This is a genomic window from Shewanella saliphila (assembly GCF_014648295.1).
Classification (GTDB): Bacteria; Pseudomonadota; Gammaproteobacteria; order Enterobacterales; family Shewanellaceae; genus Shewanella; species Shewanella saliphila.
This window is the reverse complement of sequence record NZ_BMQV01000006.1, coordinates 57672-141061: the sequence shown is the minus strand read 5'-3', so window position 1 is coordinate 141061 and position 83390 is coordinate 57672. Positions and strand designations below refer to the sequence as shown.

The window sequence follows — 83390 nt, the reverse complement described above, 5'->3', positions numbered from 1 at the left end:
TTTTTACTGCGTTATCGACTTTTTATGTAGAATAACTACACCTCGAAGTCTCTGCCGCGCAGTTGTAAATGTGAATAATGGTCAACAATTCGCTGCAAAAACAACCTTGAAAGATCAACAGGCCCTAATGGGTTAAGCGTATTCCTGCATAAAATCATCAAGGTTATCGTTGATAATTTCTATTTCATCGCCAGTAAATTGGGCTATGTGAAACAAGGCTTCGCCTTCATTGGTCACCGGAATATTACTGTTACCAATAATAATGCCGTCAGACGGCGCTAAAAGCGGACATGGCTCGCCACCCAAAGGGTTAACGATATTAGCCAATACCTGACCTTTTGATACACGTTCGCCCAGCTTTAGCTTAATGTTAACCAATCCATCGGCTTCACTGCGTACCCAATAACTGCGGCTGGCGTTCACACTGGTTGTTGCTTTAATTTTACCTTTTAGCATGCCAATACAACGCATCACATTAATCACACCATTGAGGCCTGACTTAATCGACATGTCGCTGAAGCGTAATGCCTCGCCCGCTTCGTATAAAATACACGGAATATCAAGGCTGTTGGCAAAACCACGCATTGATCCTTCGCGCGCTTTTGATGACATCACCACAGGTGTGCCAAATGCATTAGCCATGGCCAACATGGTTTCATCGTCGGTATCACAACGAATTTGCGGTAAATTTTCGCGGTGAATAGCGCCCGTATGTAAATCAACAATGTGAGTCGCACGCTTAACTAGCATGCTACTAAACAAATGCGCTAAACGACTGGCTAGTGCACCTTTAGCCGAGCCCGGAAAGCAGCGATTTAAGTCGCGACGATCGGGCAAGTAACGTGATTGTTGAATAAAACCAAACACATTGACAATCGGTACCACTAACAAGGTTCCAGTTAAGGTTTTAGCATTCACACGACCGAGCAAGCGTCGACATATCTCAATGCCATTTAACTCATCACCATGAATAGCTGCGCAAACTAATAATGTTGGCCCAGGCTTAGTGCCGTGGAACACTTCCACATGCAAATCCATTGGCGTATCGTTATACAGTTTTGCCGCGGGCAATTTTACACTCAATTGAGTGCCTGCCTTTACGCTAACATCACCGATAACAAACGGTTCGTGCTTTTTTACCATTAACCGACTCCTTTAGTCTTGGCACTGGTTGATTTATCATTTTTTTCGATAAATTTAATAATTTTTTCTGCCACGTCAATACCGGTTGCTTTCTCGATACCTTCAAGACCGGGTGAAGAGTTAACTTCCATGACTAACGGGCCATGTTTTGAACGTAAAATATCAACACCTGCCACATTTAATCCCATAGTTTTCGCAGCACGTAAAGCTGTTGAGCGCTCTTCTGGGGTTAATTTTACAAGGCTGGCAGAACCACCTCGGTGTAAGTTTGAACGAAACTCACCAGGCAATGCTTGGCGTTTCATGGCGGCAATAACACGATCACCAATCACAAAACAACGAATATCAGCACCACCGGCTTCGGCGATGTACTCTTGCACCATAATGTTGGCTTTTAAGCCCATAAAGGCTTCAATGACCGACTCCGCCGCTTTACGGGTTTCGGCCAATACCACACCAATACCTTGCGTCCCCTCAAGCAATTTAATCACGCAAGGAGCACCACCGACCATGTCCAATAAATCAGGCACATCAGCAGGCTGGTTGGCAAAACCTGTTACCGGTAAACCAATGCTTTTACGGGACAAAAGCTGTAAAGAACGCAGCTTGTCGCGTGAGCGAGTGATGGCAACTGATTCATTTAACGGGTGAGTACCCATCATTTCAAACTGACGAAGTACCGCAGTACCATAAAAGGTTACAGAAGCGCCAATACGTGGAATAACCGCATCAAACTTAGGTAACTCTTCACCGCGAACATGAATGCTAGGAGCATTCATGTTGATGTTCATATAACACTTTAATGGATCAATAATTTTAACTTCATGACCACGGGCTTCAGCGGCTTCTTTTAGGCGACTGGTTGAGTAAAGATTGCGATTTCTCGACATAATGGCGATTTGCATGTTGCTATTCTCCTGCTAAAAACGACTCGGCCGAATTAACTAAAAAACGCCCTTCTAATGCGCGTCTACCGAGTAACATTCTAAATTTCATGTGGTCTCGATTCGTTAACGTCAGCTCAATATCAAATTGTTGTTCACCGATAATAATCGGCGTTTTTATCACGTAGCGGTTAGTCACATGGCCACCAGAGTCACTGACGGCTCGGCGATCAAATATTGGGAATTCGCACACTACTTCTCGAGTTGAATCTTGCTCCGGATGAAGCCAAACTCGAACCCATTTTTGTTTTTCTTTTTGAAAAGGTTTTATTTTAAACGCATGTAAACAGGACGTTTTTGCGCCGGTATCCACTTTAATTTTGACTCTTTCATTGTCAATTTCAGGAAAAGTGCCCCATTCTCGCCAACCCACAATACCGAGGGAGTGTTCAGTCATGGTCAATCCTTTCTTGTAGAGGAATTCTCATTCCAGAGTGTAATCTATCAATATAATCTATGTACGATTATCTACTGTTATATCGCTAATCTGTGACTTAATTGTCATCATTGTGACTCTGTTCAATATATTCTGGCACACGCTCGCGCTCAGTAATTACACTAACATGTTAATCCATCACAAGATGATAGGTGTCAGTGAGTAACGTTACACATGAGAATATATGGAAATAAAAAGTCACAAGAGAAGGGATAAAACAACCTTTAAGATGATTTTACCATTAACGTTTTATTTATATCAAACTGTCATTGAATAAATACAGAAAATAAATCAAAAACTCAGCAAGTTACAAGCACAATAAGCGAGACCGAAAAACATCAAAAATATACATTAACTTTTGATATTTGAGGTATAGCACTCTATTTAAAATAAAAAAGACTAAATATCACCCACTTTTAAAACTGGGTAATTAGTAACGTCAGTTTCACTCATTAATGAGATTGATTATGATGTGGCATCATTCAAGATCTCATGCATTTCAAAAGGTATGCTCATGTTTAGCCAACAAAGCTTTGATTTTTTAACCCTTCTCACCGCTAATAATGACCGAGAATGGTTTAAGACCAATCAATCGCAATATGAAGACCGCGTTCGCACCCCTGCACTAAACTTTATTGAAGCGATGCAAGGGCCGATTTTAGCTTTGTCACCTCGATTTACAGCCATCCCTAAAAAAGTCGGTGGCAGTTTAATGCGCCCACAACGTGACAGCCGCTTTAGTAAAGATAAAACACCTTACAAAACCAATGTCGGCATTCAATTTAGGCACTTTCAAGCAAAAGATGTTCACGCGCCGGGCTTTTATGTGCATGTGGCCAATGATGAATGTTTTATTGCTGCAGGTATTTGGCACCCTGAATCTCAAGCATTAAATGCCATTAGACACTGCATTGATGAAAACCCAAACGGCTACAAAAAAGCCTTAGCAACGTTAAAGCAGGGTGGCTTTGAATTAACCGGCGACAGTTTGATTAGACCGCCACGGGGATTTGACAGCCAACACCCATTAATTGATGAACTTAAACGCAAAGACTTCATCGCCATTAAACCCGTTACTAAAGCACAAGTTTGCAGTGATGACTTTGTTGAATTTTGCAGTAAAGAGTTTGAGCAAACACGCTCATTAATGGCTTACTTGTGCTTTGCGTTGTCGCTAGACTTTTAACTCACACAACATTGAACCTATAACAATGAGCAGGCCTGAGTGCCGGTTCATTTTTATGGTTGTTTTAGCAACGCTAACTAACTCCGTTGGCTATGCTGTTTTCGCCTCAAGACATGGTAAACTAACGCCATATTGCATTAAGTTGCACCTACACCTTTGCTATTTTGCCACATCAGGTTATTTCATGAGTCAAACACATTCTGCTAAACCCTTTCAGTCAGTATTTAATGACAGCGTTGTTATTGATGCCAGTACACCCTCACAAAAGCGTGCGCTGAGTTATGCCACCACCATCGAAATGTTGTTTAACCAGGTTATGAACAGCAAAATGCCTGCCGATAGAATTATTGGTCAATATTTTCGTGAGCACAAAAAGCATGGTTCAAAAGACAGACGCGTAATCCGTGAGAGTTTATTTGGTTTGTTCCGTTGGTGGGGCTGGTTAAGTCAATTACAGGGTGAGCAGCCGCACGTAACTTGGTTTAGACAGTTAAGTGCTTGTGCAGCTCTTGAGCAACATGCATGGCAAGATATCACTCAAGCATGGAACACCTTAGCCACATGGCCGACAACAGAAGCGCATCCAACAAACTGCGACAGTATCAATGACAAACTCGCACTGTTTATGTCGTTATCTGGACTTACCGCTTGTCAAATCAGTGATTTATTACCCAGCTGGTTTTGGCAAACCTGCCCTGTTGTACCTGCAGATAAGTTAGCGGTAGTTGAAGCGATGACGAGTCGTCCGCCAATTTGGGCGCGAGTACAGAGCATAAAAACGTCAGCGGCCATAGCGCAACTGAACAAAGCCGGTGTAGACGCCATTGCCAGTCAATACTTTGCAGATGCCATTAGCCTGGGGCATAAAAGCATTAACCTCAATGAGATTGACACCTACAAGCAAGGACATCTTGAAATCCAGGACTTAGCCTCACAAGTAATTGGCCAAATCTGTCAACCTCAAGCAGATCAAACTTGGTGGGACGCATGCAGCGGCGCGGGTGGCAAAACCTTACAGCTACGCTCGTTGATGTTACAACAAAATACCCAAAGCGTTGGCACGATTACCGCGTCTGACATACGCAATAAACCATTAGAAGAACTCAACAAACGAGCTAAACGCGCCGGCTTTAACAACATTAGTGTTGCCCCGTGGAAATCAGATGCTTTACCGGTTAATGCGGGTACATTTGACGGCGTGTTGGTTGATGCACCTTGCAGTTGTACAGGGACCTGGCGACGCAACCCAGATATGCGCTGGTTAGATGATGCAAGCGCGTTGACCGATAAACCAGCCCTGCAACTTGATATTTTAGCCCGCAGTGCTGCTGCGGTTAAATCGGGAGGTCAATTAGTGTACGCAACCTGCTCATTGTCACCAAGCGAGAACGAACACGTCGTTGAAGCATTTTTAGCCCAAACCAATGAGTTTGAATTAGTGCCCGTGACACACCCGTTTACTGGCGAGTCGTGCAACATGCTCACCATATGGCCTCAACTTGCAGACAGTGATGGTATGTTTGTCGCTAAAATGCGCCGAAAATAACCTGAGCTCGATGTATGGACTCCACCAACCACATTTGAAGTTGTCCATTACGTGAAAATGATCGAGGCCGTCTTTTAACGGCCCGTTTGAGAGCATGATGATAAATAAAAAACGCCATCAAATTTGATGGCGTTTTTTATTTAAATCATTGTTATGGGTATCACTTACGATTGTAAGTTGATGCAACCCAGTTAGCAGGCAAAAGGGCTATTTGAAAAGCATTTATTATCCCGAGCTCAGGTTACTTTCCATGCAATCGCAAAATCAGTTCGGCTTCGGCTTTAGGTAATTCGCACTCTTGCATTAGCTCTTCCACTCCAGCGCCTAAGCCCACCATTTTAACGGCACGAGAATATAACTTAGCTTGTGGGTCTTGTTGACTGGCTTCTTCAAGCATATCTGACTGTTGGGAGAGCTTCTTTTCTATCTCAACAACCCGGCGGCCAACCCCAATAGTACCGCTGCGCAGCTCATGCAATTCTCGCTTTACGGCCTCACGCTGACGATCGCTTTCTTTAACTAATACCATTAATGCATCGACTTTGGTTTTCAGTTTTCGGGATTGTTTTTGTAAATAAAGCACAAAGCCAAGACAAGCGATAACGCAAACTAAAGCTGCAATTAAAAATTCATCACCCATTAACATACCTTTATTGCGTTCCCTGCTAAGCAACCCAAAGCCAACACGTTTATTGGGTCGGCTTTTCGAGACAAGGTTATGATTAAAGTTGAGTTAATTCAACCCACTCTTCATCTGATAACAATTTATCAAGGTCAACCAAAATCAATAGCTCATCGTCGCGATTACTCACACCTTGAATAAATTTGGCGCTTTCTTCTGTGCCAACATTAGGCGCATTGTCGATTTCTGAACGACGTAAATAAACCACCTCAGCAACGCTATCGACCAAAATACCAATCACTTGTTTTTCAGCTTCAATAATCACGATACGGGTTGAATCATCAAGCTCTGCTGACTGTAAACCAAAGCGTGAACGGGTATCAATAACCGTTACTACGTTACCGCGAAGGTTAATAATTCCTAATACATAATGCGGCGCACCAGGCACTGGAGCTATTTCGGTATAACGCAATACTTCCTGAACTTGCATTACATTAATGCCGTAGGTTTCATTGTCTAACTTAAATGTTACCCACTGTAATACTGCATCGTCTTTACCTGCAGCAACCGCTGCTACACTTCTAGAATCGCTCATAGTTAACCTCGGTCAATCGAATCCTGACAGCCTAAACCTGCATCAAGCATTTCGATTAATGCTTGTACATGCAAAATGCCACACATTTGTTGTTTTACTACCCCAGCAAGCCATGGACGCTTACCCGGTTTTTCACGCCAATTGACGTGTGATTTATCTATTTTAACGGCATTAACTAGTGACTCGCACGTTAATCCCCAAGCACTGTCTTCTAACATTACAAGATATTGATAATCTACTGTTTCTGCCAGTTCCGGTGTATATTTTTCGGGCATAACCCAGGCACAAGTATCGACCACGTTAATTTTACTGTCACGGTGTGTCTGCACACCTTTAAACCATGATGGACGGCCAATAATGTGATTAATTCTGTCTATCTTGATGATGCCGCCCAAACTGACCAGTGGCACAGCTAAGGTTAAGCCGGCAACATTAAAGAATAACACCTGAAACTCATCTTCTAATACTTCTTGTAGATTATGAGTAACACTTGGCGGTATTGCCCCTGTTTGGGTTTGCGCCTGTTGTTGTGCCGCTTTGTCTTCAGCAAGCTTATCGTGCTTAATAATAGCTTCTTTTAGTTCAGCTAGCTCACTATTGTCAGTTTTTATATCGACTAACGGTTTGATTTCTTTATCCGTTAGTGGTTTATTTTGTAAGTTTGCCCTATCAGACACTGGTTGCTCAAGGGTTTTGATCTCAGTTTGAGTAATTGCTTGGCGCACACGCTCTGCACTGGCTTTTATTTGCTGCTTTATATCTACATTTGGCGTAGCGGGCTTAGAAACGGCAGACAACAGTTTTTCAAGTGCGAGCTTATCGACTACAGATGTAGGCTCGGCAAAGTCTCTGTTTATGGTTGATTTGCTAACCGATACTTGTGCACTAGCGATGACTACTGCCGATGTGTTACTGCTAAGCGGTGCATCAATCACTTTTTTATTGGGAATAGTAGGTTTCGCTTGTGCAGCTTTACCCTCTGTAAGTTGAGCTTGTGATAAGGCTTCAGGTTCGACAGCAGGCTCCGATTGTTGACTCGGTTCCTGTAATAACAAACTGAAATAATCAAAAACAGTTTCATCAACCGATTTTGACATGAGCAAACTCCCGAGCGTATAAAAAATCAAGCAGACGATTATAGGCTTTCACCCCACGACTTGTCGCAGAATAATGTGATGCGGGTAAATGCGCTAGGCTGGCGTCTCTAAATTTAGTGTCAACGGGGATCACATCATTAGGCCATAACGTTTGACCATATTTATCTTGTAAGAACTGCAATGCAATGGGTGATGCTTTGGTGCGCTTGTCATACATGGTGGGTAAAACCGTGTAGCTGTAACGCGTTTTTTTAGATCGTCCCATGATTTCCATGGTTTTTACCATTCTTTCTAAGCCTTTAATCGCCAAAAACTCGGTTTGCACCGGAATAATAATATGTTGGCTTGCCGCTAACGCATTCACCATGAGTACGCCAAGTACTGGAGGACAATCAATAATTGCGACATCGTACTTGTCTTCGACTAATGCCAATAAATTACGTAACACCAATCCCATGCCTTCTTGATGCCCTAACGAACGATCTAACGTTGCTAATGCCATATTAGCAGGAATGATATCTAAGCCTTCAATTTGAGTGGGGATGACATTTTGCAGTATTAATTCTTGGGTCAACGATTGATGATTTAAAAACACATCATAAAGCGATCCAGGCACTTCTTCAGAATCAATGCCTAGATAATAGCCCAAAGAGGCATGTGGATCGGTGTCAATCATCAACACCCGTTGACCACGCTTAACTAACACTCCCGCGAGGCTAGCAACTGTGGTGGTTTTACCCACGCCACCTTTTTGATTTGCTACCGTCCATACTTTCAAAAAAAGCCTCTCAACTTATCATTATGTGATGGAATGTTTATTGTTGTTTCTGCTGTTTATCATCACGGGTTGTTACCCGTATTCCGCCATTAGGTAAGCTTATCACTTTAACCCCTTGCGCATTTTCTGACACTATAACTTCTTGAGTTTGAAATGTCTGTGCGCTGTCGGACGATTGCGGCAAGTGGTTATCCTGGGACTCGACGTCATTAATGGCTCCTGGGCCGATTAAGACGCTTTTTGCTTCATCTTGAGTACCCGTTTTAATAATGGCTTGAGTTTGTTCAGGGTGTTGGCTTAACCAATTAGCTATATTAGCCGCTTGTTCTTCAGGCACCATCAATAACACTTGAGATGATTTTAGTTGCTCAATTTCCTGAGTCATTAATGCCATTTTACGTCTGGAATCAACATATAAACTGGCCAAAACGATGATAGCAATACAGCACAAAAATAATACTAGCATGAGTTTAGTCGAAAAAGCGCTAGCGGGCTTAGCCACGACTAGTCTCTTTTAAGATGGCATCGGCCATACTATCAAGCGCGATTGAATGAGCAGCAAGACCTGCTGAAACAATTGCTTGTGGCATACCGTATACCACACAGCTTGCTTCATCTTGGGCCCAAATGGTTGCCCCAACAGACTTGAGCATTCTGGCGCCTTCGCGGCCATCGGCGCCCATACCTGTTAACACCACTGCCAACGCATCACTACCAAAAGCTTTTGATGCTGAGGCAAAGGTAATATCAACCGAGGGTTTGTAATTCATGTCGCTAGTGCCTGACACCACTTTTAAACGGCCCGAACTGCCATTACGCTCTATCATCAATTGCATTCCGCCGGGCGCAAGGTATGCGCAGCCTGGACGCAGCATATCACCGGTTTCTGCTTCTTTGACATTGATTTTACATAAGCTATTTAATCGTGCAGCAAATGCAGGTGTAAACGCGGCCGGCATATGTTGAATCAACACAATAGGATGTGGATAGTTAGCCGGAAACGCAGTTAACACTTTTTGTAGCGCAACAGGGCCACCGGTTGATGTGCCAATTAACAGTACTTTGTAATGCTTACCGCTAGCACGAATGGTGGACGTTGAAGTTGCGGGAGCGGCTGTTGGACGCTCTATTGCGGGTGTTGTTAAAGCGCTACGAGAGATTGGCTTAGTAATACTATTCGGCGTTGTACTTGGAGTGCTAAGTCGCGATGTTATTGGTCGACGAGCAGTGCCTAAGCTAGATTGAGTTAAGCCACTTGAGCGGCGCGTTTCAATTGGCGTTGGCGAAGAGGTTGCCACTGGACGATACATCCGTCTACGTCCCAACGCTTTGATGCGTTGTTGCAATAGGCTAATGGCTTCGTCTTTATTGGTGGCGATATCTTCAAAACGTTTTGGCAAAAAGTCGAGCGCTCCGGCTTCTAATGCATCAAGCGTTGCTTTAGCGCCATCGTGGGTTAACGAAGAAAACATCAAAATAGGGGTTGGATTACTTGCCATGATTTCACGGACGGCACTGATCCCGTCCATAACCGGCATTTCAATATCCATAGTGATGACTTGTGGCTTTAATTTGGCTGCCATCTCAACGGCTTCTTTGCCATTTACAGCGACAGCAACGACCTCGAGATCAGGATCTTGATTAACAATCTCACTGACTCGACGTCGAAAAAAGCTAGAATCATCTACAACTAATACTTTTATGGCCATTTAATTCCTTAAATAATGGAACTTTTATTTTTTGTTTTTGTTTTTGGCGTAATGTTTTAGTAAACCAGGAATATCCAGAATAAGTGCAATACCACCGTCAGAAGTAATCGTTGCGCCTGCCATACCCGGGGTACCTTGCAGCATACTTCCAAGCGGTTTGATGACCACTTCTTCTTGACCAATTAAAGCATCAACAACAAAACCAATTTGCATTGTACCGAGTTGCACAATAACAACATGACCATGTTTTTTATCACCGTGTTTAAAGGTGCTCTTTTTACTGTGTAGCCATTGCTCTAAGTAAAATAATGGTACGGCTTTATTACGGAAAATAACGGTTAATTGGCCGTCTACAATATTGGTTTTACCTAGATCTAAATTAAAGATTTCATTCACACTAGATAATGGTAAAGCGAAAACTTGTTTCGACACATCAACCATTAAGGTTGGCATGATAGCTAAAGTTAACGGTACTTTGATTTCAAGTACAGTGCCTTTGCCCTTCATTGAATCAATATGCACGGTACCGTTTAGTTGATTAATGCGGGTTTTAACCACATCCATACCAACGCCACGCCCTGAAATATCAGAAATCTCAACTTTAGTTGAAAAGCCCGGAGCAAAAATCAGGTTGTAGGCTTCGTTATCAGTCATTCTCGCGGCGGCATCTTCATCTAATACACCACGGGAAATTGCAATTTGTTTCAGCTTTTCTGGGTCCATACCTGCACCATCATCCTCGATTTTAAGCAGGATATGGTCACCTTCTTGGCTGGCAGATAAAGTAATGGTACCTGCACGAGGTTTGCCACTGGCTTCGCGAGAAATTGGCATTTCAATACCATGGTCAACTGAGTTTCTCACTAAGTGGACTAATGGATCGGCTAATGCCTCAACTAGATTTTTATCAAGATCGGTATCTTCACCAATCATGATTAAATTAATTTCTTTGTTTAACGTTCGCGCCATATCACGAACAACACGAGGAAAACGACCAAAGACTTTCTTAATTGGCTGCATGCGGGTTTTCATTACCGCGCCCTGCAAGTCAGCCGTCACCAAATCAAGGTTGGCTAACGCTTTAGACATTTCTTCGTCTTCACGAGTAATGCCAAGGCTCACTAAGCGGTTTCGAACTAACACTAACTCGCCGACCATGTTCATGATGTCGTCAAGGCGGGCAGTATCAACACGAACGGTTGTTTCACCTTGTGGCACGGCAGGCGCTTTGGCTGGTGCGGGTGCTACGGCTTTATCTTTAGCGGCTTCAACTTTAGGCACTGGGGCTGGAGGAGTCGCTTTAACTGGGGCGCTTGTTGGCGCTGCAGGTTTAACAACCTCAGTCGCTTTAGGTGGTACGGGGGCGCTGGCGGGTGCAGCTGCTGGCGTTGACGACTTGGCTACAATAGGAGCGCCGCCTTTGCCATGTAATTCATCTAATAAACGCTCAAACTCATCGTCTGTGATTTCATCTGAGTCAACCATAGGCTCAACCACAGGTTCAGCTGGTTTTGGTTTTTCTGCTACAGGTTCATCTTTGGCTTTAAACGAGCCAGAACCATGTAGTTCATCCAGTAAGGCTTCAAATTCGTCGTCGGTTATTTCATCGCTATTTGACGATGTTGCTGAGGATGAAGATGTTGGGGTTTCAATAGTGGCTGATGATGTAGCATTTGATGTCGGGCTTTTACCTGTACCATGAAGCGCATCAAGCAAAGCTTCAAACTCAGACTCATCGATTTCATCAATACTTGATGATGACTCTGCGGCTTCTGAGCTAATGTCTTCGACGTATTCAGGTTCAACAACTTCAACCGCTTCTTCAATAATTTCAGGCTCTAAAGCTGTCTCGCCCATTTCTGAAGGTAATGGTGCACCAGAACTTAATAGTTTTAATTTTGAGAGTAGTTCGGCATCAGCGGGATCTTGCTGTTGGCCCTGCTGTGTTTGGGCAAACATCGAATTGATGGCATCAACGGCTTGCAAAATAATGTCCATTAATTCTGCATTGACGCCGCGTTTTCCTGTACGTAACAGGTCAAATGTGTTTTCAGCTTCGTGACAAACGTCAACCATTGGCTTCAAACTTAAAAAGCCAGCTCCACCTTTTACCGTGTGAAAACCACGAAAAATGGCATTTAATAAATCACTGTCATCAGGATTATTTTCAAGAGCGACTAACTGCTCTTGTAGAAGCTCTAAAATCTCACCAGCTTCAATTAAAAAGTCCTGGAGTATCTCTTCATCAACATCAAAGGACATTAAATTGACTCCTAATTAGAAACCCAGACTTGATAGCAGATCGTCAACTTCATCCTGACCAGCGACCACGTCTTCGCGCAACTCAGCGTTCATGATCGGGCCTTCTGCCTCTATCTTTTTATCGTTAACTGTAGGTAATGATTCAGCAGTATGCTCACCAAATACGGTTAACATGGACACTAAATTACTTTCTACTTCGCGCACTAATTCAATCACACGACGGATCATCTGACCGGTTAAATCTTGGAAGTCTTGCGCCATCAAAATTTGATTGAGCAATTCACGAAGTCGGTTAGAGTCATGCTCACTGTTTGACATAAATTGTTGTACGTCATGGCAAAGTGATTTGAATTCACCTAATGCAATATCACGACGCATCAATTTATCCCACATAGGAGTCACTGATTGAATGTTACTAATAATGGTATCGGCCAAAGGCAGACATTCTTCAACTGCATCCATGGTTTTATTTGCAGCTTGTTCTGTCATATCAATAACGTAGTTTAATCTTTCTTTGGCATCTGGTATTTCAGTGTTAGCCAACTCAGACAAACGGCTATCGACTTGAAAATCTTTGAGCGCGCTGTGCAATTGGCGTGTCAGTTTACCGACTTCTTCAAACAGCTCTCGCTGCAATGGAGAAGCAAGCTCTCTAATGACTTCGTCAGCTTGTTCTTGCATTCCCGCAGAAAGCAGTTCAACAAGTTGCTGGGCCTGTTCGAGAGTAATTAACCCCGATATTGATGCCTGCATGACTTATCCTTGCTTATGCGAGTCGTTCAAAGATTTTGTCTAACTTTTCTTTTAACGTAGCCGCTGTAAAAGGTTTAACGACATAACCGTTTACACCCGCTTGGGCCGCAGCAATGATTTGTTCACGCTTAGCTTCAGCTGTCACCATTAATACGGGTAAATGTTTTAGTGAATCGTCTGCGCGGATTGCTTTAAGTAAATCAATACCCTGCATTCCAGGCATGTTCCAATCAGTTACAACAAAGTCAAATTCGCCTTTTTGCAACATTGGTAGGGCCGTTGAGCCATCATCTGCTTCTTGGGTATTGTTAAATCCCAAGTCTCGCAACAAGTTCTTAATGATACGTCTCATTGTTGAAAAGTCGTCAACAATAAGAATCTTCATATTCTTGTCCAAGGTTTCCTCCGGTGAGCTAACAATCGTTTGCTCTATAATTAGTTATTATTCTTGTGTCCAATGCTTGAGTTTCGCTTTTAAGCGGAGCATAGCCTGACTTAATATCTGGCTAACTCGCGATTCGCTTACTTCAAGGATTGCACCAATTTCTTTTAAGTTTAATGCTTCGTCATAATATAACGACAGCACTAACGCATCTCTTTCTGGCAATGTTTTAATTGCTTCGACTAGCGCAGATTGGAATTGTGTCTCAGCAAGAGAGTCAAATGTTTCATCTGGTGATTCGTCATCGGTGATTAACACATCCTGAGACACACCAAGATCTTCTATGCCTATGATTTTACCGACAGAAACATCATTTAAGATATGATGGTACTCATCAAGAGACATATCAAGTTTTTCAGCTATTTCTGTGTCACGTGCATCACGGCCTAACTGTTGCCCTAACTCATCAATGACTTGGGCAACACGGCGATTGTTACGATGGACAGAGCGGGGAACCCAGTCACCACGACGGATTTCGTCAATCATTGCCCCACGAATACGAATACCTGCAAAGGTTTCAAACTTGGCCCCTTTGCTGCCATCAAATTTTGATGATGCTTCGAGTAGTCCCATCATGCCGGCTTGTAATAAGTCGTCTAGTTGCACTGATGCTGGTAACCTTGCCAACATATGATGAGCAATTCTTTTCACCAACGGTGCATACTGTTCAACAATCGATGTTTTGTTATCGAACTGAGTATACGCTGCGGCTTTATTCACTCGCTCTTTCCTCTTCTGTTGGCTTACGTTGCACTAAACGTTCAACAAAAAACTCTAAATGACCACCCGGTTGCTGTGGAATAGGCCAAGTCATAATTTTATTGGCTAAACCATGGTAAGCAATCGCTGATGGAGACTTGGGAAAAGCTTCAACAACTAATTTTTGTTTACGGACAGATTTACGTAAGTTCTCATCAAAAGGAACGGTAGCAACTAACTCAAGTGCCACATCTAAAAATCTGTCTGTCACTTTACTGAGTTTAGCAAATAATTCCATACCTTCGCGTAAACTACGCACCATATTTGCCACAATTTTGAAGTGGAACACACCGTGCTCACGACTTAAGATTTTAATTAAGGCGTAAGCGTCGGTAATTGAGGTAGGTTCATCACATACAACAATGAGCACATCTTGCGAAGCACGTGAAAAACTCAACACCATATCGGAGATACCGGCTGCAGTATCGACAATTAATATGTCAAATTGAGTACGCATTTCGCTAAATGCACGAATTAATCCAGCATGCTGTGCTTGAGTCAATTCAACCATGGCTTGAGTGCCTGAGGTTGCTGGCACAATACCAATGCCTTTAGGCCCACGCACAATGATGTCATCTAGCTCTGCATCGCCAGATAACACATGTGATAAGTTTTTCTCTGCTCGGATCCCGAGCATAACATCTACGTTGGCTAAGCCTAAGTCAGCATCAAGCACCAATACACGTTTGCCTTTTTCGGCTAATGCAACTGCAGTATTAATTGACACGCTTGTTTTGCCGACGCCACCTTTACCACCGGAGACGGCAATTACTTTAACTTTATCGTTATTTGGTTGATTCATCATACGTAAACCACTTGCTTGATCCCGAGTCATATCTTTACTCAAATGCATAGGCACTGTCGTTTGACCATGCCGTGTCTTGTGACGTTTGTTGTTCTGTATCGTTTAATGCTGCTAGTGCTTGTTTAGCTAATTCTAACGTATCTGCCACTTTCATGTCTTCAGGAACACGTTGGCCGTCAGTCACATAACTCAATGGTAACTCATTTTGAATCAATACGCTCAATGCACCTGCAATTGAGACGGATTCATCTAATTTGGTCAAAATTGCACCTGATAATGGAATGCGTTTAAAGTGCTCTACTGCATCTTGTAACACACGACGTTGCCCTGTGGCAGACATTACCAAGTAACTGCGGATAGGGATCCTACTATTTGCTGTCAAATTATCAAGTTGTTGATATAGACGCATGTCACGTTGTCCCATACCCGCGGTATCAATTAACACTAGCTTACGATTTCTAAATTGATACAAAATTTGCTCTAGCTCACTTAAATCATGTGCTTGCTTTACTGGGCAGCCCATAATTTTACCATATGTCGCTAATTGCTCATATGCCCCGATACGATAATGATCGGTCGTAATTAATGCGACTTGCTCTGGGCCATGGTGTGCTGCAAAACGTGCCGCTATTTTAGCAAGCGAAGTGGTTTTACCTACCCCAGTAGGCCCCACAAATGCTACTACACCGCCGCGCTTAACAATGTCATCACCTTGGTTATCCAGTAAATTAGCCAAGCTTTGTGGTAACGCTCTAACGAGGTCAGCTGGCGAGTAATGCTGGCTTAATCCTGCTAGTTTACCAGCAACCGCAGGAGAAAACTCTGCAGCCACTAATTTACTTTCTAACATTGCGCCCACAGGGTCAGTACGCTTTTTATGATCTTTCATTAACGATGACACTTGATGAGTTAACAAGCTTCTCAGTGATGCCATTTCTTCACGTAATGAATCCATTTCAGCAGATTGATTTTTATTGGATTTGTGAGACTTATCAAGTTGATTAACTGGCGGCGTACTTGGGTTTTGCTTAGGCGTTTTCGCCCCTTCTAACTGGCGGGCCCATTCAGGTAGCTCAGGTTCATCATGACGTGAAGCGGTCATTTGCTGCGTCATGCGATTGTGTTGTTTTTCAAGTAAGGCTTGTAATGAATCAGCCGCTGGAGGAGGGCTCACTTTTGAATGCGCTTTAACCGCAGGCTTAGCCCCAAGTGAGACTTTATCTTCGCTCACATCCATAAAGCCAGTTGTAGGAGCTTGCGAAGCAATGGCCGCTTTAGGCTCATCGTAGTCAACTGCGGCAACGATTTCGATGCCACCAGTGACTTTTTTGTTTGACATAATGACAGCGTCAGACCCTAAGGTGTCTTTTACTTGAGCCAATGCTGCACGCATATCTTTGGCAAAAAATCGTTTAATTTTCACGTACGCACCTCTTTAAACTGACATTATCACTATTGACCTACAGCAGAAACAATCCTGATTTGTTTCTCATCGGGAATTTCTTGGTAAGAAATCACCCGTAAATTTGGAATAGTGTATTTAACAAATCGTGACAAAGTGGATCTTAGCATGCCAGATGTCAATAATATGGCTGGTTGTCCTACCATTTCTTGCTTCTGGGCAGCGTCTAAAAGTGACTGCTGCATGCGTTCTGCGAGGCCGGGTTCAATATTTGGCCCTTCTCCACCTGTCGCCTGCATAGACTTATGCAACATCTGTTCCAACTCTGGCGCCAATGTTATGACAGGGATTTCTAATTCTGGCCCTGAGATTTCTTGTACTATCATGCGTTTTAAGGCAATACGCACCGCTGCGGTCAGTACTTCGGTATCATTACTCTTACTGCCATACTCTAACAAGGTTTGTACAATTGTGCGTAAGTCACGTACCGACACCCCTTCGTTGAGTAGGTTTTGCATCACTTTAACCACCGAACCTAACGGCATAATGTCTGGGACAAAACCATCCACGAGTTTTGGCGAGTTCTTAGCGAGCATATCCATTAATTGTTGCACTTCTTCGTAGCCCAACAATTTAGCAGCGTTATTACTTAGCAACTGACTAATATGGGTCGCGACGACAGTCGCGGTATCAACCACGGTGTAACCTAAGGTTTGTGCGTGTTCACGCTGTTCAGGTGCGATCCACACCGCTTCTAAACCAAAAGCAGGGTCGCGGGTTTCGATACCATCAAGCTTGCCATAAACCTGGCCTGGGTTAATCGCCAGTTCACAGTCATGTCTCACTTCGGCTTCACCGACCACCACACCCATCAATGAAATACGATACGCATTAGGCGATAGGTCAAGGTTGTCACGAATATGCACTGCTGGCACTAAAAATCCGAGTTCTTGGGACAATTTTTTACGTACGCCTTTAATTCGGCCTAATAATTCACCGCCTTGCGACTTATCAACCAATGGAATCAACCGATACCCAACTTCAAGGCCAATCGTATCGACATGGCGAACATCTTCCCAGCTCAGTTCTTTTGGCTCTTTATCTTTGGTTTCTGCTGGGCCTTTTGTCGCCACAGCTAATGCCGCTTGTTTCTTATCCATATTACGTTTGTAAACAAAATAAGCCGCACCTGCAGTAATAAAAGCGAAGGTTAAAAAGGCAACATGAGGCATGCCAGGCACAACCCCCATGATAAATAACAGTCCAGCAGCAATGGCTAACGACTTATGATTGTCAAACATCTGACTCATCATCATCTGGCCCATGTCACCAGACTCGTTTTGACGCGTAACCATTAAGGCCGCGGCAATCGACAGTAACAAACCCGGAATTTGCGCAACTAAACCATCACCAATGGTTAATAGGGTATAAATTTCAACAGCACTTGAAAAATCAAGATCATGCTGCACCATACCAATAACAAAACCACCAAGTATGTTAATCACAAGGATCATAATACCGGCAATCGCATCACCTTTAACAAACTTCGACGCACCGTCCATAGCACCGTAAAAGTCAGCCTCTCGGGTCACTTCGGCACGGCGAATGCGCGCTTGGTCCTGGGTTAAAGTACCCGCGTTTAAGTCGGCATCAATGGCCATTTGTTTGCCAGGCATTGCATCTAGAGTAAAGCGGGCGCTCACTTCTGAAATACGCCCTGCACCTTTAGTCACTACGGCAAAGTTAATGATAATCAGAATAAGGAAGACCACTAAACCCACAGCATAATTGCCGCCAATAACCACCGAACCAAAGGCCTCAATCACTTTACCTGCAGCGTCACCGCCATTATGTCCGTCAAGTAACACCACACGAGTAGAGGCAACGTTCAAGGCCAATCGCAGCAGCGTTGCAACCAATAGCACGGTAGGAAATGCTGCAAAATCTAGTGGGCGGTCAGTATAAATCGCCACCAGCAATACCACTAAAGCCAGGGCAATATTGAATGAGAATAAGATATCGAGCAGAAAAGCTGGGATGGGCAATACCACCATGCCTAACGCAGCAAGCACCAATAATGGCGTACCAACGCCTTTAAACGTGGCAGGTCTTATTTGTTTAAATTGGCCAAAAGCTGCTTTTGCATCCATAAAAGAGGAACCCTTTGTGTCAGTCTACGGCGTCAAAGGACTGTTAATTGACGCGAATAAACCTATGAAGCAAAAATTAAGCCATATATGAAAAGCAACAACGATTAACTGATTTAGTATTTTAAATCGTCAGGTATTGGTTGATTAATTGGAATGGACTTAGGTCGGCGACCTTTACCTTTTTGATATTGCCTAAGTTGAAATACGTAGGCTAACACTTGCGCAACCGCGGTAAATAAACCTTCTGGCACTTGTTGATCGATCTTGGTGGTATGGTATATCGCCCTTGCAAGTGGCGGCGCTGACACAATCGCCACGTTATGTTCGCGCGCAATTTCACGGATTTTAAATGCAACATCATCCACGCCTTTGGCGAGTAAAAATGGCGCTGATGAACGAGTAACATCGTATTTAACTGCCACGGCATAATGCTCTGGGTTAACCACAATCACATCAGCATTCGGCACTTCTGTCATCATCCGCCGCTGGGCCATTTCGTGCTGCAATTGCCTAATACGGCCTTTAACTTCGGGCTTACCTTCAGTATCTTTGTACTCGTCTTTAACTTCCTGTTTAGTCATTTTAAGTTGTTTATTGTGATTCCAAATTTGAAATGGCACATCAATCACCACAATTAACAACATCGAGCTGCACAGTAAAATAAACATCCAAACCAGCAGTTCTAACGCGTGATATACATTACCAGGCAGGTGATCGCTTGATAGCGTTAAAATATCAAAAAAGTAAAAACGTAATAAAAAATAAGCAGATAACGCCACAACAGAAAATTTAGCAATACCTTTGGCTAACTCGACTAATGCTTGGGTACCAAACATGCGCTTAAAGCCATTCATTGGGTTTAGTTTACTGCCTTTAGGCATAAAAGCTTTAACCGAAAAAGACATACCACCTAACGCAACATTGCCAATAAACGACACCAATGCCAGTAAGGCAATAAAGCTAATCAACGGCCAGGCGAGTTCGTTGCCGACCACGCCCCAAACACGAAACATTGAGTTAGTATCAAATATTTGGTCGCGCTCCATCGTGAAAATTTGTTTCATGATGGTGTAAAGACTGATGGCAATTGACGGGCCAGTCATTGCAAAGCCTACCGATGCGGCGAGTAATACAGCTGCGGTGCCTAACTCTTTTGAGCGAGCGACTTGACCCTTTTCACGCGCTTGTTCAAGTCGTTTACTGGTGGGGTCTTCTGTGCGTTCTTGACTGCTATCATTTTCTGCCATGCAACCCCCTTAAAATACGACAACAGCATCGGTTCGACATTGAAGTTGCAATACATCACACATCAGTACCTGTGCGGCCTGCCAAACTTCATCAAAATGCGCCATGATAGGGCCTAAGGTTAACCATAAAATCAACAAACCGCTGACCATGGTCACAGGGAAGCCGATTGAGAAAATATTGAGCTGCGGTGATGCTCGGGTCATCACACCAAACGATAAGTTAATCAATAACAAGGCTACAATCGCAGAAATCGACATGGTCAATGCCGAGCCAAACATAAAACTGCCCCACTCAGCCAAAGCGCGATAATTTTCAATCGCTATACCTTGGGTTGACACTGGAATGGTTTCAAAACTGGCCACCAGCATTCTAAACATCAGTAAATGGCCATCAACGGCTAAAAAGATTAACGTCGTTAATAATAAAAAGAAGTTACTCACTACTGGCGTTTGCTCACCAGAGCCAGGGTCGACCATTGAAGCAAAACCTAAACTGGTTTGCATACCAATAATTTGCCCTGTCAGTACAAAGGTTTGCATCACCATTAAGGTGATAAACCCCATCGTTACACCTATTAGGATTTGCTGCGCAATAACAAACACCGAGCTAAATGCCATCAGTTCGATGCTATCCATGGGCGGCAAAACAGGCGCAACAGCCATGGTAATGGCCACCGCTAATAACAGTCTAACTCTAGAGGGAGTGGTGTTAGCGCCAAATACCGCCATCACCATTAACATTGACGAAATACGAAAGAACGGCAGCAGGTATGCGGCAATTGTTTGACTGATTTCATCAAACAAAATATCCATGATTTACCCTATCACCATGGGAATGAGATTCACCATTTCAATAAAGAAGTCCATCATGGTTTGCACCAACCAATGCCCTAAAAACATTAAGGCAAATAAGGTCATCAACAAGCGAGGTAAAAAGCTTAAGGTTTGTTCGTTAATCGAGGTAGCCGCCTGGAATACTGCCACAATTAAACCAATAAATAAGCCGGGTAAAATAATCGCTGACACGATCAGAACAATAACTGATAGTGCTTCTCGAAAGATATCAATGAGCGATTCAGGAGACATAAATACCCGGCCTTATATTCCGAAACTATTGGCTAGTGTGCCCATCACTAGGCCCCAACCATCAACTAACACGAATAACATTATCTTAAACGGTAGCGACACGATCATCGGCGACAGCATCATCATACCCATAGCCATCAAAATACTGGCGACCACTAAATCAAGCACTAAAAATGGCACAAATAACATAAAGCCTATTTGGAAAGCGGTTTTTAGCTCACTGGTAATAAACGCGGGAATCACCACGCTCATCGGCGCTTGCTCAGGAGATTGAATGTCTTTATAACCCGATATTTCAATAAAGGTTTGTAAATCTGTGGTGCGAACTTGCGACAGCATAAAGGTTTTAATCGGCTCTTTACCTACATCATAGGCTTGGGTCAGAGTCATGGTTTCATTAACATAAGGCTCAACAGCTTCGACATAAATTTTATCAAATACTGGCGCCATAATAAAAAACGTCATAAACAAACTGATACCAATAAGCACCTGATTTGATGGAGTTTGCTGCAACCCTAACGCCTGACGTAATATTGACAACACCACAATAATACGCGTAAACGACGTCAGCATTATCACCATGGCAGGGATAAAGCTCATTGCGGTCATCAGCAACAAGATTTGTAACGTGACCGAATACTCAGTCGAACCATCAGCGCCTGTTGTTACTGTCACCGCAGGCAGTACACCGTCTTGTGCCAATACCTCAGGCGCAAATAACATTGCCACCATGGCCATGAGGGTGATCACCAATAAACTGGTGCATTTATTCATTATTGCTGTTCCTTGGCTTGTTTAAGACGGCTGGCAAATGAGGTGGTTGGCACGTCAACTTGAGTGTCCAATTTATCAATTAGGCTGATTTGCTGCGAAGTCACACCGAGTAAATATTGTTGACCGTTCACCTCAATCAACACCACTTTTTCACGTTGGCCAATAGGGGTTACCGCGAGGCTTTTAATCACTCCGCCGTTTGAGGGGACAAGATTTAACCGCTTAACAATGTAGGCTAAAACAAAAATGAGGGCGAGCACCACAATTAACCCGCCAACCATATTGGCTAAGGTGGCGGTGTTTGACGCCTCAGAAGTGCGGGTAAGTACTGCCGTAGTGGTTGAGTTAGCCGCATCGACATCGGTCAATGCTTGGGCCATCACACTGAGCATTGAAATCATATTCGCCACGGTAATCCCTTGTATTGTTGTCGATTAAAAAGATTACTTGAGCTTTTTAATGCGTTCAGTTTGGCTAATCACATCAGTTAAACGAATACCAAATTTATCGTTAACCACGACCACTTCACCATGAGCAATCAAGGTACCATTAACCATCACATCAAGTGGCTCACCGGCAACACGGTCAAGTTCAACTACCGAGCCCTGGTTTAACTGCAGTAAATTACGAATGCTGATAAAACTGCGACCCACTTCCATTGAAATCGTCACCGGGATATCAAGGATGGAGTCGAGTTTAGCGGCTTCTTCTTTGGTTATCGGTTTAGAATCGTCAACTAACTCATCGAGTTCAACTTGTTGCGCTTCTTCTAACGCTTGCTCAGCCATTGCTGCAGCCCAATCATCACCAGTATCTTCTGTGCTCATTTACATCACCTTATAAATCTGAAATATCACGAGATTTACCTTTACGTGTTACCAGTTGTAATTCTGATTTAACCGTTTCAGGTCTAGCTATTTTTTCACTGATTTTTAATGCTAAATTATCTCGTGACTTGCCTAACTTACAACGATAAGTGGGTAAGTCTTCAATTCGCATCATAATATGCTCTGGCAGGTCTATCGGAATAATATCACCGGCTTTAAACCCCATCACATCACGCAACGTGACTTCATGCTCAACAATGTTGGCATCAAAGCCGACTTGAACATCCATGATTTCATCACGTAACGCTTGTGACCAGCGCATATCAGTATCTTGTTTATCACTTTGTACACCAGCATCGAGCAGTTCACGAATTGGCTCAATCATCGAATAAGGCATAGTGATGTGAAAATCACCGCCGCCGCCATCAACTTCAATGTGGAATGAGTTAATCACCACCACTTCCGTCGGGCTGACAATGTTGGCCATTGCAGGGTTAACTTCTGAGTCAAGGTATTCAAACTCGACATCCATTACTGGTGCCCAAGCGTCTTTATAATCTTCAAAAATAATCTTTAACAACAACTGCACAATTCGGCGTTCTGTTGGGGTAAATTCACGGCCTTCAATTTTGGCATGGAATCGACCATCGCCACCAAAGAAGTTATCCACCAATATAAACACTAAACGTGCTTCCATGGTGATAAGTGCAGTGCCTTTTAATGGGCTAAAACGCACCATATTCAAACTCGTTGGTACAAATAGCGTGTGTACGTACTCGCCAAACTTAAGCATTTGCACGCCATTAATTGACACTTCAGCCGCACGGCGCATCATGTTAAACATGCTTATACGAAGATGACGTGCAAAACGTTCGTTGACGATTTCAAGCGTGGGCATACGGCCACGCACAATTCTGTCTTGAGACGAAAAGTCATATGAGCGAGCATCTTCACTGCTCTCCTCAATATCATCCTCATCGACATCGTCTACTCCATGTAGTAGCGCATCGATTTCATCTTGGCTTAATAAATCACTCACATCGTGGCCTTAGCAGTTAATGCATTGGGTTATTGCATAACAAAACCAGTAAACAGGACCTTTTCGACCACTTTTTTACCTGTTATTGGTTGCAGCGTATTTTGTACATTGAGCAATGCGAGTTGACGAAGCTCATCTTTACCGGCTTGGGTGCTGAGCTTTTGCACATCTGCACCGCTAAACGTAGTCAATAATGCATCTTCAATTAAAGGAATATGTTTTTTAGTTAGCACACTGTCATCTTCACCGCGCACCATAAGCTGTACTTTAATTTCAACTAAACGCGCACGGTCAACACCGGGGAGATTAAATAGAAATGGTCTTGGCATGCCAACGTAATCGGCTTGAGCCATCTCTTCAGGCTCAGCGGCTTGAGCCTCAGGCGCGTTAGGGTTTGCTGCGGCGGCCGGTTCGTCTGAACCCATAAAAAACCACGCTGCACCACCCGCTAATAACAGCACCACTAAACCAATGCCGCCAAACAGCACCAGTTTGTTTTTCTTTTTGCCACCCTCTGCGGCATCTTGTAACTCTAATTCTTCTTCAGCCATGATGGTCCCCAATCAACAACGTGATCAATATGATGACAAACTCAATCAACCATTGTTATAAAAAGTCATATAATCTCTATAGGTTACCTGCTTAAGCATAATAATCTATAGCAGAATGTAAACTCCTTGACGAATTTGTCATCAAGTTCACTTCTTGTGCTGCTATTTCATCCAATTGGCCGTCTGCGGCAGTGCCCTGTTGTCCACTTTGTCCTTGCTGTTGCTCTCGCCCGTCGCCACCTTGGGATACATGACTATCGGTCAGTTGTAATCCTTCACTGGCTAACATGTCACGTAAACGAGGAATCGCTTGTTCAACTAAGTCACGAGTTTGTGATTGTGCAACGTTAAACTGCACCTGGGTTTGGTCACCCTGGATTTGAATCTTCACCGTAAGATGACCTAGCTCTGGTGGATCAAGGCGGATTTCGGCCTGTTGAATACCATTACTGACCATAGTGACTAGCTGCTGCTTCATTACTGGAGAAAACTTCTGGATCATTTCCTGCATTTGCGTGCCGGCATCGGCCTGAGTTTGCGGCCTTAACGATAGTTGAAACTGCGGTACCTCACTCTTGTGAGCTGGGGTAAAACTGCTTTGGTTTTGCAACGCTTTGGTATCTGTTTCAGCGGTTTCTGACATAAAGTCTAAGCCACTTGTAGTAACGCTGGCAGTGTGACTTAACTCATTTGCTGACACTTTTGAGGCGACCGAGTCGAGTACCACAGAAAACTCAGCCTTTGCCAATACTTTACTGTTAGCAGGATCGGCTTGAATGTTGCCATCAATACGGGTTTTATCGCCTAAAATTGATTTAGCGTCAGCAGCCCAAGCGCTCGAGGATTGTAAGTCAACTTTAGAGGCTGAAGATTCTGCGCCAAGTGTTGACACTGAAGCAGCATTTGAAGATGGCGATGCGTTTAGCGCAGAAATAGACTGCGTCAAGGTAACATCAATATCATCCGTATCGACACTATCGGTAGTTGCTGTTGTCACCGTTGTAAAATCAATAGTATCAGGGGCCGATTTAGCGGTTTCAACATCAGCATCACCCGCAGCGAGCGAAGCAGTTTTAGACTTTATTTCTTCTGCAGTAACCGTGGTCTTTGTAAAGTCAATTCCATCGATATCATCAGTAATAGCCTGTGAGGCTGTCGTTGCCTGCATATTGTTAGGTTTGACTTGCTCAAACATAGAGACGCCAAGCGCTTTGTCTATTTCGCTTTGCTCGTCACTATTCAGTAGTTGCAGTGATACCTCTTCAGCCTCATCTAATTTAAAGTCAATATCTGCCATCGCCAAAATTGACTCATCGACCACTGGGGCCTGTAAATTAAAGTCCTTAATGATTGCACTTAACTGCTCACGATCTAATACCTGCAATTCTTTTGCAGATAAATGACTAAAGGCCATTAAACCACTGAGCTCTTGTTCACTCAGTTGCGCCACCACCTCTTTTGACGAGCTAAGCTGCGGTGCAAGGTCAATCGTATTGGTAAATAGTTCGCCTTCAAACTCAATAGAATCGAAGCTAATTTGCTCGAGTTCGAATGAATTATCCGTAACAGGTACAGCGGTAGAAGAGACAGAGCTTGGTGCGTCAATAACCGGCTCTAATTGAGAGTCTTGTTCAACGTATACACCGTGTTTATCGATAAGCGGCAATTCGTTTCCGCCACCCGAGTGACGTTTACCTAATGAGTCAGCCATGGTGAGTTGGGCAAAAATCATATCCGCGTCAGCATTTTCATCAGCAAGTTGTTCAGCCGTTTTATTGAGTTCTTTTTCGATATCGGCATCGTATATTGGCACTTCGACATTTGTATCCACAGCTTTAACACCGCTGTTTTTTACTGGTTCACTCGATTCATTAGCTTGAGAGAATGCAGACAAGAATGATGTATTTTCAATATCTTGCATATTATTTTTCGAACTAACATCAGCAGATTGGCTGCTATTGCTCAGTAAGATATTGCTCATTTGCTGCATAATGGGCTCCACTTAATCAAATCAAGTTTGCTGTTGTATTATCAACAACGGATTCTACTTATATTCACCAGCGGGCTTAATGACCCTGATCATTCAGACAAATCACCCCAGACGATAAAGGCGGCAAAATACCCTTGGTGACTGTCACTTCGCTGACGATTTCGCTTTCAATAATTAAAAGGAAGCAATTAAAGTGCCACTTATTTTATTGGGTATGATTAATAAAGAGAGGGAAACTGAATAGGATGACTAGAAAGCTAACTAACAGGGAGAATAAAAAGCACAATAAGGCTTAGCGCACTATTTCATTTTGTTTCTAAAATATTGTTGCATGGCAAACTCATCAGACATTTTTTGCTCACGTTTTGACTCAGCGATTTGCGCTTTGGTGGCTTTTTTAGCGAGTAGCATTTCAACAGCTTTGCGTTTTTGCTGGGTTTCTTGCCAATGTTGTTGCCGATAGCCAACTTGTTTTTCACCGTCTTGCACAACTGCAACTTGCTGATTAATCGCACTGTCTACCTGGCGAATAAACTGATGAAATTGATGATACTGATTAGCGCGCAATGTGGTGCCGGTATGGCCTTCCATTTGCTTCATGTAATCTAGGCGATAATTATTTAATGCATCAAGTTGCCCTTGACGCTTTTGCCGTTCAAATTGTGCCGCTTTTAACTGCAACGCGGCTTTTTCTTCGGCCTCGACCGCTAATTTAAGTACCGTAACAAGGGGGTCAGTTTTAGCCATGGGTTAGCCTTGGCACTGCGCTGCAATTTGAGTCAGCATCACTTTACTGTCGTCAAAACTCACTGGGTCTTTAAAGCCCTGGCGTAAAAAAGCATTCATGGCAGGTTGTAAGCGAATCGCATTATCAATACGCGGATCGCTACCTTGTGCATACGCCCCAATAGAAATTAAGTCGCGGTTTTGTTGGTATAGCGAATACATTTGCTTCACTCGGCGCATAGCCTCTAAATGCTCAGCACTAATCACCATGGGCGCCACACGGCTAATCGACGCTTCAACATCAATGGCAGGGTAATGGCCAGAGTCAGCCAGTTGACGCGACAACACCACGTGGCCGTCTAAAATCGCCCGCGATGCATCGGCAATAGGATCTTGTTGATCATCACCTTCGGTTAGTACGGTATAAAACGCAGTAATAGAGCCTTGCCCTGGCCCGCCATTACCCGCGCGCTCAACTAAGCGCGGCAATTTAGCAAACACTGAAGGCGGATAGCCTTTGGTGGCTGGTGGCTCACCCACCGCTAACGCAACCTCACGCTGAGCCTGAGCATAACGGGTTAAACTGTCCATTAGCAGTAATACATCGTAGCCTAAATCGCGAAAATACTCAGCGATTCGGGTAGAGGTTTCACAAGCACGCAAACGCATTAATGGCGATGTGTCAGCAGGCGCGGCAACCACAACCGAGCGTGCACGGCCTTGCTCACCTAAAATTTCTTCAATAAATTCTTTGACTTCTCGGCCACGTTCACCCACCAGCCCAACCACAATAATGTCGGCAGTTGAGCCGCGTGTCATCATGCCTAACAGCACACTTTTACCCACACCAGAGCCAGCAAACAAGCCCATACGTTGACCTTTACCGACGGTAAGCATTGAGTTAATGGCCCTTACGCCCACATCTAAAGGTTCAGTGATTGCCCTGCGAGATAAAGGGTTAATATTAGGACCATGTCGAGCCGCCTGCTGATCGGTATTGAGCGGCCCTAATCCATCTAATGGCGCGCCACTGCCGTCGAGCACTCGCCCAAGCAATGACAACCCCACATTTAAACTCGACTGCTCACCTAGTGGTCTAACTCGCGCACCGGGCAATACACCACGTAGTTCTTCAATTGGCATGAGATAAAGTAACTTGTCATCAAAACCAACCACTTCAGCAACCAACTCACCCGCCATAGTTTCAATTGAACATAAGCTGCCCACTGGCGCACGACAACCTGTGGCTTCGAGTGTTAAGCCAACAACTCGCACTAACTGCCCGCTGGCAACGGGGCGTAGCGGCAAGACTTGCTTATGGTGAACGGCAAATTTATTGAGTAATTGTTGCTTCCGTGAACTCATCCATTGTCCTTAACATCATTTGGCTCATCCGTTAGCGTTATGTCTTGCTCAGTACTTTCTACAGATGATTCTGTTGTTGCTAATGTTGGATCGAGTTCGGGCTCGATTTCAGCAGCAACTGCATCAGGCATTTGCTCAGTTTGCGCGACATCTTGCGCTTGCGGCTGCACATTGTCTGGTTCAGTTTGCTTTGCTTGAGCTTGAGTTTGCGCTTGCTGATAAGCGCTTAAATCATCCACTGTGGTTGTTTGGTAAGTCGGTGTGGCTTCTTTTAATTGCTGGGTATTTTTCGCTAACTGATCGGCCTGTAATTCCAGCTCAGTAAACACTTGTTCAATGCGCTGCTCTACCCGTAAATCTACCGATGAACGTACACTCTCGATAACGCAGTCGCCATTTGATAATGTTGGGTCAATATCGATTTGCCATTGATTCTTTTGCAGTTGCTCTGGCGGATAACTGTGTGAAACCACATCAGCATCGTGTTGATTTAAGCGTAATTTCACTAATTGATCTTTTAAAGGCAGTGCGTCAACACCTTGACGAAGCGCCGATAAAATATGTTCCGGATGAGTTTTTAATTCATGCCCAACAACCGACTTAGCCAAACTAATGGTCATGGCCAGCAGCTCAGCTTCGATTTCAACATCTAAAACAGCAAGCGGTTGTTCAAACTGATTGATAAGTTGAGACAACTGCTCAAGCAACTGATTAACTTGGGTTTGACCAGCTTCTAACCCTTGCTGTTCACCTTGAGCAAAACCCTCACTGTGGCCTTGCTCTAAGCCCTCTAAGCGACCTTGCTCTACCCCTTGCTGATACCCATCTTGCTTGCCTTGCTCAAACCCTTCTTGTTCAGCAGTAGCGCGAATATCTTCAATTTGCGCCATAGTTGGTGGTGCCATTGATTTTTCTGCAGTGACGGGTTTTGCTTCGTAAGGTTTTGACGACTTACCAAACATATTTGATGGATCTTGGCTTTGATCTCGGGTGATATCAGGCAGTTGCCAATGACTGAATTCAACTTCATCATCAACACTAAGCACTTTTTTAGACGATTTGGATTCAGACATAGGAGTCTCTTCAGTTGTCGCTGTCGGTTATCACGGCAACAACGTATTGCCGCGTTTAAACTGTATCAAAGGCTAACAAGATAAGGCTAGAGTGATAGGCTAAGAATTATAAAAACTCTTCGCCACCGCCACCGCCAAGCATAATCTCACCACTGTCGCTTAAACGACGCGCAATCGATAAAATCTCTTTTTGTGCCACTTCCACTTCACTAATACGAATTGGGCCCATTGCCTCTAAATCATCACGTAACAGCTCAGCGGCACGTTTAGACATATTGCCCAAGATTTTCTCTTTTAAGGCTTCGTCAGCACCTTTAAGTGCTTTCATTAGCACATCTTGCTGTACTTCGCGTAACAAGGCTTGAATACCGCGGTCGTCCACATCGATTAGGTTTTCGAACACAAACATCATGTCTTGAATTTGCTGCGCCATCTCTTCATCAGACTCACGCATGGTTTCCATGATTTGACTTTCAATGCCAGTATCGAGGTAGTTCATAATATTGGCAGCTGCTTTTAGGCCACCCATTTTCGCAGCTTGTGCCCCGCCTTGGCCAGCAAACTGTTTCTCCATGATGTCGTTCAATTCTTGTAATGCTGCGGGTTGTACTTCTTCAAGGTTAGCAATTCGCATCATTAAGTCTAAACGCGTGTTTTCAGGGAACTGACTAAAAATCTCTGCCGCTTGATCAGGCTCTAAATATGACATGACAATCGTTTGAATTTGCGGATGTTCGTTTTGGATAATGGTAGCTACCTGGCGTGCATCCATCCATTTTAACGAATCAAGCCCTTTAGCGCCGCTGCCCATAATGATTTGTTCAATCAAGTTACCGGCTTTATCTTCACCCAGTGCGGCGGTTAACGCTTTACGGACAAACTCTTCGCTGTTAAAGCCAATTGACGAAAACTTTTGAATATCATCAAGAAACAGCTTATGTACGCCAATGACCTTTTCTTGACCAAAGTCTTCCATTGCCGCCATCGCCATCCCCACTTTTTGAACCTGCTTAGGCTCTAAGTGCTTTAAAATTGACGCGGCATCGGCCTCACTTAAACTCAGGAGTAAAATCGCGGTTTTTTCAATGCCGCTGAGTGATTCTGGATCAAAAGCTGCGGCTTTTGCTGGTGCTTTTTCATTTTCATTAGCCATTGTCTTGTAACCAATTCTTAACTACTTGAGTGGAAAGCTCAGGCTCATTGGCCACGAGTGCTCTAATTGCTTTAATCATATCATCATCTTTATGCAAATTAGGAATTTGAATTGATCCATCATCAGCATAACTGTATTCGGCCTCTTTGGTATTCAGCATACCTAGGGTATCTGCAGCGTATTGATCTTCAATTTCAGCTAATTCATGCCCAGGACGTGTTTCCGGTGGCATTTCGGTGCTTTGCGGGTTGGTAAGCTTTTTCAGCATTGGACGAACCACCGCTAAAAACAACACTAAAATTAACAATGCGCCTAACACCAAGCGAATGGCGCGCCAAAACCAAGGTTGCTCCCACATGTCTGGCTCTGGTAGTTCTTCAATCAACTGATCCATAAACGGCACTGTGACCACCTCAAGCGCATCGCCACGCTGAGTGCTAAAGCCTACAGCACCTTCAAGTAAACGGCGAATGTTAGTTAACTCTTCTTCAGTGCGAGGCACACGAGACACCTGGCCGTTTTCATCGACTTGGCCGGGTTTAAAATCAATGGCTACCGACACACTCACACGGCGCACTACACCGATTTGTTGGCGAGTATGACTAATGGTGGTATCAAGTTCATAATTTCGAGTCGCTTCTTTAGACATATCGCCCGAGGTTGTTGAACTTGTAGCCTCACCTGCCACTTGCGGAATGTCTGACTCCATTGGCGGTTGATTACTTAACGCACCAGGGATGCCGCCAGAACTTTGACCGGTAGAGTTACGCTCAATGGTCATTTCGCTACGAATGGCCGGTAAATCAGGTGAGAAACGCTTAGCGGTTTGCTCAATCGCGGTAAAGTCCATATTCACATCCACTTGCGACGTGAAGTTTTCTGGCCCTAGGATTGGCATTAAAATAGATTCAATTTTTCTGCGGTACTCTGCTTCTTTTTGCTGTACAAGCTCAGACTCGCGGCGTGCTCGAGCTGATGTACCATCTTGGCTGCCCGAATTTAATAAGCGCCCGTTTGAGTCAGTTACTGTCACGCGAGACGGTTCAAGTCCCTGCACTGCAGAGCCGACAATATCAACAATAGAGTCAATTTCTTCTTGGCCTAATCCACCACGGCGAACACTCACAACCACAGTAGCGCTGGCCTTTGAAGCATTGCGGGCAAATACATTTTCTTTTGGTAGGGCTAAAATCACTTTGGCGCGGCTAATACTTTTTAACTCTTCAATGGCGCGTGCTAAGTTTAATTCTTGGCTGTGCTTTAAGCGGGCCTGCTCCATGCGCTGGCTCACACCAAAGCCACTGTCCTGGCTTAAGTAGTCATTAGCTTGCGTGCTGCTTTCAATACCCGCACGGCTTAAGAGTAATTTTACATCTTGATAAACGTCTTCTGGTACTTTGACCACATCAACATTAATTTGATAATCAATTTGGTTTTTATCCAGCACATCAAGTACCTGGATCATTTCGGCCGTGTCCATTTTACCCAGTGGACGATATTCTGGCTCTTGCGCCCACATAATCACAAATACGGCTAACGCAAGACACACAGCTAACGCCAAAATCATGATCACCTGGCGCATCATGTCAGCACCGCCAACACCGCCCATTAACCCAGACTTATTCTCTTGTTGGACACCGGCGTCAACTGTTGAATCTGAACCTACCATTATGTCTGTGCTCACAATATGTACCTGCTATATGTCTGATGTGATTAATTACCTAGCGCTTAAAACCGACAGCGGCTAAACAGGCATACTCATGATTTCTTTATAAGCATCAACTAACTTGTTACGCACTTGCACCGTGGCCTCAAAGGCAACGCCGGCTTTTTCACGGGCGATTACCGTGTCAGACAAGCTAACAGTGGTGTCACCCATATCTAATCGCGATGCTAAATTTGCTGATGTTTGTTGAAGTCCGTTAACACTGCCCACAGCCTGAGATAACAACTGGCTAAAATCAGCCCCTGTGGTGTTATTCACTTGCTGGGTTAAGTTAGGAGCAATAGACGAGCCAATAGAAGGGGCTACTTCGCCACGAAGTGATTGCATTTCTTGTAATAGTGGATTTGCGCTAATCTGCATGATGTCACTCCCTTTTGTCGACTTTTTGACGACTTCAATAATCTTATAAGGAGTTAAAGCAATATAGATGCCAAGATTTAAAACGAAAGGAATAACATCAACAAAAACAACTTATCTACATGACTGCAGATAAGTTGAATTTAATTAAAGTTCTATTTAATCAGTTAATTAAAGTTTACACAAACAAAGCTACGCCGGTAATTGAATCCCCATATCGCGCATTTTTGCCATTTTATAACGCAAAGTTCGCGCACTAATGCCTAATTTTTCAGCGACCATTTTCCGACTCCCCTGACATTGATTCAAGGTTTCTAAAATAATCACGTGCTCCTGAGCTTTTAATTCATCGCCTAGTCCTTCAACATCTTGGGGCTTGTCATTATCCACTTGCTCCGCAGGCATTAAACTGACATCAGCAGAATCAATAATAATGTCATTAACCCCAATCTCATCATTAACGCGTAAAATCAGCGCCCGTTGAATTACATTATCAAGTTCGCGCACATTCCCCGGCCAACGATGAGTTAATAATCGTCGGGTAGCAGCGTCGTCAAGTTTTGGCACTGACGTCATATTTAAGGCTTTAGCATGCTTAGCCAGTAAATGACGCGCTAACGGTAAAATATCTGCCGGACGTTGATGCAGTGCTGGCCACGTTAACGGAAACACGTTAATACGGTAGTACAAATCTTCTCTAAACTCGCCAGACGTTGCCATGGCTTTAAGATCGCGGTTTGACGTTGCAAGTACCCGCACGTCCAATTTAATGGTTTTACGGCCACCTAAACGCTCCACTTCGCGCTCTTGCAATACACGCAATAACTTGGCTTGTAAGCCCAACTCCATTTCCGATATTTCATCGAGTAATAGCGTGCCGCCCTGGGCCTGTTCAAATTTACCCGGGCATGCTTGATACGCGCCAGTAAACGCGCCTTTCTCGTATCCAAACAGCGTGGCTTCAAGCATGTTTTCAGGAATAGCCGCGCAGTTAATTGCAATAAACGGCTGTCCATTACGCTGGCTATGCTGATGAATATACCGCGCTAATACTTCTTTACCAGAGCCACTTGGGCCCATGATCATCACCGAGGCATCAGACACAGCAACGCGCTGAGCAAGTGCTAATAACGCTAAACTCTTGTCATCGGCAACCACGGGATTATCGTGGTTTTGCTTTAACGGTAAATAACGTGACACCTGGTTAAGTAGTACTTCAGGCGCAAAGGGTTTGGCGAGGTAATCAACCGCACCTAACTTCATGGCACTCACGGCACTGTTAATCGTCGCATAAGCTGTCATTAACAATACCGGCACTTTAGGCTGATGTTGCTGCAAATAACTTAACAAGCCCATGCCGCCAATGCCGTCCATTTGCACGTCACTGATGACCATATCAAATTGATTGGCTTTTAAGGCTAAAATAGCCTCTTCTGCGCTACTCACATCAACACAGTCATAGTGTGCTAAGAGTAAAGTGTCTAACAATGCTTCACGTAAATCGGCATCATCTTCAACAAGTAATATATGTGCTTCAGCCATGTGCCACCTCCTGATGATGTGCTTGTTTAGCGTGTGGAAAAATCAATCGAATATGGCAGCCCATTCCTGGTTTGCACGACAATTGAATTTGCCCGCCATGGTTACGAACCACAGACTGCACCACAGCTAACCCAAGGCCTGTGCCCTGGCTTTTAGTGGTATAAAATGGCTCTAACACTTGTTTTTGCATGGCAGGGTCAAGGCCTTTGCCATTGTCGATCACATCTAATAATAGTCCGTCTGCGGTTTCACTGGCAGACACTTTAATTTTAGTCGCGCCCGCTTCAATGCTGTTCATCACTAAATTATTCACCGCCGAACTTAACGCATTAGCGTTAGCAAGCATGGTCGAATGCGAGGTATCTTCAGCTTGTAACTGGCAGTGTTTTTTATCTGCTATTGGCTCACAGTTCGCCATTACCTGGGTAATGATGTCATCTAGGGTAACAGATTCGGCCATGCTGTCTTGACGACCTTTGGCCATAAGCAACATGTCATTAACTTGACGCTCTAACTCGTTTAAGCGATCCACCAATTTAGATTGAAACTTAGTGCGCGCCGTATCAGTTAACTTCGGGCTAGCCAAATTTGAGGCGTACAACAGCGCTGCAGACAACGGCGTACGTACTTGATGCGCCAGGGTTGCCACCATTTTGCCTAGTGAAGATAAGCGCTGTAAATGCGATAAATTCTTTTGTAATAAACGGGTTTCAGTTAAATCTGTGATAACGATTAACTGCCCAGGTTCTGGCGCTAATGGCGTAATCGCCAATTTCACTCTACGGCCATTTTTAAGCGACACTTCATGGCCATCATCGTCTTGCGGCGCAAATGCACGGTGAATAATGTCAAACCAGCGCGCCCCTAGTAGCGGACGACCTAATAACTCTGTCGCAACAGGGTTCGCGAGGGTAACTACGCCATCACCATCGATAATCACCACGCCTGATGGCATAGCCTGAAGAATATGCGCCATTTGATTAGACATATTGGCAGCCTTACTTGAATAAGCACTTACAACCGGCGCAAATACCGGTGCTTTAGCATGCGCAATACTTTGACGGATGGCATTGTCACTTGGCCGGTAGTCTGGCTGTGACGCTGCATAAGGTGTGGCAGTAAGTGGGGTGGCAGAAAGCGATGCTGTCATCGGCAACTCAACCTCCGCTGCACGCGGATTTGATAACACTCGAGCTGAATACATGGCCACTCCGTCAAAAGAATTACATTTGTTCTGGTGGATGCATTAAGTATGCCAAGGCGAGGATCTAGGGCTAGGGTCTAGGGGCTAGGGGCTAGGACGGACTTCGTCCTGCTAGGTTCTAGGTGCTAGGGCGGACTTCGTCCTGCTAGGGGCTAAGCAACACCTGGATCCCTCCCGGTAACTTTTATAAAGCCGGGATCTAAGCACTCGAGGATGACGTGCGGGTGGTGCTAGTTCTAAAAGCAAAAAACACATCTGTGGATGTGTTTTTAGGTTAATTGCTAATGACGAATCAAAGCAATAATAGGCTAATGGTTATTCTTTGCTCATGCCGTATTTACGCATTTTTTCAACCAGGGTGGTGCGGCGAATGCCGAGCATTTCTGCGGCGCGGGCAACGACATTGTCTTGTTGTTCTAATGCCTGGCGGATCATGTCGATTTCAAGCTCGGCCAGTAAATCTTTAAGGTTGACCCCTTCTGGTGGTAACTCACTCGGAAAGCGAGTTTCTGGTAGCTCAACCGGTTCATCATCACTGAATATCGACGCCAGTGCATCGCGTTCAAGTTGCTCTTCGCTAATTTCAACGCAGTATTCGGGTACATCAATGTAACGATATTTATGCGGTAAATCGTTTACATCAACGAGTCCACCTGGGTATAAAATCGTTAAACGCTCAACCAGGTTAGATAGCTCACGCACGTTACCCGACCAGTTATGCTCTTTTAATGATTCTATCGCGCGTTGGGTAAAGCGTACCTTGCCGCGACCTTCATTAAAGACGCGGTTAACTAACTCATGTAATAACAAGGGTACATCATCACGACGCTCACTTAAGGCAGGCATTTCGATAGGAAATACATTGAGGCGATAGTATAAATCTTCACGGAAATCATTTTCTGTGATCATGGTTTCTAAATCACGGTGAGTCGCCGCCACAATACGCACATCGGTAGGAATAGTTTTACTGCCGCCAACTCGTTCAAATACACGCTCTTGCAATACACGTAGCAACTTAACTTGCATTTGCAGCGGCATATCGCCAATTTCATCTAAAAACAGTGTACCGCCTTCGGCTAGCTCAAAACGGCCTTTACGGGCAGAAATCGCCCCAGTGAACGAGCCCTTTTCATGGCCAAACAATTCGCTTTCAAGTAGCTCTGGCGGAATAGCACCACAGTTAACCGGAATAAAGGGTCCATCGCGGCGCTCAGACAAATAATGAATATTACGCGCCACCACTTCTTTACCGGTACCCGACTGCCCGAGTACCAGCACGGTGGCATCTGAACCAGACACCTGATTAATTAAATGCCTTACGTTAGCTATGCCTTCACTGCGGCCAACTAAACTGCGGAATAATTTTGTTTGGTTACCACTGGTTAGGGTGTGTTCGCGCTTGGCCTGACCAAACACCTGGCAAAAATGCAGTAACTCAGTTAATTGCGGGTAATTGAATGGCTCTTCTATTTGCCCAAGAATATTCGACAATTGCAGGGCTGATTCGCCCAGTATTAACAGAGGCTGCCACGGTGCGATAGAGGCGATATTTTTAATGCTGTCGGCAGTTATGCCGTCATCAACGATAACCACAGCACGAAACCTCGATTGTTCAATCAAGGTCAATAAAGATTCATTAGAGACGACTTCGCACTGCTCACCTAAGAATTCGAAAATGCAGCACAAACGAGTCACGCGCTCTGATGGGGTACCGACAATTAAAATTCTTTGTTCTATTTGCATCATTCAGACGGCCAAAAGCTCTTGTTATAGGTTTTCATCCGGGAAAGTTACATTGCCAAAAGCAACAAACTAAAGTTCAGTGTAGCCAAAAAACTGACGACACTAACGATATTCTATCATTATTCCTAAAACAGGATCGTAATTCTGTTATATACCATCAAGAAAAACGAACTCAATGATAAATACTCTTAACCCGAGTTATAGTTAAATATTGTATTATCAGCCCGCCAGAAGCAAGCAACAGTTACATTTTATCTACAACAAGCCACATTTTTTATGAAAACGCTGTTTTTTCAGTCAAAAAATTGCCAGTTTAACCAGCGATAACATCATTATAATCTGTTCAAGCAGACTAAAGCCATTAACAAACGCCACAAAGCAAAAAAGACGCAAAGCGTCTTTTTTAGTTTAAATACAGTATGCTGTAACGTTTAGCTTGCCTCAGAGGTTAAGTGATGTTGATCTTGCGGAATCGCATCCCAACCTTCTTTGAGTGTTCTCAACACACTCACAGCATCGTCAATTGCTTGAACATCATTATTCAAATTAGCCTCTGTGGCCTTCATAATGATAAAATCATATAACTGAGTTAGATTGCCTGCAATCTCACCACCAGCGTCCATATTCAAACTGTTATTTAATCCATTTACAATCCCAATCGCTTTGCCAATGAAGACGCCTTTATCTGACATATTTTTATTTTCAATAGCATAACGACTTTGAGCGAGTCTCTCCAGACCACCTGCAAACATCATCTGAATAATTCGATGCGGTGATGCAACTAAAATTTCGCTATCAAGTGACACCTTGCGATACGATTTTAAAGAACTTCTCATAATAACCTACCTATTTGCATCAATATTCTGATATACCTTAACTTGCCTTTGATGAGTGCGTTTTAAATTCAATAAATTTTGTCTATGAGACATAATTTGAGATGCTCTGCTACTAAAGCTTTCTGTTAATTTCAGTTGCTTAGACAAGGATGGAGCAAATGTGTCATCTACAGCATCATTTATCATTGAATCGATACTTATTTGACGCTCTCTAATGCTATCAAGCAATAATAATACCAACTTATCAGAATCATCATCTTCAGCAGCAGTTTGCTCAATTTGATTTAACAAGTCTTCAATTTTGGCATTGGTAACTTCAAGGTTAGTATCCAAAAGACAGCTCCTTTTATGAACTTATGACACCAGGTAATGATGCTAAACTACTGGTCAAACTACTCCCTTGAGAGTTTAATTCAGAGACAATAAGATCCATTGCATTAAATTGTTTAAGTAAACGAGCCTCTAATTGTTCCATCTTTAAAGTAAAAGCTTCCCTCTGATCGGTAATTCTACTTGTTTCAGAAGTATAAGTGTTATTTCGACTATCAATAGCACCGCCAGTTTTGGTGTAGCTTTCAACTAAATCATCAAATTGGTACGCCAGCCCTGTATCGCTGGTAGAAAAAACGCCCTCAACCAGTGACATATTATTGGTTACGGCATCACTCAATTTATCGTCATCAATCGACAACTTTCCATCACGATCAGTTGAAATGCCTAACTCGTACAATGCAGACTCTACGCCATCAACATTAACACGTTCACTCACCATTTTTCTGAGTTGGGATTCCAATGAGCGAATCATAGAATCACCTTGTAATGCAGCTGCAGTATCTTCTTCAACATCAAAAGAAGACAAATTATCCATTGTTGTAATCAAAGAGTTATATGCACTCACAAAGCTCTCGATATTCGTTTTTACCGACTCAGTGTCTTGAGCAATAGTGAGTGTTGAGGTTTCCCCCACATCAGCATCCGTTAGCGTAAGCTCAACCCCGGTAATCGCATCATCAATAGTATTACCTTGTGAAGTTAGCTTTTGGCCATCAACATATATAATTGAATTTTGGGCTTCTTGTAAGGACTCTAGATTAGTTCCAGAGAACATATCTGATAAACCAGTACCAGTTGTATCTGTAGCTGTCACAGACATTTCATTATCAGTGCCGGTTTCAGTCGAGGTGAACACTAACCGGCTACCCGCATCACTTTTAATAACCGTAGCTGTGACACCTGAATTATCTGAAGCATTATTTATTTTTGATGCTATAGCAGCAAGGTCATCGGTATCAGTAATCGCGACAGAAAAGCTTTCACCATTAACAGAGAAATCTAAGCTTCCTTCACCTACACCTGCAGTGGCATCACTAACTGTTGCTCCTGCAAGCTTTTGTGACTGAGCTAATTGCTCTACAATAATTGAGTAACTACCAGGTTGAGAATATTGATCTGCTGTAGCAGTAAAAAAATCACTGTCGCCAGTGGATACAGTACGAATATTTAAAAACTCGCCGCTTTGGAGCTTTTCAGCAGCATCTTGGAATGTTGACAAAGCACTCTTAAGTGTACCAATAGCTGACACTTTGGAACTAATCGTTGTTTCTTTTTCTGTAAATAGTGCTTCTTTTGGTGTTTTTTCAGCGTCAACAAGCACACCGACGATACTTGAAACATCAAGACCTGAACCAATCCCCGTTGCTGTTAACGCCATAAAAACCTCTCATTAAGCTTATTCTTTACTGAAAAACCAACCTAACCAACCTAACCAACCTAACCAACTAGCATAATTAACCAAAGCATAAATTAAGCCAACTTTACTTTTAGTGTCATTAAAGGAGATTACACTTCAATTTTCATCAACACACCTGATACTTCACTAATTTTTTGTGCTAACTGTAATGCTTCTTCACTTGGGATTTGCCTGATGATGTCACCTGATTCTATATCTTGTACCTTAATAACTCGTTGACCAGAGTCATCATCCACAGAAAACTTTAACCCTTTCTGCATCATTGCGACCATATCAGTTAAATCTGTAGCAACTTGCTGTAATTGCTCCTCATCAGGTTCTGTTTCAGTCACTCTAGTTGTAACTTCTGATTGATTGACAAGTTTATCCGATGATGACTCATCAACTTTATTTTGTTCTAAAATCGACTGGTTAAAAGCTGATGGTACAGCAGAATCGACTCTACTAATATCAGAGCTACTGGCAAATTGTGCGGTATTATTGATTTCCATCATGCACCTCAGTATAACCTAAAAAATGTAGCTTCCTCGAAGCATTTTAACAACAAAGGGAGACCCTACTTGGATCTCCCTAAAGCTATGGAACGAAAAGTAGGCTGACTAAAGAAGCGATAGAGCGATCTGAGGCAGCTGGTTAGCTTGAGATAACATAGCTGAACCGGTTTGCTGTAGCACCTGATTCTTAGTCATAGTTGCAGTTTCTGATGCAAAGTCTACATCCACAATACGACTTTTAGCATCGGCAACGTTTGCTTGAGTGTTTGAACTATTGCTAATGTTGTAAGATAAACGGTTTTGAATTGCACCAAGATCAGCTCGTTGAGTATCAATTGTTTTAATCGCTGCATCAATTTTACCCAATGCAGAATTACGACCTGCTGATGTAGTGACAACTATTGCGTTAACAGATAGTGTTGTAGCGTCTGTTTTCTTTACTGTAATGCTAATATCCTCAGCCTCTTGGTGCCCAACCTGGAAGTTTTTACCTGCAGAGAAATCACCAGTCATAAGCTTGGTTGTACCAAATGCTGTAGTTGTACCAATTGCTGTAATTTCAGTTGCTAACTGAGTAATTTCAGCTTGAATCGCAGTTAAATCATCTGCACTATTGGCACCGTTTTCAGATTGGACGGTTAGATCACGCATACGTTGTAACATGTTGGTTTGTTCTTGCATTGCCCCTTCTGAAATTTGGGCAATTGAAATTGCATCGTTGGCGTTACGCATGCCAACCTCTAAACCATTAACTTGAGAGTTTAGACGGTTTGAAATCGCAAGACCGGCAGCATCATCCTTAGCGCTGTTAATACGTAAACCAGAAGATAAACGTTCCATCGAAGTAGCTAGCGCACTGCTTGATGAATTTAGACTTGCTTGTGCTTTTAGTGATGTCACATTAGTATTTACTGTAATAGCCATGATTGCTTCCTCATATTGATTCTGACTTGAGATACGCCTGTTTGCTTTATGTCAAGTCAGACAGGTCTTGCTCGGTACAATATATTTAACGGCACCAATGTTTTTATCTTTAGCTTTTTTTTACTTTTTTATAAACCTATAAAAAAAGCTAGTAAAAACAGTAAGTAAATTAGACTATATTTGCTAATTGCATTTCCGGAATAATACCAGCATGACAAAACCAATCGAATCAGGCTTAATTTGATTACAAATGTGACGAGCCCAGTTACTAAGCCTTTAAACTTAATAACTGGGGAAAGGAAGACAGAGGGATTATCTATTCAATTACCCTAGTAGTGACAAAGCAATTTGAGGTAATTGGTTTGCTTGTGCGAGCATCGACGAACCCGTTTGCTGTAACACTTGATTTTTGGTCATTGTCGCTGTTTCTTTTGCAAAATCAACATCCACAATACGACTCTTAGCATCAGCAACGTTGGACTGGGTATTAGCACTATTACTGATGTTATATGCTAGACGATTTTGGACCGCACCCAAAGCTGCGCGTTGAGTGTCAATATTTTTAATAGCAGAATCAATTTTACCCAATGCCGAATTTCGCCCCGCAGAAGTTGTTACAGCTAGTCCGTCGACAGACAAACTTACAGCATTGTTTGTGTTAACTGCAACGGTAACATCTTCCCCTTCTTGATGACCAACTTGGAATAATTTACCTGCAGAAAATGAACCCGTCATCAATTTTGTGTTACCAAAAGCAGTACTATTACCAATTGCTGTAATTTCAGTTGTTAATTGAGTAATTTCAGCTTGAATTGCAGCTAAATCATCAGCACTGTTTGCACCGTTTTCAGACTGAATGGCTAAATCACGCATACGTTGCAACATATTGGTTTGTTCTTGCATCGCACCTTCAGCAATTTGCGCAATTGAAATAGCATCATTGGCGTTACGCATACCCACTTCTAATCCACCAACTTGAGAATTTAGTCGGTTAGAAATAGCCAAACCTGCTGCATCATCTTTTGCACTGTTAATGCGTAAACCACTCGATAAACGCTCCATAGACGTTGATAACGCTTGGCTTGAACTATTTAAGTTCTTTTGAGCTTTCATTGATGTTACGTTGGTATTTACTGTAATAGCCATAAGTCATTCCTCATTCCTAGTTTTGTTGCCAAGACTGTGGAGCTTGGCTAAATTTTACAATTTAACGTGATTGCTTATTGTTAGATGTAATCAAACAATGAAAGCGAACCTACTGTACTAAACACACTCGATACCGCATTAAGTGCGAGTTGTTGCTTTTCAAATTCAGTAATGGCTTCGGCCAAGTCGAGATCTTCGAGCATAGAAAGTGCACTACTATTAATAATTTTCTCTTCTGAATGATTTGACGAAATACTCTCTAAACCTTTCAAATTATTACCTGCGATACTTCTAGCGGTACTGACTTGATTTTGACCACTATCAATATCATTCAATAGTTGTGCCAATTGTGATTTACTTTGAGCTGTTGTTGTCGCATCAGAGCTTTCTAAGAAAGCTATCGCTTGATTAAAAGCATCAAAAATACTTACATTCTCTTTAGGCTCAATCGTAAAAGAGTCTCCTGCTTCAGGTGTTCCCGTTAATTTCACTTCAATGCCATTGAAAGATACTGAGCTTGTTGCGTCAAAATTAGTCACAGTTGTCGCAACAGTCCCTGCTGAGTCGACAACTTGCAGATCAACTCCAGCACCATTAGCAATAAAGTTAAATGTATATGTATCAGCAACGTGGGATGTTTCATCGGTGATTTTTGCACTAGATAAATTGAACTCCCCCTGTTGTGAAGACAAATAATTGACACCGTAATCACCAAGTGGGTTTGCAGCATTCATGAATGCAGTATCACCCGGAATATTTGTCGTCATTGCAATACCAGATGCCACAACACTTTTTCTGATACCAGAATCACCGCTATAAACAATTTCACCACTAGCATCAAAAGCGAATGGTTGATCATTTGTTTTAGTGCCCGCAAACATATAATTGCCAGATTCATCTTGGCTATTTGCAATAGAAAGCAGCTCTTCTAAGCTTTGTTTCATTTCATCGGCAATCATTTGCCGCTCATTTGAACTAAGACTGCCGTTGGCACCGCGTAATAACTGTTCTCGCATTGAGGCGATTAATGTCTCTGTGCTGCCAATTTTACTTTCACTGATTGCTAAGTGATTTGTTGCATAATCGATATTTTTCTCATATTGCTCGACCAAAGTGTTCTTTTGTTTAAGGTTATCAATCGCAATGGCTGCTACTGGGTCGTCACCTGCGGTTTCGACTCTTTTGCCGCTCGAAATTTGCCCCATAATGCTATTGGTGGCCGATTGCTTTTCTAAAATGCTGTTGGTGCTTTGCTGAAACATTTGTCCGGTAGAAATTCTCATGATTTATCTCCTAGCGAACCGAGCTAAATAGGGTGTCAAAAATCGTTTGCGCGGTAGACATAATGCGCGCGGCGGCCTGGTATGACTGTTGAAAGCGCAATAAATTGGCGGCTTCTTCGTCGAGGTTTACCCCTGACTCGCTTTGCACCCGGTCGTACGCTTGCTGATAAATCGCTTCTGCCGAGCTTAAACTCACTTCTGCGGCTTTGGTTTGGCTACCGATGTCTAATTTGGTGTTTTCAAACACGCTGGTTAAAGTGCCTGTACCGTTGTTCATTAATTTAACGTCTGACAACTTAGCCATTGCGACTGCATTGCTGTTGCTGCCTTCGGCAAACGTTAAGTCAAACGTAAAGCTGTCTGCGGTTGCCGTAGTGCTTGAGGTAATATCAAAGTCCATACCAAAGGCATTAATGTTGTCATTGGTAATTGTGCCTGTGCCTAATGAAGTGCCTGAACTATCAAATGCCTCATAAGTGTTGGCAGCAGTATTTAGCTCAAAGGTGATTGACGAACCAACGCCTTGGAATCCTGTCGCGCTTGAGTCCATGCTGTTTAAGCTAACTGAAGTGTTACCTGAATTCGCTGAATCTGCGGTTAATGTTGGCCCAGCGGCAGCAATGCCTTTAGGATCAGTCATGATGACACCAATACCCGCGGCAGCGCCGGCGGTTGGACGGATTTCAAATCTATCGCCAACATCCATTGCGCCACTGGCAATATTAATGGTGAAGCCTTCGTCACTCACAAGCTGACTGCCGGTTTGGGTTAATGTTGTCACACTGCCCGTTTGGGTGTCTGTTAATTCAAAATCGCCTGCGGTGGTGTAACTTAACTCGTAACTGCTACCAGACAATGCGCCGACATCATCGATATTGACCGACATCACCGCGGTACCTGTATTGCTTGAGTACTCCCCGACGCGGCCTGCTGCCATTAACGGATTATTAATATCGCGAAAAATATCGCTACCAACCTCACCGTTTAAATCAAAACCGCTTGATTGCATTTGGTTAAAGGTGTCGGCGACACCTAAGGCCAATTGGCCTAATTCATTGCTGGCTGGGATTAAGGTGTCGTCGCGATAAGCAAATAAAGCACCTAACTGTCCGCCTAATTTACTGGGGTCGACATCTAATGTTTTGTTAGTAATAGAGGCAGTAATTTTAGGCTCGTTAGGGTATGGGTCGCCGGCGCTCACGCCCATGTTCATTGCGACTTCGCCCGACACCAACATCACAGAGCCGCCTAACATGATTGATTTAGCGCCCGTATCTAGCGGGATAACGTTAACTTGCGCGTATTCGCTTAGCTCTAATATCAGTGCGTCTTGTTTGTCTAAAATTTGGTTGTTGTCGCCCTGATCTTTCATCAATTCTAAATTGATGCTGGCCAGCTCTTTACTGATTTCGTTGACACGGGTGGTCACTGACTCTATTTGGCTATTGGTTTGCTTTACCTGGTTATCAAGTTGCGACTGCATTTGGTTAATGCCGATGGCCATTTGTTCGGCCGCACCTAAACTGCTACTGCGAATACCTAAATCAGTGGGTAAGTCAGCTACGCTGTTAATGCTGGCAAAAAAGTCATTGATGCCATTAGGCACCATGTTTCCCACTTGTGCATACAGCTGGTCGAGTTCGCTTAATTTTGAATATGAGGTTTCAGCCGCGCCCATACTGGTTTGGCCGATACGTAACTCGCGCGCAGCAAACTCGTTATAAACGCGCTTTACGTCTGACACATAAGTCCCTGTACCGTAAAAGCTGTCACCAAGGCGTTGTGATTGTAACGTGGCTTGCGTTGCCGTTTGACGGTTATAACCTTCGGTATTGGCATTGGCGATGTTATTACTGGTTACCCCAAGTTGAGACTGGGATGCCGCGACACCGGTACGTGCGATACTAAGTAGATCAATCGCCATTATTTAGTCTCCAGAGGTAATACAGATTTAAGGCCTTCTTTTACCGACTTCATCACGTTAATTACCTTATTGGCATATTGTGGGTCGGTGGCATAGCCTGCCTTTTGCAGTGCACGAATAAATTGAGTCGGCTCGCTGGCCACTTTACGTGCATCTTCATAGCGTTCGCCTTGGCCAATAAATGACACAAAGTCGCTAAAGCTTTGTTCAAGGTTGTCGTACATTCTGAAATCTGCTTTTTGTTGCACCGGAATGCCTTTTTCAAATTCCAGGGTGTTCACCGAGGTTTTTTCACCTTGCCAACGTTTGTCGGCTTTGATGTTAAATAAGTTGTGGCTCATGGTGCCGTCGTTACGACGAATCACTTTTTGACCCCAACCGGTTTCGAGGGCCGATTGAGCAATGAGTACTTCTGCTGAGGTGCCTAATGTTTTGGCGGCTTTTTCAGCATGTGGGTATAAGGTTGAAATAAAGTGTTGTGGGCTAGTAAATTCGCTTACCGCAACCCCTTTCGCTTTTAATTTATTGGTTTCTTGCGGCAAATCATTGCCAGCGTTTATCGCCGCACTGGCCGGTATTGCTGCCTGTGCATTGGTAAACGATTGGCTCGCTAACTGCTCACCGCGCAGTACACTGGCAAGCTGTTGTGGCATTGCCGCTTCTAATTTTGCATCGTCAATAGCATGGTGCGATGTTGCCACGTGTTGATTTGACGCAATGCTGGCTAATGTGTCTTGGTCGAGCTCGCTTGGCTGCGACACAAACATACTTGGATTGACTTTGTTGTCGCTGTCACCGCGCAATACTGACGCTGGCGTAACAGGACTGCTGTTTGGGTCAAGTTGTTGTACCATTAGCTCTGCGAGGCCCAACATGCCTTTATTTGACAGGTCAACCGACATTTGCTGGTCACGCATTTGCTCAAAAAACTCTGTGGTTTGGCTGTTCATCGGATTGTCTGACTTAAACGCGGCATTGGCATCTCGCATGCTTTTCATCAGCATTTGAATAAAAATACCTTCAAATTGCTTTGCCGCCTCTTTAAGTGCCCCCTTCTCGTCTTTCTGGGCCTGGACACGAAGTGAATCTAGTCCTCCTAGATCCAGAAAGTTCGATGAATTTGACAACTTTTCCATAGTCATACCGACAATTTTTAGATGATGATAAGTTCACCATGCAAAGCGCCTGCCATTTTTAATGCTTCGAGTATGGCAAGTACATCAGATGGTGCGGCGCCCACTAGGTTGACGGCTCTTACAAGCTCATCAAGGCTGGTGCCTGGATTAAACATAAACATACGACGATCTTTTTCTGACACATCGATAGTGCTGTTAGTCGTTACCACAGTATCGCCACCCGCTAATGCGTTAGGTTGTGACACTTGGGTGGCCTCAGCGATGGTGACGGTTAAGCCGCCATGAGTAACGGCTGCAGGCAATAATTTAACGTGCTGGCCAACCACTATGGTGCCGGTACGTGAGTTAACAATGACTTTGGCGGACTCATCTGCTGGCTCGACTTCGATGTTTTCAAGGGTTGATAAAAATGACACCCGTTGTGATACATCACGTGGAGCACTGACTTGAATTGAAGTGGCATCAATGGCGCGGGCCATATCAGGGCCTAACAGGTCATTAATGGCATCGGCCATACGCTTGGCGGTTGAAAAGTCTGAACGACGTAAATTAAATGTGAGGTGATCGCCACTTGAAAATGGACTAGCGACACTGCGCTCAACAATGGCGCCACTAGGGATTCGGCCTACCGTTGGGGTATTTTGAATCACTTGCGAGCCATCTAGGCCTTCGGCGCTAAAACCACTTACCACAAGGCTGCCTTGAGCAATAGCGTAAACGTTGCCATCAACCCCTTTTAAGAAAGTTTGAATGAGCGTTCCGCCACGTAAGCTTTTGGCTTCGCCTAAACTCGACACGGTAACGTCAAGGTTTTGACCCGGCTTAATAAACGCAGGCATGTCTGCATGCACAGCGACAACGGCGACGTTTTTTGAGTTAGGTCTGACTGAGTCTGATAAATTAATGCCAAAGTTTTTTAGCATGGTTCTGAATGTTTGTTCGGTATAACGGGTTTTTTCACCGGTGCCGGGTAAACCCACCACCAAACCGTAGCCAATTAATTGGTTGTTTCTTACGCCTTGTATATTGGCGATATCTTTAATACGCTCGGCGTGAACGGGCGCGCTAAGGATTAACAATGAGGTAATAAGTGACAGCAACAATCTGATTTTCATGTCTTACTCCTTAAAAAGGCCACCAGTCGCTCATGAAAAACGAATTCAACCAACCCACTTTTTGTGAGTCTGCAAATGAACCTGTGCCGCTGTATTGAATACGGGCATTGGCTACTCGGGTTGAATCGATGGTGTTATCTGGGTTGATGTCCTGACTGCGAACAATCCCGGTAACACGAATAAACTCATCACCGTTATTGATTGAAATCCACTTTTCACCACGAATGACTAAATTACCGTTACTGAGCACCTGCATGACGTTGGCAGAAATACTGCCGTCTAGACTGTTAGATTGGTCGGCATCGGCTTCGCGGGTGGTGTTGATGCTATCGGAATAGCCTAAATCAAGTGGGATGCCATTAATGGTGACGTTTTTACCGCCGGCATAGACCGGTTCTACATTGAGGTCACTGCCTTTAGAGATTTCATTATTAGCGCTTTTTGTCGCTTGAGTAGACTCTTTTAACGTGACCGTAATGATGTCGCCAACACGATGAGCACGAATGTCTGAGTACAAGCTTGATGCTTGAGTATCAAGAAAAATAGATCCCGAAGCGGCAACTTGCGTCGGCGGCGTATCTGGGTATACCGGCGCATAGTATGGGTCGTCGGCAATCGGCTTTGTTTGTGTTGAGCTACAGCCCGCCACCAACACCATTGACGCTAACGTAATATATTTAATCATGATATCTCCTTAGAGGTTCTGATTAACGTAAGACAGCATTTGGTCAACCGCTGAAATCACTTTTGAGTTCATCTCGTAAATACGTTGACCTTGGATCAAGTTCACTAGCTCTTCTGTCACGTTCACGTTAGAGGTTTCAAGTGCCCCTTGACGAATAGCGCCTAAACCATCTTGCGAAGCCGTGCCTTGAATAGGCGTACCACTGGCACCGGTTTCGGTGTAAAGGTTTTGCCCTAATGGGTCTAGCCCTGACGGATTAATAAAGTCGGTCATGGTTAACTGGCCAACAACCTGGCTTTCTGCAGTGCCAGGGATTTGCACTGACACTTCACCTTCGGCTGACACGGTAATACTGGTGGCATCATCTGGCACTGTAATGGCTGGCTGCACCACATAACCTGAACCAGGGGTCACAATTTGGCCGGTATCGTCCAAGCTAAATTGGCCATTACGGGTGTAAGCTGCGGTGCCATCTGGCATTTGCACTTCAAAAAAGCCTGAGCCTTCAATCATTAAATCTAATGAATTGTCGGTGGTTAACATGCTGCCCTGGGTAAACATTTTTTGGGTGGCAACCACTTTAGTACCTGCACCAATGTTTAGGCCATTAGGTAATTTGGTGTTGTCTGCACTGACACCACCCGCTTGGTTGACGGTTTGATACAGTAAATCTTCAAACACCGCGCGACTTTTCTTGAAGCCAACTGTACTGGCGTTGGCCACGTTGTTAGAAATAACCGAGATGTTGGTTTGTTGGGCATCGACACCGGTTTTACTTATCCATAACGCTGGAATCATAACTATTACTCCTAACTAATTCTCATCAAGGAAGTCGACGCGCGATCAATCTCTTCGGCGTTCTTCATCATTTTGACTTGCATTTCGTATTGACGCTGAATATCAATCATGGCGACCATTTCATGTACCGAGTTGACGTTACTGCCTTCAACGGCGCCGCTTTCAACTTCAACATTGGGATCGTTTGGGGCATTGCCGCCGGCCATAAGACGAAATAACCCGTCTTCACCACGCATCATTTGATTGTTACCTGGGTTAACCAGTTTGATGCGGGCAACTTCTTCAATCACTTCAGCTGTCGCACCTTGTGGCCTAACAGAGATAATACCGTTGGCGGCAATTTCGACTTTTTCAATTGGCAACGGTAATACGATTGGCCCAGCATCTCCCATCACGGGGCGATTACTGCTGTTAAGCAACAAACCTGTACTGTCAAATTTTAAGCTACCGGCACGGGTGTAGGCTTCAGAGCCATCTGCCGCTTGAACGGCTAACCAACCATCGCCTTTAACAGCAACATCTAAGTTACGGCCAGTTGTGACAATGGGGCCACTTTCAAAATTAGTGCCTGGGCTTTCAATCATTGAGAAAACACGACTCGGCAGACCTTCACCAAACGCTTGCATAGCGCGAGCTTGCGTCATGTCAGCTTTAAAACCGTCAGTATTGGCGTTGGCAAGGTTGTTAGCACTGACCGCTAAGGCATTCATGCCTTGCTTAGCGCCAGTCATGGCAACATAAAGAAATTTGTCCATTTGCTGCTCCGTCAAACTTTCTACAAAAATAATATATGCAGAGATAAAGCAAACATCGTGCCAATGAACATTGTTAACGGAAGGTTACATTCAACATACTGAATGTAATAGATTAAAAATAGTAACGGGGAATGATTAACAGTCAAAAAAACAGCAGTGGGACGGTAAAATAAGTGGGGAAAACTTAAAATGGCAAGGTGTTGCCGACAACGGCAACACCTTGTGTGTTAATCATACATAGTGAGTAAAGATTAACGGATCTGTAATACTGTTTGGTTTAGAGTATTGTTCACTTCAAGGGTACGAGAGTTAGCCTGGAAGTTACGCTGAGCCGAGATCAAATCAACCAATTCGGTGGTTAAATCTACGTTAGATTGCTCAAGTGCAGATGACTGAATGCCACCAAAAGTACCGCTATTTGCTTCACCGGCTAACGCTTCACCTGAATCTAAACTGGCTTGCCAAGAGGTGTTACCCACCTGAGTTAGTCCTTGCTCATTAGCAAAACGCACTAACGCAACACGCGCTAACGGTACGGTTGAACCATTACTGTAACTGGCGGTGATTAGACCGTCAGAACCAATACCCACATTGGTTAAACGGCCAACGGTGATACCATCTTGGCTTAATGCGGTGACTTCAAATGGTGAAGAATATTGTGTTGGGCTATCAAATCTCACTTCAATGGTTTGCGTACCATCGGCGCCTGGGTCTAACACACCCGCCCCCGTAGAACCAAGAGTCACTGTGGTAATCGGATCAGGATCGCTTCCTGTATAAGCACCAACATCATTAAATGTAAGCACTGAACCACTCCAGGTATCACCAGCGGAAGTTGTAGCGCTAGCTGTACCTGTTCCATCAGCAGCACCGTCTCCATCGGTATCGGTGCTATATGTTCCAGCGGAATCAACGCTAACAGGCTCACCATCTACCGCATAAAATGCCACCCAATTACTCTCACCGGTAAGTGACGCGTTAGTCGGCTTAACAAAATAGGTGGTCATAATATGTGACTCACCTAATGAGTCATAAATGGTCACCGAGGTTGAGTTGTTGTAGGTATCTGAGTTATCAGGGTCAAAGGAAGCTGGATCTAACGCCTCTTCACCCACATTAAGGTTCATTTGCATTTCAACAACCCCAGTTTTAACCGGACTACCTGCTGTATCTGGAATCTGGATTGGCTGGGTGGTGGTTAAACTCACTGAAGTTGAGTTACCGTCGTCATCTACAGGGAAGCCCTGTAAAAAGTTGCCTTCAGCATCAACCATGTAGTTGTCTGAATCGACTTTAAATGCACCGGCGCGCGTGTAAGATAAATCTTGAGTACCCACACCTGATGAGGTAACAAAAAAACCACCGCCGCTGATGGCCATATCCAATGAGTTACTGGTAAATTGCAAACTACCTTGGTGAAATTGCTGTGCAACTTGAGTGGTTGTTACCCCTCCGCCGACAGCGGTTTTGCTGTTAGAAAAAATCGAGTTGGCATACACGTCGGCAAACTCCGCACGTGACTCTTTAAAGCCGACAGTGTTGACGTTAGCAATGTTGTTTGCTGTTGTATTTAAGTCTTTTTGCGCGGCAGAGATACCACTCAGAGCAATGTTAAATGACATAATTCACCTCAAATGTTTAATTCAAAATCTACAGGCTGGTTCAGCATTCAGTAAATATTGTTAAGTTTCAGATACGGCAAGTACGTCAGTTAACTTAATACCGCCGACACCGCGCAAATTCAAAATAGCCCCTGTAGCTGTAGTGCCTAATGACACACTGCTAACATGAGCATAAGTAGATACCGCTAATTCTTGTGCTTCCCCGTCCACTTTTCCGCTGGCTTTAATTGAATACAAGCCTTCTTCAACGGGGGCACCATTTTTGTCTAAACCGTCCCACGACACATCGACGTTACCGCCGTCACTGCCGTCGACACTAAAGGTTTTAATCACCTGACCCGATTGGTCTTCAACGCTAACTGTAATGGTGTCCATCGCCGATGGGGTACTGATAACGCCGTTAATACTTGGGCTTTCAGCTGAAATGGCCCCGGTGTCAGATGGAACAAGTACTTTGCGACCCACTAAGCCCGATGCTTGTAACGCCTGGCTTGAACTCATTACCGTATTAAGGTTTAAAATCTCATCGTTAAGATTAGAGATACCATCTACGGTTGAAAACGATGCCATTTGGGCAATCATTTGATCGTTATCGACAGGTTCAAACGGGTCTTGCATGGATAACTGTTGACTGAGCAATGCGAAAAAATCTTCCTGATTTAGCATTTGATCATTAGCTTCAGGCGTCGCGCTTTCTTCAGGTAACCGAATTGAATCCAGGAACGAGTTACCTGTTGTTGTGGTCGTAGTGCTTTGCACCGAACTTTTTGTCACCGCACTGGTATTAGTGGCACTACTGGATGCTTGCGGTAAAGACTGACTGTAAGAATTAATTAGGCTCATAGCTGCCTCCTAGAAAAATCAAACTATTTACCCATATTCAATGTTTGTTGCAGCATGGATTTTGTCGCATCTGCTACTTGCACATTCATCTGGTAAGAGCGCGAAGCAGAAATCATGTCTGCCATTTCTTCCATCACATTAACGTTTGGCTTATAAATAAACCCGTCACCATCAGCCAGTGGATGGCTTGGCGAATATTCTTTTACTAGCGGTTTGTCGCTTTCAACAATCCCTTTTACTGACACCCCTGGCGATTGATTTTGTTGGCTGCTGGCTTTGGCCATTTCAGCTTCAAATACAGGATGTCGTGCACGATAGGTTTTATCGACGCTACTCGAAACAGAGTCAGCATTGGCGATGTTACTGGCGGTAGTGTTAAGCCTGACAGATTGCGCTGACATGCCTGAACCAGAAACATTAAAAATATTGTATAAACTCATAATTAATCACCTCGCAATGCTTTACGCATGCCACTAAATTTACTTTCAAGAAAACCCAGTGACATTTGATATTCGAGTGCATTTTGCATAAATGCAGTCTGTTCTTTTTGCGTATCAACTGTGTTGCCATCGCCCGTGTCAGCTTGATTAGGCACGCGATATTGCACGTGCTGCTGCGTTAATGACGTTAAATCAAAGTGTTTTTCTGTGGTTTGGCTCATACTTAAGCCTTTTTGCTGCGACGTGGCAGCTTGCATAGCTGATGCAAAGTCGACGTCTCGCGCTTTATAGTGAGGAGTATTGGCATTGGCGATATTACTTGAAATCACTTCTGCTCTTTGCGCACGCACGCCCAAAGAATATTGGTGAACACCTAATGCATTATCGAAATTAATCGCCATAAAATTGCCTCCGTCAGCTAACTGATTAGAATTAAAGCAAAGGTTATGCCAACAATCAAAATATTAGAGCAAACGATATTAAAAACGAACATGCCGACGAACGCCGGCATGGTATAAATTATAAAGTATTAATTTAGCTAAACTTTTTTCTGATAATAAATCCCAGGATTACAACGGACCATGTTAAATTCTTCGGTTAAACCGGCAATAGATTCTGACGCACCTAAAAATAAAATCCCTTTAGGGTTAAGCGCGGCAGCAAATTGCCGCAAAATTTTTGCTTTTGCCTCTGGGGCAAAGTAAATCAATACATTGCGGCAAAAAATAATGTCGTATTTACCTAATAAGCTATAACTTTCAAGGAGATTGTGCGCTCTAAAATTAACTAAACGCTTCACATTATCTTTTACTTTCATGTTGCCTGACGGTAAAGCATCAAAAAACTGACGCTTGCGCTCATCAGACAAACCACGCGCTAACGCTAAGCTGTCGTATTCCGCATTTTTACAGCGTTCGAGCATCGATGGTGATAAATCGGTAGCTTGAATCGATGCCCCGCCACCTAATGCGCCAGGCTTACGTTGTTGATACTCTAAAACCGTCATGGCCAACGAATAAGGCTCTTGCCCTGATGAACAGGCAGCAGACCAAATCTTTAATGGTCGGCCGAGCTTGCTGTATTCAGGTAATAGTGTGTTGTGTAATAACTCAAAAGGATAACGGTCGCGAAACCATAAAGTCTCATTGGTGGTCATCGCATCAATAACTTCGGCACGTAATTGACGCTCAGTCGGCTTCATCGACTTTTTAACCACCTCTGATAAAGACGGTAAGTTATGCTTACCCATCAAAGGAGCCAAACGACTACGTACTAAATATTGTTTATTCTCGCCTAACACAATACCGCTATGCTGTTCTAAAAACAGCCTAAATTGATTGTACTCTGCTTCAGCAAGTGATTTATCTGTCACATTATCATCCTAAAATAAGTAAGCTTTTATACGCTTAACAACTCAAACTATTGTCATTATAAACTCAAATGTTTATTTACCGCTGCCGCTAATTCATCTGGATTGAATTTAGCGATAAAATCGTTGGCGCCTACTTTTTGAACCATTGCCTGGTTAAATACACCACTGAGTGATGTGTGCAGTACCACTTTGATATTTTTTAATTTAGGATCGTCACGGATTTCAGCGGTTAAGGTATAACCGTCCATTTCTGGCATTTCGATATCAGAAATAATTAACGGGATCTCGTGCGACACGTCATCCATTTCGCTAGCAATACTCTTAAGCTTATCTAACGCTTCTTTACCATCTTTGGCGGTATCAATTTGTAAGTTCAATGATTCTAACGATCGAATAATCTGTTTACGCGCAACAGCTGAGTCGTCGATAACCATAATATGATAATGCTGCTCTCTGTCGATAGTCAGTGTTTCATTGACTTCTTTACTGATGGCCGTTTTTACAGGAGAAATCTCATCAAGAATTTTCTCAACATCTAAAATCTCAACTAACTCGCCTTCAATTTCAGTCACTGCGGTTAAGTATGAATAACGACCCGCGCCCTGAGGTGGCGGCATAATCGCCGACCAATTCATGTTGATAATTCGCTCTACAGAACTCACCAAAAAGCCTTGTACGCTTCGGTTATATTCAGAAATAATGATAAAGCAATTTTCGGTAGAGGTTAACGGACGACCGCCTGTTGCTGCACTTAAATCAATCACAGAAATAGTCGCACCACGAATGTGAGCAACCCCTTTAACAAATGGGTTTAGCCTAGGTAAGGTTGTTAATGGCGGGCACTGCAACACTTCTTTTACTTTAAACACGTTAATGCCAAAGCGTTGACGGCCATTAAGTCTAAATAGCAGTAACTCTAATCTGTTTTGCCCAACAAGCTGGGTACGTTTATTTACTGATTCTAAAATGCTCGACATATCGCGGCCTTGTAGTTAACTGTCACCCTAAGGATAAAATTTGTTATTAAAATTATAGTAAACCCTAGCTTATTATCGCGGTTCATTATAATTGATACTTCGTTAGTAACACATTTTACTGGCAACTAACACGTGTTAATCATTGTATGCACAGCCAGGACGTCAATACCAATCCGCTAACTCAATCAAAATAGGCATACAACTTGCTTTAAATTACTTAACAAGACATTGCGGTACTTTATTGACGGAGGGTAACACTGATGAATAGCCCTTATACCGTCCCGTTTTTTGTCATTTCAATACGCCAATATGATTTGCGTATTTATGGTTTTTCAAAGTATAGGTGTATTCTGGCAAAACTAGCTAGTATCTTCATTATGAAAGTATTTTTTTTGTGTTTTTTGTGCTCGCTCTCGCTTTCTTTGCCGGCATTTGCCCGCGAAGAAGCTGTTGCTCCCTCATTATCGACCATTTATCAGTTAGCTAAAGAGACCGTTGAGAAAAAAATGGATGTAGACTCAAATGCTAAGGTCGACATTACCCCTCAAAATCTCGAAGGTCGCCTCACTCCGCCACGCTGCTATCCGCCTATTTCAGTCGAATTAGCCAGCGACAGGGAGATAAGTCGAAATAACACCGTCAAAATAGGCTGTGAAACACCCGATTACGATTATCCGTGGCAAATGTATTTATCTGTACGAGTCAATATTCAATACCCTGTGGTGGTGGCGACAGAGCTATTGTCACCGGATGAGATTATTGATTATCAACATTTAAGTATTGAGTATGTTGATCAATACAGTTTAAAGGGTCAGTTTTTTTCTGATGTAAAAGAGCTTATTGGTTCGCGGGTTAAGCGCAGAGTCGCTAAGGATTCGCCGCTTATTGGCAATAACCTGTGCTTTGTGTGTAAAGGCGACATGATTTCAATTTATGCAAAAACCGAAAGCATACAAATAAAAACCTTAGGTGAGGCGTTACGTGACGGTAATGTTGGTGAATCAATCCGTGTAAAAAACAGTCAAAGTAACAAACAATTAGAAGCGATAGTAATTGCCGTTGGCGAAGTTGAAGTAAGAATGTAAAATAGATTAAAGTTTTTTCCTAGAGCGCCGATAGCCTGTAAGGAAAACCTGATTCATTACGCTGGAGCCTCACATGGCAATTGATATTAAGCACAATACTGCGACCAATACACAGATGCGCACCGCACGTGACACGCAGTCTACTTCGCAAACAGATACCGCTGCATCGCAAAAGTCTGCAGCACCGGTTAAAGGCGATTCTGTTAGCATCACTTCGCAAGCTCAACAGTTGCAAGGTGCTCAAACTAAAATGGCAGCATTGCCAGAAGTAGATCAAAAAAAGGTTGATGAGATTAAACAAGCTATTTCAGAAGGTCGCTACAAAGTTGACCCAGAAAAGCTGGCAGCAAACATTGCCAGTTTTGAAGCTGAATTAAGCGGCTTATCATTCGATAAAGAGTAGCAGTCACTCGTTACTCTTTATGGTATTTTCAACGAATTCTTAGGTGCATAATTGCATCATAGGAAAGTGTTGTTCACGAAAATAAAAGAGTAATATATGACCGATTTAACTGTGCTTCTTGATGCTCAGCATCAAACGCTGACTCAACTAAAACAACTTATCAGTGACGAAAAAAGTGCATTGCTAAAACAAGATGCAGACAAATTGCTGCAACTTGCCAAAGAAAAAATGCAACGCATGAGTTTGCTCAAAGTCACTGATGAAAAGCTCGCAGCACACCCTGAGCATGACAAGCTAACCACGCAGCCAGAATTGGCCGAAAAAGTGGCATCTGCTAAAGCAATATTAGCCGAGTGCAAAGACATCAACGCGCAAAACGCCAACCTCATTGAACACAATATCGCGACCATCAACCGCTTGTCTCAAGCACTGCAAGTGAGCCGAAATGCCACCAGCCTTACCTATAATGACAAAGGTAAAACCTCAACAATATCAACTTTAGGTAATGATTTTACAGCCTAGAATGCTTCGCGGCTAGAGCGCTGCTAGAACACTTCGCTGCTAGAGACGCTTCGCTGCTAGAACCTAGCAGGACGCAGTCCGCCCTAGCACCTAGCAGTTGATTTACTGCGCTAACATATCCTGTTTTAAGCTTTTTTGTGCTGGGTTATCACCTAACCAAATCTTTAATAACGCCTGACGGAAAGCTTCTCCAGTAATTTCGCCCTGAACCTGATCATTTTTAATACTGGTCACGCCCTTGCCTTTTTGAGTCACAAAAGTAAATTGATCGCCCTCAACAATTTCATCGGCAAATAATTGGGTAAAGTGTTGAATATCCGTTTTAATCGAACCAGTATTGTTATCTGTTGCCGCGTCAAAGCCCTCTTCTATCGCATTACGCATTTTATCTGAGGTGATCATCCCAGACGTAATGGTTAACTGAATCACTGCAATAGGTTGTTCAAGCACGCTGTCTAACTGATCTGCTGCTGTTGGCAAATATAAACTGCCGACATATAAGTCCATAAAAAACTTACTGCGCACACCTGCACCATTAAGGACTAAAGCTTGTTCTGCAAACGTCGCTTGCTCAGCAACATCGACATCAGCAACCACTTTTGCCTGTGTAACAACCGGCAACATCATGGCAAAAACCAACCCAATTAATTGATTAAGTTTCATATATTCTCGTTATCGTTATGTATTTTATGCGTTAGGTGGGAGGAAACTGCGCCATAAAGGCGCCAAGCAGCAAAAATCTGTTAGCCACGCATACCCAATTTATATTGGCCGTTTTGCTCAAACATCAGTGCTTGTTTGTGTTTAGGTGCCATTAAAATTGGACCATCATCAAAAAACAAAAAGCACTTCCAGTTACGTACAAATACGTCCCAACGAGTTTCAATCACTTGGTATTTTTCATAGCAAAAATAAACGACCGCATCATCTGGCCATTGAATATGCTCAACAATCGCTTCTGGCAAGGCGTTATCATTTGAATCCCACGCCGACTGCCAGTGTTCGGTTGCACTCCAGGCATCTTGCTTTGCTGGCCAATCACCTTTAGCAAATTGTTCAGCACGGCTGCTTTTATTGCTTATCCACTTATTCCAGACTTCCATGGCACTTTTATCAGCCAACGGCTTAATCAATACCTTGTCATCATCTGACACAGGCAAATCTTTATGGTTAAAAATCCACTTACGCTTATACTTTTCGAATGAAATGTAACTATGTTCCACAAAAGCCTCATTGTTGAGATATATCATTTATTTGACTGCATTATACGGTTTGACTGATAACAAATAAAATTTTGATAACAGATAAGTTATCTACAAATGACACACTGATTAAGCGAAGTGATAAGGTTTTAATGATCCGGCGTGTACCTTACATCTATAAAACAAAGGGTAAGCAAGACACTTTTCAGTCCCTAACAACACTCATTTAGCAGGTAGCAGTACTGATTATTTAGCCTAGGTCCTACGACCGTAATGCCGCTAGTGATAGTGTAGTGATTAACCAGAGAGAAGCTAGAGGAAAGAATATTCAACTACATTAAGGTTTTTAATGTCAAAGACTATTAGTTATGCCAAATGTAAAATCCATTTTAAAAGCATCTTAGTTATAAATTGTTCAAATTTTTGACTATCAAGCAGCAAGAACACTCATCCCATTTAAAAATTAATCTGTGACATTGATTTGAATGGATAAAAATAGTTCACTTTTGACGCGGTATCAGTTAATAAAGTTAGACAATTCAAATTAAGTTACTAAAATAATGAATGTTTATATGATTTTGCCTGCTATAGCTCACTATCATACAAGAAGATAACCTCGAAATAGTTACGACGAAATAACTTATGGTATAAAAACTGCTTAATCAGCTTATGGTGTTAACAGAAACGTTGTCATTGGCTTGCTTCATAACGAAAAAACAAAGTAAGGCTTGCTAAGGTAACAATTTGGAGAGTACATGTTTGACAATAAATCGATTCTAATAACAGGCGGCACTGGCTCATTTGGTCAAAAATATACTAAGACCATTTTAGAACGATACAACCCTAAGCGGTTGATAATTCTATCGAGAGACGAACTCAAACAGTATGAAATGCAACAAATTTACAATGCACCTTGCATGCGATATTTTCTTGGTGATGTTCGAGATAGCGATCGCATAATGCAGGCGTTTAACGATGTTGACTATGTGATACATGCTGCGGCAATTAAGCAAGTACCTGCTGCAGAGTATAACCCGATGGAATGTATCAAGACCAATATACATGGTGCCGAAAATGTTATTAAAGCGGCAATAGCTAATAAAGTAAAAAGAGTTATCGCCCTGTCTACAGATAAAGCCGCAAATCCAATTAATTTATATGGTGCGACAAAGTTGGCATCTGACAAATTATTTGTTGCTGGTAATAATATTGTTGGTGCAGGAGACACTCGGTTCTCTATAGTACGTTACGGAAATGTCGTTGGTTCTAGAGGCTCTGTAGTGCCATTCTTCAAGTCATTAATCGCAAATGATACAGATTCCTTACCGATTACACATCCTGATATGACTCGCTTTTGGATTACCCTACAAGACGGGGTGGATTTTGTTCTCAAAAACTTTTCTCGAATGCAGGGAGGAGAGATTTTTGTGCCGAAAATTCCATCTGTTCGCATTACAGATCTTGCAGAGGCTTACGCACCAGGTTTAAAGCATGAGATTGTTGGAATTCGTCCAGGTGAAAAAATGCATGAAATCATGTGTCCGGGAGATGATTCACACCATACTATTGAGTTTGATGATCACTTTGTCATCACGCCAAGCATTACTTTTTTTGGCAAAGAAAATGATTACTCAACCAATAACTTAGGAGAGGTAGGCAAGCTAGTTGAACAAGGTTTTGAATATCATTCAGGTAACAATCCTAACTTTTTAACTACTGGGCAAATTCGTAAGCTGGATGAGGCTTAATCATGATTCCATATGGGCGTCAATCCATTTCAACAGCTGATATTGAAGCAGTAACTTCTGTGCTTAAATCTGATTTTTTAACACAAGGCCCTCAAGTCCCGCGATTTGAAAGTAATATTGCGCAACTAACCCAATCTAAGTTCGCCATTGCAGCTAATAGCGCAACCTCTTTGTTGCATGTCGCCTGCCTAGCACTTGGAGTCACAAAGCAAAGTACAGTATGGACCAGTCCTATTTCTTTTGTGGCCTCAGCTAATTGTGCTTTATATTGTGGGGCAAAAATTGATTTTGTTGATATTGATCCACTAACCGCAAACATGTGCCCTAAAGCGCTGGAAGAAAAACTTGCTAAAGCATCCAAAAATGATTCTTTACCGAAAGTAATAATTGCGGTACACATGGCTGGACACAGCTGTGAGATGAAACAGATATCTCAACTTGCTAAACACTATGGTATTAAGGTAATTGAAGATGCAGCACACGCAATAGGAGGAAAATATCTAAATTTTCCTATTGGTAGTTGCCAATTCAGTGACATCACTATTTTTAGCTTTCATCCTGTTAAGATTATTACCACAGCCGAAGGCGGCGTTGCTACAACCAATAACCCTCAATTCGCTAAATCTATGAGGATGACATGTAGTCATGGCATAACCAAAAAACCTGTCGATTTATATCAAACTGATGAAGGTGCTTGGTTTTATGAACAGCACTCATTGGGCTTTAATTATCGTATGACTGATTTACAAGCCGCTTTAGGGAGTAGTCAGCTTAATCAGTTGAGTTCTTTTGTTAATAGGCGAAACCTCCTTGCCAGCGGTTACCAAAAACACTTTAATGAGACAGAGATAGAAGTTATTTTGCCACTGAATAATAGCTTGAGTGCTTATCATTTATTGATTGTGAAATTACCCGAACACTGCAATAGAAAACGTATTTTTGAAGCAATGAGAGACGCTGGGATCGGCGTGCATGTGCATTATATTCCAATTCATTTACAGCCTTATTATCAAGCGTTAGGTTTTAAGAAAGGCAATTTCCCAGCAGCTGAAACTTACTATCAATCTTGTCTCACATTACCTTTATTCCCTGATTTAACGACAGAAGAACAAGATTTTATTTGTGACACTCTTAAGGAGTTAGTCCGTTGAAAATAGCAATCATTCCAGCTCGCGGTGGCAGTAAGCGTATCCCCAGAAAAAACATTCGCCCTTTTTGCGACAAGCCTATTATTGCAAGGTCTATTGAGGCTGCTATCGAGTCTGAATTATTCGATCATGTCATTGTGTCAACTGACTGCCAAGAAATTGCAGAAATAGCGAGAAGTTATGGTGCAGAAACCCCATTTGTAAGACCAACAGAGCTATCTAGTGATGTGGCAACAACTCGTGTGGTGGTCAATCATACTATCAACTGGGTAAATGATAATTTAGGCGAAGTGGATTATGCATGTTGTCTTTATGCAACAGCCCCATTTGTAACCGCTGAAGCAATAAGACAAAGTTTTGCGCAATTACTCGATGTTGGTAGCGATTTCTGTTTCACCGTAACCAGTTTCCCTTCGCCAATTCAAAGAGCACTTTTTATGGATGATTCTGGTCAGGTGGAAATGTTTAGTCCAGAGCACTTACAAAGTCGTTCACAAGATCTCATCGCTGCTTATCATGATGCTGGGCAGTTCTATTGGGGTAAAGCTGAGGCTTTTTTACGAGGGGATATAATGTATTCGAGTCATGCAACACCCTATATAGTCCCTCGTTATCAGGTTCAAGATATTGATACTGAAGAAGATTGGGTCTTTGCTGAACGTATATTTGTTGCGGGAAGAATGTGAAACAAGTTTTAATCCGCACTGATAGCGGACATCATATAGGTAGTGGTCATATAATGCGCTGCCTAACCATTGCTAAATTACTTAGTAAAACAGGTGTGAATGTCAGTTTCTGTTGCCGATACCATCATGGTCACCAACCAAAGGCATTGGAAGAATTTACCGTATTAATGCTGCCTGAACCAAAGAGATACACTCAAACTCATGGCGATTATCCACATAGCAATTGGTTAGGGTGTACTGAAGAGCAAGATGCTGTAGAAACTTTACGCGAACTAAAGCGAGCAGGTATTAACCCTGACTGGATAATTATCGATCACTTCTCTTTAGGTGCTGCTTGGGAACAAAAGCTTGTCTCTGAGACACAATCTAGCCTGGTTGTTATTGATGGGCTCAGAGATAGGCCTCATGATTGCCAAATACTCATCGATCCCACGTTGAATGAACGCGAACCAACTTGTGGAGATGGAAACGTATTTTTAGGGCCTTGGAACATACCCCTTAGAGAAGAGTTTGCTGGAATTAATCCGCGAATAAGAACACAACTAAAAAAGGTGTTTGTGTGTTTCGGTGGTGTTGATAAGGATGATGTTACGGGTCAAGTTTGCGAAGTACTAACACAAAAATCACTTCGTAATCGATTAGATAGAGTCGATGTTGTTGTTGGGGCTTCCTATCCCTATATTGAACGGCTTAAAACATTATGCCGACAACATTCAAATTATCTGACTCTCGAGGTTCAATCCTCGAGAATATCGCATCTTATGGAGCAGGCCGACTTAGCGATAGGCGCCGGTGGAGGAATGTCCTGGGAGCGCTGCGCTGCAGCTTTGCCTGCCCTTTGTTGGACGATTGCGGACAATCAATCTGTACCTAATGAACAATTAGCTAAATTAAATGCAATCATAAATTTAGGTAAAGTAACTGATGCATTAGATCAACAACTAGAATCGACTATGTTGTCTCTATTAAATGAACCTAATAAGCTGCTTTTAATGTCAGAGTGTGCCAAAAAAGTGATGTTGGGGTGGAACAAGAAAAGCGCTTGGGTGGCAGAGATAATTAAGTAAGTTGTTCTTAATCAGGAATAAGAAGAATATGAGTAAAAAGCGAGTGGTCATTATAGGTGGTGCAGGAAATGGCGCAGTATTGGCTCAAATCATTATGGATATGCAACGCGCTGGCAACGAGATAGAACTTGAAGGTTTTCTTAACGACAGTCATAGCCAAGGCGAATTACTCTTCCACTGGCCGGTGCTAGGAAAGCCTAAGCAATGGCGAGAATTAGATGAAGATATCCTTTTTGTATTTGCACTTTTAAGCGTAGGAAAAATGCGTCAAAGAGCTGATTTATTAAAATCTTTGGCTATTCCCCCGAGCCGAATGGCAACCTTAATTCACCCTAGTGCGATGATAGGTTTCGACTCTCAAATTGGCACGGGCAGCGTGATCTGCTCAAATGTGTCTATTCAACCTCAGGTGACTATAGGCCAAAATGTTTTAGTTAGAGCCGGAGCGAATATAGGTCACGATGTGCAAGTATCTGATTATGTAGACATAGGCCCGAATGTTTGTCTATGTGGGTATAGTTGTGTGTTGGAAGGGGTTCACGTTGCTGCAAACTCAGTTGTGCGAGATGGGTTAACTCTTGGTGCATTTTCAGTGATTGGAGCAGGTTCAGCATTGTTAAAAGATGCTGCAGAAGGTACTACTTGGTTGGGGAACCCCGCACGCCGAGTCAGCTAAATAAAAGGTGGCAAAATGTTCGAATTTAAAGGTAATCGTAATTATTTACATGGAACAGATTTTTATTTGTTCACTGTAGAGTATGCCAAACAAAATTTGCCGCAGGGAACTAGAATTAGTCAGCTTAGCTTTAGAAAACTTGCTAAACGCCAATGCGAATTAAAGAGTCAAAAGCCAAATACAGGAACAATAGTCGCTACAGGAAAATTCAATTTAATAGATAGCACGACCATTCCATTTTGGTGGGTTGAGGGAAATTCCGTAGTTGAACGACGCTATGAGTTTGATGAAGATAAACTAGTAACCGTTGCTCAAACGACTTTATCTCCAGCGACAATAAGCATGCATAAACCCACAGGAAACTATACCTGTATTGAAGTTCTCGTTGCCTTAACTAAGAAAATGCATAATCAGATAGCAAAACCAAACAAGGGGAAGTGGCTATTTGGTCAACTAAACCTTACTAGGAATTTACCGATAGAGTATGAAAAAGCGGAAATTAGGCTTCAGTCAATGTTGCATGGCCAGTTTTCAGTTTCTGAAGTTTGGCTTGATGGTATATTCATAGGGCAAATTAGGTTTATCGTGGAGGGGAAGTAATGGAAATAGGTATAAAAGCAGTAGCAAGTTACATTCCTTCCACTTCAATTGATAATTTAGAACAAGGTCGTCATTTTGGCGAATCAGCAGAGTTTGTTGAATCTAAACTAGGCGCGTTGGTATTACCGCGAAAAAATCCACATCAAGATTGTTCTGATCTATGTGTCGAAGCCATTGAGCAACTAGCCAAACAACAACCTAGTTTAGAAAAAGAGAACATTGATGCACTCATCATAGTGACTCAAAATGGCGATGGTGAAAATATTCCACACACAGCTGCAATAGTACAAAAAAAAGCAGGACTGCCGAAAACAATTGCCGCATTTGACGTATCTTTAGGTTGTTCGGGCTATGTTTACGGTCTTTATATTATCAAGGGACTGTTACAAGCTGCGGGGCTTAAGCAAGCACTATTAGTGACAGCTGACCCTTATTCAAAAGTCATTGACCCCGCTGATAGGGTTACTTCCATGTTATTTGGAGATGCCGCCACAGCCAGCTGGATTGGTCATGATCCAGTCTTCAAACTTGGCTCAGTACTATTTGGAACTGATGGTAATGGCGCTGAAAGTTTGCAAGTAAAAGAAGGCATTTTATCGATGAATGGTCGACAGGTATTCAACTTTGCCTCAGTAAATATACCTAGACATATTAAAGAGCTATTAGCAGTTTGCGACATGTCTGAGGTAGATATAGATGCTTTTCTTATCCATCAAGGAAGCGCTGCAATAGTGGATACCATTGCACGCCGCTTTACTGACAAGAACTACTTTATTAAAGATCTTAAAGATACTGGGAATACCGTTTCATCCTCTATTCCTCTCCTTATAGAAAAACACGCGATGAATAGTGATTGGAAAAATATTGTGCTAAGTGGGTTTGGTGTAGGATTTTCCTGGGCAAGCGCATTAATTCATAGATAATTAGGAGGCCATCATGGTCAATTTAGAAGTAATAAAAAAAGCACTAGAAGAGTCTGGCGCTTTAGATCTTCAAAAGCTAGCTCTAGATGTCACCTTTGAAGATGCAGGATTTGACAGTTTAGATATGTTTAATTTATTTGTGGAGCTTGAGCAACTAACAAGTCACCAAGTTCCTGATGAAAAGGTCGATGAACTGACGACTCCTGCCGCTTTGATCGCTTATTTTGATAATTTAAATGACTGATTGGCTTCCGAAAAAGGCCATAATCATAGCTGAATTATCAGCCAATCATAATGGCAGCTTAGCAAGAGCTTGTGACACTATCAGGGCCATGGCAGCTTCTGGTGCAGATATTGTTAAGGTTCAAACATATCGACCGGAGTCTCTATGTCTAGATATTGACAATGATTACTTTGGTAAGCGCAAAAAAGGCTTATGGAAGGGCAGGACTTTATGGAGCTTATACCAAGAAGCTGCATTGCCTTATGAATGGCACCAGCCTTTACAAGAGCTTACCCATGAGCTGGGTATGGAGTTTTTCTCAAGTCCATTTGATCTACAAGGAGTGGATTTTTTAGAAAAACTCAAAATTCCTTATTACAAAATCGCCTCCTTCGAAATTAACCATATCCCACTAATTGAAAAGGCTGCGCGAACAGGGAAACCACTTATAATCTCTACCGGTGTTGCTGACGATACGGATATTCAACTTGCGCTCAACACTTGCTATGAAGCCGGTAACTTTAAAGTCGCTCTACTTAAATGTACATCTCAATATCCTGCAAACCTAAGTGACGCCAATCTGAGAATGATCACTGATATGCAGCACAGGTTTAAGGTGCCTATAGGATTATCAGATCACACTATGGGTTCATTGGTGCCTATAACAGCAGTAAGTCTAGGTGCGAGAATTATTGAGAAACATTTTACCTTAAATCGAAATGATGGCGGTGCTGATGCTGCATTTTCTATGGAACCCAATGAGTTTAGTAAAATGGTTGAGCAGATAAGAAGCGTTGAATCTTGCTTAGGTGAAGTAAATTACTCTGTGACTGAAGAAGATAAACTGCGTCGCCGTTCAATTTTTTATAGCCGAAATATCTCTATTGGAGAGGTAATAAATAAAGAAGATATCAAAGTTCTCCGTAATGGGAGTGGTTTAGAGCCCAAATACATGAACCAACTGCCAGGGGTGACCTTGGCTCGTAATGTAAAGATAGGAGAGCCTGTACTTGCTGGTGATCTTCTACAAAAAGATTAATCATAAGGTTACAAGAACATTTCTATAAAAATGTTCTTGTTAATTCGACCCGGACACTAACTTATACCATAACTTTATGTTGTATTTTTCAAATAAAACTATTGAAAATACACTTAAATATCCATGATTGAGTTCAAACTATCAAAAAGCGGACTTTTGAAGAATGCTTAAAAATATTCCAAAAAAGTGGCTTTCACAGGCGGCGAAATTTTAGACGATTTTATTAAGTTTTTTTTTTAAGGAAGGTTAAAGATAAAAATAGGTGTTATGGTCTCCCCACAGGGACTCGAACCCCGATCGGCCGCTTAGGAGGCGGCTGCTCTATCCTGTTGAGCTATAGAGAGACCCGTTGATTATACTGAGTTTATAATTGATTTAAACCCTTTAAATTTAATTGCTTAAATCTTAATCGCATTAACGATGTTTACGGAGAATATTTACATGATATACGCTTCACAACAGCGTTAATGGACTACAAAATACACTTAAACATTATTGATGGTTAATTTTTGATCGCAATATCATTTACTTGAATATTATCAGCGCCATCAATGCCATTAAATATCGCAGTGGCGCTGTCTTCACTGACTTGGTCAATGACAATATTTGCCCGACTTTTACTGGCTATTGGCCTCATTGTGTTTAGGCGGTCTGGGATATTTTTTTGCAGCACGACCTGAAATTTATCGCCCATTTTTACCCCATTTTTACGGCCCAAATTAATGATAATTCTGTCGCCTTGCCTGGCAATAATTTGGCCTAACAACGGGCGACAATTTAATTGTTTATCTAAATTAAGCACGCTCGTTTGAAAAATCTCACTGATGGCTTGACCATAGGATGAACGCCAAAAACGTTGGCTAGCGGGTGATACGGTTTCTTGCTTTTCAAACTCCCACTCTGTTGATGTGGCAAAGGTTTCTGTCCACACAACCTCACCACTAATGCCATGATATAGCGTGAGCTTTATCATGAACTGCCTGATGGGATAATCTTCGGTTAACCCCAAAAAGCCATTTTGTGCAGGCCCAGTTGAAATATCAATGATTTCAGGCTGTAACACGTATTGGCTTTCGGTTATTTCGCCTAACCAGGTGGGAATACGATAACCTCTAAAGTTAACCAATTGGTTGGTGTTATCTATTTTTTCATCTGCATGTATTCGAGCAAAGCTATAACGCGATTGAGAGTTGATGGTTTTACCCAATTTTTCAGTAATTTGCTGTTCAAAGTTGGCTAATTGGCCGTAACGTAATTGAGCCCGCTCTTGTAAATAAGATTGTGGCAACATAATTGCGGCTTTTAATGATTGGCTTTTACACTGTGCGTTCGGCTCTTGCTCAGAGAGCGCTAACTGTAATACCACGGTGATGGTATTTTGGCTGATTATCTCACTCATTAATTCGACATTATTAGCGGACCCCATGCGTTGAATTTGAAACACATCTTGAGTCAATCGCCCTTGGTCGATGGATTGCTCGCTCGAAAAATTAACACCCGCTTTTAAGCTTGCGTAATTTAACGCCTGGCTAATGGCATCTTCCCGGGCCTTATCTATGTCGCCGTTAACAATTTTTGCCCGACCCGTAACCTCAACCAGCTCAGCAAAAGCCGGTTGCACCTGAAATAGACTCGCAATTAGCATTAACGCTAGTGCAATTTTGCTTAAGCGTGTTGCGCGCTTAGTAAGGTGTGTTTGCGTCGGCATACGATATCCTAATGTCAAAAAATCGTCAGTTGGGCAGTTAAAATCATTGATATTTAACAAGCAAAAATCGCGCCATTAAATTAATTAACACAATTGGGCTTGGTCACACTCAAATACAGTAAAGCTTTTAAGGTATTTGCCGATAAAGTTTTATAGTTCATTTGCTGCTTTGTCGCGCACCGTGGTGACAAGCGAGGTAAATATTTATCAAACCTCTGATAAATATAAATAAAACCTTAGCTACTGACACTACAAACAGCAGACATTTAAAAGGAACCATCATGATTAATAGGTTTACTCTCACAGCAGTGCTGGCGATATTAACTGTCGCGGCGTGTAACCAAACACCGAACCCGGCAAACAATTTAGCGTTTGAAAATAATGGTAAATACGCCAGCGTTGCTGATGAAAATGGGGTTTATCAAAACCAGCTCATTTATGACATTCAAGGTGCTGGGTTAGCCCCAAAGGGCCAGATTAATGTGTGGGCTGAAAAACTGGTTAATGAATTGGTTTTGCAAAACGATGCTTTACGCTCAGATCAGCCGCTGCTTATTACAACCCCTGTACTGTCAAATAACTTAAATGCCACCAATGAGTTGGCGTTACAATTACAACAAGGCATGTTGGCTGCGTTTCATGCCCGTGAGTTTAATTTAGTTGATATGAATGTTGCGATTAATTTACGTGCAACAGAACAAGGCGAGTTTATGTTGAGCCGCAACTGGGAATTACTACCCTCGGGTTTACCTGTGTCGCATGTATTAGTGTCAACAATGTCCATGACACCTGAAGGCGTTGTGTTCAACGGTCGAGTCGTCAATGTGACTAACAACCGTGTGCTTTCTGCGGTGCAGTCATTTGTCGCAGCTTCGAGTTTATCGGGATATTTGCAGCCATCTGAATTAATTGAATCTCGTAACGGCTTACTTTACCGCCATGAGAAAAAAGGCGACAGCCGTTATACCGTGTTAGGAGATGAGCTATGAAGCAACTACTCTGCGTTATTACGCTGGTTTTATTAAGCGGGTGTGCCGGTAAAGATAAATACGTGCAGTGGGAAACCGAGGCACCAGAATCGTTCCCAACGTTAACGGCGGTAGGTTATGCGCCTTTAGCTACGCAACCAAGTCCTGAAGCTTCACACCGGGTTTTAATGGCGATGCAAGCGTCAAAAATTGCCGCATACCGTGAGTTAGCAGAACAAGTTTACGGCCAAAAGGTTTCAGCGAATAGCGATGTCAGTGAGTGGTTATTAACTGACGACAATGTTAAATCGAGTGTTAGTGGTGTTATTCGCGGTGCTAAAGTGGTTAAGACCTACCCTTCTGGTGAGTTTTATGTCACTGAGTTAGCGTTAGACTTTAAACAAGTATGGCAATTGTACCAGCAACAAAACCGCCCTAAACGAGTTAAAGAAGTCACTTATTTTTAATGTTTAAGCTTATTAGCCATTTGGCTGATAGAAAAATGCCGCTGATAACCAGCGGCATTTTTTATTCTAAAAACGGTAATTTATATCACTAGCTTAAAAAGCTAATTTAAACACCAAGCCAAATGCAGCCTGGTCTTCAATGTCTTCGGTCACTTTTGGATCGCTTAATTCCATTTCACCGCCAAAGTAATAACCAGCATACGCATTAAGGCTTAAGCTATCGGTGGCTTTCCAACCTGCACGGACAAAGCCGACCCATTCGTCAATCTCGATGGTTTGGTCATCGTCTGCGACTAAAAAGCGTTCGGTACGTTTTGAACTGCCAATACCAAAATCAATATCTGGGCGATATTGATAACTTAACTCTAAGCCTGCAGGGCCACTGAAACCTGCTTGAAACGGGTTAGCTAGCACTAACTTGTCGTTAATTTGCCAGCGAACGGCTATGTATGGCACAGTGCGCACTTCTGAAATGTCATTCAAATAAGCCACCCCAAAACCCAGCATATTGCCTGAGTCAAAACGGTACATACTTGATGCTACAACACCGTAACTTTGTGCATTAGATGACGATGCGGTATCGGCATAAGCATATTTTAATTGCGGCGCAACTAAAAACATCCAATGGTTATCTAAACGATATGTCAGTGATAATCCTGCGCTGTATTGATGAACCGTCGACCAGTCTTGCTCGTCTGATAGCAGCTGGGTAGCTTGGTTGATCCGCCAATCATAATCTAAATTATCATAACCAACATTTGCCCCTATAGACCATTGTCGATTTAACGGCATGGAGGCTGAAAAACTGGTTTTCCAGGCGTCACGCTGAAGTTCATTAGCACCATTATCACCAACATCCGCTGTGGCGGTTGAGGTGCGTGCAACCGTTAATGAAAAGGGTGAACGGTCAGGTGCGGCAATGGCTTGTTGGCAGAGCAATAATCCAGGAACCAACAATAACGATTTAATCAATAAGCTGAGTGCATTGGGCTTAGCGACAAAAGCTTTATAAGATGTCATAACGATGTGCATCCTTTCAAAATAAAATGGTGAGTAGCGTTAACTATCTGAACCAATACTGATTAAATCACGCTTCAGTTCAAATCCAATGTATTATACCAATTCCATTAATTATGTGACCAATCAGAGTCACTCAGATTGTTCAGTTTGAGGCGCATTGTTGAAATAATGGTTATTCCCTTCTAAGGCAATGCAACAAAGAAATGGACAGTCTGAGTGCCTCCTGCAAGGCGGGTTTCTGTGCCTTCTATTCTGCTTAATAGCATTTTGACGTACGACTGCATGGATGCAGAAGGTAGAGCAACGCAGGAGCAGTTGCCGAGAACAACTATGCCTAAAATTCTATTACTTGCCTAGAAGACACAGAACTCCCGCTGAATGACCAGATAATTAATGGAATTGGTATTATTTTATCGCAACTTTATGAGCCCGCAAAAACATCTCCGCGGTATCTTGTAGGTATTGTTGTCTGCTTAACAATAAATGATCTGTATCTAACGCTAGCTCTAGACGTAACTTAAGCTCACCAAAAAGCATTAAACATAGCCTTACAGCACTGTCATGTGGGTGCTCAAAGTAGTAATCGCCATGTTGATTAACCTTGGTTAAATATTCACAAATTAACCCTAAAACATGTTTGGGGCCCGCGTTGTAAAACAGTTTAGATGCCTCTGGATGGGTATCAGCTTGGGCAACACAGGTTTTAAATACTGTCATGGTGTCTTTGCTAACAATCAACTCTCCAAACTGTTTGGCAAATTGCAGTATGACTCGTTGAGGGTTTGCTGCATCCATTAATGTATCACTAGTGAGTTGATGTACAACGCATTTTGAATCAATAGCGGCAACAAATAAATCATCTTTAGAACCAAAATGCGAGTAAACCGTTTGCTTTGATACACCCGCATTTTTTGCCACTTCATCCATACTGGTTAACGGAAATCCTTTTTGACAAAATAACTCCATTGCCGACTCAAGCACTTGATTTCGCTTTTGTTCACTGCGACTCAAATTCACTTGTTCGTCGTTATTTTTGGTTGAAGTATCTTTTGTCATGTGGGTTCCGTAGGGTGACTAAAAAGCAATTTCGATTAGCGGTTTGTGCTAGCACGATAAATTCATCATAACCAAAAATAGACTGGACAGTCTAGTTCTATAAAATTAGACTAATGAGTCTAGTTAACAAATCAGTTACATCTTACAGTTTAGCGTATCGTTTTTTAGCGCTAAGATCTGAAATAGAGATGAGTTCCCATCGATACACATAGCGCTTTAAAGGATTATTTATGTTTGCTGCAAGTTCATTTACTCAACATGCAAAAGGCTTAGCATTAGGATTAAGCTTAATTCTGCTAAGTGGTTGTGGTTCTGAAGTCAAAGAGCATTCGCACACCATTGAGTATCAGTCCGTACAGGCGCAAACATTAGTCCTGAATGATCGCTACCTACAAATGCAAACTTACACTGGGACAATTCGTTCGGCTAACACCACAGGCATTGGTTTTGAGTTAGCTGGCAAGCTAAATAATATCGTGGTCGACAGTGGTGACAGCGTAAAAAAAGACCAAGTGTTGGCGCAATTAGATACCGATTTACTGATTGCTGAAAAACAACAGCTTGAAGCCAGTTTATTGCAAACTCAAGCAGACATCGATTTAGCCAAAAGCACCCTGCTTCGTACCGAAAAATTAAAAACACAAAACTATGTTTCAGCACAACAACTCGATGAAACCCAACAACAAGTTATCAGCCTACAAGCCAATAAAAAAAGAATAGAAGCAAGCTTAAGTGCCACCAACTTAAAACTTGAAAAATCGACATTACTTGCACCATTTGATGGAAAAATTAGCCAGCGCTATCATAACCTTGGTGAGGTAATTGCCCTTGGTAGCCCAGTATTTACCTTAATTGGTAATAGCCAGGCAGTGGCTTATATTGGGGTTCCGGTCGATGTTGCGCAGCAATTAACGACTCAACAGCATGTTGATGTACGTGTTGGCAAACAAACCTTTACCGCAAAAATAGCCGGTATAAGTGCTGAGGTGAATGCCATTAGCCGTACCGTGCAGTTGCGGATTCAGTTACCTGAGTCAGCAAGAGTGATCAACGGCGAAATTGCCTATCTAGCCTATCAACAAGATAATTTAACCGCCGGATATTGGGTACCAATGTCAGCGCTTACTGACGGTGTGCGTGGACTATGGAATGTTTATGTACTGGTGAAAGATGATCAAACCCATTATCAAATTGAACGCAGAGACGTCGAGATTATCTACACCAATGAACAACAAGCATTCATCAACGGGGCGATAAAAGCCGATGAACAAATCGTGTCAGACGGGTTGCATAAAATTGTAGTTGGCCAAAAAGTCACTCTCGCCAATACCCAATTAGTGGGGGCGTTATGATTAAAGCGTTTTTAGAAAATGGCCGCTTAACAAGCTTATTTATTGCGTTGTTAATTGTTGCCGGCTTAGGGGCAATATCAAGCCTGCCGCGCACAGAAGATCCGCACATCACTAACAGGTTTGCGTCGGTTATTACTCAATATCCAGGCGCATCAGCAGAGCGGGTTGAAGCATTAGTCACCGAAGTGCTTGAAAACCAATTGCGCCGTTTAGAAGATTTAAAATTAGTGCAGTCAACATCTCGCCCTGGCATTTCGGTTATTCAGCTCGAGTTAAAAGACACGGTAATCGATACCGACCCAGTATGGTCGCGTGCGCGAGACCTAATCGCCGACAGTAAGTTTTTATTACCCGAAGCTGCACAAAATGGCGTGTTAGATGATCAACTCGGCTATGCCAGCACTGCCATATTAGCCATAGTGTGGACCGACGATTCTCCAGTAAGAGCCGACATACTTAACCGTTATGCTAAAGAGTTACAAAGCCGCTTACGCTTACTGAACGGTACCGACTTTGCCAAACTTTACGGTGCCCCAGAAGAGGAAATTCTGGTTGAGCTTGATGGCAATAAAATCAGCAAACTGCATTTAACCCCTGCAGGAATTGCAGCTATTTTAGCCAATGCTGACAGTAAAATTTCTGCCGGCGAAATCAATAACAGTCAATTTAGAGCATTAGTTGAGGTTTCTGGCGAGCTTGATTCACAACATCGTATTCGTCAGGTGCCGCTAAAAGTTGATGATTATGGCCAGATTATCCGTTTAGGTGATGTGGCAAATATCTCTCGTCAGGCTAAAACGCCTGCAAGCAGTATTGCACTAATTGATAGCCAACAAGGCATATTGGTCTCTGCCCGTATGCTTAACGACAATAGGGTAGATTTATGGCAACAACAAGTTAGCCAAACCATTGATGCGTTTTCGGTAAACTTACCTGCCAATATTGAAGTACAGTGGCTGTTTGACCAGCAAGGTTACACTCAGGATCGCCTTGGCGATTTAGTGGTTAATTTACTCCAGGGCTTCATTATTATCCTCGCGGTGTTAATGCTCACGTTAGGCCTGCGTAATGCCGTCATTGTGGCAATATCACTACCATTAACCGCATTATTCACACTAACTTGCATGAAATACACCGGATTACCGATTCATCAAATGTCGGTCACCGGCTTAGTGGTGGCCTTAGGTATTATGGTTGATAACGCCATTGTGATTGTGGATGCCATTGCTCAGCGGCGTCAGCAAGGCATGACAAAACTTGAAGCGGTGTCAAAAACCTTACATCACTTATGGCTGCCGTTAGCAGGGTCAACCGTTACCACTATGCTGGCTTTTGCGCCGATAGTGTTAATGCCGGGTGCTGCAGGTGAGTTTGTTGGCGGGATTGCGATTTCGGTTATGTTTGCCCTGCTTGGGTCGTATATTATTTCACATACTATTATTGCTGGCCTTGCGGGGCGATTTAGCCGCAGTGAAAAACCAAGCGCCTGGTATCAACAAGGCATGGCATTTCCAAAAATTAGCCAGGCATTCACTGCAAGTTTACGCTTTGCATTGAACCGACCGTTATTGACAGCCGTTGTGATTGGTATTTTGCCCGTGGCTGGCTTTTTTGCGGCCGGCAAAATGACCGAGCAATTTTTCCCGCCATCAGACAGGGACATGTTTCAGCTAGAGGTGTATCTGGCACCTCATGTCAGCATTGAAAACACCCTCGCCCAGGTGAAGTTGATTGATAACAAACTGCAAAAAATTGACGATATTCTCGCTGCCACCTGGGTTGTGGGCGGTAATACCCCATCGTTTTACTACAATTTAACCCAGCGTCAGCAAGGCGCCACAAACTACGCTCAGGCAATGATAAAAGTCACCGATTTTGTTGCTGCAAATAGATTGATTCTACAGTTGCAAAAAGAGCTTGATAGAGAATACCCACAAGCACAAATACTGGTTCGAAAACTTGAGCAAGGCCCACCGTTTAATGCCCCTGTAGAGCTACGAATTTACGGCCCTAACTTAGATACATTAAAGACATTAGGCGAACAAGTACGAGGCATTTTAAATGCCACCCCAGATGTCATTCATACTCGTGCCACATTTAGCTCAGGTGCGCCAAAAGTGTGGCTTCAGGTAAATGAAGATGCCAGCCTAATGAGCGATTTAAGCTTAAGTGACATTGCCAGCCAAATCCAAATGGCCACCACAGGGATTATTGGCGGCAGTATTTTAGAGCAAACAGAATCGTTACCGGTACGAGTCCGTCTAGGCGATACCAGCCGTGAGCAAGCGACCCGTTTAGCCGAAATAAACTTGGTGTCACCGTCGGGTTCTGGCATTCCTTTATCTGCACTGTCTTATAATGAGGTTAATGTGAGCCGCGGCGCCATTCCACGTCGTAATGGCGAGCGGGTAAACACCATTGAAGCCTATATCACCAGTGGCGTACTCCCCGCTCAGGTGTTAAATGACGCCAAAGGCGCTATCGCAAACCTTGATATTCCAGCCGGTTATCATGTTGAAGTGGGCGGTGAAAGCGCTAAACGTAATGAAGCTGTGGGCAACTTACTGTCTAACATTGTCTTAGTGTTTACCTTATTACTAGCTACAGTTGTCCTGTCGTTTAACTCATTTAGATTAACGGCCATTATCTTACTTAGTGCGTTTCAATCGGCTGGGTTAGGCTTGCTAGCAGTATTTGTGTTTGGCTACCCGTTTGGGTTTACCGTGATTATCGGTTTGTTAGGCTTAATGGGATTAGCGATTAACGCCGCTATTGTGATTTTAGCGGAGTTAGAAGATGTGCCCGATGCTAAGCAAGGTAATTTAGCGCTCATTATCGATACTGTGAGCAGCTGCGGGCGCCATATTGGTTCAACCACCATCACCACTATTGGCGGTTTCTTACCGTTAATTATTGCTGGCGGCGGGTTTTGGCCACCTTTTGCCATCGCCATTGCGGGTGGTACATTACTGGCTACTATGCTGTCTCTAGTGTGGGTGCCAGTAATGTACACCTTATTAATGAAGCCTAATGCCTTAAAGTATGTAGTAGCCAATGATGCATTAAATTAGTAAATTTGGTAATTCTGAGCTAACGCGGTTTCATAATACACTTTAAATATTGCTTACTTCTTACGTTCATATAAACGTAACTCTGAGTTAAAACCGTCTATGGTTTCATACCCAAACGGTAGAACATTTACAGCAACTAACTGGTATTCTGGAAGAAAAATATCATAGTCACCAGATTTAATTGCTTTTTTTACCCCAGTTTGTGAATCGTTCACAGCAACTTGCTTACCCTCACGTAGATTTCTTAATAATACATAGCGACTTTTAAGCCTACTAACTTCTGCAAGGTAGTTCTCTACAATATGCGGCTCCATTTCTTGAAATGAAATAAAGTTAACAAATAAATCTAACTCTCCTTCAAGTTTAGGTAATTGCCATGGGCATAAAATTGCAGCCTTGTATTGCTCTCTCAACTTGCTGATATTAAGCTTATCATTAGATAAGTGACTATAATCAGCAACCTTGTCTTTGCCAAAAATGGTTTGCAAATAATAAGTTGAAAAAATGCATGTCGGAGGGATATCTACATTCATATAAAAACAGTCATTTCTTTCATCGCTTATTAAAATCTCTCCTAATGAACCAAACCCACCTCCAATTTCAAGTACAGAATTGACATTGATATCGGAGATGTTTTTCTTGAGGAAATTAATACCTAGTAGATAATTTAAAGATGACCTGCTGTATTTTTTCCCATAAAAATCAAACTGCTCTATCGGGTTTCCAACATTAGATTCTGAAAAATTACTAGTGAACGGTTTACGATTACAATCACTGGCAGCATAAACACGAAAATCACTGCGTGCTTGATTACTCCCATTGAACAAGTCCTCGATATACATTTGTGCTTTAGGTCTAGCAACTATCTCTCTACACTTAGCAAGTATGTACTTATATTTCTCCTGCTCATTGATCATGCCATCAAATAAGTATGTCGGGACAAAGTAACTCAGAGCACTAGGTAAGGTTCTAAAATGAGTTATACCATAAGCGTCCAAATCATCTTGAAGCCTTGCCGATCCCATCTTCCAAAAATGTGAAGGACGATAACATTCTTCAACGTTTTGCATGTCCTTAGAAATGACATCAACCAAACTATTCATATTCTCACCTTTAATTAGTGTTTGTCTTATTAGACTGAATTGTAAAACTCTGCCCATTCACACTCTATAATCTAATAAATTATTTAACCTTTATTCATTGCAATTTTTAGACCAAACTTTCAGCGCAATCAGCTAAACATTAACGGCCTCGATACAAAAACTCTTAAGGAAGATAAAATTAATGTATGACGATATACTTAGTCTTCACATAAACTAGTAGAGTTTCGATAAAACAAGGCAGTTATACAATAAAGGCACACTTTTTGCTATCTTGATGTGCGACAAGATTTTGACACTAATATGATGGGTGATGAGGCTCTTATGATGATCGAAGAAAAAAAAATTGCTAATGTATTCGCAATCTCTCCATTTAATGAGTATTACTTACCGAGTGTTAATCGTCTTACATTTGAAAAAATTGACTCCTTATCTCTTTTTAACAAAAAATTCCACTCAAAATTTAAGCAAGAAAACACGCTACATATCATAGTTGGTATGGATTCTGGCTTACTCGCTAACTATGTTATGGAATACCCGTTAGCAGAGGGATCAAAGTACCTTTTTGTAGAGTTAGATGAGGTTTTAAACTTTCTTAATGTAGATATCCCCGACTCGTTAAATAATTCGCTTTCAATTTGCACCGCAACACAATTCAAGCAAATATTAAAGAATACAGATTTTAACCTATTTATTGTTAAACATAAATTCAAGCTCCATTATTCAACAGCTGCATCAGGCAATGACATTTACGCGTTATTAAACCATGACATTGAAAAAGCCATTGAACATGAATATTTTGAAAGCAGTGTAGGGTTTACCCAGAAAACATTTTTTAAACGACAACTAGATAACTTGGCAGAAAATTTGATGCCAGCAAAATTACTACAAAATAGCTTCCCAGGAAAAACATGCATCGTGCTTGGTGGAGGCCCTTCTTTAAATCAACATTTAAATTGGATAAGAGAAAACAGAGAAAAACTTATCGTTTTTTCAGTATCAAGGGTTGCAGGTAAATTATCTAAAGAAGGGATCAAATCAGATATTATTGTAACGGTTGACCCTCAAGATCATAGCTTCGAAGTCAATGAAGCAATGATGAGCTTAAGCAATGAAAGCATACTAATCAGCGCTGATCATACTTGTGCAGAAATAGTAGCACAATGGAATGGCAGTTTGCTTTATACAGGTAAACAAATCCCTTGGGATGATGAAAAAAATAATAAAAATATAAAAACTGAAGGTCCAACAGTTACTAATAGTGCGATTAATATTGCAACAGAAATGGGCTTTTCTCAAATACTTTTATGCGGAATAGACTATTGCCACTCACAATCAGGACAAACTCATACCTCAGATACATACAAAGCTAATTTAGGAGCTAATATTGGCACTATCTATGAGTGGGTAAAAACTTATAAAGGTGAAATGGCCGAAACACCTATTCAACTCTTACATGCAATAAATGATCTTTCTCAATTTGTAAAATCCCACCCCAAGGTCAACTTCGTAAACCTTTCAATTGATGCTGCAATTGTAGAAAATGTTAATTTTAGAGGTACTAGTGACATTACATTAACGGATATAAGCACTGCACAAAGAGACTTAATTTGCCCGCAGCGCTTTGTTCTGGATGTGAATGAAAAGAATTTGATGTTAAATGAAGTAAAAGCAACTCTAGATGTATCAATAAATAAACTAGAGCAATTGCTCGTTAAACTAAAACAAGCAAAAACTCTATGTAAAAAAATTAGCAAGATTAAGTCAAATAACAACATCTTGATTTCGATGGTGAAAAAACTAGACTCTTTAGAGAGTGAGTTCAATAATGAATATAAAAAATATTCTTATATTGTAAAATTTTATGGGTATTACGAGTTTTCACAATTTCTTACAACTAAAAATTCTAACAGTTGGACTTCTGATGATATCAATAATCAGAGCAAAATTTACTATGATGTATTTTATAACATAGCTCAGGAACTATACGATTTAACCTTAGATGCTAAAGCTCGACTAAAAACTAGAATTTCTGAGTATGCCGAGCCATTAAACTTTAGTGCTTTTATTCCTCAATGGCGTAATGACCGTCATTTTGGCAGGGCTTTAATTTGGCAACGTGAACATTCAAATATCATTGAAGATTTAACCCTAAATGATAAAAATACACTGGCACAATTAACTGATGAGTATAGTAATTTATTTGTAAAGAAAGATGAAAAATCCAATACCAATTTAGTTGAAAACCTTAATAACGCAACAAGAAAATTGAGCATACTTATTCATCAGAAACATCTTATAGGTATAAATAAAATGGTCGAGTATTTGGAACCATTCATTAGACAAGACGTTAAAATAGAACGATTGTATTATCTTGCAAAAAGTTATTATCAGTTTTTTACTAACTCATTCGAAAATGCATTAGAAACAATATTACAACTTAGTGACACAGAGAGAGAGGAACAGGAGCTAAGTCTGATTATAAGGTTATCTTTAAAGCTTAATAATTTTGAACAAGCGATAGATAGCTTATCCAAAATCGTTCAATACAACGATGAATATTTGCCACAATATGCGCAAATTTTACACTTGCAAGGTCAAAACCAATTAGCTCTAACATCGTATTTAGATTACTTAGACAAATACCCTGAAGACGTACCAGTTTTACTTAAATTCGGTTTATTTCTGGTTAATGTAGGAGAAATTGATAGTGCTAAATCTGTACTGTTGCAAGTAATGAGTATTGACCCTAACAATCAAACAGCAACAAAATACCTAGCAATATTGAACAAATAATTTAAATTGCAGCCAATAAAAAACCGCTTTATCACTAAAGCGGTTTTTTGTTACTGCATAGGTTCAAAACAGTAGATTAATCTTCGTTTTGACGGTCCATGTTTTCAGTGTTCTCAAGCCATAATGCATTGATGATACCGAATGAACAAGCCAGTAATACACCTAAAATCCACGCAAAATACCACATAGATGTTGCTCCTTAATTTAGTAAAGTGAGGTTTTATTGTTTTCAATAAACTCACGATTTAAACGGCCGAACATCTTGTAATAAGTCCAAGCAGTGTAAGACAAAATAATGGGTACAAAAACAGCCGCAACTAGCGTCATGACGGTTAAGGTCATTTCACTCGCCGTTGCATCCCACATAGTTAAGCTCACATTAGGCTCTAATGATGATGGCATTAAGAATGGGAACATCGCAGTACCGCAAGTAAAGATAACGCAAGCAACAGCAAGCGAACTGAACAAGAAGGCAAAACCACTACGATTAAAGCGACTGGCCAAAACAACCAATACAGGCATAATTAAGCCCAAAATTGGGAATAACATAGTCACAGGGTATTTGTCGTAATTGGTTAACCAGGCACCCGCTTCAACAGCAACTGTTTTGGTCGTTGGGTTTGATGGGCCTGCTAAGTCCAGTGTTGATGTAACCACATAGCCATCAATGCCATTAACTAACCAGACACCTGCTGCAGCAAATAGTACAAACAACAAGCTCGCACAAATTTGTGATGCTTTAACACTGCGTACACGTAGCTCGCCTTCGGTTTTCATTTGTAACCAAGACGCACCTTGCATCATAAACATGCTGACACTGACAAGACCGGCTAATAAACCAAATGGATTTAAAAGACCGAAAAAGCCACCGTGGTAAGTTGCACGTAGATATTCGTCAAAATTAAATGGCACGCCTTGCAGCAAGTTACCAAATGCCACACCAATAATCAGTGGTGGCACGAAACCGCCGGCAAATAAAGCCCAATCCCATGACTTACGCCATTTTGGATCTTCAATTTTTGAACGGTAATCAAAGCCAACTGGACGCATATATAACGCGAATAACACCAACATCATCGCCACATAAAAGCCAGAGAATGATACCGCGTAAACCATAGGCCAAGCAGCAAATAAAGCACCACCCGCGGTGATAAGCCAAACTTGGTTGCCGTCCCAGTGAGGGGCAATGGTATTGATCATAATACGGCGCTCGGTGTCGTCTTTACCAATAATCGGTAATAAGGCACCAACGCCCATGTCAAAACCATCAGCCACAGCAAAACCGACTAATATTACACCGATTAATGCCCACCAGATAAATCTTAATACTTCGTAATCTAACATAATCAAGTCCTCCGATTAGGCGTCTAGGTTTTCAAAGTGATAACGACCAGTCTTTAAGCTACTAGGGCCAAGACGAGCGAACTTGAACATTAAGAAAGCCTCTATCACCAGTAGAATGGTATAGAACACCGTAATCGAAATAATACTGAACCATAAATCCGCAGGGGTTAAACTCGATGCCGACATAAAGGTGGGTAATACTTCTGAGATGGTCCAAGGTTGACGGCCAAACTCTGACACAAACCAACCACATTCAATGGCAACCCAAGGAAGCGGTAAGCTGTAAAGTGCTGCACGTAAAACCCATTTTTTCTCAGCAATTTTATGACGTGTGCTTTGCCAAAATGCTGCGGCAAACACCAGTAACATAATCACACCTGCACCAACCATTATCCGGAAGGTCCAGAACATAGGCGCTACCGTTGGAATAGAGTCGTATGATGCTGCGATAATTTGCTCTTCTGTCGCATCAACCACTTTATCGGTATAACGCTTAAGTAAGAAGCCATAACCTAAGTCGTCTTTGGTCGCCTCAAATTGTGCTCTAACCTCTGGAGTTTCATCACCTGCACGCAATTTTTCAAGCAGTGCATATGCCACCATACCGTTACGGATACGCGCTTCATGCTCTTTTACAAGATCTTTAAGGCCTACCACTTCCTCATCTAAAGAACGTGTGGCAATAATACCCATTAAGTAAGGAATTTTAACGGCGTAATCTGTGTGCATGGTTTCTTGATTAGGAAAACCGACAGCCGTAAACGCTGCCGGAGCGGGCTCAGTGTGCCATTCAGCTTCAATTGCCGCTAATTTTACGCGTTGAACTTCGCCGACTTCGTAGCCTGATTCATCACCTAGTACAATAACCGATAAGATTGACGCTAAACCGAAACTTGCAGCAACGGCAAATGAGCGTCGAGCAAACGGTAGGTCACGACCTTTAAGGATGTAGTAAGCACTGATAGAAAGGACAAACATTGCACCAGCTACATAGCCAGAGGCTACGGTATGAACAAACTTGACCTGCGCAACAGGGTTAAACACTAATGCAGCAAAGTCCGTCATTTCCATACGCATGGTTTCGTAATTAAACACAGAACCCACTGGGTTTTGCATCCAACCATTTGCAATCAAAATCCATAATGCTGACATGTTAGAGCCAAGGGCCACTAACCAGGTTACCGCAAGATGTTGACGTTTGCTAAAACGATCCCAACCGAAGAAGAACATACCCACTAAGGTAGACTCTAGGAAGAAGGCCATTAACGCTTCAATCGCCAGAGGCGCACCGAAAATGTCACCTACATAATGAGAATAGTATGACCAGTTAGTACCAAACTGGAATTCCATAGCTAAACCCGTAGCAACACCTAAGGCAAAGTTAATCCCGAAAAGCTTACCCCAAAATTTCGTCATATCTTTATATATCTGATTACTTGTCATCACATACAGTGATTCCATAATCGCCAGAATAAAGGCAAGACCTAGGGTAAGTGGAACAAATAAAAAGTGGTACATGGCTGTCAACGCAAATTGAAAACGCGATAGCTCAACAACCTCTTCGATAATCATTGGCGACTCCTTACTTCATTCAGTTCGACCAAATGCGATACGGCAATGGCACATTGCCACAGTGATGATGTTATACCTGAAAACATTATTTTAAAGTTAATAATGTTAATGCGTTTATTAATGAAAATAGACGAATCAAACCATTAGCTTAGATTTTCAAGCCCAATCCTAAACGTTCTATATCTTACGGCATACAAGCGGGTGAGATCAGATTTTTTACTCAAATTTGTGACAAACATTAGATTTTTTGCATGATTGCAGTTTAATTTATAAATAACAATTACTTACGAAAAGCAAAAGTGTGCCACAAACCATAAAATAATCATTTTTGTGATGTAAGCCCGAGCAAGTTTTATTAGAAAGTCTTGTAGCGCTAACAAATTGCTCATTTTATCCTCTCTAGAGGTATTGACAATATCAACCCAATTGCTAGGCGCAAACATTTAAAATACATAAAATGCTCATAAATACTGTATTGATTA

General features: G+C 42.5%; 81 protein-coding genes and 1 tRNA gene. 19 read left to right on the top strand and 63 right to left on the bottom strand.

Features of this window, described 5'->3' with window-relative positions; genetic code table 11:
- Nucleotides 1-132: 132 nt before the first annotated feature.
- From IEY48_RS05240 to IEY48_RS05230, 3 genes are read right to left on the bottom strand one after another with little or no spacing between them, the layout of a single operon-like run.
- Complete coding sequence (locus tag IEY48_RS05240; RefSeq protein WP_188917981.1) at nucleotides 133-1143, bottom strand: succinylglutamate desuccinylase/aspartoacylase family protein; 1011 nt, start codon at nucleotides 1141-1143, stop codon at nucleotides 133-135.
- Nucleotides 1143-2048 (bottom strand): 30S ribosomal protein S6--L-glutamate ligase, encoded by a 906-nt coding sequence (gene rimK / locus IEY48_RS05235; RefSeq protein ID WP_188917979.1) that lies wholly within the window; start codon nucleotides 2046-2048, stop codon nucleotides 1143-1145. Before rimK ends, IEY48_RS05240 begins: the two co-directional genes overlap by 1 nt.
- A 4-nt stretch (nucleotides 2049-2052) precedes the next feature.
- A complete protein-coding gene (locus IEY48_RS05230; RefSeq protein WP_188917977.1) occupies nucleotides 2053-2484 on the bottom strand; it encodes an ATP-dependent zinc protease family protein in 432 nt (143 codons plus the stop codon).
- Between the two features lie 553 nt (nucleotides 2485-3037).
- Here IEY48_RS05230 and IEY48_RS05225 point away from each other — a divergent pair.
- Nucleotides 3038-3709 carry a DUF2461 domain-containing protein gene (locus tag IEY48_RS05225; protein WP_188917975.1) on the top strand — a complete coding sequence of 224 codons (672 nt, stop codon included), beginning with the start codon at nucleotides 3038-3040 and terminating at the stop codon, nucleotides 3707-3709.
- 184 nt (nucleotides 3710-3893) lie between these two features.
- Nucleotides 3894-5255: an RsmB/NOP family class I SAM-dependent RNA methyltransferase gene (locus tag IEY48_RS05220; protein WP_188917973.1), complete on the top strand. Its 1362-nt coding sequence runs from the start codon at nucleotides 3894-3896 to the stop codon at nucleotides 5253-5255.
- Nucleotides 5256-5496: 241 nt separating this feature from the next.
- On the opposite strand, the gene IEY48_RS05215 is transcribed toward IEY48_RS05220, so the two are convergent.
- The 50 genes from IEY48_RS05215 to IEY48_RS04970 form a co-directional block, all read right to left on the bottom strand.
- Complete coding sequence (locus IEY48_RS05215) at nucleotides 5497-5895, bottom strand: DUF2802 domain-containing protein (protein WP_188917971.1); 399 nt, start codon at nucleotides 5893-5895, stop codon at nucleotides 5497-5499.
- An 82-nt stretch (nucleotides 5896-5977) separates the two neighbouring features.
- Nucleotides 5978-6472 carry a chemotaxis protein CheW gene (locus tag IEY48_RS05210; RefSeq protein WP_188917969.1) on the bottom strand — a complete coding sequence of 165 codons (495 nt, stop codon included), beginning with the start codon at nucleotides 6470-6472 and terminating at the stop codon, nucleotides 5978-5980.
- A gap of 2 nt (nucleotides 6473-6474) precedes the next feature.
- A complete protein-coding gene (locus tag IEY48_RS05205) occupies nucleotides 6475-7569 on the bottom strand; it encodes a chemotaxis protein CheW (RefSeq protein ID WP_188917967.1) in 1095 nt (364 codons plus the stop codon).
- Nucleotides 7553-8347: a ParA family protein gene (locus IEY48_RS05200; protein WP_188917965.1), complete on the bottom strand. Its 795-nt coding sequence runs from the start codon at nucleotides 8345-8347 to the stop codon at nucleotides 7553-7555. The genes IEY48_RS05205 and IEY48_RS05200 overlap by 17 nt, the downstream gene beginning before the upstream one ends.
- Before the next feature lie 37 nt (nucleotides 8348-8384).
- Nucleotides 8385-8849 carry a membrane anchored protein in chemotaxis locus gene (locus IEY48_RS05195; RefSeq protein ID WP_229786329.1) on the bottom strand — a complete coding sequence of 155 codons (465 nt, stop codon included), beginning with the start codon at nucleotides 8847-8849 and terminating at the stop codon, nucleotides 8385-8387.
- A complete protein-coding gene (locus tag IEY48_RS05190) occupies nucleotides 8842-10056 on the bottom strand; it encodes a protein-glutamate methylesterase/protein-glutamine glutaminase (protein WP_188917963.1) in 1215 nt (404 codons plus the stop codon). The genes IEY48_RS05195 and IEY48_RS05190 overlap by 8 nt, the downstream gene beginning before the upstream one ends.
- Nucleotides 10057-10080: 24 nt before the next feature.
- The gene (locus IEY48_RS05185) at nucleotides 10081-12318 is read right to left on the bottom strand and encodes a chemotaxis protein CheA (protein ID WP_188917961.1); all 2238 of its coding nucleotides are present in this window, start codon (nucleotides 12316-12318) and stop codon (nucleotides 10081-10083) included.
- Between the two features lie 15 nt (nucleotides 12319-12333).
- A complete protein-coding gene (locus IEY48_RS05180; protein ID WP_188917959.1) occupies nucleotides 12334-13071 on the bottom strand; it encodes a protein phosphatase CheZ in 738 nt (245 codons plus the stop codon).
- 13 nt (nucleotides 13072-13084) lie between these two features.
- Nucleotides 13085-13468 carry a chemotaxis response regulator CheY gene (gene cheY / locus IEY48_RS05175; protein WP_130597773.1) on the bottom strand — a complete coding sequence of 128 codons (384 nt, stop codon included), beginning with the start codon at nucleotides 13466-13468 and terminating at the stop codon, nucleotides 13085-13087.
- A 45-nt stretch (nucleotides 13469-13513) separates the two neighbouring features.
- A complete protein-coding gene (locus tag IEY48_RS05170) occupies nucleotides 13514-14233 on the bottom strand; it encodes an RNA polymerase sigma factor FliA (RefSeq protein ID WP_188917954.1) in 720 nt (239 codons plus the stop codon).
- A complete protein-coding gene (locus IEY48_RS05165) occupies nucleotides 14226-15107 on the bottom strand; it encodes a MinD/ParA family protein (protein ID WP_229786328.1) in 882 nt (293 codons plus the stop codon). Before IEY48_RS05165 ends, IEY48_RS05170 begins: the two co-directional genes overlap by 8 nt.
- 4 nt (nucleotides 15108-15111) lie before the next feature.
- On the bottom strand, nucleotides 15112-16500 hold the full coding sequence (flhF, locus tag IEY48_RS05160) for a flagellar biosynthesis GTPase FlhF (RefSeq protein ID WP_188917952.1): 1389 nt from the start codon (nucleotides 16498-16500) through the stop codon (nucleotides 15112-15114).
- A 29-nt stretch (nucleotides 16501-16529) separates the two neighbouring features.
- Entirely contained in the window at nucleotides 16530-18629 is a 2100-nt protein-coding gene (gene flhA, locus IEY48_RS05155; RefSeq protein ID WP_188917950.1) for a flagellar biosynthesis protein FlhA, read from the bottom strand.
- 113 nt (nucleotides 18630-18742) lie between these two features.
- Nucleotides 18743-19876: a flagellar biosynthesis protein FlhB gene (flhB, locus tag IEY48_RS05150; protein ID WP_188917948.1), complete on the bottom strand. Its 1134-nt coding sequence runs from the start codon at nucleotides 19874-19876 to the stop codon at nucleotides 18743-18745.
- 9 nt (nucleotides 19877-19885) lie between these two features.
- Nucleotides 19886-20689 carry a flagellar biosynthetic protein FliR gene (fliR, locus tag IEY48_RS05145; RefSeq protein WP_188917946.1) on the bottom strand — a complete coding sequence of 268 codons (804 nt, stop codon included), beginning with the start codon at nucleotides 20687-20689 and terminating at the stop codon, nucleotides 19886-19888.
- 3 nt (nucleotides 20690-20692) lie between these two features.
- On the bottom strand, nucleotides 20693-20962 hold the full coding sequence (fliQ, locus tag IEY48_RS05140) for a flagellar biosynthesis protein FliQ (RefSeq protein ID WP_188917944.1): 270 nt from the start codon (nucleotides 20960-20962) through the stop codon (nucleotides 20693-20695).
- Nucleotides 20963-20974: 12 nt separating this feature from the next.
- A complete protein-coding gene (gene fliP, locus IEY48_RS05135) occupies nucleotides 20975-21700 on the bottom strand; it encodes a flagellar type III secretion system pore protein FliP (RefSeq protein WP_373293699.1) in 726 nt (241 codons plus the stop codon).
- A 35-nt stretch (nucleotides 21701-21735) separates the two neighbouring features.
- Entirely contained in the window at nucleotides 21736-22137 is a 402-nt protein-coding gene (gene fliO, locus IEY48_RS05130) for a flagellar biosynthetic protein FliO (RefSeq protein WP_229786332.1), read from the bottom strand.
- Nucleotides 22138-22179: 42 nt separating this feature from the next.
- Nucleotides 22180-22563, bottom strand: a complete 384-nt coding sequence (gene fliN, locus IEY48_RS05125) for a flagellar motor switch protein FliN (RefSeq protein WP_160054621.1) — start codon at nucleotides 22561-22563, stop codon at nucleotides 22180-22182.
- A gap of 10 nt (nucleotides 22564-22573) precedes the next feature.
- Nucleotides 22574-23602, bottom strand: coding sequence for a flagellar motor switch protein FliM (gene fliM / locus IEY48_RS05120; RefSeq protein ID WP_188917940.1), 1029 nt, complete (start codon nucleotides 23600-23602; stop codon nucleotides 22574-22576).
- Between the two features lie 29 nt (nucleotides 23603-23631).
- Nucleotides 23632-24153, bottom strand: a complete 522-nt coding sequence (gene fliL, locus IEY48_RS05115) for a flagellar basal body-associated protein FliL (RefSeq protein WP_283106147.1) — start codon at nucleotides 24151-24153, stop codon at nucleotides 23632-23634.
- A 91-nt stretch (nucleotides 24154-24244) separates the two neighbouring features.
- Complete coding sequence (locus IEY48_RS05110) at nucleotides 24245-26143, bottom strand: flagellar hook-length control protein FliK (protein ID WP_188917938.1); 1899 nt, start codon at nucleotides 26141-26143, stop codon at nucleotides 24245-24247.
- 300 nt (nucleotides 26144-26443) lie between these two features.
- A complete protein-coding gene (gene fliJ, locus IEY48_RS05105; protein WP_188917937.1) occupies nucleotides 26444-26890 on the bottom strand; it encodes a flagellar export protein FliJ in 447 nt (148 codons plus the stop codon).
- 3 nt (nucleotides 26891-26893) lie between these two features.
- Nucleotides 26894-28234 (bottom strand): flagellar protein export ATPase FliI, encoded by a 1341-nt coding sequence (fliI, locus tag IEY48_RS05100; protein ID WP_188917935.1) that lies wholly within the window; start codon nucleotides 28232-28234, stop codon nucleotides 26894-26896.
- A complete protein-coding gene (gene fliH, locus IEY48_RS05095; RefSeq protein WP_188917934.1) occupies nucleotides 28231-29307 on the bottom strand; it encodes a flagellar assembly protein FliH in 1077 nt (358 codons plus the stop codon). Before fliH ends, fliI begins: the two co-directional genes overlap by 4 nt.
- A 106-nt stretch (nucleotides 29308-29413) precedes the next feature.
- Nucleotides 29414-30460, bottom strand: a complete 1047-nt coding sequence (gene fliG, locus IEY48_RS05090) for a flagellar motor switch protein FliG (protein WP_188917932.1) — start codon at nucleotides 30458-30460, stop codon at nucleotides 29414-29416.
- Nucleotides 30453-32132 (bottom strand): flagellar basal-body MS-ring/collar protein FliF, encoded by a 1680-nt coding sequence (fliF, locus tag IEY48_RS05085; RefSeq protein WP_188917995.1) that lies wholly within the window; start codon nucleotides 32130-32132, stop codon nucleotides 30453-30455. Before fliF ends, fliG begins: the two co-directional genes overlap by 8 nt.
- A 72-nt stretch (nucleotides 32133-32204) precedes the next feature.
- Nucleotides 32205-32546 (bottom strand): flagellar hook-basal body complex protein FliE, encoded by a 342-nt coding sequence (fliE, locus tag IEY48_RS05080; protein WP_188917931.1) that lies wholly within the window; start codon nucleotides 32544-32546, stop codon nucleotides 32205-32207.
- A gap of 189 nt (nucleotides 32547-32735) precedes the next feature.
- Nucleotides 32736-34085, bottom strand: a complete 1350-nt coding sequence (locus IEY48_RS05075) for a sigma-54-dependent transcriptional regulator (RefSeq protein ID WP_188917929.1) — start codon at nucleotides 34083-34085, stop codon at nucleotides 32736-32738.
- Nucleotides 34078-35289 (bottom strand): sensor histidine kinase, encoded by a 1212-nt coding sequence (locus IEY48_RS05070; protein WP_229786327.1) that lies wholly within the window; start codon nucleotides 35287-35289, stop codon nucleotides 34078-34080. The genes IEY48_RS05075 and IEY48_RS05070 overlap by 8 nt, the downstream gene beginning before the upstream one ends.
- Nucleotides 35290-35604: 315 nt before the next feature.
- On the bottom strand, nucleotides 35605-37035 hold the full coding sequence (locus IEY48_RS05065; RefSeq protein ID WP_188917927.1) for a sigma-54 dependent transcriptional regulator: 1431 nt from the start codon (nucleotides 37033-37035) through the stop codon (nucleotides 35605-35607).
- A gap of 428 nt (nucleotides 37036-37463) precedes the next feature.
- A complete protein-coding gene (gene fliS, locus IEY48_RS05060; protein WP_188917925.1) occupies nucleotides 37464-37868 on the bottom strand; it encodes a flagellar export chaperone FliS in 405 nt (134 codons plus the stop codon).
- Nucleotides 37869-37874: 6 nt separating this feature from the next.
- Entirely contained in the window at nucleotides 37875-38201 is a 327-nt protein-coding gene (locus tag IEY48_RS05055; RefSeq protein ID WP_188917923.1) for a flagella biosynthesis chaperone for FliD, FliT, read from the bottom strand.
- 13 nt (nucleotides 38202-38214) lie between these two features.
- Nucleotides 38215-39579 (bottom strand): flagellar filament capping protein FliD, encoded by a 1365-nt coding sequence (fliD, locus tag IEY48_RS05050; RefSeq protein WP_188917921.1) that lies wholly within the window; start codon nucleotides 39577-39579, stop codon nucleotides 38215-38217.
- A gap of 128 nt (nucleotides 39580-39707) precedes the next feature.
- On the bottom strand, nucleotides 39708-40109 hold the full coding sequence (locus IEY48_RS05045; protein ID WP_188917920.1) for a flagellar protein FlaG: 402 nt from the start codon (nucleotides 40107-40109) through the stop codon (nucleotides 39708-39710).
- Between the two features lie 108 nt (nucleotides 40110-40217).
- Entirely contained in the window at nucleotides 40218-41036 is an 819-nt protein-coding gene (locus IEY48_RS05040; RefSeq protein WP_188917918.1) for a flagellin N-terminal helical domain-containing protein, read from the bottom strand.
- A gap of 324 nt (nucleotides 41037-41360) precedes the next feature.
- Nucleotides 41361-42182 carry a flagellin N-terminal helical domain-containing protein gene (locus tag IEY48_RS05035; protein ID WP_188917916.1) on the bottom strand — a complete coding sequence of 274 codons (822 nt, stop codon included), beginning with the start codon at nucleotides 42180-42182 and terminating at the stop codon, nucleotides 41361-41363.
- A gap of 80 nt (nucleotides 42183-42262) precedes the next feature.
- Nucleotides 42263-43465 carry a flagellar hook-associated protein FlgL gene (gene flgL, locus IEY48_RS05030; RefSeq protein ID WP_188917914.1) on the bottom strand — a complete coding sequence of 401 codons (1203 nt, stop codon included), beginning with the start codon at nucleotides 43463-43465 and terminating at the stop codon, nucleotides 42263-42265.
- Between the two features lie 10 nt (nucleotides 43466-43475).
- Entirely contained in the window at nucleotides 43476-45389 is a 1914-nt protein-coding gene (gene flgK / locus IEY48_RS05025; protein WP_188917912.1) for a flagellar hook-associated protein FlgK, read from the bottom strand.
- On the bottom strand, nucleotides 45389-46525 hold the full coding sequence (flgJ, locus tag IEY48_RS05020) for a flagellar assembly peptidoglycan hydrolase FlgJ (RefSeq protein WP_188917910.1): 1137 nt from the start codon (nucleotides 46523-46525) through the stop codon (nucleotides 45389-45391). Before flgJ ends, flgK begins: the two co-directional genes overlap by 1 nt.
- Before the next feature lie 17 nt (nucleotides 46526-46542).
- Nucleotides 46543-47640, bottom strand: a complete 1098-nt coding sequence (locus tag IEY48_RS05015) for a flagellar basal body P-ring protein FlgI (RefSeq protein ID WP_188917908.1) — start codon at nucleotides 47638-47640, stop codon at nucleotides 46543-46545.
- A gap of 10 nt (nucleotides 47641-47650) precedes the next feature.
- Entirely contained in the window at nucleotides 47651-48325 is a 675-nt protein-coding gene (gene flgH, locus IEY48_RS05010; protein WP_188917906.1) for a flagellar basal body L-ring protein FlgH, read from the bottom strand.
- A gap of 9 nt (nucleotides 48326-48334) precedes the next feature.
- Nucleotides 48335-49123: a flagellar basal-body rod protein FlgG gene (flgG, locus tag IEY48_RS05005; protein ID WP_188917904.1), complete on the bottom strand. Its 789-nt coding sequence runs from the start codon at nucleotides 49121-49123 to the stop codon at nucleotides 48335-48337.
- 11 nt (nucleotides 49124-49134) lie between these two features.
- Entirely contained in the window at nucleotides 49135-49878 is a 744-nt protein-coding gene (flgF, locus tag IEY48_RS05000; RefSeq protein ID WP_188917902.1) for a flagellar basal-body rod protein FlgF, read from the bottom strand.
- A gap of 251 nt (nucleotides 49879-50129) precedes the next feature.
- Nucleotides 50130-51500: a flagellar hook protein FlgE gene (flgE, locus tag IEY48_RS04995; RefSeq protein WP_188917900.1), complete on the bottom strand. Its 1371-nt coding sequence runs from the start codon at nucleotides 51498-51500 to the stop codon at nucleotides 50130-50132.
- Nucleotides 51501-51560: 60 nt separating this feature from the next.
- A complete protein-coding gene (gene flgD / locus IEY48_RS04990) occupies nucleotides 51561-52343 on the bottom strand; it encodes a flagellar hook assembly protein FlgD (protein ID WP_188917898.1) in 783 nt (260 codons plus the stop codon).
- Between the two features lie 23 nt (nucleotides 52344-52366).
- The gene (gene flgC / locus IEY48_RS04985) at nucleotides 52367-52783 is read right to left on the bottom strand and encodes a flagellar basal body rod protein FlgC (protein ID WP_188917896.1); all 417 of its coding nucleotides are present in this window, start codon (nucleotides 52781-52783) and stop codon (nucleotides 52367-52369) included.
- A 2-nt stretch (nucleotides 52784-52785) separates the two neighbouring features.
- Complete coding sequence (flgB, locus tag IEY48_RS04980) at nucleotides 52786-53184, bottom strand: flagellar basal body rod protein FlgB (protein ID WP_188917894.1); 399 nt, start codon at nucleotides 53182-53184, stop codon at nucleotides 52786-52788.
- Nucleotides 53185-53321: 137 nt separating this feature from the next.
- On the bottom strand, nucleotides 53322-54155 hold the full coding sequence (locus IEY48_RS04975) for a CheR family methyltransferase (protein ID WP_188917892.1): 834 nt from the start codon (nucleotides 54153-54155) through the stop codon (nucleotides 53322-53324).
- Between the two features lie 56 nt (nucleotides 54156-54211).
- Entirely contained in the window at nucleotides 54212-55132 is a 921-nt protein-coding gene (locus tag IEY48_RS04970; RefSeq protein WP_188917890.1) for a chemotaxis protein CheV, read from the bottom strand.
- 377 nt (nucleotides 55133-55509) lie between these two features.
- Between IEY48_RS04970 and flgA the strand changes: the two genes are divergently transcribed.
- From flgA to IEY48_RS04955, 3 genes are all read left to right on the top strand, one after another.
- Nucleotides 55510-56217: a flagellar basal body P-ring formation chaperone FlgA gene (flgA, locus tag IEY48_RS04965; protein ID WP_188917888.1), complete on the top strand. Its 708-nt coding sequence runs from the start codon at nucleotides 55510-55512 to the stop codon at nucleotides 56215-56217.
- A 73-nt stretch (nucleotides 56218-56290) separates the two neighbouring features.
- Nucleotides 56291-56620, top strand: coding sequence for a flagellar biosynthesis anti-sigma factor FlgM (gene flgM / locus IEY48_RS04960; protein WP_188917886.1), 330 nt, complete (start codon nucleotides 56291-56293; stop codon nucleotides 56618-56620).
- 96 nt (nucleotides 56621-56716) lie between these two features.
- Nucleotides 56717-57142 carry a flagella synthesis protein FlgN gene (locus IEY48_RS04955; RefSeq protein ID WP_188917884.1) on the top strand — a complete coding sequence of 142 codons (426 nt, stop codon included), beginning with the start codon at nucleotides 56717-56719 and terminating at the stop codon, nucleotides 57140-57142.
- Nucleotides 57143-57244: 102 nt separating this feature from the next.
- Here the strand turns inward: IEY48_RS04955 and IEY48_RS04950 are convergent, their stop codons facing one another.
- Both IEY48_RS04950 and IEY48_RS04945 read right to left on the bottom strand, forming a co-directional pair.
- Nucleotides 57245-57805, bottom strand: a complete 561-nt coding sequence (locus tag IEY48_RS04950; protein ID WP_188917882.1) for a chalcone isomerase family protein — start codon at nucleotides 57803-57805, stop codon at nucleotides 57245-57247.
- 80 nt (nucleotides 57806-57885) lie between these two features.
- The gene (locus IEY48_RS04945; protein ID WP_188917879.1) at nucleotides 57886-58365 is read right to left on the bottom strand and encodes a DUF2947 domain-containing protein; all 480 of its coding nucleotides are present in this window, start codon (nucleotides 58363-58365) and stop codon (nucleotides 57886-57888) included.
- A 734-nt stretch (nucleotides 58366-59099) separates the two neighbouring features.
- On the opposite strand from IEY48_RS04945, the gene pseB reads away from it, so the two are divergent.
- The 9 genes from pseB to pseI are packed head-to-tail and all read left to right on the top strand — an operon-like array spanning nucleotide 59100 to nucleotide 66454.
- Nucleotides 59100-60092, top strand: coding sequence for a UDP-N-acetylglucosamine 4,6-dehydratase (inverting) (gene pseB, locus IEY48_RS04940; protein WP_188917877.1), 993 nt, complete (start codon nucleotides 59100-59102; stop codon nucleotides 60090-60092).
- 2 nt (nucleotides 60093-60094) lie between these two features.
- A complete protein-coding gene (gene pseC / locus IEY48_RS04935) occupies nucleotides 60095-61243 on the top strand; it encodes a UDP-4-amino-4,6-dideoxy-N-acetyl-beta-L-altrosamine transaminase (RefSeq protein WP_188917868.1) in 1149 nt (382 codons plus the stop codon).
- Nucleotides 61240-61926 carry a pseudaminic acid cytidylyltransferase gene (gene pseF, locus IEY48_RS04930; protein WP_188917866.1) on the top strand — a complete coding sequence of 229 codons (687 nt, stop codon included), beginning with the start codon at nucleotides 61240-61242 and terminating at the stop codon, nucleotides 61924-61926. Before pseC ends, pseF begins: the two co-directional genes overlap by 4 nt.
- Nucleotides 61923-62993 (top strand): UDP-2,4-diacetamido-2,4,6-trideoxy-beta-L-altropyranose hydrolase, encoded by a 1071-nt coding sequence (pseG, locus tag IEY48_RS04925; protein ID WP_188917864.1) that lies wholly within the window; start codon nucleotides 61923-61925, stop codon nucleotides 62991-62993. Before pseF ends, pseG begins: the two co-directional genes overlap by 4 nt.
- 28 nt (nucleotides 62994-63021) lie before the next feature.
- On the top strand, nucleotides 63022-63669 hold the full coding sequence (locus IEY48_RS04920) for a NeuD/PglB/VioB family sugar acetyltransferase (RefSeq protein ID WP_188917862.1): 648 nt from the start codon (nucleotides 63022-63024) through the stop codon (nucleotides 63667-63669).
- A gap of 15 nt (nucleotides 63670-63684) precedes the next feature.
- A complete protein-coding gene (locus IEY48_RS04915; RefSeq protein ID WP_188917855.1) occupies nucleotides 63685-64269 on the top strand; it encodes a hypothetical protein in 585 nt (194 codons plus the stop codon).
- The gene (locus IEY48_RS04910; protein WP_188917853.1) at nucleotides 64269-65192 is read left to right on the top strand and encodes a ketoacyl-ACP synthase III; all 924 of its coding nucleotides are present in this window, start codon (nucleotides 64269-64271) and stop codon (nucleotides 65190-65192) included. The genes IEY48_RS04915 and IEY48_RS04910 overlap by 1 nt, the downstream gene beginning before the upstream one ends.
- Before the next feature lie 13 nt (nucleotides 65193-65205).
- Complete coding sequence (locus IEY48_RS04905) at nucleotides 65206-65436, top strand: acyl carrier protein (protein ID WP_188917851.1); 231 nt, start codon at nucleotides 65206-65208, stop codon at nucleotides 65434-65436.
- Complete coding sequence (gene pseI / locus IEY48_RS04900) at nucleotides 65429-66454, top strand: pseudaminic acid synthase (RefSeq protein WP_188917849.1); 1026 nt, start codon at nucleotides 65429-65431, stop codon at nucleotides 66452-66454. Before IEY48_RS04905 ends, pseI begins: the two co-directional genes overlap by 8 nt.
- 268 nt (nucleotides 66455-66722) lie before the next feature.
- Here pseI and IEY48_RS04895 read toward each other — a convergent pair.
- A tRNA-Arg gene (locus tag IEY48_RS04895) sits at nucleotides 66723-66798 on the bottom strand.
- Nucleotides 66799-66956: 158 nt separating this feature from the next.
- Complete coding sequence (locus tag IEY48_RS04890) at nucleotides 66957-68162, bottom strand: flagellar assembly protein FlgT (RefSeq protein WP_188917847.1); 1206 nt, start codon at nucleotides 68160-68162, stop codon at nucleotides 66957-66959.
- A 281-nt stretch (nucleotides 68163-68443) separates the two neighbouring features.
- On the opposite strand from IEY48_RS04890, the gene IEY48_RS04885 reads away from it, so the two are divergent.
- Nucleotides 68444-69151: a FlgO family outer membrane protein gene (locus IEY48_RS04885; protein ID WP_188917845.1), complete on the top strand. Its 708-nt coding sequence runs from the start codon at nucleotides 68444-68446 to the stop codon at nucleotides 69149-69151.
- A complete protein-coding gene (locus IEY48_RS04880; RefSeq protein ID WP_188917843.1) occupies nucleotides 69148-69597 on the top strand; it encodes an LPP20 family lipoprotein in 450 nt (149 codons plus the stop codon). The genes IEY48_RS04885 and IEY48_RS04880 overlap by 4 nt, the downstream gene beginning before the upstream one ends.
- A 93-nt stretch (nucleotides 69598-69690) precedes the next feature.
- Here IEY48_RS04880 and IEY48_RS04875 read toward each other — a convergent pair whose 3' ends face one another.
- Nucleotides 69691-70617 carry a TonB-dependent receptor gene (locus IEY48_RS04875; RefSeq protein ID WP_188917841.1) on the bottom strand — a complete coding sequence of 309 codons (927 nt, stop codon included), beginning with the start codon at nucleotides 70615-70617 and terminating at the stop codon, nucleotides 69691-69693.
- Between the two features lie 405 nt (nucleotides 70618-71022).
- Nucleotides 71023-71673: a TetR/AcrR family transcriptional regulator gene (locus IEY48_RS04870; protein WP_188917839.1), complete on the bottom strand. Its 651-nt coding sequence runs from the start codon at nucleotides 71671-71673 to the stop codon at nucleotides 71023-71025.
- Nucleotides 71674-71903: 230 nt separating this feature from the next.
- Here IEY48_RS04870 and IEY48_RS04865 point away from each other — a divergent pair, with 230 nt between their 5' ends.
- The gene (locus tag IEY48_RS04865) at nucleotides 71904-73025 is read left to right on the top strand and encodes an efflux RND transporter periplasmic adaptor subunit (protein WP_188917837.1); all 1122 of its coding nucleotides are present in this window, start codon (nucleotides 71904-71906) and stop codon (nucleotides 73023-73025) included.
- Nucleotides 73022-76096, top strand: a complete 3075-nt coding sequence (locus tag IEY48_RS04860; protein ID WP_188917835.1) for an efflux RND transporter permease subunit — start codon at nucleotides 73022-73024, stop codon at nucleotides 76094-76096. The genes IEY48_RS04865 and IEY48_RS04860 overlap by 4 nt, the downstream gene beginning before the upstream one ends.
- Nucleotides 76097-76149: 53 nt before the next feature.
- Here IEY48_RS04860 and IEY48_RS04855 read toward each other — a convergent pair whose 3' ends face one another.
- Nucleotides 76150-77199: a putative sugar O-methyltransferase gene (locus IEY48_RS04855; protein ID WP_188917833.1), complete on the bottom strand. Its 1050-nt coding sequence runs from the start codon at nucleotides 77197-77199 to the stop codon at nucleotides 76150-76152.
- A gap of 321 nt (nucleotides 77200-77520) precedes the next feature.
- Between IEY48_RS04855 and IEY48_RS04850 the strand changes: the two genes are divergently transcribed.
- Nucleotides 77521-79992 carry a 6-hydroxymethylpterin diphosphokinase MptE-like protein gene (locus IEY48_RS04850; protein ID WP_188917831.1) on the top strand — a complete coding sequence of 824 codons (2472 nt, stop codon included), beginning with the start codon at nucleotides 77521-77523 and terminating at the stop codon, nucleotides 79990-79992.
- Nucleotides 79993-80068: 76 nt separating this feature from the next.
- On the opposite strand, the gene cydX is transcribed toward IEY48_RS04850, so the two are convergent.
- The 3 genes from cydX to IEY48_RS04835 are packed head-to-tail and all read right to left on the bottom strand — an operon-like array spanning nucleotide 80069 to nucleotide 82908.
- Nucleotides 80069-80179 (bottom strand): cytochrome bd-I oxidase subunit CydX, encoded by a 111-nt coding sequence (gene cydX, locus IEY48_RS04845; protein ID WP_188917829.1) that lies wholly within the window; start codon nucleotides 80177-80179, stop codon nucleotides 80069-80071.
- A 17-nt stretch (nucleotides 80180-80196) separates the two neighbouring features.
- Entirely contained in the window at nucleotides 80197-81336 is a 1140-nt protein-coding gene (gene cydB / locus IEY48_RS04840) for a cytochrome d ubiquinol oxidase subunit II (RefSeq protein ID WP_188917827.1), read from the bottom strand.
- 15 nt (nucleotides 81337-81351) lie between these two features.
- Nucleotides 81352-82908: a cytochrome ubiquinol oxidase subunit I gene (locus IEY48_RS04835; protein ID WP_188917825.1), complete on the bottom strand. Its 1557-nt coding sequence runs from the start codon at nucleotides 82906-82908 to the stop codon at nucleotides 81352-81354.
- Nucleotides 82909-83390: the final 482 nt, after the last annotated feature.

Excerpts from the sequence above, each read along its gene's own strand:
- fliJ (WP_188917937.1), bottom strand. The coding sequence starts at position 26,890 with ATGGCTAAAACTGACCCCCTTGTTACGGTACTTAAATTAGCGGTCGAG.
- IEY48_RS05185 (WP_188917961.1), bottom strand. The coding sequence starts at position 12,318 with ATGTCCTTTGATGTTGATGAAGAGATACTCCAGGACTTTTTAATTGAA.
- flgC (WP_188917896.1), bottom strand. The coding sequence starts at position 52,783 with ATGAGTTTATACAATATTTTTAATGTTTCTGGTTCAGGCATGTCAGCG.
- flgF (WP_188917902.1), bottom strand. The coding sequence starts at position 49,878 with ATGGACAAATTTCTTTATGTTGCCATGACTGGCGCTAAGCAAGGCATG.
- flgG (WP_188917904.1), bottom strand. The coding sequence starts at position 49,123 with ATGATTCCAGCGTTATGGATAAGTAAAACCGGTGTCGATGCCCAACAA.
- IEY48_RS05110 (WP_188917938.1), bottom strand. The coding sequence starts at position 26,143 with ATGCAGCAAATGAGCAATATCTTACTGAGCAATAGCAGCCAATCTGCT.
- pseB (WP_188917877.1), top strand. The coding sequence starts at position 59,100 with ATGTTTGACAATAAATCGATTCTAATAACAGGCGGCACTGGCTCATTT.
- flgH (WP_188917906.1), bottom strand. The coding sequence starts at position 48,325 with ATGATTAAATATATTACGTTAGCGTCAATGGTGTTGGTGGCGGGCTGT.
- flgK (WP_188917912.1), bottom strand. The coding sequence starts at position 45,389 with ATGGCGATTGATCTACTTAGTATCGCACGTACCGGTGTCGCGGCATCC.
- fliG (WP_188917932.1), bottom strand. The coding sequence starts at position 30,460 with ATGGCTAATGAAAATGAAAAAGCACCAGCAAAAGCCGCAGCTTTTGAT.
- IEY48_RS05230 (WP_188917977.1), bottom strand. The coding sequence starts at position 2,484 with ATGACTGAACACTCCCTCGGTATTGTGGGTTGGCGAGAATGGGGCACT.
- fliR (WP_188917946.1), bottom strand. The coding sequence starts at position 20,689 with ATGGATATTTTGTTTGATGAAATCAGTCAAACAATTGCCGCATACCTG.
- IEY48_RS05015 (WP_188917908.1), bottom strand. The coding sequence starts at position 47,640 with ATGAAAATCAGATTGTTGCTGTCACTTATTACCTCATTGTTAATCCTT.
- fliQ (WP_188917944.1), bottom strand. The coding sequence starts at position 20,962 with ATGTCTCCTGAATCGCTCATTGATATCTTTCGAGAAGCACTATCAGTT.
- flhB (WP_188917948.1), bottom strand. The coding sequence starts at position 19,876 with ATGGCAGAAAATGATAGCAGTCAAGAACGCACAGAAGACCCCACCAGT.
- IEY48_RS05220 (WP_188917973.1), top strand. The coding sequence starts at position 3,894 with ATGAGTCAAACACATTCTGCTAAACCCTTTCAGTCAGTATTTAATGAC.
- IEY48_RS04875 (WP_188917841.1), bottom strand. The coding sequence starts at position 70,617 with ATGACATCTTATAAAGCTTTTGTCGCTAAGCCCAATGCACTCAGCTTA.
- flgL (WP_188917914.1), bottom strand. The coding sequence starts at position 43,465 with ATGAGAATTTCTACCGGACAAATGTTTCAGCAAAGCACCAACAGCATT.
- IEY48_RS04835 (WP_188917825.1), bottom strand. The coding sequence starts at position 82,908 with ATGATTATCGAAGAGGTTGTTGAGCTATCGCGTTTTCAATTTGCGTTG.
- fliH (WP_188917934.1), bottom strand. The coding sequence starts at position 29,307 with ATGTCTGAATCCAAATCGTCTAAAAAAGTGCTTAGTGTTGATGATGAA.
- IEY48_RS04865 (WP_188917837.1), top strand. The coding sequence starts at position 71,904 with ATGTTTGCTGCAAGTTCATTTACTCAACATGCAAAAGGCTTAGCATTA.
- IEY48_RS05065 (WP_188917927.1), bottom strand. The coding sequence starts at position 37,035 with ATGATGCAAATAGAACAAAGAATTTTAATTGTCGGTACCCCATCAGAG.
- IEY48_RS05190 (WP_188917963.1), bottom strand. The coding sequence starts at position 10,056 with ATGGCCATAAAAGTATTAGTTGTAGATGATTCTAGCTTTTTTCGACGT.
- pseC (WP_188917868.1), top strand. The coding sequence starts at position 60,095 with ATGATTCCATATGGGCGTCAATCCATTTCAACAGCTGATATTGAAGCA.
- fliN (WP_160054621.1), bottom strand. The coding sequence starts at position 22,563 with ATGAGCACAGAAGATACTGGTGATGATTGGGCTGCAGCAATGGCTGAG.
- IEY48_RS04955 (WP_188917884.1), top strand. The coding sequence starts at position 56,717 with ATGACCGATTTAACTGTGCTTCTTGATGCTCAGCATCAAACGCTGACT.
- IEY48_RS05035 (WP_188917916.1), bottom strand. The coding sequence starts at position 42,182 with ATGGCTATTACAGTAAATACCAACGTAACATCAATGAAAGCTCAAAAG.
- IEY48_RS05240 (WP_188917981.1), bottom strand. The coding sequence starts at position 1,143 with ATGGTAAAAAAGCACGAACCGTTTGTTATCGGTGATGTTAGCGTAAAG.
- IEY48_RS05165 (WP_229786328.1), bottom strand. The coding sequence starts at position 15,107 with ATGACTCGGGATCAAGCAAGTGGTTTACGTATGATGAATCAACCAAAT.
- IEY48_RS04890 (WP_188917847.1), bottom strand. The coding sequence starts at position 68,162 with ATGCCGACGCAAACACACCTTACTAAGCGCGCAACACGCTTAAGCAAA.
- fliE (WP_188917931.1), bottom strand. The coding sequence starts at position 32,546 with ATGCAGATTAGCGCAAATCCACTATTACAAGAAATGCAATCACTTCGT.
- IEY48_RS04850 (WP_188917831.1), top strand. The coding sequence starts at position 77,521 with ATGATGATCGAAGAAAAAAAAATTGCTAATGTATTCGCAATCTCTCCA.
- IEY48_RS04970 (WP_188917890.1), bottom strand. The coding sequence starts at position 55,132 with ATGTCGAGCATTTTAGAATCAGTAAATAAACGTACCCAGCTTGTTGGG.
- IEY48_RS05040 (WP_188917918.1), bottom strand. The coding sequence starts at position 41,036 with ATGGCTATTACAGTAAATACTAATGTGACATCACTAAAAGCACAAGCA.
- cydX (WP_188917829.1), bottom strand. The coding sequence starts at position 80,179 with ATGTGGTATTTTGCGTGGATTTTAGGTGTATTACTGGCTTGTTCATTC.
- pseI (WP_188917849.1), top strand. The coding sequence starts at position 65,429 with ATGACTGATTGGCTTCCGAAAAAGGCCATAATCATAGCTGAATTATCA.
- rimK (WP_188917979.1), bottom strand. The coding sequence starts at position 2,048 with ATGCAAATCGCCATTATGTCGAGAAATCGCAATCTTTACTCAACCAGT.
- IEY48_RS04855 (WP_188917833.1), bottom strand. The coding sequence starts at position 77,199 with ATGAATAGTTTGGTTGATGTCATTTCTAAGGACATGCAAAACGTTGAA.
- fliD (WP_188917921.1), bottom strand. The coding sequence starts at position 39,579 with ATGGCGTTAACAGCAACGGGGATTGGTTCAGGTCTTGATGTTTCAAGT.
- IEY48_RS05225 (WP_188917975.1), top strand. The coding sequence starts at position 3,038 with ATGTTTAGCCAACAAAGCTTTGATTTTTTAACCCTTCTCACCGCTAAT.
- IEY48_RS05045 (WP_188917920.1), bottom strand. The coding sequence starts at position 40,109 with ATGGAAATCAATAATACCGCACAATTTGCCAGTAGCTCTGATATTAGT.
- flgB (WP_188917894.1), bottom strand. The coding sequence starts at position 53,184 with ATGGCGATTAATTTCGATAATGCATTAGGTGTTCACCAATATTCTTTG.
- fliS (WP_188917925.1), bottom strand. The coding sequence starts at position 37,868 with ATGAGAAGTTCTTTAAAATCGTATCGCAAGGTGTCACTTGATAGCGAA.
- fliI (WP_188917935.1), bottom strand. The coding sequence starts at position 28,234 with ATGAGTTCACGGAAGCAACAATTACTCAATAAATTTGCCGTTCACCAT.
- IEY48_RS04870 (WP_188917839.1), bottom strand. The coding sequence starts at position 71,673 with ATGACAAAAGATACTTCAACCAAAAATAACGACGAACAAGTGAATTTG.
- IEY48_RS04910 (WP_188917853.1), top strand. The coding sequence starts at position 64,269 with ATGGAAATAGGTATAAAAGCAGTAGCAAGTTACATTCCTTCCACTTCA.
- flhA (WP_188917950.1), bottom strand. The coding sequence starts at position 18,629 with ATGGATGCAAAAGCAGCTTTTGGCCAATTTAAACAAATAAGACCTGCC.
- IEY48_RS05205 (WP_188917967.1), bottom strand. The coding sequence starts at position 7,569 with ATGTCAAAATCGGTTGATGAAACTGTTTTTGATTATTTCAGTTTGTTA.
- cydB (WP_188917827.1), bottom strand. The coding sequence starts at position 81,336 with ATGTTAGATTACGAAGTATTAAGATTTATCTGGTGGGCATTAATCGGT.
- fliL (WP_283106147.1), bottom strand. The coding sequence starts at position 24,153 with ATGGCTGAAGAAGAATTAGAGTTACAAGATGCCGCAGAGGGTGGCAAA.
- fliP (WP_373293699.1), bottom strand. The coding sequence starts at position 21,700 with ATGGCCATGGTGGCAATGTTATTTGCGCCTGAGGTATTGGCACAAGAC.
- IEY48_RS04860 (WP_188917835.1), top strand. The coding sequence starts at position 73,022 with ATGATTAAAGCGTTTTTAGAAAATGGCCGCTTAACAAGCTTATTTATT.
- IEY48_RS04920 (WP_188917862.1), top strand. The coding sequence starts at position 63,022 with ATGAGTAAAAAGCGAGTGGTCATTATAGGTGGTGCAGGAAATGGCGCA.
- flgJ (WP_188917910.1), bottom strand. The coding sequence starts at position 46,525 with ATGGAAAAGTTGTCAAATTCATCGAACTTTCTGGATCTAGGAGGACTA.
- IEY48_RS05215 (WP_188917971.1), bottom strand. The coding sequence starts at position 5,895 with ATGGGTGATGAATTTTTAATTGCAGCTTTAGTTTGCGTTATCGCTTGT.
- flgA (WP_188917888.1), top strand. The coding sequence starts at position 55,510 with ATGAAAGTATTTTTTTTGTGTTTTTTGTGCTCGCTCTCGCTTTCTTTG.
- flgE (WP_188917900.1), bottom strand. The coding sequence starts at position 51,500 with ATGTCATTTAACATTGCTCTGAGTGGTATCTCTGCCGCGCAAAAAGAC.
- IEY48_RS04950 (WP_188917882.1), bottom strand. The coding sequence starts at position 57,805 with ATGAAACTTAATCAATTAATTGGGTTGGTTTTTGCCATGATGTTGCCG.
- IEY48_RS04880 (WP_188917843.1), top strand. The coding sequence starts at position 69,148 with ATGAAGCAACTACTCTGCGTTATTACGCTGGTTTTATTAAGCGGGTGT.
- IEY48_RS04915 (WP_188917855.1), top strand. The coding sequence starts at position 63,685 with ATGTTCGAATTTAAAGGTAATCGTAATTATTTACATGGAACAGATTTT.
- IEY48_RS05070 (WP_229786327.1), bottom strand. The coding sequence starts at position 35,289 with ATGTATTCAGCTCGAGTGTTATCAAATCCGCGTGCAGCGGAGGTTGAG.
- IEY48_RS04885 (WP_188917845.1), top strand. The coding sequence starts at position 68,444 with ATGATTAATAGGTTTACTCTCACAGCAGTGCTGGCGATATTAACTGTC.
- flgM (WP_188917886.1), top strand. The coding sequence starts at position 56,291 with ATGGCAATTGATATTAAGCACAATACTGCGACCAATACACAGATGCGC.
- flgD (WP_188917898.1), bottom strand. The coding sequence starts at position 52,343 with ATGAGCCTAATTAATTCTTACAGTCAGTCTTTACCGCAAGCATCCAGT.
- IEY48_RS04905 (WP_188917851.1), top strand. The coding sequence starts at position 65,206 with ATGGTCAATTTAGAAGTAATAAAAAAAGCACTAGAAGAGTCTGGCGCT.
- IEY48_RS05210 (WP_188917969.1), bottom strand. The coding sequence starts at position 6,472 with ATGAGCGATTCTAGAAGTGTAGCAGCGGTTGCTGCAGGTAAAGACGAT.
- IEY48_RS05075 (WP_188917929.1), bottom strand. The coding sequence starts at position 34,085 with ATGGCTGAAGCACATATATTACTTGTTGAAGATGATGCCGATTTACGT.
- IEY48_RS05180 (WP_188917959.1), bottom strand. The coding sequence starts at position 13,071 with ATGCAGGCATCAATATCGGGGTTAATTACTCTCGAACAGGCCCAGCAA.
- fliO (WP_229786332.1), bottom strand. The coding sequence starts at position 22,137 with ATGATTTCAATGCTCAGTGTGATGGCCCAAGCATTGACCGATGTCGAT.